The sequence below is a fragment of the Allocellulophaga tsushimaensis genome, from assembly GCF_055383085.1.
In genome coordinates this window covers 461,374-576,716 of sequence record NZ_AP039451.1, presented here as the reverse complement: position 1 = coordinate 576,716, position 115,343 = coordinate 461,374, and the positions used below count along the sequence as shown (strand labels likewise).

The 115,343-nt window shown below is 31.8% G+C and carries 90 protein-coding genes (1 of these 90 running past the window's edge); 35 read left to right on the top strand and 55 right to left on the bottom strand.

Going from position 1 to position 115,343, the window contains the following annotated elements; translation table 11 throughout:
• The first annotated feature begins 581 nt into the window (after nt 1-581).
• The 3 genes from ACZ451_RS02520 to ACZ451_RS02510 all read left to right on the top strand — a co-directional run bounded on the left by ACZ451_RS02520 (nt 582) and on the right by ACZ451_RS02510 (nt 3,311).
• Nucleotides 582-2,414, top strand: a complete 1,833-nt coding sequence (locus ACZ451_RS02520; protein WP_464215512.1) for a PAS domain-containing sensor histidine kinase — start codon at nt 582-584, stop codon at nt 2,412-2,414.
• Nucleotides 2,415-2,428: 14 nt separating this feature from the next.
• On the top strand, nt 2,429-2,830 hold the full coding sequence (locus tag ACZ451_RS02515; protein WP_464215511.1) for a response regulator: 402 nt from the start codon (nt 2,429-2,431) through the stop codon (nt 2,828-2,830).
• 85 nt (nt 2,831-2,915) lie between these two features.
• A complete protein-coding gene (locus ACZ451_RS02510; RefSeq protein ID WP_464215510.1) occupies nt 2,916-3,311 on the top strand; it encodes a response regulator in 396 nt (131 codons plus the stop codon).
• A 45-nt stretch (nt 3,312-3,356) separates the two neighbouring features.
• On the opposite strand, the gene ACZ451_RS02505 is transcribed toward ACZ451_RS02510, so the two are convergent.
• From ACZ451_RS02505 to ACZ451_RS02435, 15 genes are all read right to left on the bottom strand, one after another.
• Complete coding sequence (locus ACZ451_RS02505) at nt 3,357-3,968, bottom strand: methyltransferase family protein (protein ID WP_464215509.1); 612 nt, start codon at nt 3,966-3,968, stop codon at nt 3,357-3,359.
• Between the two features lie 222 nt (nt 3,969-4,190).
• Nucleotides 4,191-7,142: a DUF5060 domain-containing protein gene (locus ACZ451_RS02500; protein ID WP_464215508.1), complete on the bottom strand. Its 2,952-nt coding sequence runs from the start codon at nt 7,140-7,142 to the stop codon at nt 4,191-4,193.
• Between the two features lie 1,065 nt (nt 7,143-8,207).
• Nucleotides 8,208-9,308, bottom strand: coding sequence for an SMP-30/gluconolactonase/LRE family protein (locus tag ACZ451_RS02495; protein ID WP_464215507.1), 1,101 nt, complete (start codon nt 9,306-9,308; stop codon nt 8,208-8,210).
• A 200-nt stretch (nt 9,309-9,508) separates the two neighbouring features.
• On the bottom strand, nt 9,509-10,138 hold the full coding sequence (locus tag ACZ451_RS02490) for a bifunctional 4-hydroxy-2-oxoglutarate aldolase/2-dehydro-3-deoxy-phosphogluconate aldolase (protein ID WP_464215506.1): 630 nt from the start codon (nt 10,136-10,138) through the stop codon (nt 9,509-9,511).
• Nucleotides 10,135-11,142: a PfkB family carbohydrate kinase gene (locus ACZ451_RS02485; protein WP_464215505.1), complete on the bottom strand. Its 1,008-nt coding sequence runs from the start codon at nt 11,140-11,142 to the stop codon at nt 10,135-10,137. The genes ACZ451_RS02490 and ACZ451_RS02485 overlap by 4 nt, the downstream gene beginning before the upstream one ends.
• A gap of 5 nt (nt 11,143-11,147) precedes the next feature.
• Entirely contained in the window at nt 11,148-12,311 is a 1,164-nt protein-coding gene (locus tag ACZ451_RS02480) for a mandelate racemase/muconate lactonizing enzyme family protein (RefSeq protein WP_464215504.1), read from the bottom strand.
• Nucleotides 12,312-12,327: 16 nt separating this feature from the next.
• Nucleotides 12,328-13,611 (bottom strand): MFS transporter, encoded by a 1,284-nt coding sequence (locus ACZ451_RS02475; protein WP_464215503.1) that lies wholly within the window; start codon nt 13,609-13,611, stop codon nt 12,328-12,330.
• Nucleotides 13,612-13,770: 159 nt separating this feature from the next.
• Nucleotides 13,771-18,009, bottom strand: coding sequence for a hybrid sensor histidine kinase/response regulator transcription factor (locus ACZ451_RS02470; protein ID WP_464215502.1), 4,239 nt, complete (start codon nt 18,007-18,009; stop codon nt 13,771-13,773).
• 46 nt (nt 18,010-18,055) lie between these two features.
• Entirely contained in the window at nt 18,056-19,555 is a 1,500-nt protein-coding gene (locus tag ACZ451_RS02465; protein ID WP_464215501.1) for an outer membrane protein assembly factor BamB family protein, read from the bottom strand.
• Nucleotides 19,556-19,562: 7 nt separating this feature from the next.
• Nucleotides 19,563-20,921 carry a vanadium-dependent haloperoxidase gene (locus ACZ451_RS02460; RefSeq protein ID WP_464215500.1) on the bottom strand — a complete coding sequence of 453 codons (1,359 nt, stop codon included), beginning with the start codon at nt 20,919-20,921 and terminating at the stop codon, nt 19,563-19,565.
• A complete protein-coding gene (locus tag ACZ451_RS02455) occupies nt 20,922-24,272 on the bottom strand; it encodes a VCBS repeat-containing protein (RefSeq protein ID WP_464215499.1) in 3,351 nt (1,116 codons plus the stop codon).
• A gap of 193 nt (nt 24,273-24,465) precedes the next feature.
• Nucleotides 24,466-27,771 (bottom strand): VCBS repeat-containing protein, encoded by a 3,306-nt coding sequence (locus tag ACZ451_RS02450; RefSeq protein ID WP_464215498.1) that lies wholly within the window; start codon nt 27,769-27,771, stop codon nt 24,466-24,468.
• Between the two features lie 9 nt (nt 27,772-27,780).
• Entirely contained in the window at nt 27,781-31,158 is a 3,378-nt protein-coding gene (locus tag ACZ451_RS02445; RefSeq protein WP_464215497.1) for a VCBS repeat-containing protein, read from the bottom strand.
• A gap of 129 nt (nt 31,159-31,287) precedes the next feature.
• On the bottom strand, nt 31,288-32,769 hold the full coding sequence (locus ACZ451_RS02440) for a RagB/SusD family nutrient uptake outer membrane protein (protein ID WP_464215496.1): 1,482 nt from the start codon (nt 32,767-32,769) through the stop codon (nt 31,288-31,290).
• Between the two features lie 3 nt (nt 32,770-32,772).
• The gene (locus ACZ451_RS02435) at nt 32,773-35,883 is read right to left on the bottom strand and encodes a SusC/RagA family TonB-linked outer membrane protein (protein WP_464215495.1); all 3,111 of its coding nucleotides are present in this window, start codon (nt 35,881-35,883) and stop codon (nt 32,773-32,775) included.
• Nucleotides 35,884-36,564: 681 nt separating this feature from the next.
• Here ACZ451_RS02435 and ACZ451_RS02430 point away from each other — a divergent pair.
• Nucleotides 36,565-37,170, top strand: coding sequence for a hypothetical protein (locus ACZ451_RS02430; protein ID WP_464215494.1), 606 nt, complete (start codon nt 36,565-36,567; stop codon nt 37,168-37,170).
• An 80-nt stretch (nt 37,171-37,250) separates the two neighbouring features.
• On the opposite strand, the gene ACZ451_RS02425 is transcribed toward ACZ451_RS02430, so the two are convergent.
• Nucleotides 37,251-38,291 (bottom strand): UDP-glucose--hexose-1-phosphate uridylyltransferase, encoded by a 1,041-nt coding sequence (locus ACZ451_RS02425; protein WP_464215493.1) that lies wholly within the window; start codon nt 38,289-38,291, stop codon nt 37,251-37,253.
• Nucleotides 38,291-39,442 (bottom strand): galactokinase, encoded by a 1,152-nt coding sequence (galK, locus tag ACZ451_RS02420; protein WP_464215492.1) that lies wholly within the window; start codon nt 39,440-39,442, stop codon nt 38,291-38,293. Before galK ends, ACZ451_RS02425 begins: the two co-directional genes overlap by 1 nt.
• 151 nt (nt 39,443-39,593) lie before the next feature.
• Between galK and ACZ451_RS02415 the strand changes: the two genes are divergently transcribed.
• The 6 genes from ACZ451_RS02415 (at nt 39,594) to ACZ451_RS02390 (ending at nt 43,836) form a co-directional block, all read left to right on the top strand.
• The gene (locus ACZ451_RS02415) at nt 39,594-40,253 is read left to right on the top strand and encodes an NUDIX hydrolase (RefSeq protein ID WP_464216885.1); all 660 of its coding nucleotides are present in this window, start codon (nt 39,594-39,596) and stop codon (nt 40,251-40,253) included.
• A gap of 64 nt (nt 40,254-40,317) precedes the next feature.
• The gene (locus ACZ451_RS02410) at nt 40,318-40,734 is read left to right on the top strand and encodes an HYC_CC_PP family protein (protein ID WP_464215491.1); all 417 of its coding nucleotides are present in this window, start codon (nt 40,318-40,320) and stop codon (nt 40,732-40,734) included.
• Nucleotides 40,735-40,844: 110 nt separating this feature from the next.
• Nucleotides 40,845-41,615 (top strand): hypothetical protein, encoded by a 771-nt coding sequence (locus ACZ451_RS02405; protein ID WP_464215490.1) that lies wholly within the window; start codon nt 40,845-40,847, stop codon nt 41,613-41,615.
• 23 nt (nt 41,616-41,638) lie between these two features.
• Nucleotides 41,639-42,265 carry a heavy-metal-associated domain-containing protein gene (locus ACZ451_RS02400; protein ID WP_464215489.1) on the top strand — a complete coding sequence of 209 codons (627 nt, stop codon included), beginning with the start codon at nt 41,639-41,641 and terminating at the stop codon, nt 42,263-42,265.
• A gap of 4 nt (nt 42,266-42,269) precedes the next feature.
• Nucleotides 42,270-43,109 carry an NHL repeat-containing protein gene (locus ACZ451_RS02395; protein WP_464215488.1) on the top strand — a complete coding sequence of 280 codons (840 nt, stop codon included), beginning with the start codon at nt 42,270-42,272 and terminating at the stop codon, nt 43,107-43,109.
• A 1-nt stretch (nt 43,110) separates the two neighbouring features.
• Complete coding sequence (locus ACZ451_RS02390; RefSeq protein ID WP_464215487.1) at nt 43,111-43,836, top strand: heavy-metal-associated domain-containing protein; 726 nt, start codon at nt 43,111-43,113, stop codon at nt 43,834-43,836.
• A gap of 228 nt (nt 43,837-44,064) precedes the next feature.
• Here ACZ451_RS02390 and ACZ451_RS02385 read toward each other — a convergent pair whose 3' ends face one another.
• Both ACZ451_RS02385 and ACZ451_RS02380 read right to left on the bottom strand, forming a co-directional pair.
• Nucleotides 44,065-44,649, bottom strand: coding sequence for a precorrin-2 dehydrogenase/sirohydrochlorin ferrochelatase family protein (locus ACZ451_RS02385; RefSeq protein WP_464216884.1), 585 nt, complete (start codon nt 44,647-44,649; stop codon nt 44,065-44,067).
• Between the two features lie 435 nt (nt 44,650-45,084).
• A complete protein-coding gene (locus ACZ451_RS02380; RefSeq protein WP_464215486.1) occupies nt 45,085-47,274 on the bottom strand; it encodes a thrombospondin type 3 repeat-containing protein in 2,190 nt (729 codons plus the stop codon).
• 280 nt (nt 47,275-47,554) lie between these two features.
• On the opposite strand from ACZ451_RS02380, the gene ACZ451_RS02375 reads away from it, so the two are divergent.
• Nucleotides 47,555-48,712 (top strand): homogentisate 1,2-dioxygenase, encoded by a 1,158-nt coding sequence (locus ACZ451_RS02375; protein WP_464215485.1) that lies wholly within the window; start codon nt 47,555-47,557, stop codon nt 48,710-48,712.
• 36 nt (nt 48,713-48,748) lie between these two features.
• Complete coding sequence (locus ACZ451_RS02370; protein WP_464215484.1) at nt 48,749-49,849, top strand: glycoside hydrolase family 5 protein; 1,101 nt, start codon at nt 48,749-48,751, stop codon at nt 49,847-49,849.
• 17 nt (nt 49,850-49,866) lie between these two features.
• On the opposite strand, the gene hutG is transcribed toward ACZ451_RS02370, so the two are convergent.
• The 4 genes from hutG to hutH all read right to left on the bottom strand — a co-directional run bounded on the left by hutG (nt 49,867) and on the right by hutH (nt 55,954).
• On the bottom strand, nt 49,867-50,826 hold the full coding sequence (gene hutG / locus ACZ451_RS02365; protein WP_464215483.1) for a formimidoylglutamase: 960 nt from the start codon (nt 50,824-50,826) through the stop codon (nt 49,867-49,869).
• On the bottom strand, nt 50,813-52,825 hold the full coding sequence (locus ACZ451_RS02360) for a urocanate hydratase (RefSeq protein ID WP_464215482.1): 2,013 nt from the start codon (nt 52,823-52,825) through the stop codon (nt 50,813-50,815). The genes hutG and ACZ451_RS02360 overlap by 14 nt, the downstream gene beginning before the upstream one ends.
• 83 nt (nt 52,826-52,908) lie before the next feature.
• Complete coding sequence (gene hutI / locus ACZ451_RS02355) at nt 52,909-54,186, bottom strand: imidazolonepropionase (protein ID WP_464215481.1); 1,278 nt, start codon at nt 54,184-54,186, stop codon at nt 52,909-52,911.
• Between the two features lie 187 nt (nt 54,187-54,373).
• Complete coding sequence (hutH, locus tag ACZ451_RS02350; RefSeq protein ID WP_464215480.1) at nt 54,374-55,954, bottom strand: histidine ammonia-lyase; 1,581 nt, start codon at nt 55,952-55,954, stop codon at nt 54,374-54,376.
• A gap of 79 nt (nt 55,955-56,033) precedes the next feature.
• Here hutH and ACZ451_RS02345 point away from each other — a divergent pair, with 79 nt between their 5' ends.
• Together ACZ451_RS02345 and ACZ451_RS02340 are read left to right on the top strand one after the other, a co-directional pair.
• Nucleotides 56,034-56,921: a LysR family transcriptional regulator gene (locus tag ACZ451_RS02345; RefSeq protein WP_464215478.1), complete on the top strand. Its 888-nt coding sequence runs from the start codon at nt 56,034-56,036 to the stop codon at nt 56,919-56,921.
• A gap of 83 nt (nt 56,922-57,004) precedes the next feature.
• Nucleotides 57,005-57,559: a nitroreductase family protein gene (locus ACZ451_RS02340; protein ID WP_464215477.1), complete on the top strand. Its 555-nt coding sequence runs from the start codon at nt 57,005-57,007 to the stop codon at nt 57,557-57,559.
• Here ACZ451_RS02340 and ACZ451_RS02335 read toward each other — a convergent pair.
• Both ACZ451_RS02335 and ACZ451_RS02330 read right to left on the bottom strand, forming a co-directional pair.
• On the bottom strand, nt 57,556-58,572 hold the full coding sequence (locus ACZ451_RS02335; RefSeq protein ID WP_464215476.1) for a hypothetical protein: 1,017 nt from the start codon (nt 58,570-58,572) through the stop codon (nt 57,556-57,558). The two genes, ACZ451_RS02340 and ACZ451_RS02335, sit on opposite strands and share 4 nt — an antisense overlap.
• A gap of 47 nt (nt 58,573-58,619) precedes the next feature.
• The gene (locus ACZ451_RS02330) at nt 58,620-59,393 is read right to left on the bottom strand and encodes a hypothetical protein (RefSeq protein ID WP_464215475.1); all 774 of its coding nucleotides are present in this window, start codon (nt 59,391-59,393) and stop codon (nt 58,620-58,622) included.
• 430 nt (nt 59,394-59,823) lie between these two features.
• Here ACZ451_RS02330 and ACZ451_RS02325 point away from each other — a divergent pair, with 430 nt between their 5' ends.
• Nucleotides 59,824-61,410, top strand: coding sequence for a solute:sodium symporter family transporter (locus tag ACZ451_RS02325; protein WP_464215474.1), 1,587 nt, complete (start codon nt 59,824-59,826; stop codon nt 61,408-61,410).
• Nucleotides 61,411-61,487: 77 nt separating this feature from the next.
• On the opposite strand, the gene xylA is transcribed toward ACZ451_RS02325, so the two are convergent.
• Together xylA and ACZ451_RS02315 are read right to left on the bottom strand one after the other, a co-directional pair.
• Nucleotides 61,488-62,813 carry a xylose isomerase gene (gene xylA, locus ACZ451_RS02320; protein ID WP_464215473.1) on the bottom strand — a complete coding sequence of 442 codons (1,326 nt, stop codon included), beginning with the start codon at nt 62,811-62,813 and terminating at the stop codon, nt 61,488-61,490.
• Between the two features lie 16 nt (nt 62,814-62,829).
• Nucleotides 62,830-64,314: a xylulokinase gene (locus ACZ451_RS02315; RefSeq protein ID WP_464215472.1), complete on the bottom strand. Its 1,485-nt coding sequence runs from the start codon at nt 64,312-64,314 to the stop codon at nt 62,830-62,832.
• A gap of 233 nt (nt 64,315-64,547) precedes the next feature.
• Between ACZ451_RS02315 and ACZ451_RS02310 the strand changes: the two genes are divergently transcribed.
• The 4 genes from ACZ451_RS02310 (at nt 64,548) to ACZ451_RS02295 (ending at nt 68,187) form a co-directional block, all read left to right on the top strand.
• Nucleotides 64,548-65,570, top strand: a complete 1,023-nt coding sequence (locus ACZ451_RS02310) for a LacI family DNA-binding transcriptional regulator (RefSeq protein ID WP_464215471.1) — start codon at nt 64,548-64,550, stop codon at nt 65,568-65,570.
• A 91-nt stretch (nt 65,571-65,661) separates the two neighbouring features.
• Nucleotides 65,662-66,360, top strand: a complete 699-nt coding sequence (locus ACZ451_RS02305) for a glycerophosphodiester phosphodiesterase (protein WP_464215470.1) — start codon at nt 65,662-65,664, stop codon at nt 66,358-66,360.
• Nucleotides 66,360-67,643 (top strand): BaiN/RdsA family NAD(P)/FAD-dependent oxidoreductase, encoded by a 1,284-nt coding sequence (locus ACZ451_RS02300; protein WP_464215469.1) that lies wholly within the window; start codon nt 66,360-66,362, stop codon nt 67,641-67,643. Before ACZ451_RS02305 ends, ACZ451_RS02300 begins: the two co-directional genes overlap by 1 nt.
• A gap of 4 nt (nt 67,644-67,647) precedes the next feature.
• Nucleotides 67,648-68,187, top strand: a complete 540-nt coding sequence (locus ACZ451_RS02295) for a DUF1697 domain-containing protein (protein ID WP_464215468.1) — start codon at nt 67,648-67,650, stop codon at nt 68,185-68,187.
• Here ACZ451_RS02295 and ACZ451_RS02290 read toward each other — a convergent pair.
• Nucleotides 68,180-68,653, bottom strand: coding sequence for a TspO/MBR family protein (locus ACZ451_RS02290; protein ID WP_464215467.1), 474 nt, complete (start codon nt 68,651-68,653; stop codon nt 68,180-68,182). The genes ACZ451_RS02295 and ACZ451_RS02290 overlap by 8 nt on opposite strands.
• A gap of 97 nt (nt 68,654-68,750) precedes the next feature.
• On the opposite strand from ACZ451_RS02290, the gene ACZ451_RS02285 reads away from it, so the two are divergent.
• The 6 genes from ACZ451_RS02285 (at nt 68,751) to ACZ451_RS02260 (ending at nt 73,963) form a co-directional block, all read left to right on the top strand.
• Nucleotides 68,751-69,833 (top strand): diphosphomevalonate decarboxylase, encoded by a 1,083-nt coding sequence (locus tag ACZ451_RS02285; RefSeq protein ID WP_464215466.1) that lies wholly within the window; start codon nt 68,751-68,753, stop codon nt 69,831-69,833.
• Between the two features lie 147 nt (nt 69,834-69,980).
• A complete protein-coding gene (locus ACZ451_RS02280; protein ID WP_464215465.1) occupies nt 69,981-70,919 on the top strand; it encodes a mevalonate kinase family protein in 939 nt (312 codons plus the stop codon).
• Nucleotides 70,920-70,929: 10 nt separating this feature from the next.
• Entirely contained in the window at nt 70,930-71,835 is a 906-nt protein-coding gene (locus tag ACZ451_RS02275; protein WP_464215464.1) for a geranylgeranylglycerol-phosphate geranylgeranyltransferase, read from the top strand.
• Complete coding sequence (locus ACZ451_RS02270) at nt 71,836-72,786, top strand: carbon-nitrogen hydrolase family protein (protein ID WP_464215463.1); 951 nt, start codon at nt 71,836-71,838, stop codon at nt 72,784-72,786. It abuts the gene before it with no gap.
• Between the two features lie 30 nt (nt 72,787-72,816).
• Nucleotides 72,817-72,990 (top strand): hypothetical protein, encoded by a 174-nt coding sequence (locus ACZ451_RS02265; protein WP_464215462.1) that lies wholly within the window; start codon nt 72,817-72,819, stop codon nt 72,988-72,990.
• A gap of 130 nt (nt 72,991-73,120) precedes the next feature.
• Entirely contained in the window at nt 73,121-73,963 is an 843-nt protein-coding gene (locus ACZ451_RS02260; protein WP_464215461.1) for a pseudouridine synthase, read from the top strand.
• 120 nt (nt 73,964-74,083) lie between these two features.
• Here ACZ451_RS02260 and ACZ451_RS02255 read toward each other — a convergent pair whose 3' ends face one another.
• The 13 genes from ACZ451_RS02255 to ACZ451_RS02195 form a co-directional block, all read right to left on the bottom strand.
• Nucleotides 74,084-75,544, bottom strand: a complete 1,461-nt coding sequence (locus ACZ451_RS02255) for a DKNYY domain-containing protein (protein ID WP_464215460.1) — start codon at nt 75,542-75,544, stop codon at nt 74,084-74,086.
• A 182-nt stretch (nt 75,545-75,726) separates the two neighbouring features.
• Nucleotides 75,727-77,007, bottom strand: a complete 1,281-nt coding sequence (gene argH, locus ACZ451_RS02250; RefSeq protein WP_464215459.1) for an argininosuccinate lyase — start codon at nt 77,005-77,007, stop codon at nt 75,727-75,729.
• Nucleotides 77,008-77,251: 244 nt separating this feature from the next.
• Nucleotides 77,252-78,316, bottom strand: coding sequence for a M20 family metallo-hydrolase (locus tag ACZ451_RS02245; RefSeq protein WP_464215458.1), 1,065 nt, complete (start codon nt 78,314-78,316; stop codon nt 77,252-77,254).
• Between the two features lies 1 nt (nt 78,317).
• Complete coding sequence (gene argB, locus ACZ451_RS02240; protein ID WP_464215457.1) at nt 78,318-79,097, bottom strand: acetylglutamate kinase; 780 nt, start codon at nt 79,095-79,097, stop codon at nt 78,318-78,320.
• Between the two features lie 78 nt (nt 79,098-79,175).
• On the bottom strand, nt 79,176-80,138 hold the full coding sequence (locus tag ACZ451_RS02235; protein WP_464215456.1) for a Rossmann-fold NAD(P)-binding domain-containing protein: 963 nt from the start codon (nt 80,136-80,138) through the stop codon (nt 79,176-79,178).
• A 3-nt stretch (nt 80,139-80,141) separates the two neighbouring features.
• Nucleotides 80,142-80,903 carry a glutamate 5-kinase gene (gene proB / locus ACZ451_RS02230; RefSeq protein WP_464215455.1) on the bottom strand — a complete coding sequence of 254 codons (762 nt, stop codon included), beginning with the start codon at nt 80,901-80,903 and terminating at the stop codon, nt 80,142-80,144.
• Nucleotides 80,904-81,121: 218 nt separating this feature from the next.
• Nucleotides 81,122-82,318, bottom strand: coding sequence for a glutamate-5-semialdehyde dehydrogenase (locus ACZ451_RS02225; RefSeq protein ID WP_464215454.1), 1,197 nt, complete (start codon nt 82,316-82,318; stop codon nt 81,122-81,124).
• Nucleotides 82,318-83,442: an aspartate aminotransferase family protein gene (locus ACZ451_RS02220; protein ID WP_464215453.1), complete on the bottom strand. Its 1,125-nt coding sequence runs from the start codon at nt 83,440-83,442 to the stop codon at nt 82,318-82,320. Before ACZ451_RS02220 ends, ACZ451_RS02225 begins: the two co-directional genes overlap by 1 nt.
• An 81-nt stretch (nt 83,443-83,523) precedes the next feature.
• Nucleotides 83,524-84,318, bottom strand: coding sequence for a pyrroline-5-carboxylate reductase (gene proC / locus ACZ451_RS02215; protein WP_464215452.1), 795 nt, complete (start codon nt 84,316-84,318; stop codon nt 83,524-83,526).
• A 78-nt stretch (nt 84,319-84,396) separates the two neighbouring features.
• On the bottom strand, nt 84,397-84,861 hold the full coding sequence (locus ACZ451_RS02210; protein WP_464215451.1) for a hypothetical protein: 465 nt from the start codon (nt 84,859-84,861) through the stop codon (nt 84,397-84,399).
• 79 nt (nt 84,862-84,940) lie between these two features.
• Nucleotides 84,941-85,915 (bottom strand): N-acetyl-gamma-glutamyl-phosphate reductase, encoded by a 975-nt coding sequence (gene argC, locus ACZ451_RS02205; RefSeq protein WP_464215450.1) that lies wholly within the window; start codon nt 85,913-85,915, stop codon nt 84,941-84,943.
• Between the two features lie 150 nt (nt 85,916-86,065).
• Complete coding sequence (argG, locus tag ACZ451_RS02200) at nt 86,066-87,247, bottom strand: argininosuccinate synthase (RefSeq protein ID WP_464215449.1); 1,182 nt, start codon at nt 87,245-87,247, stop codon at nt 86,066-86,068.
• A 55-nt stretch (nt 87,248-87,302) separates the two neighbouring features.
• Complete coding sequence (locus ACZ451_RS02195) at nt 87,303-87,938, bottom strand: GNAT family N-acetyltransferase (RefSeq protein ID WP_464215448.1); 636 nt, start codon at nt 87,936-87,938, stop codon at nt 87,303-87,305.
• A 560-nt stretch (nt 87,939-88,498) separates the two neighbouring features.
• On the opposite strand from ACZ451_RS02195, the gene ACZ451_RS02190 reads away from it, so the two are divergent.
• Nucleotides 88,499-90,757, top strand: a complete 2,259-nt coding sequence (locus ACZ451_RS02190; protein WP_464215447.1) for a T9SS type B sorting domain-containing protein — start codon at nt 88,499-88,501, stop codon at nt 90,755-90,757.
• A 6-nt stretch (nt 90,758-90,763) separates the two neighbouring features.
• Nucleotides 90,764-92,296: a PorP/SprF family type IX secretion system membrane protein gene (locus ACZ451_RS02185; RefSeq protein ID WP_464215446.1), complete on the top strand. Its 1,533-nt coding sequence runs from the start codon at nt 90,764-90,766 to the stop codon at nt 92,294-92,296.
• Between the two features lie 4 nt (nt 92,297-92,300).
• Here the strand turns inward: ACZ451_RS02185 and ACZ451_RS02180 are convergent, their stop codons facing one another.
• The 6 genes from ACZ451_RS02180 to ACZ451_RS02155 all read right to left on the bottom strand — a co-directional run bounded on the left by ACZ451_RS02180 (nt 92,301) and on the right by ACZ451_RS02155 (nt 99,549).
• On the bottom strand, nt 92,301-93,659 hold the full coding sequence (locus tag ACZ451_RS02180) for a mannosyltransferase (protein ID WP_464215445.1): 1,359 nt from the start codon (nt 93,657-93,659) through the stop codon (nt 92,301-92,303).
• Between the two features lie 182 nt (nt 93,660-93,841).
• A complete protein-coding gene (locus tag ACZ451_RS02175) occupies nt 93,842-95,326 on the bottom strand; it encodes a cellulose synthase family protein (protein ID WP_464215444.1) in 1,485 nt (494 codons plus the stop codon).
• Between the two features lies 1 nt (nt 95,327).
• Complete coding sequence (locus ACZ451_RS02170) at nt 95,328-96,017, bottom strand: glycosyltransferase family 2 protein (RefSeq protein ID WP_464215443.1); 690 nt, start codon at nt 96,015-96,017, stop codon at nt 95,328-95,330.
• On the bottom strand, nt 96,017-96,433 hold the full coding sequence (locus ACZ451_RS02165) for a toxin-antitoxin system YwqK family antitoxin (protein ID WP_464215442.1): 417 nt from the start codon (nt 96,431-96,433) through the stop codon (nt 96,017-96,019). The genes ACZ451_RS02170 and ACZ451_RS02165 overlap by 1 nt, the downstream gene beginning before the upstream one ends.
• A 103-nt stretch (nt 96,434-96,536) precedes the next feature.
• Nucleotides 96,537-98,126: a 4Fe-4S binding protein gene (locus tag ACZ451_RS02160; protein WP_464215441.1), complete on the bottom strand. Its 1,590-nt coding sequence runs from the start codon at nt 98,124-98,126 to the stop codon at nt 96,537-96,539.
• Nucleotides 98,127-98,199: 73 nt separating this feature from the next.
• Nucleotides 98,200-99,549 (bottom strand): NAD(P)/FAD-dependent oxidoreductase, encoded by a 1,350-nt coding sequence (locus tag ACZ451_RS02155; RefSeq protein WP_464215440.1) that lies wholly within the window; start codon nt 99,547-99,549, stop codon nt 98,200-98,202.
• A gap of 291 nt (nt 99,550-99,840) precedes the next feature.
• On the opposite strand from ACZ451_RS02155, the gene ACZ451_RS02150 reads away from it, so the two are divergent.
• The 5 genes from ACZ451_RS02150 (at nt 99,841) to ACZ451_RS02130 (ending at nt 104,647) form a co-directional block, all read left to right on the top strand.
• A complete protein-coding gene (locus ACZ451_RS02150) occupies nt 99,841-100,557 on the top strand; it encodes a DUF547 domain-containing protein (protein WP_464215439.1) in 717 nt (238 codons plus the stop codon).
• 60 nt (nt 100,558-100,617) lie between these two features.
• Nucleotides 100,618-101,532, top strand: a complete 915-nt coding sequence (locus ACZ451_RS02145) for a hypothetical protein (protein WP_464215438.1) — start codon at nt 100,618-100,620, stop codon at nt 101,530-101,532.
• Nucleotides 101,533-101,590: 58 nt separating this feature from the next.
• Nucleotides 101,591-102,589 (top strand): glycoside hydrolase family 113, encoded by a 999-nt coding sequence (locus ACZ451_RS02140; protein ID WP_464215437.1) that lies wholly within the window; start codon nt 101,591-101,593, stop codon nt 102,587-102,589.
• 4 nt (nt 102,590-102,593) lie between these two features.
• Nucleotides 102,594-103,322 (top strand): hypothetical protein, encoded by a 729-nt coding sequence (locus ACZ451_RS02135; RefSeq protein WP_464215436.1) that lies wholly within the window; start codon nt 102,594-102,596, stop codon nt 103,320-103,322.
• A gap of 65 nt (nt 103,323-103,387) precedes the next feature.
• The gene (locus ACZ451_RS02130; protein WP_464215435.1) at nt 103,388-104,647 is read left to right on the top strand and encodes a BamA/TamA family outer membrane protein; all 1,260 of its coding nucleotides are present in this window, start codon (nt 103,388-103,390) and stop codon (nt 104,645-104,647) included.
• Nucleotides 104,648-104,936: 289 nt separating this feature from the next.
• On the opposite strand, the gene ACZ451_RS02125 is transcribed toward ACZ451_RS02130, so the two are convergent.
• From ACZ451_RS02125 to ACZ451_RS02110, 4 genes are read right to left on the bottom strand one after another with little or no spacing between them, the layout of a single operon-like run.
• On the bottom strand, nt 104,937-105,431 hold the full coding sequence (locus ACZ451_RS02125; RefSeq protein WP_464215434.1) for a DUF302 domain-containing protein: 495 nt from the start codon (nt 105,429-105,431) through the stop codon (nt 104,937-104,939).
• Nucleotides 105,432-105,473: 42 nt separating this feature from the next.
• Nucleotides 105,474-106,001: a peptide deformylase gene (def, locus tag ACZ451_RS02120; protein ID WP_464215433.1), complete on the bottom strand. Its 528-nt coding sequence runs from the start codon at nt 105,999-106,001 to the stop codon at nt 105,474-105,476.
• A 1-nt stretch (nt 106,002) separates the two neighbouring features.
• Entirely contained in the window at nt 106,003-106,809 is an 807-nt protein-coding gene (locus ACZ451_RS02115; RefSeq protein ID WP_464215432.1) for a DUF6503 family protein, read from the bottom strand.
• A 2-nt stretch (nt 106,810-106,811) separates the two neighbouring features.
• Entirely contained in the window at nt 106,812-107,417 is a 606-nt protein-coding gene (locus ACZ451_RS02110) for a VOC family protein (protein WP_464216883.1), read from the bottom strand.
• Between the two features lie 180 nt (nt 107,418-107,597).
• On the opposite strand from ACZ451_RS02110, the gene ACZ451_RS02105 reads away from it, so the two are divergent.
• Together ACZ451_RS02105 and ACZ451_RS02100 are read left to right on the top strand one after the other, a co-directional pair.
• Entirely contained in the window at nt 107,598-108,656 is a 1,059-nt protein-coding gene (locus ACZ451_RS02105; RefSeq protein WP_464215431.1) for a flavin monoamine oxidase family protein, read from the top strand.
• A gap of 95 nt (nt 108,657-108,751) precedes the next feature.
• Entirely contained in the window at nt 108,752-109,765 is a 1,014-nt protein-coding gene (locus tag ACZ451_RS02100) for an N-acetylmuramoyl-L-alanine amidase family protein (RefSeq protein ID WP_464215430.1), read from the top strand.
• A gap of 9 nt (nt 109,766-109,774) precedes the next feature.
• On the opposite strand, the gene ACZ451_RS02095 is transcribed toward ACZ451_RS02100, so the two are convergent.
• From ACZ451_RS02095 to ACZ451_RS02085, 3 genes are all read right to left on the bottom strand, one after another.
• On the bottom strand, nt 109,775-110,479 hold the full coding sequence (locus ACZ451_RS02095; protein WP_464215429.1) for a TIGR04283 family arsenosugar biosynthesis glycosyltransferase: 705 nt from the start codon (nt 110,477-110,479) through the stop codon (nt 109,775-109,777).
• The gene (locus ACZ451_RS02090; protein WP_464215428.1) at nt 110,466-111,545 is read right to left on the bottom strand and encodes a DUF547 domain-containing protein; all 1,080 of its coding nucleotides are present in this window, start codon (nt 111,543-111,545) and stop codon (nt 110,466-110,468) included. Before ACZ451_RS02090 ends, ACZ451_RS02095 begins: the two co-directional genes overlap by 14 nt.
• Nucleotides 111,546-112,050: 505 nt before the next feature.
• Nucleotides 112,051-113,046, bottom strand: coding sequence for a glycosyltransferase family 2 protein (locus ACZ451_RS02085; protein WP_464215427.1), 996 nt, complete (start codon nt 113,044-113,046; stop codon nt 112,051-112,053).
• Between the two features lie 124 nt (nt 113,047-113,170).
• On the opposite strand from ACZ451_RS02085, the gene ACZ451_RS02080 reads away from it, so the two are divergent.
• A complete protein-coding gene (locus ACZ451_RS02080) occupies nt 113,171-114,121 on the top strand; it encodes a hypothetical protein (RefSeq protein ID WP_464215426.1) in 951 nt (316 codons plus the stop codon).
• On the opposite strand, the gene ACZ451_RS02075 is transcribed toward ACZ451_RS02080, so the two are convergent.
• Nucleotides 114,101-115,343: the 3' portion of a glycoside hydrolase family 3 protein gene (locus ACZ451_RS02075; RefSeq protein WP_464215425.1), read on the bottom strand. The gene runs 1,019 nt beyond the window's last position; 1,243 of the gene's 2,262 nt are visible here — the last part of the coding sequence; its start codon lies off the right edge, out of view; it ends in the stop codon at nt 114,101-114,103. The genes ACZ451_RS02080 and ACZ451_RS02075 overlap by 21 nt on opposite strands.

Here is a 115,343-nt window from a genome sequence, read left to right as displayed (position 1 = left end):
TACAGCATATAAGTTAAAACTTCCTTTGCATGAAGATTAATAATTTTTAAGAAAGTATCATTTTATTGCCATTAACGTTCGTACCTATTATAAGGTATAATTTGTTTAAATAGTCCAATTGGATGCCTAAACAAAAATTTGTGTGTGTTATTGGAATAGTACGAGGGTTTTACATTGTATATTAATTTAAATATTGCGAAAATTACGCTCGATATAATGATCTATCTCAACTGAATTAATCCTTTTCTTATAAATATTTCTAAATACAAAGAGCCAAATAGTAAAAATTTATAGAAACAAACCTTAATTTAATAGTTTGGATATAAGTATGTTATGTGCTATTGTGAAAAAACCATAGAAAAAACAACCTTCTTTACTTTTTGTATTACAGCATACACTCTACGATATCTATTAAAATTCTTTTTTGCTATTTTCAAAAACGTAGTTGTTTCTTTATCATAAAAAAATCAGTCCCTATACTAGATTTTTAATATTTAATTCTTATATTCCTATATAATTTAAAGTAAATACTTACGTTATTTATAAGTATTTTTGTAAGTAATAATAAAATTCTTGTTAAATTGGATCAAATTTTCACTAGCTTTTTAATTAAAGATTCTCCAGCTGCTGTAGCGGTTGTGGATACAAAAATGCGTTTTTTAGGCCATTCCAGAGTTTGGTTAGAAGAAATGGGCTTAGATTTTGATATTGTAGGAAAAAATTATTATAAATTACTACCAAACACACCAATCCAATTTTTAAGCATACATAAAGAATGTTTAGAAGGAAAGTCTTCTGTAAGCAATGGTCAAAAGTTTATTTCTGAAAAGGGAAGAGTGCAATGGCTTAAATGGAAGATAAACCCTTGGAAAAATTCTTATGGAGAAATTGGAGGGCTTATTATCTTAAAAGAAGATATAACAAAGGAAAAGCGTAGAGAAGAATTATTATTAAAAGCACAAAGTGTAAGTAGAATAGGTGGTTGGGAGTTTGATATTGTAGCGCATGAGGTGTATTGGACAGATGTTACAAAAGAAATCCATGAAGTAGATAAAAATTATATCCCCACTCTAAATGATGGGATAAATTTTTATAAGAAAGGAGTGCATAGAGATACCATACAAATGCTTATTAGTGAATGTTTAGAATCTGGTAAACCTTGGGATACAGAACTGCAAATCATCACTTTTAAAGGAAGAGAAATTTGGGTTAGAGCTAAAGGAGAAGGAGAATTTATTAATGGTAGATGTGTGCGTATTATCGGGATTTTCCAAGATATTGATGAAAAGAAAAGGAAAGAGATTGCCTATGCAGAAATGTCTGAACGTTTAAGTATTGCTACTAATGCCTCAAATATTGGTATATGGGAATACAATGTTATAGATGATAATATAGTTTGGGATGATATTATGTATAAATTATATGGTGTTGAAAAAGAAAACTCCCCTAGTATTTATGATATTCTAGTTTCCAGCATTCATCCAAATGACCAAGTAAGATGCCGCAATGAAATAAAAATGGCTGTTGAAGGCCAAAAAGAATTTGAAATAGAGTTTAGAATAATTTGGCCAAATGATGAAGTTAAATTTATTAAAGCAGAAGCTACAGTAGAACGAGATGAAGATGGAAGAGCAATACGACTTATTGGTATCAATAGAGACATTACCGCTATTAAAGCTTGGGAGACACAGCAACAAAACTTGCTTAAAATCACTAAAAAGCAAAATGAACATTTAACCAATTTTGCTCATATTGTATCTCATAATTTAAGATCACATTCTAGTAATTTATCTATGCTTACAGGCTTATTAACGCAATATGAAAATGCAGATCAAAAAACAATAGATCTAGCTGAGCGCAAAAATGTGTTTAAAATGATGAATAATGCTTCTGAAAGTCTAAATGAAGCTGTTTTACATTTAAATGAAGTTGTACAAATAAAAGTTGGTTTAGAAGAGAAGATAGAATCTGTTAATCTATATAAGATTATAAAAGCGGTAGAGAAAAGTATAAGTACCTTAATTCATAAAAATAATGTTTCGTGCATTATTAATGTAGATCAAGACTTAATCATTAGGGCAGTTCCTGCATATGTAGATAGTATTTTACTGAATTTGTTTACCAATAGCATCAAATATTGTAATGAAGATGTGGCTCCTATTATAAAAATTACATCAAATTTAGAAAACGATTGTGTAATTCTTCATTTCTCTGATAATGGATTAGGTATAGATATGGATCGGTATGGTAAAAAAATATTTGGGATGTATAAAACCTTTCACAAGCATAAAGAAGCCAAAGGAATAGGCCTTTTTATTACTAAAAATCAAATGGAAGCTATGGGTGGAAAAATAACAGTAGATAGTAAAGTAGGGCTTGGTACTGAGTTTAAACTTTATTTTTATAAGAATTAAATTTTCACATTATTATGAAGAAATTAGATCGCACATTTATTATTGATGATGATCCAGTATTTGTTTTTGGAATTAAAGTAATCATGAGAAAAACAGATTCTTTTGGCGAATTATCTACTTATGAAAATGGACAAGAAGCTATCAATAGTTTAAGGGAATTAGTGAAGAATGGAGGGAAACTTCCTTCAATTATTTTTTTAGACCTTAATATGCCAATAATGGATGGATGGGAGTTTTTAGAAGATTTTAAAAAAATACCAGAACATATTAGAAATAAGGTTACTATTTATATTGTTAGTTCTTCTGTAGATCAAAGAGATTTAGAAAAAGCAAAAGATTATAGTTATGTGAACAATTATATACTGAAACCAGTAACCTATAAAGATCTAGAAAATGTGCTTAAAGAAGTTGCCTAAGTGTATATTTTAGAATTATTATTGGGGTTTACTTTTTAAAATTCTAAAACATTCATTACATTTCGGCACATTTCAAAACGGAAGGATGAAATTGAGTGTGTGTATTATAGATGATGATTTAGTATCTCAGTTTGCAACTATATATAGAATTGAACAATCTAATGTAGAATGTAGCGTAGTGAGTTATGATAGTGCTATGGAAGGTCTTGAGATGCTAATTGAGCGTAAAAAAAACAAACAAAAAATTCCTGATATATTATTATTAGATCTTATTATGCCAGGTATGGATGGATGGGAGTTTTTAAATAGACTTAGGATTATATTTGGTAAAAAACCTAGTATTGAAGTTTATGTGCTATCTGCTTTTAATAATTCTAAAGATCGTGAACGAGCTAAAAACCATCCATTAGTTCAGGGGTATTTTGATAAACCCCTTTCAAAAGATAATTTAGAACGGATTTTTAAATCTAGAAAAGTTTAATTAAAAACAATGCAATGATTCTTTTTTAAAAAGAATTTATTTCGCTTACCATATAAAAGGAAGCAAACGCCATTTTGTTTTTTGGATAAAAGTATTGTACTCAGGTAGGATGCTAAGCAATGCCTCTTCTTCACGAATACGCCAAACTTGAAAGCCTAAAAGCGTAATGTATATTACAATAGAATAGAAGCTTAAACTGCTTATAACGCAGGCTAATGCCATTAAAGACTCTCCTAAATAAGATGGGTGCCTAACTATTTTGTATGTTCCTAAAGAAGATACACCTCTTACAGATGGTCTAATACTAAAGTTAGTTCCTAAAAAACAAAAAGAAATTAATGTAAAAACAGCTCCTAAAATAAATAATACCTCAGTGCCAATTGACCAATTTGTTAATGGCTGTGCTAATTTAAAAATAAGGCCGTTACAAATTAGTACAATAATCCAATGCGGTTTAGTGATAAATGAAGTTGGACTCAACGCTTTTTTTCTAAAAAAAATAAGAGTGCCTACAAATAAATTTATTGCAGTAACACATATTCGCGTTACAGAAAGAGCATCATCTGTTGAGAAAAATAAGCCAGCTAATCCCCAACAGAAGATATTTAATCCTAAAAGCTTATTAAAGGTATTTTCATTAGAAAAAGAGAACTTCATTACTTTAATAAAGCCAAAACCCCCAATTAAAGGCCCAGCTTAATACATTAACAACAATTAATATTACAATTACGATTACAGATCCATAACCACTACTTTCTTCGTTTTCAGGCATGACAGTTTAGTTTTTAGGTTATTTTATTAACTAATAATAACTAAGTAATATTGTATTAGCCATAAAATAAATTTAAAAACCTTTTATGTAATTAGACTGTTACTAGATTAAATTTTTCTGATTAAAATAGCCCAGTCTTTTTGTTTTTTATCTGGCGACTTCCCTAAATTTATAATAGCACCTCCATTTATTTTTTTTATTTTAGACTTTTTTAGAGCGCCTCCTTTTTTAGGATTATACCATAGTATTTCATACGTTCCTGAGGCATTTGTGAGATCTAAAGAAGCTGTTTCTGCAGAGTTTAGAAATACAATATAGATTTCATTTTCTTTTGCGAGGCAATAGGCCGTATGCTTATTTTCCGAATTGTTTACTAAATCGTTCCTGTTTTCTGTTTCCCAAAATGGAATTTTATTTTCTTTAAAAAAAGTAATGGCATTCACAGCCTGATCCCACCATAAATCTCTAGATCTATAATCTTCACATGTAATATCTGAATGTGGATGTTTATAGCCAAAATACCATTCATTTCCCCATCCACCTGCCATAAGTGTTCCCCAAAGAGCATTTCTTCTGATGGTATCGTGATCAGGATCTTCTGCATCTGTTACTAAAGAATGCTGTGCATCACCAGGTTCGTCAACTGCAGCAGCCCATTGGAAACCAGCTTCTTTTGAAGCCTTTAACCAATGTAATACTTCACTATGAACAGTTGTAAAATCTGATCTGTGAGTTTGTATAGATGGTCCCGTTAAACCGCTATCTGTTCCCAATAAGTCATCATATAGTACTCCATTATGTATTACTAAATGATGATGATATGGATCGTGTTTTTTAAAATAATGCGTCATTGCCAAACGCTGTTCAGTATCTTGTGGAGGTGTAGGGTGGTTTTTGATCCATTCTCCATTTTCTTCACATAAATTCCAGTTTAATGCTAAATGATGTCCAAATCTTGCAATGAGCTCTCTATAGTATAATTTGCTATTGGCGCCAACACCACCATTGTCTAACAAGCCTTGATTCTCTACTTCTAATGTCTTAAAATGTAGAAATAATCCCAGTTTTTGGGCATGTTCAAAAAGAACCTCCCATTGATCCATTTTAGATACATCAATCCTATCATAGTGATCATAATCAACATAAGGGAAAACATTTTGATCATCACCAGCAATATTATTCGTTAAAAACGATACGGAATTTAAGCCTTCAGAAGCAAGGTAATTTAACGCGCCAATAATGGCTTTTCCTTTTCCATTTTTCCATGTTGGATCTCCAGTTTTCCAATCTTGTAAATGTGCTGACCATTTTTTTATAAAATTATCTTTATGACCATCATTATGAAACGTACCATCGAAATCTTCATACGATAAAAAGTTTTCGGGTGCATCCGGACCTTGTTTTAAAAAATACTCACCAGTTTCTGCAAACCTTAAATAGCGTTTTCCAACATATTGTAGACGCCCTTTACTTCTAAAATCACGACCAGTTTTATCGGTATTCTCTATACGGAAAGAGCCATTGTAACCATCCATAAATTTACCGCTATCCCCGGTATCTTTTTTATCACTAATAGCAACCCAATTTCCTTTTCTAAAAGTTACGCTGTATGTCCAGTTTCCAACTTCATCTGGTGCAAAGTGTACACGCCATTTATTTCCTTTTTCTGATGAGGTTTCGCCAGCGTTACCATCGGCAGCATAATAACCGGGTACTAGATATGTTTTTCCAGATTTAGCATGAGAGAAACTTACATTGAGCCTGTAATTCATAAAAGGATTAAAATTATCTTGCTCAGACGTTTCTGGACCATCAAAAGTTAAGCTTACTTTGTGCCATTTTTTAAGTTCTCCATTAATATTTACTGTGGTTTTAGAAGCTTCTTCTTCTTGTAAACTCTGTAATAGATTTTCTCCTTTGCCTATTGGTAAAATAACCATGCCGCTCCATCTACCACGGCTATATTCCCTTCCATCTGAACTTCCTATAGCTGCTTTTAAAGTAATAATATCATTAGTGTTTAATTGTACATCTAAGAATGTTTTACCATATTTTGGTCCTTCTTCAAAAGTATCTATACTTAAAGGGGGTTGAAAACTTCCTTGCTCATATTCATTCACTTTAAATGAATACGAAGATCGTCCATCATTCTCACCTACACCAAGAATAACAATATCATACAAGCCAGATTGCCCTTTAAAAATAGTTGTAGCTTCTGCCGTTTTAAATTGCTCTGGATTTATAGCAAACCAATCTCTGTCTCTATAAAATTGTCTGTCTTTATTATTAAAATCTATGGCTTTTATGATTTTTGCTGAAGGGAATTTTTTTGCAATTTTTTCCCATGTAGATAAAACTACATGCTCTTCTGCTTCTGGTTGCATATTATTTACAGGCACAAAATTTTTATCAGTAGTCATTAACCATTGATCCATTTCAAAGCCATCTTCTCGCAAACTAAATTGTATGTCATGCTCTCCAGGTTTATGGATGTCTAAATAAATTAATCCAGGAACACCACAGTGTTCTTTATCGGTACGTTGCTTGCTTTCCCAATACCAAGATCTTTTACCATCACACCATTGCAATCTTTGTCCAGACTCTGGCCATTTGCCATCAATTCCAACATGCACGCCATTATCTTCTGTACCCGAACTATAGGCTCTAACCCAAATATAATACCTGCCTGGTGTACTAATATTAACTTTGTAATGTACAATAGCCAGCTTACCTGGCTCATTACTAAAATTTTCGCCTTTAATTAATTTTTCATCATGGTTAGTTCTAGTATCTGGTAATAGCTCTATGTAAGTATTACCACTAGCTCCGTTAAGGTGAAGTTTTGAATCATTCTTTTTTAAATCACTTTTAAAATCAGAAGAGATTGTATACCATTTACGTATAGTTGTTTTAGTCTGATGGTGAAAATCTTCGGCCTCTACTTTTAAGTTTCCTTTTTTTTCGATATGGATTTTATTTGGAGTTGTTTGCCCTACAGCAAAAGAAATAAAAAGGTAGAGTATTAAGAACAGCGCTTTTTTTAGTTGAGAAATTTTCATTGTTAGTGGTGTTTTATATAGTATCTTAAAAGTAAAGAACTATCAGTAGTTTTTTATAGTTTCCTACTTTTATTTATATAGTAATCTATTCCTATTTATAAAACAAATGGTCAATTTATTAGTAAAACTTAATTTTGGAAACTTTTCAAGACCTACCCAAGATTGTAAGTTGTACTAATCCTGTTTTTTACCAATATCTTGGCAGATTAGTCTCAATATTATTCCCTTAGATTAATTTCTGTTGTAGAATTCAGTGCTGGTTCTAGAATTAGATGCCTTTTGTATTTATAAGTACCATTTTTACACTTGATTAGAAGCTATGGTGAGATTTGTAATTATTGAATAATAGTACCAGTCTTAATACTATCATCAAGGTAAAAGTACTCTCTTTACTTCTTTGCTCATTTGATACATCTATAGAAATTAGCATAGGTCTATCTGCATATGCTTTTATAGTAATAATTTTTTCTAGTGTAGTAACATCTAAATGATCTAGGTTAAAACCAACTCCAATACAACCGTCGCCGCTTATAGCTACTTCTAAAACTCTAGCAGAAGAATTAAGATCCTTAGGAAATGGATTATCTACAATTTGTATTGGTGCTCCAAAGTTAAAACTACCTTCAAGGACATTATCTTTAAAATTAAACTCAAATTCTGGTATGAGTTGATATAAAATAATGAGAATTGTTACTTTAGTTATTCAGTTATATGATGCAATTGTTTTAATTCTAACAATGTAATCTTCTAATCGGAAAGTCTCACGGTTATCTCTTTCCCAATACGCTAAGGGTTATTTTTATCAAGATATACCTTAAATGAAGACACTCAGTAGGCATCAGCCATTACATCTACTGTTACAGTATTTTATCAATTGGAGTAACACCAATTATCACGGTTGCATTTTATGGTTCTGACTTTATCCAAGAATAGAAGTAAATTCTTCTGCGTCATTAAAACAATTAATGCATACTTTAGATTTTTCAATGAAATGTGGCAGTACAGCAACTGTGCTATGAATTGCTTTATTTGTTTTAATAATTTAAGCTCTTTGTTAAATATCATTTATTTTAAAGCGAGCGATAAAATAAAATTATGAGCAGTTATGTATAGTTCTTTTTCTTCTTTTCCTAAAGCACAATTTGCAGTTAATTGCCCTGTATATACTCTAGCCAATAACTTACCATTTAAATTAAATATTAAGATTCCTTTTGGTCCTGTAGCAAGCATATAACCACTTTTTGTAATTTTTAGCCCATCTGGTAATCCATGATAACCTTCTTTTACTAACATATGGTTTACGTTGTAAAAAACCTCTTTGTTTGCTATTTTTCCAGGAGCGATAATATCATATTTATAATAGGCAGCTTTTTCGATATTTGAAACTGCTACGAACAGCTGTTTACCATCAGGAGAGAGGCATAGTCCGTTAGGAAATTTTAACTCTTTATCTAATAATATCAACTTTCCCGTTTTTAATAAGCAATATACTCCTTGGTAATTTAATTCTTTAGCTTCGTCTGTTAAGCCATTTGCTAATCCGTATGGTGGGTCTGTAAAATAAAGATTTCCATCTTTGTCAAAAGCACCATCATTAGGACTATTTAATTTTTTCCCAAGATAGTTGTCAATTAAGGGCTCATATTCTTCTTTTGGATCAGACATAGGTGATTTCATCTTTCCTACTGATCTACTGCCATGCTGCATAAGTACTAGTTCTCCGTTTGTACTCACTAATAAACCATTAGATCCAGATTCTACTCCTGTATAGTCTTTGGGAGAGAGTCCAGAAGGATGCAAATAGGTGGTGGTATCTGATTTTCTATCAAGTTTATATACTTTATTATTTGGGATATCTGAGAATAATACATAATCACCATCTTTTACCCAAACTGGGCCTTCTGTCCATGTGAAACCACTAGCAAGAATTCTAAGTTCAGTATTAGGATCTATAATATTTAGGGCTTCATTATCTAAAATTTCAATCGCAAATATGGCTTCCATTTCTTTTCTAGTCCTTGGCTTATGATTGTCTCTTTGGATTTTTAATTCTTCCATTGAATAGCTATTTTCTACCTTTTCTGTGGGTGCTTTTTCTTTCTTAGTTTCTTTACATGAGCCTAAACAAAATATAGCTATTGCTAATACACTTAAAAGATGTTTCATATTTTTATTTGTAATTTTCATTTGTTAAAAATCATCATTTTTCTCTGCAGATGAGATGGATTCAATGCTCCGCTGCTTGTGTGGAAATTAAAGTTAATTTTCCTTTTAATGCCTCGTAGGCTTGCTCCGAGGGTATTTACTTTAATAAACAAGCAATTTTTAAGAAACTTTTAAAATTCTATTTTTCTATAATTAATGTATTAGGAATGTATTTTTTTTAAAACTTTTTTTGCATACATTACAATATCATCAAAATCTTGTTGGTGGTGTATCGGTTTTACTAAATTTCCTCCTAAACCAAACCCAGAAACTCCTGCATCCTTCCATTCTTGGATGCTTTCTAGTGCTATTCCTCCTACTGCAAAAAAGTTAATATCACTTAAGGGGCCTTTTACAGCTTTAAAGTATTTTACACCCATATTGGCTATCGGAAATAGTTTTACAATATCGGCATTAGCGTCAATAGCATTACAAATTTCTGTAGGTGTTAGTGCACCCATTAATACTGGAATATCATTTTGATGCGCAATGGTAACAACATCTGGATTTGTATTTGGTGTAACAATAAATTGTGCTCCTGCTTTAGTAGCTTCTGCAGCTATTTGGGTATTTATAACAGTACCCGCACCAATAAGAATATTTGGATATTTTTCACGAGCTCTTTTAATCTCTTCCAGGTAGCCAGGCGTATTTGATGTAATTTCTAATACTTTTATTCCTCCTGCTACTAAAGCTTTAATTACTTCTGGGATATGTTTTTGCTCTTTTAGCCTAATCACTACTACTAGTTTTTCAGCATTAATTTTGGCTATTGTTTTTTGTTTTTTCATCGTAATACGTGTCCTGATATGTTACCATTCATAATAGAAAGAATTTCACTTTCTGTACTTGTATGTTGATCTCCTTTTACGGTGTGTTTTAGAGCAAAAGCTGCTGTGGCAAAGCCTAAACTTTTTTCAATAGCCCATTGATTTCCCAAACTATGTAAAAAACCAGCTGCAAAAGCATCTCCAGTACCAAACCGATCTAATATTTTTACAGTATAGTTGGGTGAACTAGTTATTTTTTTGTCTATTGAACAAACGCCTGAAAGTCTGTTTTCACTTGCTGATTGATGTTCTCTTACAGTAAATGCTAATTGCGGTATACCAAATGTTTTTTCTGCTTTTTCAATAGCATCTATCGTTTTTTCTGATGCTGTAGTGCCAGAAAGCGAAAAATCATATACGTCTTGGAGTACTCCTGCATTACCAAAAAGGATATCTGTATGTTCTAAAATAGTATCGAATATAACTCTTGCATCTGCTTTATTTTGCCATAGTGTTCTTCTGAAATTCATATCAAAACTTACTGTGACACCCATTTGTTTTGCAATTTTCGCAACTTTAATGGTTTCTTCTGCGCAGTTTTTAGATAGTGCGGGGGTTATACCAGAAATGAATAAGTATTCTTGATTTTTTAGAATAGTGTGCCAATCAAATTCATTTGTTTTTATAGCACTTATAGCAGAATTGTATCGATCATAAATAACATTTGATGGTCTTATGGAGGAACCTATTTCTATAAAATAAGTGCCCATTCTATCGCCACCTCTTAAAATATGATTTGTTGATATTCCAAAACTTTGCAAAGACATTAAACAGCCTTCTCCAATTGCGTTTTTAGGCAATTTGCTTACAAACTGTACTTTATTGCCTAATATCGCTAAAGAACTAGCTACATTAGATTCTGAACCAGCATAATGCACTCCAAAGTTTTGCGCTATATGTATTTTTCCTGCATGATCGCTAGGAGTTAACCTTAACATTATTTCACCAAATGTTGTAAAACTCATTTTATTTACCAATTTGTTAATGATCCATCATCTTTGTATAGCCTTGGAATATCAACTAATTGAAATTCTTGTGCTATAGCTAATTCTTCATTAAACTCTACGCCCAAACCTGGTGTGTCTGGAACTCGATATCTAGATCCTTCTAATTTTGGTTGTACAGGATAAAAATCTGGAGCGTTAGTACCCATATATTGCGCAGGCGTATTTACTTCTTCTAAATAACTAAAATTTGGGCAAGCAGCAGCTATATGTATCGTAGCAGCAGTACATATGGGCCCTAACGGATTATGTGGCATTAAATCTACATAGTGTGTTTCTGCCATAGCAGCTACTTTCATAGCCTCTGTAATACCACCTACATTACACACATCTATGCGTGCATACTGCGCAATATCGTTTTCCAGAAAAGGCATAAATTGCCATTTACTAGAAAATTCTTCTCCAATAGCAAAAGGAACATCAATCATACTACGTAGTGCTTTATATGCTCCAGGGTTTTCATCTCTGATGGGTTCCTCTAAAAAATCTATAGTACCCTCTGGCATGCGTTTCATAAAAGAATACGTTTCAGCTGCATTTAATCTTGTATGATAATCTAAACCGATGATAATATCTGGGCCAACTTCTTTTCGTAATTCTGTAATCCATTTTGCTAATGTATTAATGGATTCACGAGGTTCAAATCTACTTTTGTTTTCTTGTGATTCAAATTCGGCGGGTGCTAATCGCAGAACCTTCCAACCTTCTTTTACACAAGTTTTAGAATATGCTAAAAGCTCTTCTTTAGTTGTAAAGCGTACTGAGGCAAAGCAGTCTACAAAATTTCTTTGTTTCCCCCCTAATAATTCATAAACTGGAACCCCTAGTGCCTTTCCTTTAATATCGTATAATGCAATATCTATGGCAGATATAGCAGCTGTAAATACTCTACCGCCTTCAAAATATTGCCCTCTATATAATGTTTGCCAAATAGCACCTATTTGCATTGGGTCTTTACCAATTAAAAAACTTCTAAAATGTTTTATAAGCCCAACAACAGCTAATTCTCTGCCTGAAAGCCCAGAGCAACCCCAACCATATAAACCAGAGTCTGTTTCTACTTTAATTACGAGTTGAACTCCACCACCTTTTATATTAATAGGATATGATTTTATATCGGTTATTTTCATAAAAGTATATTTATGTTTAATTTTCTTTTGGTACAATACGTTCTACTTTACCTACAATAAAAGTATAGGAAAAGAAACCTAAAAATGCAATTGCTCCAATAAAAAGTAGGGCAGGGCTAAAGTCACCATCCTGCACTAAATAACCAATTACAATAGGAATAATAACTCCAGCAAGACCACCAATAAAATTAAAGGCTCCGCCAATTAAACCAATATTATTTTTAGGAGCTATTAAGGATATAAAAATCCATGCGATACTAGCTAAACCATTGCCAAAGAATGCAATGGCTAAAAAAGTAATTATTAGTGTGGTATTATCTGTGTAGTTGGCACCAATGATAGCTATAGACAAAAGCATTCCTAATATAATTGGAGCTTTTCTAGCTAGTTCAGCAGAATACCCTTTTTTGATTAAATAATCTGACGTAAAACCAGAAAGTAAGACTCCAAAGAATGCTGCTAAAAAAGGAATAGATGCTAAAAAACCTGATTTTAAGAAGTCTAAGCCTCTAAATTCTACTAAATAAGTTGGAAACCATGTCAAGAAGAATATTGTCATAGCGCCTAAACAAAATTGCCCAATATATAAGCCCCATAATTTACGATACATAAAAGCTTGTTTTAAGTCGGACCATTTGAACTTTTTCTTTTCTTCATCTTTCTCTTTTTTCCCGATAAGGCCACCTCCTTTTTCTATATATTCTAATTCGGATTTACTTATTTTCTTATGATTTTGAGGATCTCGATAAAAGAAATACCAAACAGCAGCCCAGATGATACCAATGATACCAGAAATGATGAATAAGCCTCTCCAGCCTAATTGATCTTGAATAGCTACTAATACAGGTGTTAAAAATGCAAGACCTAAGAATTGCCCTGATGTGTATATAGCAATGGCTGAGGCTCTTTCATTTTCTGGGAACCAACGCGTTACCACTAAATTATTTGTAGGATAAGAAGGTGCTTCAAAGATGCCTATACTAGCTCTTAAACCAATTAAAGCTATAAAAGAACTAACTAACCCTTGTAATAAGGTTGCAAGAGACCAAAAGGCCATGATAAAAGGGTATAAAATTCGTGAACGTACCTTATCTGCAACAATTCCACCAGGTATCTGTAAACAGGCATAGGTAACAGAGAATGCTGAGAAGATATAGCCCATTTGAATGGAATCTATATCTAAATCTTTGCGCAGCGCAGGTGCTGCTACAGAAATGTTACTGCGGTCTAGATAGTTAATTACTACGGTAATAAATATCATTACTAAAACATTGTAACGTTTTTTTGTGGTTGATTTCATGGTTGACATGGTGTCATTTTAAATTATAGAAAATTATGATTTTAAAATTATTACTATCGGGTAAATAGGTGTAATTTTCTTTTTTAACTAAATTACATTTGTACTATACAATTGTGCAAAAATGCGGTATTATTTTTTGTTTGTTTGTTTTGTCATGTTCTAATGTTCTAATTTTTTCATTTTTTTAATGTACTGACTTGGTAGTAATCCAAATTGTTTTTTAAAACATTTAGAAAAATATGAAGCAGTATTAAAACCAGTCATGTACATAATTTCTTTTACAGATTTATCACTTTTTTCTAGTAACTGCATGGCTCTTTTTAAACGAATATTTCGTATGAACTCTCCTGAAGATAAACCGGTAAGTTCCTTAAATTTCATGTAAAGATTAGTACGACTAAAGCCCATTTCTTTAACCAATACTTCAACATTAAAGTTGGTGTCAGTCATATATTTTTCTATAACTTCAATAGCTTGTTGTAAAAACTTCTCATCTGTAGATGTAACTGTTATCTCTTTGGGTTGAGAAGAAATTTTTCTATTAAAACGTTTTCTCATCTCTTCTCGATGTTGAATAATGTTTTTTAGTTTTAATCTAAGCAATTTAATTTTGAACGGTTTTCTAATATAATCATCTGCACCCGTTTGAAGCCCTTCAGATTCACTTTCTTCTGATGATTTGGCGGTTAGCATTATAATTGGAATGTGACTTGTTTCTTGTGTCGTCTTAATTTTTTTACAAAAATCATAACCATTCATCAATGGCATAAGAATATCGGAAAGAATAATGTTAGGCATGATATTTTTTGCCATTTCAAATCCTTGTTTACCATTTTCGGCTTCATGTACAATATATTCTCCTTGTAAAGATTGCTTAAGGAGGTTTCTAATATCTGTATTATCATCTACTGCTAATATTACAGGTAATTTAGACCTTCCTTTAGATAAATCTTTATCTATAATTTCATCTTGAACATAATTATCATAGGAGTCTATATGTACTGGATATTGAAGTGTATTATTTTTAATTTCATCTAATAATGTGATGCCAGGAGTATTTTCATAGGTTTCTCTGTCTAAAGGTAACTTTACGGTAAAGATACTTCCTTTATTAGGCTTACTGTTCACAAAAATACTTCCCAAATGTAGTTCTACTAATTTTTTAGTATAAGAAAGTCCAATGCCAGAACCCTCTGATCTTTGTTTTGCTAACTTTTTTTCAACATAAAATCGTTCAAAAACACGTTTTATAGTATCATTGGTGATTCCAATTCCAGAATCTTTTACTTTTATAATTATATAATTTATTTTTTTGTTCCCTAGTCCTTCAATTGCTGTTTTTTCAAAGATTTCTACCGTTATAGCACCATGTTCAGGTGTAAATTTAAACGCATTCGAGAGTAGGTTGTTCATTATTTTTTCTAACGCATCTGGAGCAAACCATGCTTTAGAAATAGTATTACTTGCATTAATCTTAAAATCAACTTTCCGCTTATGACTTAAAAATTGGAAAGGTTCTCCTATTTCTTTAATAAACTCAACAATATTATTTTCAGATAAAGCTAATTCCATTTTACCTCTATCTATTTTCCTAAAATCTAATAACTGATTTACTAACCTTAACAGATAATCAGTATTTTTTTGCATTAAATTTAGCTGTTCATGTACTTTGCTTTTTTCTAAATTTCCGTAGCGCTCTTGTAGGTATTCTAGAGGACCTTTTATTAAGGTTAACGGAGTACGTAATTCATGAGAAATGTTAGTAAAAAACTCTAATTTTACGCGTTGTACTTCCTCATGTTTTTCTTTTTCAAAATGTTCTAATTGTAATTTGTGTTTTTCTGTTGTATTAATAATGGTGTATTTTCTAAAAGCCATTAATAAGCCAATTAATAATAAACCATATAAACCATAGGCAATTTTAGTTTTCCAAAACGGAGGAACAATTTCGATTTCTATTTTTGATGGAGTTTTATCCCAAACCCCATCATTATTTGATGATTTAACATTTAAAACATAATTTCCGGGCTCTAAATTAGTGTAGGCTGCAAAACGCTTATTTGTTGTTGTAAATATCCAATTAGAATCAAAACCATCTAATTTATATGCAAATTGATTTTTTTGAGGAGCCGCATAATGTAGTGCAGAAAAACCAAATGAAACATTATTTTCTGTATGTTTTAATTTTATTTTTTTAGTATTTCCGATATCAGAACGAAGTAAAATTCTATTATTAATTTCATCACCGGAAGAAATTATTTTATTAGAAATTGAAAAACTGGTTATCACAGTTTCAGATTCAAAAGTATTTTCTTTAAGGTTTTTTGGATAAAAACTATTAAAACCATTAACCCCACCAAAAAGCATTTCTCCGTTTTTTCTTTTGAGACATGCTAATTCTTGAAATTCATTGCTTTGCAATCCATCATTAACATCAAAGTTTTTAAAAGTTTTTGTTTCTGGATTAAACCTAGATAATCCTTTATTTGTTGAAATCCATAAATTTCCTTCATTATCTTCTAAAATAGCTTTTATTACATTGTTTGGAAGTCCATCTTTTTCAGAAAAAGATTCAAAGCTTGCGGAAGCATTGTTTGGCATTAATTTATTGATTCCACCACCTAATGTCCCTATCCATATATCTCCGGATTTGCTTTCGAGGATAGGCAATATATAGTTATAACTTATAGAATTAGGATTATTTGGGTTATTCTTAAATACATTAAATTTTGGTTTGCTTTTTAGTGTTTCTTCCTGAGGAAGTTTATTTAAGCCGTCACTCGTGGCAATCCAAATATTACCATTACTATCTTCATAAATATTTCTAATAATATCACTTGAGATGCTATTGGGATCATTTTCATCATTTATAAATATATCCTTTTGATACACTTTTCCGTCATCATCTATTAGCCATCTGTAGATGCCTCCATCATAAGTTCCGATCCATAAATTTTGGTTTTTATCTACTAATAAACTAAAAACACTTTGATTTACATCTGGTAGTGGTATGATACTTTTTTCTGTTATAGCTTTAGGATTATTAATATCTAATTTATACAAACCATTTGAACCTTCTTCCCCTATAAAAAGCGTTTTTTTTCCTTTGTGATTTCGTTCAGTGATCGCAAATGGTTTTATTATTTTTTCTAAAGTTTTAAAATTGTTATAATACACTTCATCATCATTAAGTTCAATGTTTAAGCCGCCGCCTTCAGTTCCTATCCAGAGTGTGCCATTACTATCTTCATACATCGACCTTATTTTATCATAGCTAAGACTATTAACAGCTAAGGTTTTTCTTATGTGTTTAAATTGTTTTCTTTTAGGATCAAATTTATTGATGCCTCCGCCATTAGTACCTATCCATATGATGCCTGTTTTGTCCTTGGCTAATGACCTTATTACATTTTTGCTAATACTATTTTGATTGAGCGGATGGTAAGTAAATTTATTAATAAGTTTAGGTAGTATGTTGTTTGACGTATTATCAAAATATAATAAGCCATTACCAGTGGCACACCAGATGTTATTATCATTATCTACAAGGAGTTCTCTAAATTCACCATCAGTTATTTTGAAAACTTGTTTGTTTAAATTATTTTTCCCTTGGATGTATAGACCATTTTGAGCTCCAATAATTAATTTTTTATTATTGTCCTCAGTAATGCAGGTTATTATAGTATCTTCCGATAATCCAATAGTTTTATTGATTAGAGCAAAATAAGCATCTCCGTTTTTATCTCTTGATAATTTATATAAACCACCAATTCCTCCAATAAATAGTTGTTCGTTACTATCTTCAAAAATGGTGTAAATAGATCTCCCATCCCATGCTGATATTGTAGGTTCATTTGTTAAATTAAATCTTTTAAATGAAACTTCATTCTCCAAAGTTTTATTTAAATCTAACATGTTAACACCTCTTGCGGTACTTACCCATAGCCTGTTTTTAGAGTCTATGTGTAGAGTAGATATATGATTACTGCTTATACTAGATAAATCACCAGCCTTATGTTTAAAAACCTTAAATGTTTCAGTAGATTTATCAAAATAATTTAATCCTCCACCAGTAGTGCCTATCCATAAATTATCAGAATTGTCGCCTACAATATTATAAATTAGATTACTGCTAATACTTTCTTTTCCTTGGTTAGGTTTATATACAGTAAATTCATAACCATCGTATTTATTAAGTCCATCATGTGTTGCAAACCACATATAACCAGCCTTATCTTGATAAATACAATTTATATCGCTCTGTGATAATCCATTTTCTGTTGTTATACGTTCAAAAAATCCTGTGTTCTGCGCTATAGAATTTTGAGTAATACTACCAAAAAGGAATATACATAAGAGTAGTGTTAAATTGTATTTTGTTTGGTTTATAAAGCTCATATGGCTTAATCTAAATTGGTTTTTTAATTTGTTTCAATGAGTCATACTACCATATCCCATTGGTATTATTTCCCATATAACTATTCCATCTCATTTCTCCTTTTTTCGTTACTTTTAATTCTATTCTCTCAATAATACCATTTTTAAAGGAGTAAAGTTGTTCTCCGTCTCTAGAATAGCAATTAATAATATCTATCCAACCATCTTTATCTAAATCTGTTATAAGAGGAGTAGCTCCTAAATTAGCACCTAATGCTATGCTGCGTAATGGGTGAAATGTTTGGTTTTCAAAGTTATATATTTTAAGTTCGTTCATGTAAAAGTCATTATCAAATCCTGAGTTAGGCAGTATATCGTATTCGTTTGTAGCAACTAATACTTCATCTGATTTGTTTTTAAAAAAATTATAAACGGAGGATGAAGCATATTGAAAAACTCCAATAGTATCTTTAGAAACTATTTTTCCTTTTTTACCATCCACTAAAATATGCATTGAAAGTTTATTATTAGACCATGGGGCGAAACTTAAACCAGTATAAAAATCTGGGGTATCATCATTACCCGTAAAAAAACCTGGTGTAGGCATGGTAGATACATGAAATTTAGGATCGATGTTTACTTGCCATATCTTTTTTTTAGTTTTACCGTTAATGCATATCATTTTACCTTCAACAGCATTAGCCACAATATCTTTTACTCCGTCTTTATCTACGTCAATTAATACAGGAGGAGCTATAAAACCTTTTTGCTCTCCAGTTGCTAAAACGATGAGTTTTTCAGTATTCCCTTGCAATAATTCTTTTAATTTTATGCAATAGAGTGTTCCTTTAATTTCTTCTCCACCTGATCCAAATATGATAGAATAATCTGTATCTCCTTTAAACTTATGCACTATAGGTGACATGTATGTTTCTTTTTTATCAGGCATTAAAAAATGATGTAAAACGGTACCTTTTTTAGTACTAATAATCATTAATTCGCCTGGAGGTCGTATGGTGTCTGTTGGTTTAGCTTTTACATATCCTCCAAAAGGAATAATAAGATCTTCTATTTTATCTCCATCTTGATCTTCAATAAATTGGGGATTTAGAAAATTTAATAATTTAGGATCATTATGTAAATCCATAGTTTCTGTAGTTGGCAAATATTCCCAGATTAAATCTCCATTTGCTCCATTTATAGCATATAAAATAGCAGATCTACCTCCTATAAATACATCTGGAATACCATCAGAAGTTATATCTTTAAATATCGGAGTACCCACAACTTGGTTACGTGCAGGAACGCTCCAAAGCAAACTTCCATCTTTTCCATTGATAGCAATTACCCCATTTTTTATAGCGCTAAATTCCGAACCAGCACCTCCTATTACTATATCTAGAATATTATCTTGGTTAAGGTCAATAGCCTTAGGAGACGAAATAAACCCAATCTCATCTATTTTTATTTCCCAATTATTTGGTTCAAATTTAGTAGGTATTAGTATATATATCAGTATAGAAATGAATGCCACTATTAATATACTATAAGCTACTTTTTTATTCATATTCTGTTTAATTTCCACGTATGCTGACGACACTATTATTTTTTACAGCAAGCTTCTTTATGATATGATTTCCTATTTGTTTTCCTTGTTTTATTCCATTTGTAATAGCTGGCATATAATGTATACCCCCGTAAAGTCGACTAATCGATGCTTCGTTTGCAGCTTGTCTAAAGGAAGAATATGTTCTTGCGGGTAAGCCATATTCTACTTCGGTTGAGTCTGTATATGTAACATTATTTCCTAGCAATTCTGACAGTATTGTTGCTGATGCTGACGATATTACACTATGTCCGCTAGTATATTCAGGAAATGGAGGCGTTTGTAAAATTGGATGCCAATTTTTATCTATATACCTGTTAATATATGTTTCTGGACGTATTAAAACTGTTCTATATTTATCATCCCAACAACTTATAAAACTATCTGCGAGAGTAATGGCTAAATAAGCAAATACTTTAGCTCTCTGTGTTAAATTTAAATCCTGTTTTTTACAAACATGTGAAGCAATTAACATCCAATGTGCTCCAGGAGATATTTTTTGCTCAAATTTCATGATATGACCAATATGAAAAGATGCATTTGGGTTACAGTCCCAAAATTTTGCAATCTCTAATTCTTCTTCAGAAGCATTTTTTACCGTGTTATATACATTCATACTTTCTTTATAAAATGTAGATTTTTTATCTGTACTAAACATTGGTGGGTTTCCTGAATTAAATTGTGTAGGAGAGTTGATTACAAAAGTTCTAAGTATATTCCAATTTGGTTCTATAGCTTCTAAAAAATCTGGTGGGGTAGGAGTCCATGTGCCTTCTCCTATATCCTTAACAATTTGAGAATTGTTATTTCTACTTTTATAACCATCTTTTCCAGCCCAGTTAATAATATGTTTTGCTACTAATTCCCCATAATTTATAGAATTAGTTATCATTTCATCTGGTACTCCAAATGTTCTTATTTTTTCTATATATGCTTTTCTGTTTTCTTGAATAACTTCATAACTATAGACCATGCTTTCGGCTACCTTAGAATAAGCAATAATGGCTGCTATAGTATAGGATATTTTTTTATTTTCTTTTGGTTTGGGAATACTGTTTAGGTGTTTAATAGTATTGGTAAGCGATCCTGTTGTAGCTTCATTTTGGCATAATATTTCATATGCAGCAATATTTGGATAAGCAAATATTCTACTAGCCACTGGTGGTGAAAATATATCTTGAACCATAATATCTGTAACCAACTTATTCCAAATATTTAACTGGTCTTTAGAATAGTTTTCAAGTTTTTCTTTGTTAAATGCTTTACTACAACCATTACTGGAAAATAGGAGGATGCATCCAAAACAAACAAGTAAGACTTTCTTCATTTACTTAACTTTTCTTGATTTGCCTAATGAATTATAAATAATTACCTCTTTCATATTTGAAGTAATATACAATTTTCTACTACTTTGGGATAAATATGAATTCCCATAATAAAATTCTTTTTTAGTAGTATGACCATCATTAAATGTTATTTCTGCGTATAAATCTAAGGTGTTTAAAGGAATACTGATACTATTATTAGCGGTATCATATGTAATTGCTTTTGTTTCTTTTGAGTTGATACCAATTAAAAGTACTTTTTTATCATTTGTTTCTAGTTGTACCATACTTTTTTGGTCTCCATTGAGGTAAAGTCCTGTTTTTGATGCTTTAACTGCATTAAAATTACCTTTACCATCACCTAGCATATACGTTCCTATTGATGCATCTGATCTACCATAAATAGGTTCATTGGAGTAAGAATTGCCAACTAAAATAAAATCTAAATTTCCATCTGCATTGATATCTCTTACTAAGACGCTATTTACTGGTGCTACTTGACACTGCCATGGTAAATTAGTGATGTTGAATTTACCATCACCTAAATTTTCAATATAACTTGAAGTTAATTTTTGAGCTTCAAAAATTGGTACATCTTTAGTTTCTTTTTCTGTTAATACCTGTCTAAATGATGCATTAGAATAAGATGCGTAATCTCTAAACCTACGTTTAAATCCAACAATTTGATCTATCATTGCATCTCTATTATGTAAAACAGTTTCTACTCTTTTTCCTTCTGCGTTTTTATTGTAGTATGTTATAACGGGATCTATTTTATTATTTTTATCATAATCACCTGCATAAAGGCGTAATGGCTCTTCTGGTGAAGTTTCAAAAATAGTATTTGCTCCCAAATTTCCTGCTATATAATCTATATCTCCATCATTATCAAAATCTCCTGCGGTAATACTATTCCACCATCCTGAAGTATTTTTTAAACCTGAATCCTCATAGGGTTTTAGATTTCCTTTATCATTGCGATATATGCTTATTGGCATCCATTCACCTACTAAAATTAGATCTACCCATCCATCGTTATCAAAATCTGACCAAATGGCATCAGAAACCATCCCAGGAAATTGCAATGCTTTTGGAGTTTTGTCTTGTAAAACGCTGTTATTATTGTTTAACAAATAACTTCTGGGCGCAATAGGGTACTCACCCATTTTTACTTTACCACCAACAAATAAATCAATATCGCCATCTTTATCGTAATCTGCACCTTTTACAGGCCCACCACTAGATGTTATTTTTGGTAAATTATTAGAAAGTTTAAAGTTCCCTGTTCCATCATTTAGATATAACCTATCTTGATAATTTTCAGAATTTATCTTAAATTCTGATCCGCCACTAGCAATATAAAGATCAAGATCCTCATCCATATCAACATCAAAAAGTAAGGCGCCCATATCTTCATAAATAGAATCGTTGATTATCGTGCGTTGCGTAAATTTTTCTTTGTTTTGAATAAAGAATTTTGAATTATTTTGATGAGCCCCTCCCATAAAAATATCATCTAAGCCATCACCATTTATATCTCCAACAGCTAAACTTGGACCTTCTTTAGAATACATTTTTAAAAGTAAGGGATCATTTTTAAAATCTGTATAGGTATTTTCTTGATGCAAAAATTTTAGGTTTAAAGTATCTGTAACATCAGCAAAAAAATGATCAACAGCTTTTTCTGAAAGCCCTGATTCTCTTGCATCATTATATTTAATTACAGTAGTTTGATTGACAGTAATATTCTTTAACAGTTGTTTTTTATCATTAGGCCATATAATTTCTATACTATCAATAACTTTAGCCGAACCTACTCCAAAATGGATACTTTCTCCCATGCTAGACATATAACCTCTTACATAAGAATGAAAATAACTTTGTGTTTTGCCTCCATTATATATCTTTATAGTGCTACCCAATCCTTTTTTGTTTTTCTCTATATAATCTAGACTAATTTTAATAAAATTTGCAGTATTATTTTCTTTTTGAAGTTCAATAGAATTGTTCTTATATAAAAATACTTCATGTTCAAAATTATTCATGACCAATTCTAGATCTCCGTCATTATCTAAATCAGAAAATACAACACCAGAAGAAATTGATGGCTCGTTAAATCCTGCTTTTTCAGAAATATCTTCCATTTCCATGTTACCCCTATTTTCGTATAGATAATTGGTTTCTATGATAGGAGGCATACTATTTTGCTTTTCTATTTTAAGCGCATCATAAGCTTCTTGTGTACCTATCATAATTCTTTTGCTTAGTCCCAAAGCATGGTCTAAATCAACAATATTTTTAGGATAACCATTAGTAATGTATAAATCTTTTTTCCCATCATTATTATAATCTGCCCAAAGTGGAGACCAGCTCCAGTCTGTACTAAATATACCAGCTAAACAACCAATTTCACTAAAGTTTTGAATTCCCTTCTTGTCTTTGCCTCTATTGAGTTGTAAAGTGTTTTTTATGAATTGTGTATGGTATCCTTTTTCATTTCTTTCTTCATATAAGTCATAATTAATAGCCATTTGCATCTGTTTTCTGCGACTTTCAGATTCAGGAAGCATGTCTAAAACTGTAATATCCATTAAGCCATCTTCATTAATATCTGCGATGTCTACACCCATTCCATGAAATGTGGTATGTCTTAAATATTGATTGGTTTTATTTGTGAAGGTGCCATTTTTATTATTGATGTAAACTAAATCACTAGATACAAAATCATTAGCGATATATATATCTGGCCATCCGTCATTATTTAAATCATTAATAGCAATCCCCAAAGAAGACCCCTCTTTTGTTAGTCCCGCTGCTCTAGTAACATTGGTAAATGTACCGTCTGCATTATTTCTGTATAAGACTTCATTTGTCTTTTTCTCATCAGCAACTGTAGTGTCTTTAATAATTTGATTTCTGTAATTCATTATTTGTGAATTTACAGCAATAACTAAATCTAAATCATTGTCTTTATCATAGTCAAAAAAAGCAGCTTGGGTAGATACTTTTTTAGTATCAATGCCGTAAGCAGCAGCTTTTTCTTTAAATATTGGGATGCCATCAGCATTTAAACCTTGACTCTCATAAAACAAATTAGGTTGGTTTTCTCCTACGGTACAAACATAAATATCATTAAAGCCATCACCATTTATATCAGCAAAGGTTACACCAGTAGACCATTTGTTATTTAAAAGCCCACTAGTTTTGGTAATGTCTTGAAATTTAAGATTACCCATATTTTTATATAATTTAGAAGGTACTTCACTCCCTGTAAAATATAAATCTTCTAAGCCATCATTATCAAAGTCTGCAGCCATTACTCCTGCACCATTATGATAAAAACTATTTTTCATAATGTCTATTTCCTCGTCGCTATGAACTTTATTGACAAAATCAATTTTTGAGCTTTGGGGACTAATCCGCTCAAATTGCTTTATATTGTCATTACAAGACATAACCATAGTTAAAATTATGAAAAGAAAGGTATAGTTTTTAATGAATAATTTCATGTAACTCACTTTGGTATAATAGGTTTATAACTGTTATTTACTTGATATATTCGAAAACTTGAATAGTATCATCATTATTGGCGCCAATTAATAATTCAGTATCATTTAGTGATACTGTCGCTAATGCTTTTAAATCCTTATTAAATTTTAAGCCACTATTTGGTATAGGAGATAGGGTATATTTTTTTAGGGTTAAATTACCTTTTAAAAACATTCCCATACTAGCATCATTTCTAGGAGTTTCTACTTCTGAGGAAAATAAATTGCCAGCAATAATAATATCTTTTACACCATCTTTATCATAGTCTTTTACTATAATTCCATTTACAGATGATAATTGTGCCATGTTTGGTAATTTATTTGTAATAAATGTTCCATCTCCATTATTCATAAATATACTTGAAGCAAATGTTTTTGCTTTTAAATGAATAGCATCTTTAATATTGGTAATATCATAAACATCTGAAAAACTGGCTTTAGCAAATGCATCATACGATTTAAATTTTTCTTTTAATGCAGGTATTTGTTCTGTAGAACATTGTTTGCCGCGAACAGGATACAAGGTTTTATTTTCATAATAGCCTAAGGCTAAATCATTACTTCCGTTATCATCAAAATCAGCGTAGTATACCTCAAAAGGTTCAGTAATACTAGATTTGTATTTGTAGTTTAAACCTAAATTCCCAGCTATATAATCATCATCACCATCGTTATCTAAATCTGATGCTACAATGCTATACCACCAGCCTTCTGTATTTGTAAACGTGTTTTTCATTTTTGTGAAAATCCCATCTTTTTGTTCTAAAACGGTAATAGGCATCCATTCTCCTGTTACTATAAGATCTGTAGTGCCATCTTTATTATAGTCAGACCAGACTGCATCAGTTACTAATCCAATATTTTTTAGTTCTGGAGCTATTTTTTTGCTTACATCAGTAAATTTTCCTTTGTTATTATTTAAGATAATGCTACTTGCAGGTTTTGGATATTGCCATGGAACTAAACGGCCACCTATAAAAAGATCTAAATCACCGTCATTGTCATAATCAAACGGCTTTACAGTAGAGCCACTTGTTGCAATATTAGGAAGGTTATTACTTTTTATAAATTTGCCTTTACCATCATTTAGATATAACCTGTCTAGATAATTTAGACTATTAGCTTTAAATTCATTTCCACCGCTTACCACATATAAATCTAAGTCGCCATCTGTATCTGCATCAAAAAAAGTAGCTGCGGTATCTTCGTATTTTTTATCGGTTTCAAAAGCAACTACGCTTTGTTTTTGGAACTTGCCACTTTTACTTTGAATAAAAATAACGCCAGACTGCCCAGAAGCACCGCTTATATAAATGTCTTCTAACTGATCTCCATTAATATCCCCTTTTGTTAAAGCTGGTCCAAATTTTGATAGTTGGTGTGGGAGCAATACTTGTTTTTCAAAATCATCAAAACTATTTTCATGATGGGTAAAATTAATACCAGAATCATTATTTGTTGAAAATATGGGTTTTGTATTTGAACGAGAATTAGTCTTTGAAGCTAAGGCATCACTTTCTTTTATTTCTAATGTCTGATTTACTCCTATATTCGTTAGAATTTGTTCTTTTCCTTCGGCCCATTTTATTTTTAAGGTATCTACTTTTTTAATTTTACCGACACCAAAATGTACAATGGGCTCAACTGAGGATAGGTAACCTCTTGTTGGCATTAATTCTTGAGTCTGTATTTGGTTGCCTTTAATTAGTTCTATTTTTGCACCAATGCCATAGGTGTTTTCTTTATCTCCAATAAGCTTTAATCTTAGAAAGCTATTTCCAACACTTTTATTTTCTATTACAAGTGCCTTTTTATCTAAATTGTTAATTACAATATCTAAATCACCATCTAAATCTAAATCGGCATATGCTGCACCATGTGTAAACCCGTAATAGGACAAACCTTGTGGGTCTTTATTTTCTGAAAAAGAAAGATCACCATTATTAACAAAAACTTTATTATGAACAGGTTCTACTGGCATTCTTTTGGTTAACAAATATTCTTTTCCTTTAGGAACACTACCAGAGGCTATAAGTGTTTCCATTTCTATCATAAAATCTTTGTTGTTTACACTTTTACGCATTCCATTTGTAACAAATAAATCTTTCCAACCATCATTATTTAAATCAACAAAAAGCGTGGACCAACTCCAATCTGTATTGGCTACTCCAGCAATTTCAGCAACATCACTAAAAAAACCATTACCATTGTTCATCTGCAAACTATTTTTCATGTACTGATGATGTAAACCAAGATCCACTGCTTCATGAAAATATTCTGGGTTCATGGCTGACATATTTCTTTTTTGGTTAAAATTAGATGAAGACATCATATCAGCTTGTATCAAATCAATATTTCCATCATTATTAAAATCAGCAGCATCACTTCCCATACCAAAGTTTGAAGTATGATTGGTATATGTTTTTATTTCGTCTTTAAAAGTTCCATTTTTTTGATTGATATATAGAAAATCTGGAGAGTTAAAATCGTTTGAAACATAGATATCATACCAACCATCATTATTAAAATCTGATATACTAGCATTTAAACTTAAGCCAAAATTAAAAATGCCCGATTTACCTGTAGCATTTATAAATTTATTACCACCAATATTTTCGTATAATTGGTCACTTTCTTCATCAGTAGCAGTTTCCATCTTTTGTACATAGAAAGCATTTGGGCTTTGGAATGGACAAGGAGGATAAGAAGCAAGGTACATATCTAAATCTCCATCATTGTCATAATCAAAAAAAGTAGCCTGATTGGAATAACCAGAATCATCAAGACCAAAAGATTTTGCACTTTCAGTAAATGTTAAATCGCCATTGTTTATGTATAACAAATTAGCTTTATCTGGGGAGGGTCCAGAAACACAAATATAAATATCTAATAAACCATCTGCATTTACATCTGCCATAGTAACACCAGTAGACCATCTAAGTTTCTCTTTACCTTGTATGCCTGCATTTAATGAAATGTCTTCAAAAACAAAATCTCCTTTATTGAGGTATAATCTATTTTTTAAATCATTGCCAACAAAAATTACATCTGTTAAACCATCATTATTAATATCACCAACTGCTACACCTGCACCTGCATATAAATATGGAAAATTAAAATAATTAAGATGCTTAGACTCTCTTACTACATTTGCAAAATCTATTTTGGTTTGCTTGCTATATAGAGCTTTAAATTGTAAGGAGCTGTCAGGAATAAACTCTGTTATAAGTTCTGCTTCTTCAGTTTTACAACTATAAAACAATAATGATAAGCAACTTAATATTATGTATTTTTTATAACTCAAAATATATTGTTATTTAAGATTAGAGGCTATAGTTTGTGAAATACTATTGATTTTGAATAGCCTTAATGTACCATTATTAGTGGTAACTAAAATACCTTTTTTGCCATTTGCAATGCTTATTTCTTTAATGTCTTTTACATTATACGGAACAAAAAAGCCGCTATTTGCTGGTTTTATAGCTTCAAAAGTTTTTTGATGATCTGCTTTTAAAAATAAACCTGGAGAAGCGTCTGCTCTTGTGGTTTCTACCTCTACCTCAAAATTATTACCAGCAATAAGAATATCTTTATTCCCGTCATTATCAAAATCGCTACATATAATTCCATGTATAGTAGAAAACTGTGCTTCTGTGGGTAGTTTTTTAAGTGTTAAACTTCCCTCATTATTTTCTAAAATAATAGAAGAAAAGAGTTGCGCTTCATATCGCGTAGCTTCCGTTATTTTATCTCCTAGAATAGCGGGTAAGCTTGCGTTTGCAAAACTTTCATAGGTTCTAAATTTTTTATTTAGGCTAGGTATTTGCTGACTAGAACATTCTTTTCCTCTAATCGGAACAAGATTGTTTTTAATTGTTTTTGCTAAAAAAATATCGTTAGTTCCATTATTATCAAAATCGTTTGCAAATACATAAAAAGGTTTTTCTCTTGAAGCCTTAAATTTATAGTTTTCTCCAAGATTACCAAGTATCAAATCGGTATCTCCATCTTGGTCATAATCAGATGCAATTACAGTATTCCACCAGCCTCTAGTAAGCTCTAAATTATAAGTGGCTGTTATATTTTCTAATTTTCGTTGCGAAGTTTTGTATACAGTAATTGGCATCCATTCTCCTACCACAATTAATTCTTCTTTGCGATCTCCATCTATATCCGCCCAAGTTGCACTAGTAACCATTCCTAATGTTTCCAGTTCTTTTGCATAAGTGGCAGTGATATCTGTAAAAATACCTTTGTTATTTTGCAACCAGTAACTTTTTGCCGATTCAGGATATTTGCCTGGTACATGCCTGCCCCCTATGAATAAATCTAGATCACCATCATTATCATAATCATGTGGTATAGCACAGGAACCGCTACTAGTTATTGAGGGCAAGTTGGTCGATTTTTTAAATATTCCTTTACCATCATTAAGGTATAATCTGTCCTGATAGTACTCAGAATGTATTGTTTCTTCACTACCACCACTCACTACATATAAATCTTGATCTCCATCTAGATCTGCATCAAAAAAAACAGCTTGCATATCTTCGTGATTTTTATCTGCGTTAAAAACTGGGTTTCTTTTTTCTTTAAAAGTGCCATTTGTATTTTGGATATAAATTTTACCCGCTTGCCCGTTAGCACCACCTATAAAAAAATCATCAAGTTTATCATTATTTACGTCACCAACGCTTACAAAAGGTCCTAGAGTAGACATTTTATGAGGTAATAGTATTTGTTCTTGATAATCATCAAAAGTATTTTCTTTATGTTTAAAAATAGTGCTGATATCTGTTTTGGTTGTTTCTTTAAAAAGTGCCGTGTTTTCTATTTTTTCTTTTGATGTGATTGTGGCATTATTATAATTTACTTTAAGAAGTTGGTTTGTTGCTATATCTCTAAGAATACTAGTTTTACCATCTGACCATGTAATTTTAATTTCATCAATTTTTTGGACGCTATCTAACCCAAAATGCACTATAGGTTCTACAGAAGATAAATAACCTCTAGTAGTTTTAAAGTCATGGTATTGTAATTTGTTATCACATTTTAATACTATTTGTGCTCCAATACCAAATGGGTTTTTCTCTGGACCTTCTAATTTTATTCTAATGTAACTTTTGTTTAAATTATCAGTTTTGTTCTCATAAACAAAAGCAATATCCTCTAAATTATTTATCACCAAGTCTAGATCACCATCATTATCTAAATCCGCAGTTGCAGCACCATTAGAAAAACTTTTTTGATTAAGTCCCCAATCTTTCATTTTTTTACTGAAGGTGAGGTCTCTATTATTTTTAAAAATATAGTTGGTTAATTTTGTTTCATCGTAGAGGTTAAGGATATTTTTTATATTCTGCTCGTCTGTATTTTGTTTTATATTTTCGCTATTTACATACTTAAAAAACTTATTTGTATCATCTTTGTTGGTAATATCCCTCCGATATCCATTGCTTACAAAAATATCACGATAACCATCATTATCGAAATCGCTTGCCAAACAAGACCAAGACCAATCCGTTTTAGAAATACCAGAAAATTGCCCTATTTCACTAAAAAAACCATTTCCTTGATTTAATTGTAAAGTATTATGCATGTATTGGTTGTGATATCCTCTATCTAATATTTTTCGATACTTTTCCAAATCCATAGTTGCCATGGTAGTTTTGCTACGCACATAGTTTTCTGATACCATATCAAGCGTTAAGATATCTTCTAGACCGTCATTATTAAAATCGGCAATATCTACTCCCATAGAGTAGAATGATGTATGGTTTGTATATTTTTTTATGCTTTCTTTAAAGGTATGATTTCCTTGATTGATGTATAAATAATCAGGTTGTTCATAGTCATTAGTGACATAAATATCTTTAAAGCCGTCATTATTAATATCTGCTACTGCTACGCCAAGGCCATAACCATAATTTTTTGTAATACCAGCCTGTATTCCAATTTCACGAAAGGTATCATTTTCATTAAGATATAGTTTGTCTCGATATAGGTCATTGTTTTCTTTTTCTCCTTTATTAACCTCTTCAGCAGTTTGAAAAAATAGCTCAGGTCTATTGGTCAAATACATATCTAGGTCATTATCATTATCCATGTCAAAAAAAACAGCTTGTACAGAAAATCCAGTATCTGCAATACCATATGCCGCTGCTGCTTCTTTAAAGGTATTATTCCCCTGATTGATATAAAGCAGATTTTTTCTTTCTAGATCGGTGTCTTTAAAACCTCCTTTGCAGATGTATATATCTAAGTAGCCATCATGGTTAATATCCACCATATTTATACCAGTATGCCATCCACTTCCTCCAGATACACCAGCACTTATTGTAATATCTTCAAATTTAAAATCGCCTTTATTTAAATACAGCTTATTGGGCACTTCATTTCCTGAAAAATAAATATCAGCTAAGCCATCGTTATTGATATCTCCTATGGCAACTCCACCACCATTATAGACGTAGTTAAAATGAACTACATAGTTTTTTAAGTTTTCTTCTACATGATTTATGAATTTTATACCAGATGTTTTTGGAGAAATAAGTTGGAATACTTTTTCTTTTTGAGATGGAGGTTTTTTTGTTGGAATCGTTTTTTTCTTTTCATTACAACTATTGAATAGTAGTAAAATGAATATGAAAGTGAGTTTGTAAATGTTATGTTTGAGTGAGTTGTGAGTCATTCTATAAAGCTAAAAAAAAAACTGATTTTTTCATATAAAATTTGGATTGATTATTAATAAACAAACGATACATTTAATTAAATGTATCGTTTGCTATTTAAAAACTAAATGGTATGAATTGTTTACCGATTAGTATCCTGGATTTTGTTGTAAATTACCGCTAAAATTATCTATTTCGGTTTGTGGGATTGGCATTAATTCGTGTTTGCCTCTTTGGAAACCAAGAGGTTCTAGAATGTCGTATGCTTCCCACCTTATTAAATCAAACCGCCTTAGGCCTTCCATTGCTGTTTCAACCCGCCTCTCATGCCTAATAGCATCAATAAGTGCTTGGCCAGTTGTGCCAGGAGGCACATCAGGTAAAATGGTTGGATCACCTTCTCTTGCTCTTGCTCTTACTAAATTTACATAGGTAACAGCTGTTGCTGGGTCTGTTTCTGCATTAGCTTCCGCATAGTACAAATAAATATCTGCTAAACGAAGTACTCTCCAATTCATTGGACTGTCATTTGGCGCACCTGGATTAGGATAGGTTCCATTTGGTTCTGCCGTCATTATTCTAGAGAAATAACTAGTTGCTCCACCATTTGGATTATAAGCCTGACCTTCTACGCTATATATTTTAGTATCTAAACGAGGATCTCCAGCTTCATACTCGTTTACCAAATCTAATTTTGGTTGTGAAAAACCCCATCCAGCAAATTCACCACCTGATCTTGGGCTAAAAGCAGGAATGTTAACGGTTCCCTGTCGTGCATTACCCCATCCTTGGCCAGCTTCTTGAAATTGAACTTCAAAAATTGAACCTGAACCATTTTCACCAGCAGGTGTAAAAATCTCTGCATAGGTATCTGCTAATTCATATTCATTTAAAGCAAATAAAGCTTCAGAAAAAGTTCTTACATCCGCAAAATCACTTTGGTATGCGTTAGCTCTTACCAAAAGCGCTAATGCTGCACCTCTTGTAGCTCTTCCGATATCTTCTGGAGGGTAAGAAGATTTAACGGGTAATAAGTCTACAGCTCTATTTAAATCAGCTTCAATAAAGGCATAGGTTTCTTCTAGACTACTTCTTCTCAATTCTAAATAAGCATCTGGAGTTTTTAAGTTTTCAGGAATTAACACTAAGCCACCAAAATATTTAGCCAAATCAAAATAAAATAGACCTCTTAAAAAATAAGCTTCTCCTAAGATTCTATTTTTAAGCACTTCGTCCATTTCAATGTCAGGAACATTTTCTATAACTTTATTAGCATTATTGATGCCTTGATAATTATTGCCCCATCGACCAGTTAGTTGCCCAACAGTTCCAGGAGTAAGCGTATAATTCTGCATCACAGCTTGGTCACTATTATCTGCGATATCACTACCACCTTTCCATACCTCATCAGTGCCCAGTAAGCCCCAAGAATGGTCGCTATTAAAGCCATCTCCTTGCCTTGCTAAACTTGTGTAAACTGCATTAATAGCTAGTAAGGCATCATCACCATTTCTAAAAAATGTTCCGTCACCAGCCAAACCAAACGGTGTTGGCTCTAAAAACTCGTCTTCGTTGCAACCAATAAATGTAGTTATAAGGGCTGCTATTAATAGATATATTATTTTTCTCATAGCTTATAAGTTTAAATTAATTCCAAATAAAATTGTTGTGGCAGGTGGCCACCTTCCTTGGTCAACACCAATATCTAATGAATTGCCTCCTTGTACTCCTATTTCAGGGTCTAAGCCAATATCATAGCTCGTAAATGTTAAAAGGTTGTCAGCAGTCATATACAGTCTTAAAGCATTTAGACCTAACTTTTCTGTAATTTTTTTAGGGAAATTATAACCTAACTGTACATTTCTTAGTTTTAAGTAAGATCCATCATATACGTAGCGATCAGAGATTACAGTATTTTTAATTCTACCATCATTAGTAAGTCTAGGTAAAGTATTTGAGGTTCCAGGGCCTGTCCATCTATCTAAAGCACTTACATGAAAGTTTGAAGATAATTCGCTTTGGAAGAAGAAAGGTAGGGAACTAAAAATATCGTTTCCTTGTACGCCTTGAAAAAACAGACTCAAATCAAAGTTTTTATAATCAAAACCCAAGTTAAAACTGTAATTAAAATCTGCATGAGGAGAACCTATTTGAGTTCGGTCATCATCATCAATAATACCATTGCCTGCGTCAGGTATTCCATCTCCATCTGTGTCTACTGTTAATTGATCTACAAAGCGGAGATCACCAGCTACAGGCTGTATGGCTAAATCTGTTGCATCACCAGGATTTCTTGGCCCAGCATCTGCTTCCGCTTGTGTTTGGTATACGCCATCTGTCTGTAAGCCAAAAAAGTAACTTATAGGGAAACCAGCTTCGGTTCTTAAGAAACCTTGATTTCCAAATGCATTACCAGCAGAAAGAAAACCTGCTGCCCTATCTAATGTTGTTACTTCATTATCTATCATGTCTAAATATGCATTAAAACTAAAACCTAGATCTCCAAATTGGTCTTTATAGCCAAAAGTAAATTCCCATCCTTTATTGTTAATTTCAGCAATATTAAAGTTAGTGCTACCGGGTACTCCTGAAAGTTCTGTTGGTGGAGCCACATTTATTATTGCATCTGCGGTATCTTTGTTAAAATAATCTACCGATAGTGTAAATTTATCTAAAAAAGCAATATCTACACCTACATTTGTGCTAACTGCAGATTCCCATTGTAAAAATGGATTAGAAATAGCTGTTGTAGCTGCACCAGGAGCTCTAACACCGCCAAATAAAGCATCTAATCTAGAATTTATTCCTACTGCAAGCTCGTTAAAGAATTGAAAGTCTCCAATATTACGGTTTCCGATTTGTCCCCAGCCTCCACGGATTTTTAATTGATTTATAAAGTTATTATCTGTTAGAAAGTCTTCGTTATGCGCATTCCAAGATGCCGAAATCGCAGGAAATGTACCAAATCTTTTGCTAGGGCCAAATCTTGAAGACCCATCTCGTCTAATGGTACCAATAATGGTATATTTATCATCATAATTATAGATAGCACGACCAAAATAAGATAATAGATTTTGTTCAATTCTATTGCCAGATGAATCACCTTCTCCATCATCAAGTACAACATTATCGCCAAAAAGATCACTAAAATCCCTGGCGATACCTGTTAGACCAAAGAAATCAATTTCTTGTTGTTCATGACCTGCGGTTACGGTTATATTATGTTTGTTAAAGGCATTTTGATAAGTTAATACATTAGACCATGTGTAGGAAGTAGTTCTATTTCCTCTTACCGATAATTGATTTTGAGGTCTACTAATATTTCCAGAAATACCTGGGTCTGCATCGATAATAGGATCAAAATCATAAGTTTCATTTGTGCTATACCCGGGTGCGTAAGTAGATACGAAATTTAAATTCTTTAAAAAACTGACATCGAGATAAGCATTAATTCCAAAATCTCTATTTGTAACTTCGTTAGTATTAAATTGTACTACGGCTAATGGATGGAATATATTTTGACTTATTGCAGAAGTAAACCCGCCATCTTCAGTAAAGAATGGAAGATAAGGCTCCCAACCATAACCCGCAATTCCTGCTTGATTGTTTAAGAAACCACCCTCAGTTGGGATTGTTTGTTGTTTTCGTCTGTTATATGTAATTCTGTGTCCGAGTTTTATATTTTTATGCAATTGATACTCGTTATTAATACGAAGATTGTGTCTGTCAAATCCGCTACCCAATAAGGTGCCTTTTTGATCTGTATAACCATAGGAAACAAAATATGTAGCGGCATCTGTACCGCCAGATATAGAAACTTGATTATTTTGGATATAACCTGTTTGTCTGTTTAATGTTCCCCAATCAAAAGTTTCAAAACCGTCTATTTCTGTTTGCGTAAATCGTGGTGCTTCTCCATCATTTGCGAGTCCTTCATTAATTAACCCAGCATATTGTTGAGAATTTAACACATCATAGTCAGGTAATGTTTGAAAACCAATAGAACTGGTAATAGAAATGTTTACTTTTCCTTTTCTACCTGATCTTGTGGTCACTAAAATTACACCATTGGCACCATTAGATCCATAGATTGCTGTGGCTGATGCATCTTTTAAAACTTGGATATCTTTAATGTCAGCACTGTTTAAGTTGTTAAAATCCCCAGGAACGCCATCAATGATAACATATGGATTAGTATTATTCGGCGTTCCAGTACCTCTAATACGGATAGATGGTGCAGCACCTGGTTGCCCTGAGTTAGATATAACGCTTACACCTGCTGCTCTACCCTGTAAGGCTTGCCCAACTTGGGCTACTGGAGCTTTAAGGATATTGTCTGAATTGATAGTGGAAATTGCACCAGTAAGGTCAGCTTTTTTAACTGAACCATAACCAATAACAACTACCTCATCCAATTGACTAGAGTCTTCTGCTAAAGATACGTTAATAGTTGTTTGTCCATTTACAGGAACTTCTTGTGTGGTAAAGCCCAAATAGCTAAAGACAAGTATAGCATCACTAGGAGCAGAAATGGTGTAATTTCCATCAAAGTCTGTTTGTGTTCCGTTAGTAGTTCCTTTTACAATAACATTTGCTCCTGATAACGGAATATCCTGACTGTCAGTAATAGTACCACTAATTGTTGAGTTTTGTGCATGACTTATGGTAAGTCCCATTAGCCAAAACGTTGCCAATAACAAAATGCTAAATCGACAACTTTTAATCTTTGGTTTTAGTAAATTCATAAGAGTTTAATTAATTTTTAAAAGAGTTAGTAATTATTTAGAAGTAAAAATAACTTAACTAAACTCTAGAGGAGGGTAACAAATCATCAGAAAGATATAACTATTCGTCATATTACTTTTTTTCATTAATGATATATTGTCTTTAATACAATTGGCAAACATTTTGATTTTAATGTATTGCGTTTTAAGAAATTAACTAATTAGAAAGACTTAATATATAGTATATGCCATAGTTTTAAGTGTTATAAGAGAATAAAGAACTTCTAATTAAAACAAACACATTAGTTATAAAAGATGGGTTTAATTTTTTTAGCGTAAGAATACTAGATTATAATTTTATTCTTTTTGGCAGACAATATCTTCTTTTACGAATTGATTACTTCCTTTAAATTAAGAACTCCTTTTTTGCTGTTATTTTTTGGAATTGACTTTTTATAAGCTGTAAACAATAAAGCTTTTTATGAAGTTATTTGTTCTGCTACTTCAAAACCCTTACAGAATATACTCTACTCATCTCGTGTAAATATTAATTTTTTTGATCAGTTCTTATGCTATATTTTATATTTCGCTTCTTAAATTTTCTTCCCATTTATTATCGATTTCTCTACATTAAAATGATATAACATTAAGATTTTTACGTAAGAACTGTAAATTAGAATATAATTGAGAGACTTAAAACATATGAAAGTAAATTATAAACTACTAAGCTTTTTACTATTTGTAGTAGTAAAAATAAATGCACAAACTACGCCAATTAAAGTTGTAGTAGAAGAAATACCAAACCGATTAGCATTTTATGCACTTAATGGAAATGAACAAGACTTTGATGTGCAAATTGCTATTTCTGGCACTAATTTTAGGCAAAGTAAAGCTAGACCTAGATGGGTTAGACTACCGGGAGCCTCAAAAGTATTGCTAAAAACAGTTGTGTTAACTAGAGGCAAAACACCAAATTACACGTATAAATTAAAGGTAAATGATAGCTTGTCTAGACGGGCATTAATTAAAGAGTTTGAAGCGATAAAGATTAAACCTAAAAAATCTATTGCTGTTTATATTACAGATGCATGTACCACTTGCGATAGTATTGTGATGCCATTAGAGAAAAGTAAATACCTGTTTAAGCGCTATAAATTAAGTGAACACCCAGAGATTAAAAAGCAGATTAAACATGCATTTGCTACAACTCTAGATTCTATTAAAAAACCAATTCTAAATATAGGAGGACGTTTGCATACAGATATTGAAACTTATGATAAATTATTAGAAGAGTTAAACAAGAAATAAGTGAATAATTTTAAAAACACAAAAACCCCTTTTAATTTCTTTACAACAATTAAAAAGAGTTTTAATGAACTAAATGCAGTCTATTCTTTACTATAATGCTTGCCAGAAAGCGCCTTTAAATTTTCAGCAGCAGTTTCTGCAGTAATATCTCGCTGCGGATTGGCAAACATTTCATAACCAACCATAAATTTTTTAACCTCCGCAGAGCGTAATAGGGGTGGATAAAATGCCATATGAAAATGCCACTCTGGATGTTCTTCTCCGTCTGTAGGGCTTTGGTGTATTCCAGAAGAATATGGAAAAGAAGTTTCAAAAAGGTTATCATATCTAATGGTTAAACCATTAATAATTTCTGCAAATGCAATCTCTTCTTCAGCATTTAATTGCCCAATGTGTTGATAGTGTTTTACAGGTAATATCATTGCTTCATAAGGCCATACTGCCCAATAAGGGATAAGCGCTACAAAATGATCATTTTTTAGAATAATACGTTCGTCTAATGCTAATTCTTGCTTTAAATAATCACCTAAAAGGCTTTTTTTATTTTTTTTCCAATAACCTAATTGCTGTTCTTGCTTTTTTAATACTTCTTGTGGTACAGATAATTGAGACCATATTTGCCCATGTGGGTGTGGGTTGCTACAGCCCATAGTAGCCCCTTTGTTTTCAAAAATTTGGACATGATTAATACTAGGGTCCGCTCCTAATTCAGCATATTCTTTTTTCCACAATTTTACAACTTCAGTAATGTCCGAAATTTCCATTAGAGGTAGTGTTAACGAATGGTTTGGAGAAAAACACATTACTTTACATTTTCCAGATTCTGCTTTCGCTTTTAATAAGCCGTCTTCAAAATCATCAGCATTTACTTCTGGTAATAAAGCAGAATAATCGTTTATAAAACTGTAAACACCTGTGTAATCTGGATTTGTATCGCCACTAGCACGTGTATTTGTAGGACATAAATAACAGTTTTCATCATAAGAATCTTTAGGTAGTACTATTTTTTTATCCCGTTTTCCTTGCCAAGGTCTTTTGGTACGATGTGGAGATACTAATACCCATTCTCCTGTTAATATATTATACCTGCGATGCGGATTATTATTTAATTCGTTGTTCATTATACTGTAATATTAGAAACGCCATCAGAAACTGCACAAACGATAGGAGTAAGTTGTAAGTTAAATTCTTCGTTATATACTTTAGAAGCTTTGGTTATAAATTTTTGCGTAAAATCTTTATGGATTAAATTAATGGTACAACCACCAAAACCGCCTCCCATCATTCTAGAACCAATAATTTCTTTATGTTTTTTGGATAAATCTACCAGAAAATCTAGTTCATCACAACTTACTTCATACATCTTACTAAGGCCATTATGAGACCCGTACATTAATTCTCCAAATAATTTTAAATCACCTTTCTGAATTGCTTCTGCTGCATTAGCAGTTCTTGTATTTTCTTGTGAAACATATAAAGCTCTCTGGTACTGATTGTCTGGTAATATTGTTTTAAACTCTTTTACAATTGCTTCAGGAACATCAGCTAAAAATTTGTATTCAGGGTATTTTTCAGAAATTACACCAAAAGCGGTATTACATTCTTTTAATCTAGTGTTATATGCACTTGTAGATAGGCTATGCGAAACATTTGTATTCAATAATAAAACATCATAATCTCCAAAAACGGCAGGGATAAAATGATGCTCTAAAGAATTACAATTTAGTAGAATAAGATGGTCTTTTTTGCCTTTTGTAACCGCAAACTGATCCATAATACCGCACATAGTACCTACAAAAGTATGTTCTGCTTTTCTAGAGAAATTTATGATATCCATATCAGACATCCCAATAGAGAATAAATCATTTAAACCTTTTGCAATACCACATTCTAATGCTGCTGAGGAGCTAATGCCAGAACCTAAAGGAAGGTTGCTCTGTATCATACAATCAAAACCACCAACACTATTTGGATAATTGTCATTAATATGAAAAACAACACCAAGAACATAATTCTCCCATTCTACAGCACTTTTTTCTAAATTATCTAGTTTGAATTCTAAGGTTTTTCCAAAATTTATAGAAGTAATTTTACAAGAATTGCTATCGTTCTTTTTAAAATAAAGTGTAATTTTTTTGTTAATAGCTGCAGGAAGCACAAAACCTCCGTTATAATCTATATGTTCTCCAATAAGATTTATTCTTCCTGGAGATGTAATTACAACATCAGGTTTAAATTTTTTTAATATTTCTTGATGCATAGTACTATCCATAAATTAAAATTTAAGCTGAAACAAAAACTAAATATATCTACAAATATAATAAATGTAAATAATACGTTTATTATATTTGTTCAAATTAAATAGATTTAATTTAAAAGTGGCTAATTTAGAAAGAGAACCATACTACGGTGATAAAGACAAAATGTATGTTGCTACAGATTGTATTGTTTTTGGCTTTGATTCAGGTGATTTAAAGTTATTAGTTTTTAAACGTATTGTAGCCCCAAATGAAGGAGAGTGGTCTTTAATAGGGAGTTTTGTAAATGTAAATGAGGATGTAGCTAGTGCTGCAGAACGCGTTTTAATAGAAACTACAGGTTTAGAAAATATATTTTTTGAACAAACAAAAACCTATGGTCAAAAAGATAGAGATCCTGGGGGGAGGTGTATTTCTATAGGGCAGTATGCGCTTATCCGTATTGATGATTCAGATAAAGACTTACCTGAAAAATATAATGCAAAATGGTATAAGCTAACGGAACTACCAAGTTTGTGTTTAGACCATAATATCATGGTTGCAGATGCCTTAAAAGTATTGAGGCAAAAAGCGCGTTACCAACCAATAGGTTTTGAATTATTGCCTAAAAAATTTACGCTGCCACAATTGCAACAATTATACGAAGCTATTTATCAAAGAAAATTAGATGCTCGTAATTTCAGAAAAAAAGTTTTGTCTTTAAAGATTTTGAAAAAATTAGAAGAGAAAGATAAAACAACTTCTAGAAAAGGTGCTTTCTTATATGAATTTGAATCTGCAAACTATAAACGATTAGTAGCTTCTGGGTTTAATTTTGAGATTTAACGGAATTAATTTTTTGTTAATCAGAAAATGGTTTTCCCATATATTTTGTATCTTTATTTTTGTAATGGGAAAGTTTTTACAACAAATTACTGCTATTATAATGGCGCTTTTAGTTTTTATATCTACCCTGTCTTTTTCGGTAGATATGCATTTTTGTGGCGAACATTTAGTAGATATAAGTTTTAAACATGAAGCTCAAACTTGTTTAGAAAAAGCTGGTGTTACGGATCTTGATATGGTGCAGGCTATGGAAAAAATGGGCTGCTGTTCGGATCAAGAAATTACTCAAAAAGGAAAAGAAGATTTAAAGATAAATTTTCATTCGCTTTCTTTTAAACAGCAGTTTTTCATTACTACTTTTCAATATACGTATAGCAATTTATTTGATGCTAAGGTCATAAAACCTATGCGTTCTGAGTATTACCCTCCACCCATTCTCATCAAAGACATTCAATTATTAGATGAGGTCTTTTTAATTTGATGAACTACTCCTTTTTCAATGTTCTTCGGTATTAAGAATATTGTAATTAACGTAAGCACACGTTAATTTTTAATTTTAAAAAGGATTTTAAGTATTAAATTAAAAAAATCATGAAATATACATACAAGCTTATTGGTGTACTATTTTTTATAGCATCAAATGCTTTTGCTCAAGGCCCACCAATAACGGCAGATAAACCCATAATGCTAGGAGGTAAGAGTTTTACAACAAAAACATTAACAGAGATTCGAAAAACGGAACGCGGTACCTTTACATATGTTCCGCTGATGTTACATTATCTGCCTACATCAAATACATTAATTGCGGTGCATTTACCTTATGTGAAATATAATTTTAATAGTGGTGGTTCCGGTAATGGCCTAGCCGATATTAAAATATTAGGAAAATATCAATTTTACAGAAAAGATGCTACTGGAAAAACCTTTAGAGTTATTGCAAAAACACTACAATCTTTGCCAACTGGTGAAGCCTTAGATCTAGTAGATTTAAGTACAGGGAAATATGCGGGTTATTATGGTGTAGTAGCAGGTTTAGAAACCTTAAAATATGGAATTTCTAACGAATTTGGTTACAATTGGATGCCAGATGGTACCTTAGACGAAGTGAGATATAAGTTAGGTTTTGGACTTCCATTGTTAAAACCACAATACCCTAATAAACAAGTAAATCTCTATTTTGAATATACAAATTCCTGGTTGCTAGAAAGAGATTGGTACCAACTACTTTATGCACAAGGAATACAATACGCAGGGAAGAATATTACGTTTGATTTAGCGGTACAAGTACCCTTAGTGAATGATGTTGCCTTTGACAGAAAATTAGATTACAGTCTCTTTTTAGGGACAAGATATACTTTTTAAGAAAAAATTAAAGACAAGAAATGATGAAAAAAATAATAATAACAATTTTTACAGTAGTACTAACCGTTTCTTTTGTAACAGCACAAAAACAAATGGATAAATTTATGGTACAAGTAGATGGCTTAGGCTGTCCGTTTTGTGCATATGGATTAGAGAAGAAATTTAAAGAATTTAAAGGGATTAAAGAAGTTAAAATTAATATAGAAACAGGAGATTTTAGTTTTAGTTATCCAGCAGAAAAGAAACTTTCTTTAATAGCAGTAGAAAAAAAGGTTGAAAAAGCGGGGTATACACCCATCACTTCTAGAATAGAACGTGCTGATGGTACAATTGAAGAGACAAGTGTAAAAACAGCATCTAAAATAGAAGGACTAGCAATACAATCTGAAGTACTAAAAGTAGCAGGTAATTGTGGTATGTGCAAAGCACGAATAGAAAAAGCAGCTTTTAAAATAGAAGGCGTTTCTAATGCCATTTGGGATGAGAAAACAAAATTGTTAAAAGTAGATTTTGATGCTAAAAAGACAACTATAGCAAATGTAGAAAAAGCAGTTGTATCTGTAGGTCATGATACCGAAAATCATAAAGCAAAAAAGAATACATACAAGGAATTACCAGCATGTTGCCAGTATGAACGTACCCAAAAATAAGCCCATGAAATCTATACTTAGTTTTGTTTTAGTAGTAGTGCTATTGTTTTCTTGCAAAAAAGAAGATACAATACCTAAAGAATGGGTATTAGAAAAATCAATTCAATTAGATGGGATTAATCCAATAGGAATTGCGGTTTTAAACGATAAATTATGGCTTTCAGATGGGGATCATAATAGAGTTGTTGAAATAGATGATGCAGGAAAAATAATTTCTAGTATTGACGCTCTTGATAGGCCTATGCATATTGCGGCGTATGACTCAAGTTTATTAATACCTCAGTACGGGAATGATAGTATTTTAACATATTCAAATTCGCATGTTTTACCAAGTATTATTTTCCCTTCAGATAGTTTAGATGCTCCTTCTGGAGTAGCAATACGAGATAAAGAATTGGCTATTGCAGATTTTTATAACAATAGAATTTTATATTTTAATGGGACTGACTGGCTTTCTTTTGGAAAAGAAGGAAAGGCAGAAGGTGATTTTTATTACCCTACCGATGTACAAATTACTGAAAGTGAAATTTGGGTAGCAGATGCTTATAATAATAGAGTGCAAGTTTTTGATAAAAATGGAAAGTTTTTGAAAATGATAGGGAAGGAGCAAAAAATGAATGCGGCAACAGGTCTTTTTGTTTCTGATAAGTCGCTTTTTGTGACAGATTTTGAAAACCATAGAGTCTTAGTTTATGATTTAGAAGGAAACTTAAAACAAGAACTTAAAAAAAACATACAGAAACCAACAGATATTTTACAGTTAAGGGATATTCTCTACATTATAAATTACGGAAGTGGAACATTAAATAGTTATACTTTAAAACCAATAAAAGAGAAAATCTAAAATGAAGCAAACTTTTTATATTACTGGGATGACCTGTAATGGCTGTAGAAAAGGGGTGGAAGAAAAGCTAAACGCGCTGCCAGATGTAATTAATGCATCCGTAAATCTTGAAAAAGGAGAAGCAGTTTTAGAAGCTTCAAATACTTTGACAGCTGCTGTTTTAGAACTTGTTTTACCAAATAAATATTCAGTTTCTGAACATAAAAAAATAACGGTTTCGTCTTTAAAAGATACGAATGCAAAAACAGAAAAATCTAAATTAGAACAGTTAAAACCTTTATTCCTCATTTTAACATATATTACCATTGCTAGTAATTTTATGCATTACAAAAACTGGATAGTTATTGAAGTAATGCTAGATTTTATGGGCTTATTTTATCTGGTCTTTAGTTTTTTTAAATTCTTAGATGTAAAAGGGTTTTCAAGCTCATTCCAAATGTATGACCCATTGGCAAAAGCTGTTCCTTTCTATGGGCAGGTATATCCTTTTATAGAAACGGTTTTAGGTGTATTGTTTTTAATGCGATTTCAGATAGATATTGCCTTAATAGCAACACTACTCATTTTGGGAATTACAACCATAGGAGTTACTAGAACACTTTTGAGTAAAAAAACAATTCAATGTGCTTGTTTGGGAACCGCGTTACAATTACCAATGACAGAAGCTACTTTTATAGAAAATGCAATTATGATTGTAATGGCGGTTTTGATGTTAGTTGGTCTGTAATATGGGAGTTTTTCGCTTTGCTAGTTTATGGATTTATATGTTCCACTAGTTTAGAAGTTTATTTAAAAAAGTTTATAAGTTTATAGGTTTAATAGTTTATAAAGATTATTTTTTGCTAACTGCTAACTGCTAACTGCTAACTGCTAACTGCTAACTGCTAACTGCTAACTGCTAACTGCTAACTGCTAACTGCTAACTGCTAACTGCTAACTGCTAACTGCTAACTGATTAGTCTTTCTTATTCACCAAACCTTTTGTAAACTCATTTAAGGTTTCTACCTTTTCTTCAAAATCACCTTTTATCGTTTTTCTAAATTCGTTTAGGTTTTTTACAAGATCATCTATATTATTCGGAATTACATCTTCAAAAAACTGACGTAAGCGTTTTGCTGTGGTAGGGGATTTTCCGTTTGTGGAAATGGCAACTTTTACGTTTCCTTTGGTAACAATACCGCCCATATAAAAATCGCAAAAGGGAGGATTGTCTGCTACATTAACAAGTATTTTACGAGCCCTGCAATCATGATATACTTGTTCGTTTACAGGGACATTATCTGTAGTAGCAATAGCAATATTTTTACCTTCTAAATATTTTTCGTGATAGGCATCAAAAGTAATCTTTACATGATGTTTACGGGCAAGCGCAAGCGTAGTATCCATAAATTCTAGAGAAACCATATGCACTACAGCATCAGGGCTAGATTTTAGTAAAAATGTTAATTTTTCTAAAGCAACATTACCACCCCCAACAATTAAAATGTTAAGCTGTGCTGTTTTTAAAAAAATAGGATATAAATTGTTGCGTTCTTCCATATCAATGCATACTTTTTGAAAACTCAAAATTATGCTTATTTATAAAGTTCTACAACTGAACTTTATGATAAACTAACTTAACCTTTCACAAATTACGGTATTCATAAATTTTCTTGAATAGCATAGGAGACATTTTTGTGCCCTATTTTTGCTGTTTCTCCAGTAGATATCACATCTTTAATGGCAAATTAAAGAGCTAAGTAAAAGCCCAAATATTTTTCCCATTACATTGAATTTCGGTATAATTATGACATTTAATTAAAATAAAGTAGCTTATTTAATTAATCCGAAAAAGCTTTCCTATATTTGCACTGTTGTGTTGCATTTCATTAGAAATGCGAGTTGTGGTAGCTATTATTTTTATAATAGAAACCAGTGAAAGGCTTTCCTTATGGGAGGCTTTTTTTGTTTAGAAGAGTTATTTTTTTAAAAAATCTAGTCTCTATTAACTCTATATGTAATTTTTCTATTCGTAATAACACTTCCAGTGTTAACAGTTAACGTAGTTATATCTGAAGTTTCTATTCCACAGACAAAAGCAGAATTTGTTATGATTACTCTGTATTGCACATTGTTTTCTGAAAGTGTAATGTTATTAATTTGAAGCGTATTGGTTGTTGTGCCAGTATATAGTGCTGTTTCAGCTATATCTACCCAAACTGTTCCATCAAATAATTGCCATTGAAAAGTATCTGCATTAGTAGTACTTGCAGTAATAGTTATTGTTGCTCTTGAAAAAGTGCTTTGGTTCAAAGGGGGTTGTATCGTAATACTTGGTATTGGGCCAAACTCCACATAATCTAATATACTATTTGTATTATTATCATTTGGTGTAGTATACCCATCTGTTCCAGATGTAACAACGCCATTAGGGTCAATTGTTATGGGTAAAGGACCTAAAATTCCATCTGCATTATTATCGGTAAAACCAGCTTCTAATACATCATTGCAGCCATCACCATCACTATCCAATTCTGTAAAGTCTAAATCTCCATCAGAATCAGAGTCAAGAATGGTGTAGTTAATAATTCCACTATCTTCTTGCCCCACATCTTGAACACTATCGGGAATCCCATCTGTTCCTACAGGACCAGTTAATCTACCACCGGTATTCGCTACATTGTGTCCAGCTTCTAAAGCATCATAAATACCATCATTATCACTGTCTAAATCTACACAAGACCGTAGAATATCTCCGTCTAGATCGGACATAGGAGTGAGTGTATACCTAAAACTATCAATTCCATGTACATCTTCTCCACCATTACCAGCAATAAAAGTAGATGATGTTCTAATTTCTATTTGATTTACAGGTACATCACTAATAAAACCAAAAAATTGCTCTAAATTTTGCCCTAAAGTAGCTGTCCCTAGAGGGTTTCCGTTTGGGTCTTGTATATTTAAATCTCCAGTATTACCAGCACCTATACTGTTACCCGTAATACTGTAAGCTAAAGTTCCATCTAGGAAAACTTCCCATACATTAGTAAAACTATCTTGCTGCCCATTATCAAAAATATCCATGAGATCAAACCCAAAACTATAAACAGAATTCGTAAAATTAATAAACGTAGAAAAGACAATATCGTTATCTGGTTCAACACTAGCATCACCAGGGGCTATACTTAAACCAGAACCTGTGTTTCCTGATATAAAAGGATCTGCAGTAGTAGCAGCTACAGTTATAGTACTTGCAGTAGCATCACTAGTAACGGTAACAGTTCCGTTTGCAAATGTAGGAGAGGTAAAATCTAAATCTTCACTTATGATACCACCTAATTCTAGTACAGTTTGTTCCCATCCTGATTCGGCATACCCTAGAGCATTAATATTATTTGATATGGTAAAAAATTGTGTGTTATGCAAGGTGAAAAAAATAGCATCTGGCTCTGTGTTACCACCAGTAGGGGGATCCATAGGGCATTCTACACTATCAGGAATCCCATCATTATCATCATCCAAATCGCAAAGATCTCCAATACCATCTAAATCTAGATCTGCCTGATCAGGGTTAGGAGTTGTAGGGCAATTATCTACATCGTTAAGAATTCCATCATTGTCATCATCATTTGTAGGTGGAAAAACACCAGTAATCAGAATATTATCTAAAAAAGCCATATCATCACCAAAAGACCAGTTATTTCCAACATTAGTAATTCTAATTGTTGTATTTGCAGAAATAAACGGAGTAATATCCCCGCTAAAAGATCCTGCATTATTTGCTCCTGTTTGTCCAAGAACTGTGAAAAATGGAGAAAAGGTTACTCCATCTGATGATATTTGAATAGTAAGATTTTCATTGGTTTCTAAAGCAGAGATGCGCCAATCAAAACCTAAAGTAGCAGATGTTGCACCTGTCAGGTCAACGGTTCTGCTTATTGCTTCGGTAAAGAGAAAAGTAAAAACAAGCTCTCCTCCTGCAATAGATATAAAACCGGCTGCAGGGTCGCCATCGTCTCCAACTTCCACCCAGTTGGAAGACCAACTTTGAGAACCATCATTGTTTCCATAGTTTACATTACTAAACTCATCTAAATAAGTTTCTTGCCCATAGATATTAGTGACTAATAACAGAAAGCCCATTAGAATAGATAACGTAATGTAGTTGCATTTTTTAATTGCCATTATATTTTTATATTATTTCTGGATAACCCAATAAAATTAGAGGAATACCACTCTAAAGAAAAATAAATGTTGTGAAAATGACTTTTTGCCCAGTAAATGACCATAATTAAAGCTTATAGATAAATTATATAACAATGAGGAGCTTACGGTAAAGAAAAATACTACAATATTGAGATTCATAGCATTAGATAGTTAAACGTTTACTCAAAAATAAATGTTGTTCAGAAACATACAGCATGCACTTTTATTGTAAATTTATACTGTTTTAAAAGCGTTATTTATGCCACTATATCATAAGCTTGGGAAAATGCCACAAAAGAGGCATACCCAATTTAAAAAAGAAGATGGAACTTTGCATTATGAGCAACTTTTTGGAACTATAGGTTTTGATGGAATGTCTTCTTTAATGTACCATCTACATAGGCCTACCCAAGTTAAAGAAGTAGGAAAAACATTGGACATAACACCTAGAGCAGCTGAGGTCTTTAATATAAAATCTAGATTGTTAAAAGGCTTTGATATTAAACCAGAGGATGATTATTTACAAAGTAGAAAAACGATTCTGTTTAATACAGATGTTCATGTTGGGCTTGCGGCGCCTAAAAAGTCTATGACGAGTTATTTTTATAAGAATACTGATGCAGATGAGTTGCTTTTTATTCATAAAGGAACGGGTACTTTAAAAACCATGCTAGGCGAAATTCCGTTTGAATACGGTGATTATTTAGTGATTCCTCGTGGAATGATTTATCAGATTGAGTTTGATACGGAAGACAATAGATTATTAATTACAGAAAGTTATCACCCTATATATACCCCAAAACGTTACCGAAATTGGTTTGGACAGCATTTAGAGCATTCTCCATTTTGTGAGCGTGATTTTAAATTACCGCAGAATTTAAAAACCTATGATGAAAAAGGATCGTTTTTAATGAAGGTGAAAAAACAGGGACAATTACACCATCTAACCTATGCAATACACCCTTTTGATGTAGTTGGTTGGGATGGTTATAATTTTCCTTATGGGTTTTCTATTCATAATTTTGAACCGATTACAGGTAGAGTGCATCAACCGCCACCAGTGCATCAAACCTTTGAAACTAGTGCATTTGTAGTATGCTCTTTCTGCCCTCGTTTGTACGATTATCATCCAGAATCTATACCAGCGCCCTACAATCATTCTAATATAGATTCAGATGAAGTGTTGTATTATGTAGATGGCGATTTTATGAGTAGAAAAGGAATAGACAAAGGTTATATTTCTTTACATCCTGCTGGTATTCCTCATGGGCCACATCCAGGAACTTATGAAGCAAGTATTGGAAAAAAAGGAACAGAAGAATTAGCAGTAATGATAGATACTTTTAAACCCTTACAATTAACACAAGTTGCTATGGATATTGATGATGGGAAATATTATAAATCTTGGTTAGAATAATAGTTAAAAATAGATTGGAACTCGCAAAATATAAAAATGAAAAAAGTATTATTATTTCTCTTAATTGTTATAACATTTTCATGTAGTGATAAAAAAGAAGAAGATTATTTTAAAAAGTTTGAAGTTCGTAAAGGAACCAATATTGCACATTGGCTATCTCAAAGTAAGCGAAAAGGAACTGAACGAGTAGAATTTTTTACAAAAGATGATATTGCAGCTATAGCAGCGATGGGTTTTGATCATATACGGTTGCCCATTGATGAAGCAAATATGTGGGATGAAGAAGGAAAACCATATGAAGATGCTTTTCAGTTATTGGAAAACGGCATAAAATGGGCTGCGGAGTACAAATTAAGAGTAATTGTGGATCTCCATATTTTGCGTTCGCATTATTTTAATGCAACAGTAAAACCCTTATGGACAGAACCTGCGGAACAAGAAAAATTCTTTGACCTATGGCGACAACTTTCCAAACGCTTGCATAAATTTCCAAATGGGCAATTGGCCTATGAATTGATGAACGAAGCTGTAGCGGATGATAATGAAACATGGAATAATTTATTGATAAGGGCATTTGCTGCAATCCGAGAATTAGAGCCTAATAGAACTATTGTTATTGGCTCAAATAGATGGCAATCTGTTGATACTTTTGATGAATTGGAAGTGCCGGCTAATGATAAAAATATTTTATTAAGCTTTCATTTTTACGAACCTTTTTTAATGAGTCATTATGAAGCGCGATGGACTGAGTTAAAAAATTATCACGGTCCAGTACATTATCCGGGAATAATTTTAACCGAAAAAGAATTTAATGAATTGCCTGAGGAAGAACAAGTTATTGCAGAGAAATGGGTGGGTGAAGTGTTTAACAAAGAACGTATTCTGGAAATGTGGAAAAAACCTATTGCAAAAGCAAAAGAATTAGGCTTGCCTCTTTATTGTGGTGAATTTGGTATTATGGCAACAGTTCCTAAAAACGATCGCTTAAATTGGTATAAAGATATGATAGATCTTTTTGAAGAGACTAATATTGGCTACAGCAATTGGAATTATAAGAGTGATATTTTTGGTTTGCTAAATAAAGATAAAAGAAATGATGAATTAATTAATATTGTTTCTGCTGCTGGCGTTGAATAATGAGAAAATAGTTAAATTTAATTGTTGTAATGCATTACAAAATGTACTACAGAAGCTCCTAGTTTTGCTGTTTGCGCATCAATATCATATTTAGGATTCATCTCAGCAATGTCTAAACTGACCAATTTTTTAGTATCTAGAATAATTTTTAAACAGGCTAAAACAATATCTGGTGCAAATCCCATAGGTGAAGCAGCGCTAACACCAGGTGCGTATGCAGCAGAAAAACCATCCAGATCTATAGTAACATAAGCATAATCTACCGTCTTTAAAAAGCTGTTTAATATATTTGTTACTTTTTTTAAATGTAACAGATTAAAATAGTCATTCGTTATAAATTGTACCTTATATTCTTTCGCAGTTTCAAATAAAATACGATCATTAGCCTCTTTTCGAATCCCTAAGCAGAGGTAATGAAATGGGGTGTTATTATTTTTACAATCTTGTGCAATCTGGTAAAAAGGTGTTCCAGAAGTATTATTGTTATCATTAAAACGTAAGTCAAAATGCGCATCAAAATTTATAATTCCAATTGATTTATTCGTGTTGATGTGGCTTTTAATCCCCTTATAATGTGCATAAGCAATATCATGACCACCACCTAAAAGTATTGGTAACGCATTTTGGTTTAATAATAAAGCTACTTTTTTAGATAAGTTTGCTTGTGCAATTTCCATATTGCCTTCTAAGCATAGTATTGTACCCACATCAGACAATTGGGTATTGACTTCTAAATGGTTAGGCATTTTTGCAAGTTGTGTTTTAATCGCATCGGGACCATCAACTGCACCAATCCTTCCTTGGTTTCTTCGTACTCCTTCATCACAAGCATAGCCTAATAATGCTATTTTATTTTTATGCATATGAATTTCCTCATTTTCGAGATCTATCCCTTTTACTTTTTCATGCAAATACAATTCTTGACCAGAGTTTCTACCCCTCCATAAATCTAGATTTGGTTTTTTATATGTTTTCATTATAAAGTGCTTTTAAAATTTTTTCGTCTACCATATGTGGTATGGTTATTTTTAATGTAGCGGAGCGCTTCATTTCTCTTTGTATTGCAAATAAAGCTTCTTTGTTTCTCGCCCAACTCCTTCTAGATATCCCATTATTTACATCATAAAAGAGCATGTTTTTAAGGCGTTTTGCAGCAGCTTTTGATCCATCTAAAACCATTCCAAAGCCACCATTGATAACTTCTCCCCAGCCTACACCGCCACCATTATGGATAGAAACCCAAGTTGCACCTCTAAAACTATCTCCTATAACATTATGGATGGCCATATCTGCGGTAAATTTGCTGCCATCATAAATATTGCTTGTTTCTCGGTAAGGAGAATCGGTACCACTAACATCATGATGATCTCTTCCTAAAACAATTGGAGCAGAAATTTTACCTGTTTTTAGTGCTTTGTTAAATGCTAAGGCAATTTTTGCCCTACCTTCTGCATCTGCATATAAAATTCTAGCTTGCGAGCCTACTACAAGTTTGTTGTTATGAGCTTCTTTAATCCAAGTAATATTATCTTGCATTTGCTGTTGAATTTCTTCTGGAGCAGTTTTTTTAATTTTTTGCATAACTTTTAAAGCGATCTGGTCAGTCTTTTTAAGATCTTTTGCTTTTCCAGAGGTGCAAACCCATCTAAAAGGACCAAAACCATAATCGAAACACATAGGTCCCAAAATGTCTTGTACATAAGAGGGGTATTTAAAATCAATGTTGTTTTTTGCCATAACTGCTGCACCAGCACGAGAAGCTTCTAATAAAAACGCATTGCCATAATCAAAGAAATAAGTGCCTTTTGCGGTGTGTTTATGAATTGCTGCAGCATGCCTTTTTAAGGAAGCCTGTACTTTTTCTTTAAAAGTAGCTGGATCTGTACTCATTAGGATATTAGCGGCTTCAAAAGATAAATTAACAGGGTAATACCCGCCAGCCCAAGGGTTATGTAACGAGGTTTGATCTGACCCTAAATAAACAAAAATATGCTCGTCATAAAATCGCTCCCAAACAGTTACTACGTTGCCTATATATGCTATAGAAACTACTTCATTTTTATGTTGTGCTTCCTTTACCCTAATAACCAAATCATCTAACTTGTCTATCAATAGATCTACCCAACCTTGTTGATGTCTTTTTGTAGCTGCAGCTGCATTTACTTCTGCACAAATCGTAATACAACCAGTAATATTTCCTGCTTTAGGCTGTGCGCCGCTCATACCACCGAGTCCAGCAGTTAAAAAGATTTTTCCATTAGGATTTTCATTTTTCAGTAATACTTTTCTAAAAGCATTCATTACGGTAATAGCTGTACCATGTACAATTCCTTGCGGACCAATATACATGTATGAACCTGCTGTCATCTGCCCGTATTGGGTTACGCCTAATGCATTGTATTTTTCCCAATCATCTGGTTTGGAATAGTTTGGAATCATCATCCCATTAGTAACTACAACTCTAGGTGCATTTTTTGATGATGGAAATAAACCCATTGGGTGACCAGAATACATATGCAAGGTTTGCTTATGGGTCATTTCTGCTAGGAATTTCATAGTAAGCAAGTATTGCGCCCAATTTTGAAATACTGCTCCATTACCCCCATAAGTAATTAATTCTTCAGGATGTTGCGCTACAGCTGGATCTAAATTATTTTGTATCATTAGCATAATAGCAGCTGCTTGGGTAGTTTTTGCTGGATATTTAGAAATAGCACGTGCGTACATTTTATAGCCTGGTTTAAATCGGTACATGTAAATACGCCCATATTCTTCCAATTCAAATGCAAATTCTTTAGAAAGTATAAGGTGCCATTTTTTTGGAAAATAGCGTAATGCATTTTGTATGGCAAGCACCTTTTCGTCTATAGTAAGAATCGCTTTTCTTTTAGGGGCATGATTGCTGTTTAAGCAATAAGCCCTTGGAGGAGGTATTTTGTCTGGAATTCCTTGAAGTATTTGTTGCTTAAAATTCATTTTTTATTAAGAGTATTAAGTACTAAGTACAGAGTGTATGCTTTGTTTTGTTAAATGCGTTGTACTTTTTTATTCATAACAATTTAGTTCCCCTTTTTGAGGTTAGGGGGATTATGTTTGTTGTAAACTTGTTCTCCTTTTTTATACACCATACAAGGTTTAAGGTTACCTTGGTTGTATAAAATTTCATTGTAATGATGGGTATGGAAAATAGTTAAATCTGCTAAAAAGCCTTTTGCAAGTGCTCCTCTATCTTTTAAATTTAAAGCTGCTGCTGCTCTACATGTAATTCCTGCTAAAACTTCAGCATTGCTTAGTTTTTGGGAAGCTCCTAAAATAGCCGCTTGTGTTAAAAGATCGCCCATAGGTGCAGAACCAGGATTGTGATCACTGGCAATTGCCAATGTACCTCCAGCATCTAAAATTTTCCTCGCAGGAGTAAAATTAAGCCCTAAACCAAGTGAGGCCCCAGGCAAAGCGATTGAAATTACAGTACTGTTTGCTAATAAATTAATTTCTTTTTGTGTGCTTGCTTCTAAATGATCTGCGCTGATCGCTTCAAAATCTAGAGCTACTTTGCTCCCATTAGTAGTAAACTGATCTGCATGAACCGTAATATCAAAACCCATCGCTTTCGCCTTTTTAAAATAGGGGACAATTTGCGTTGCTGAAAAAGCACTATCTTCTATAAAAGCATCGATACGATTGGTAAGTTTTTCTTGTTTGAGTAGTGGAAAAAGAATACTACTTATTTCGTTAAGGTAGTCTTCAGCTGTACCCTCAAAATCTTTTGGTAACATATGTGCAGCAAGACAAGTAGGGATAATATCTGGTACTGCAATCGCAGCTACTTCTTTAATAACACGAAGCATTTTTAATTCTTCAGCAATAGAAAGTCCATAACCACTTTTAACTTCAATAGTAGTGGTTCCATTTTTAAGGTGCCTATTGGCTCTTTTTAAAGTTTCTTTTATAAGTACTTCTTTACTTGTTTTTCTAGTTTTGGTTACGGTATCCCAAATACCACCTCCTGTTTTTGCAATCTCTAAATAGGTTTTACCAGCATTGCGCATAGCATAATCATTTGCTCTACTTCCACTATAACAAATATGAGTATGAGCATCTATAAAACCAGGCAAACCAACATAATCGCCTTTTAGAAGAATAATTTCAGCATTTTTTGTTTTTGCTTCCAATACTAATTGATCATAGGTGCCAATCTCATCAATTTTTTTATCCGCTATTAAAATCCCAGAATTTTCTATAACTACTAATGCATTATCTGTTAAACTTCCCTTTAAAGGTAAATTGGTCATTGGAATCAGTTGCTTAAAAGGTCCTATAAGTTTGTAATTTACCATCATATTGTTTTTTATGCATTGAACACATTTAAGCTTTTTTAATTAGCTAAAAAAATTATCTTTTTCACTCTTTCTTCGTTTTTTGCCTTCCGTAGCTCTGCAATGCAACTTAAAAAACTATTGAAAGAGCAAAAAATCTCAAATTTTCGCCTCAATCCTAAAAGTCTAAATGAGTTTATTATTTATTTTAATAGGTTTCAAATTCTTTTGAATATTTGGTTTTTAAGGAGATTTTTTCTTTTTTTTGAACTTTCTGAATAACTTTACTAATTAAATTGTCTTTAATTATTTTAATACCAATTTCAATATCGTTAGCAAAAACCCTATCCTTATCTGCAAATGCTACTTTTTTACGAACGGCTTTATGAATTTCATTTAAGAAAATACCAGATTTCATAGGCTTTCTAAATTCAAAAGCTTGTGCAGCGGTTAGTAATTCTATAGCCAAAATCTTTTCTACATTTCCAATAACTTGCAATGCTTTCCTAGCTCCTATAGACCCCATACTTACATGGTCTTCTTGTCCTAATGAAGTAGGTATGCTATCTGCACTAGAAGGAAAACATAATCCTTTATTTTCACTGGCTAATGCAGCAGTTGTATATTGCAAAATCATGTAACCAGAGTTAATACCCGTATCTTCCATTAAAAGTTTAGGCACCCCAGAACTATTTCCTTCTAAGGCAAAATAAATACGTCTATCAGAAATATTACCAATTTCCGAAGCAGCTAAACAAGTATAATCTAGAGCCATAGCTAATGGTTGTCCATGAAAACTGCCCCCACTAATGGTAAGTGTATCATTTATAATAACGGGGTTGTCTGTAACAGAATTTAACTCGGTTTCTGTTAGTTCTTTTAAATGTAACCATGCATTTCTAGAGGCGCCATGTACTTGTGGAATGCAGCGTAATGAATATGGGTCTTGCACACGTTCACAATCAATATGGTCTTTCATAATTTCAGAACCTTTCAAAAGTTTTTTCACTCTTTTTGCTACATGTATATTTCCTTTAAAAGGGCGTAACCTATGCAATTCATTATAAAAGGGTTTTACAGAACCTTGAAGCCCCTCAATCATCATAGCTCCAATAATATCTGCTTGAGATAAACAATTATAGAGTTTCTCTATTATTTGCACAGCGTGTGCGGCTATAAACTGCGTTCCATTAATAAGTGCTAAACCTTCTTTAGCTTTTAGTGTTAAAGGTTCTAAACCTTCTTTCTGTAATACCTGAGCAGTTTTAACTATTTTATTTTTATGCTGTACCTTGCCAAGTCCTATTAGTGGTAAGAATAAATGTGATAATGGTGCTAAATCTCCTGATGCGCCAACAGAACCTTGAGATGGGACTATTGGAATACTATCATTTTCTATATGCCATATAATACGATCTAAAGTGCTTTCTGCAATACCCGAATAGCCTTTGGCTAGCGATTGAACTTTAAGAATCATCATAAGTTTAGCAATGGTTTTGTCTATAGACTTACCTACCCCTACGCTATGACTTTTTAAGATGTTATTTTGTAGTATTTTGGTTTCTTCTTTAGATATTTTAGTGGTGCATAAAGGACCAAACCCTGTATTGATTCCATAAACAGGAAGGTTTTCTTCAACGATATGCTGAACAACCTTAGAACTAGTTTGTATTTTTTTTCGTGTATTAGATGTTAATTGACCTTTCGTTTTTCCTTCGGCAATTGCAATAGCTATACTAACTGTAAGCCAATCTTCTCCATAATTAAAATGTTCTGGAACCGAGATCATATGGTTTTATTTTTAAATCTTAAAGTTATTGTGTAATTTTAATGCATGCCAATACTATTTATATCATCAATTAATAACTATGAGTTATCAATTAGAATTACGTCATTTTAATTATTTTTTAGCTGTGGCAGAAGAATTGCATTATAGAAAAGCAGCGGAAAAATTATTTATTTCCCAACCAGGATTGAGTAGACAGATAAAACAAATGGAAGGAATTCTTGAAACTGATCTGTTTTTTAGGGACAAAAAGAAAGTTTCTCTAACACCAGCAGGACATTATTTAAAAGATAAAGTTGAAAAATGGTTTAAAGAAATAAATGATGCTAAAAGAGAAATTCAACTTATTGGAGATGGGGATACCGGAGAAATTAGAATTGGATTTTTAGGATCTGCTATGCAAGAAGTCATACCCTCTTTATTAGTAAAACTAAAAGATACCTATCCAAAAATAAGAACCTCATTACAAGAAAGACCTAATTTTTCTCAAGTAGATGCTATTTTAAAAGACGATTTAGATATTGGTTTTGTTAGATTAGAAAGAGTGCCTAATGAGTTGCAAATGCAGACTGTTTTTGAAGATACTTTTTCTTTGGTTTTACCAGAGAGTTACCCTATGTTAACCAGAGAATTTGAAGGAATACATCAGTTTAAAGACGATAACTTTATTTTATTCAGTAAAGAGTATAGCCCTTTTTATTATGATATTATTTCTAGTATTTGTTCAGATGCTGGTTTTTCACCTAAAATATCACATAAATCTGTACATGCGCATACTATTTTTAAGTTAGTAGAAAATAACCTTGGCGTGGCTATTGTTCCTACCTCATTACAATTTGGTTTTCAGATGCGCTTAAAATTTATCCCATTAAAGCATATTAAACAAAGAGCTGTATTAAGTGTTATTTGGAAAAAAGACAATCCAAACCCTGTTTTAAAGAACTGTATCAATTTATTATTTAGTGTTTAATATGTTTTGTATTTCAGTCTAAGTTTCTTAATTGGTTTAGAAAAATCAAAAGTGTATTTTTACTTCATTAAATAGCTAAATAAATGATTTTTGATTTAATAAAAAATAGACGCTCTATCTTCCCTGCACAATATATAAATAAACCAATAGCTAAAGACACTATTGAAAAGATACTAGAGGCGGCAAATTGGGCTCCTAATCATAGAAAAACAGAACCCTGGCGTTTTAAGGTAATGCATGGTGTTTCGCAAACAAAATTAGGCGAATTTTTAATGAATACTTATATAGATATTACGCCAAAGCCCAAGCAAATAAAAGCAAAAAAAATATTAGAAAATCCAACAAAATCAGGTGCGGTTATTGCTATTTGTATGCAAAGAGATGATGCTGAAAGTATTCCAGAATGGGAAGAGATAGCAGCGGTTGCTATGGCTGTACAAAATATGTGGCTTTGTTGTACGGAAATGGGAATAGGCTGTTATTGGAGTTCACCAGAGCTTATAAAATATACAGGTGATTTTTTTAATTTACAAGAAGGCGAAAAATGTTTAGGATTCTTCTATATGGGTTATTACGATAGTGAAATTCCTGAGGGTATCCGACAGCCTATTGCTGATAAAACAATTTGGATGGATTAGAGAATTCTATCATTTAGCATATCAATAAACTCATTTTTATTGTCTACTGAAACCAAAATAACATCACATTCTTCTGTAGTACCATATACCTTTTCTATAGTCTGTTTTTTATTAAAATAAATAGCAATATTATGACTTTCTAAATCTTTTAGAGGGCTTAATTTGCCTACTTTTAATTCCGAATCTTCAAGGTTACTTGTGCACAAGGTCACCTTTTTTATATCCGCTAGGTTAATAGACATGTCCGCTAAAATCCCATACTTAAGATGTAGTGCGTGATCAGTAATGCGTGTAGGTCTAAAAATTAAAGCTTTTATATGCGAAAATACTTGAATACCAAAGTATATGCTACTTATTGTAAGTACCCATGCGATATAATGATTCCATTTAGCGACTAGTATATGCAAAACAAATGTTTCTATACAAATTATAAGCGCAAAACCAGCCAATAAAGAGATAATACCACTGTCTTTATATAGAGAGAATGCAGTTTTATTCTCTTTAGGTTTCTTCCACAAAAAGAAGCTATAATAAAACATCGTTAATTCAGAAGAAAGTAGTTTTGCAATTTTAGGATTTTTTATAATGTCTTTTACAGTTTCTTTAATAATTAAAAGATAATCTGTATGTACTTCTGCATTCTTTTTAAAAACTTTTAGAGTAGCTCTTATTTTAAGAAAAATGATACTAATAACTGTTAATTCTACAACGGGAAAAAGGTATGTTTTAATAAGACTTAAATGGTATTGTTGTGTGTTAGGAATTAAATAGTTAGCTAAAAGAATTCCAATTATAAATAATGGAACTATTGTTAATTTAGAAATTTCTTTTTTCCGTATCAATAAAAAATAAACAAATGGAGCGGTTAATGTAAGATCATAAGTAATACCAATTGCCAGCTTAGGATATTGTTCCATTAACGAGCTTAGAGCAATCGAAACACTACATAAGAGTATAAGTAATGGTGTCCCATAAATTAAAAATCTAGTGTCAATTTTATGATTTGTTTTCATATTGTTACTTGTTTTAAACAAGTAGTTAAGATAACAAAAAACAGAAACTAATCCAAGGTAAAAGAGTACAAATTACCTCCTGTATTAGCTTGTTTTTCATCAGAAAGTAATAGCATATTATTGTCTTTAAAAACAATAGATTCTAACTGTGTTCTAATACCTAAATCAATAGTGGTTAATTTACCATCTGTAAAATTACGTACACTACTAAAATCTGTAAATATCCAAAGCACACCACAACTTAATAAGCATACTTTTCTGGTGTCAGGAGAAATGCTAGCAGCTGTTATTTTACAGCTGTTTCCTTTTGAACAAGTGGTAAATTCTCCTGCTAATCTGGCTATATGAGAACCTTTTTTTGCAGGAATTTCATATACAAGCGTTTTTCCATTAAAAGGTATTGTTCTATTTTTTGTTATGATATAAAGAAAACCCATATGGTAAAAAATAGCTTCAGCATCGTATAATAGTGCATTCTTTTTTGGAGGGAATTTTTTTTGCTGTGGATAAGAGAAATGTATTTTTTCGGCGATTACTTTATCTTCTTTTTTTAATTCAGAATTTAATATTTTGTAGATGACTAAATCTTTTCTATCATTTTTATTATTACCAAAATCTGCAATAAATAGATTGTTATTTTCATCTTTCGTTATATCTTCCCAATCTTTGTTTTTAGCATTTATAACTTTTAACTTAGCACCAATATTACCTTTTATATCGGTTTTGAATATCACATTTCCATTTCCATGATCTTCTATAAAAAATAATGTGTTATCATTAAAATAGGCTAGACCCGAATTCTCATTTAATTGTTTTGGCAATTTAGCTTCAAATTTTAATTTGCCATGGTTAGCACAATTAAGGAGGAACAAAATACATGCTAGGGAAATAACTCTAATGCCTATGTATTTTATGATAACCACTTTTTCTATTTGTTTTTTAATGTAAGGAGTATATTTTTAGACTTACTATTTTATATTTTTTTTGAAAAATAATATTTCAAAAAAGTACGTGTAATGATATAAAATATGATACCTAAAGCTAATATATGTTTTAAAATTTATATTCTTATTGTAGATGCTTTATTAATGAGAATATTTAGTTTATAACTCCATAAAACCTAACATAATGATTATTTTTCTTTAAAATATACCATTAATGGTATATAATGAGCAATCCCTTACAGTGTTTTCTTAAATAAAATAATATATTAGACGAGAACTTTATATCTAAAACTAAATTAAATTAAAAATGTTAGGAATTATTTCTTTTGTCGGCTTTACTTTATTAGTAGCTGTTATTGCTTATATGGCAACCAGAAAAACCAATGAAAACTCATCTGAAGGTTATTTCTTAGGAGGTCGTAGCCTTACTGCGGGTGTTATAGCGGGCTCATTGTTATTAACCAATCTTTCTACAGAGCAAATTGTTGGATTAAATGGTAGTGCTTATGCCGATGGTATTTTGGTAATGGCTTGGGAAACTTTGGCTGCAATAGCTATGGTCATAACTGCTGTATTTCTATTGCCAAAATATTTAAAAGGCGGTATTTCTACCATTCCTACATATTTAGAGCGTCGTTTTGATACCACAACAAAGGCCTTAACTTCTGGCTTGTTTTTATCAGGATATGCTATTGTTTTATTACCTATTGTATTGTATTCTGGTTCTTTAGGAATAAGCGGAATGTTTAATCTTCCTGAACTGTTAGGAATAACTGAGTGGCAATCTGTATGGTTGTGTGTATGGAGTATTGGAATTATTGGAGGAATTTATGCCATTTTTGGGGGGTTAAAAGCCGTAGCAGTATCCGATAGTATAAATGCTATTGGTTTATTAATTGGAGGTCTTTTAATTCCTGTTTTTGGTTTAATAGCTATTAGTGATGATCATAGTGTTTTAGGTGGATTATCAAAGTTAACATCAGAATATCCTGAAAAACTGAATGCTATAGGATCAGAAACATCATCAATACCCTTTGCAACTATTTTTACAGGGATGATGTTAGTGCAATTATTCTATTGGGGTACCAACCAGCAAATTATACAACGTGCCTTAGGAGCTAAGAATTTAGCAGAAGGTCAGAAAGGATTATCACTTGCGGCTTTTATTAAAATATTAGGGCCAATTATTGTAGTACTACCTGGTATTATTGCGTACCATAAATGGGGCGGTGAAGTTTTAGCAAATAATGATATTGCTTATCCTAGATTAGTAGCAGAAGTATTACCAACGCCATTAGTAGGCTTTTTTGCAGCTGTAATGTTTGGAGCTATTTTAAGTTCCTTTAATTCGGCATTAAATAGTTGTGTAACCTTATTTGGGGTAGATATTTATAAGCAATTCATCAATAAAGAAGCGGAAGAAAGAAAAGTAGTTTCTGTAGGTAAAAAGTTTGGTATTATACTGGCCATCTTTTCTATGTTTGTAGCTCCATTTTTGTATTATGCTACTGATGGGTTATTTGGCTACTTACAAACTGTTAATGGTGCATATAGTATTCCTATTTTAACAGTTATTGTTGTTGGTTTCTTAACAAAGCGTGTGCCTGCTAAAGCAGCTAAAGCTGGTATTATTTTCTCTTTTCTTTTTTATGTAACTTATGTTGTATTATCTAAAGGTTTAGAGATGGATTTACCACATTTCTTACATGTGCAAGCAATTACTTTTGTGCTAACCATACTTATTATGTTAGCAATTGGTAAAATGCAGCCTAGAGAAACTGATTATATTCAAGAATACACAAAACAAGTAGATGTAACCCCTTGGAAATATGTAAAACCCGTAGGAATTGCTATTTGTATTGTAGTATTAAGTACTTATTTTATTTTTAGTTAATAAATAGTATAGAAAATAACTAAAACAAAAAATCCAGTGTATTAGCACTGGATTTTTTTATCCCTTGAAATCAGTTTCTAAATATACTGATTGATTATATTCTCGAACAATTCTTGTTTACCGCTTTGCAATTCTAATTCTCCGTTTTCTAAGGCAATTTCGTATAAAGCTTTAAAATCTAGTTTTCCATTTTCAAAATCTTTTCCTTTCCCTGTATCAAAAGAACTGTAACGTTTAGTGCGTAGCGCATCATAAGAAGAAGAATTAATAATTTTATCAGCAGTTAATAAGGCTCTTGCAAAAGTATCTGCACCACCAATATGTGCTAAGAATACATCTTCCATATCCGTAGAGTTTCTTCTAATTTTAGCATCAAAATTAATACCTCCGCCTTGTAAGCCACCACCTTTTAAGAATACCAGCATAGCTTCAGTCACTTCTTGGATATTATTAGGAAACTGATCTGTATCCCAACCATTCTGATAATCCCCACGGTTGGCATCAATACTACCCAGCATATTATGCGCTACCGCTACTTCCATTTCGTGTTGCATGGTATGGCTCGCTAAAGTAGCATGGTTTACTTCTAAGTTTAATTTAAAATCATCTTGTAAACCATACTGATTTAAGAATCCAACCACAGTTGCAGCATCAAAATCATACTGATGTTTCATCGGTTCCATAGGCTTAGGTTCAATAAAGAAAGTGCCTTTAAAACCTTGACTACGGGCATAATCTCTTGCCAACCCTAAGAACTGTCCCATATGGTCTAATTCTCTTTTCATATCCGTATTCAGTAAAGACATATAACCTTCACGACCACCCCAAAAAACATAGTTTTCACCATCTAAAGCAATCGTAGCATCTAAGGCCAGTTTTATTTGTCCGCCCGCTCTTGCTAAAACATTAAAATCTGGATTAGTAGCTGCACCATTCATATATCTTGGATTGGAGAAACAATTAGCAGTACCCCATAATAGTTTTACACCAGAAGCTGCTTTTTTCTCTTTAATAAAATCAGTAATAGTCGCCAATCTTTTTTCAGACTCAACAAGGGTAGCACCTTCTTGCACTAAATCATAATCGTGAAAGCAGAAATAGTCAAAGCCCATTTTTGTAATAAATTCAAAAGCAGCATCAGCTTTCTCTTTAGCGGCATCAATAGCATTGGTGGGTTGATCCCAAGGAAAATTCTGCGTACCAGGCCCAAAAGGGTCGGCACCTTGTCCACAGAAGGTATGCCAATAAGCAATGGCAAAGCGTAAATGTTCACTCATTGTTTTTCCAGCAACCACTTGGCTTGGGTTATAATATTTAAATGCTAAAGGATTATCAGATTCTTTCCCTTCAAATTTTATATCGCCTATTCCTTTAAAATATTCTTTATTTCCTATAAGTGCCATGTATTGTATTGTTTGTTTATTTGTTTTCTAAAAGTTGTGCAAGTTCATTTTTCCACTTATTATACGCTATCACATATGGTTTTTTATTTGCAACAGGCTTAAAACCCATTACATAATCATTATCCATTATTTGTTTGCCAAAAGATTCAAAATCTCCTTTGTATAATTCACAAGCTCTAGCTGCACCAATTGCTCCTGTGGTATTGTAAATTTCTATTTCTTGTCCTATTAAGGTAGCAACGGTATTAGAAAAGATATCGGCTCTAAATAGGTTATCATTGCCAGCACGTATTACTTTTGGTTGAATAGCATCTGACTTTAAAATTTCCATTCCATATACAAACGAAAATGCAATTCCTTCTAGTGCAGCTCTACAAAAATGTGCTTTGGTATGATTGTTTAGGTTAATATTACTCATTTGAGTCCCTAATGTTTTGTTGTTTAACATTCGTTCAGCACCATTCCCAAAAGGATGTATGGTTACACCATCTGAACCAATAGGAACGGATTCAGCCAAGTCATTCATTTCTTCATAAGAGCTTACAGATAAGTTATTTAGTAGCCATCTATATTGAATTCCTGCGCCATTGATGCAAAGTAACTTTCCAATTCGTGGTGCTTTATTTGTATAATTTACATGAGCAAAATTATTAACACGAGAGCTCTCTTTAACCGATAAACTTTCTGTAATGGCATAAACTACGCCAGAGGTTCCACCAGTGGCAGCAACTTCACCAGGATTAAAAACGTTTAATGATAATGCATTATTAGGTTGGTCTCCTGCTCTGTAATATATAGGAGTTCCTTCAGCCAAACCAGATGCAATAGCTCCTTTTTTATCTACTTTACTTTGAGGTGAAAAAGTAGCAACAATATCAGGAATTAAATGCTGATCTAATCCATAATAGTCTAAAAGCCAAGTAGCGATATCGTTTTCGCTAAAATCCCAAAAAATACCTTCAGATAGTCCAGATATCGTAGTGTTTATGATATTACTAAGCTTATACGCAATATAATCTCCAGGGAGCATAAACTTATCAATTTTTGAATAAAGCGCTGGTTCATTGTCCTTTACCCATTTTAATTTTGATGCTGTAAAATTTGCTGGAGAATTTAATAATTGTGTAGCACATTTTTCGTTCCCAATAGTGTCAAAGGCTTTTTGTCCTATTTCTACAGCTCTGCTATCACACCATATGATAGCGTCACGAAGCGGTTTTCCTGTCTTGTCAACTACAACTAATCCATGCATTTGGTAGGATATTCCAATCCCTTTTACCTGGTCTGCGCTTATATTATGATCTTTTAATAATGCTTTTGTAGCATTGCAAATATGTTTCCACCAGTCATCAGGATGTTGTTCTGCCCAACCATTTTGTATCGCTTTCATTTCCATCTCAACAGACGGTTCTGTAATAACAGCAATTTTTTTTCCAGTTGAAGATTCAATTAATGCTGCTTTAATGGAAGAGCTTCCAATATCATACCCAATAGAATACATAAGTTTCAACGACTATTTATAAATGTAGGCTCCAAGATATTACTTTTATGACGATAGGGCAAGTAGATAGTAATTACATCACGTAAGTATATGATATTATGTATTTTTTGGTAGTATTATTATTAAAAACCTATTTTTAACCCTTAAAAATGTTTATTTTAATTATTTAAAATCATGAATTTTTAAATTCTTAATTTCATATTTTAAAAAAGAGTAATATCAAAACCAACAATTTGAGGTCAAAAATTACATTAAAACATATTGCTAGAGAATTAAAGGTTTCTATTTCTACAGTTTCTAAAGCGCTAAAAAATAGTGAGGAAATTAGTATGCCTACAAAAGAGAAAATACAAGCTTATGCCAAAGTTCATAATTATAAACCTAATAATATTGCTATAAGTTTAAAAAATAAAAGAACTAAAAATATAGGGGTGATCATCCCTGAAATAGTGCATTATTTTTTTACTACAGTTTGTAGGGGTATTGAGAAATACGCAAATGCAAAGGGCTACAATGTTATTTTATGTGTTTCTGACGAATCTTTTAATAAAGAAGTTATTAATATGGAAATATTAGATAATGGTAGTGTAGACGGTTTTATACTGTCTTTATCTAGTGAAACACAATTAAAAAACGACTATAATCATCTTAAAGAATTAACAGATCAAGGAATACCATTAGTACTTTTTGATCGGGTAACAGATCAAATAAATTGCGATAAAGTTATTGTTGATGACGAAAAAGGAGCCCGAGATGCTGTAAAAAAATTGATAAATGATGGCAGAAAACGAATTGGCTTAATTACAACTGGGGATTATTTAAGTGTTAGTAGAAATAGAACTAAGGGCTACTTAGATGCACTAAAGGAGCACAATATATCAGTGGATGAAAACTTAATATTAAAAATGCCTCATATGAATAGTGTTGAAGGATCTGAATTAGTAGATTTTTTTACAAATATAAAATTAGATGCAGTTTTATGTGTAAATGAAATATTTGCGCTCCACGCTATGCGTATAGTTAAAGATTTGGGGAGTAATGTGCCAGAAGATATTGCGTTTATTGGTTTTACAGATGGTGTATTATCTAAATTTTCTAATCCTACATTAACTTCTGTGGCGCAACATGGAGAAGAAATGGGAGCATCGGCAGCTAAATTACTTATTGAAAAAATAGAACTAGAAAAGGAAGAGGAAACTTACGAAACGATAATACTGGAACCTACTATTATCAATAGAGAATCTACAATCAATTAACCTATCACAAGTATTTTTTAATATTTAAAAGTAAAATAAGAGGAAATTCAATTATCATTGCGAGATTTTATTACTATAAATACTTAGTTGTATGGAAGCAAAAAAACCAATTATAATTGGTCATAGAGGAGCCATGGGGCATGAAACAGAAAATACAATAGCATCTATTGAAAAAGCACTTGCCTTAGCGGTAGACATGATAGAAATAGATGTTTTTAGAATTGCAAGTGGAGAAATAGTTGTTTTTCATGATGATGAAGTAGATAGATTAACAAATGGATACGGAAAGATTGAAAATTATACCTTGCAAGAATTAAAAAAGCTAGAGGTAACGGGTGGTCACAGAATTCCTCTGCTTACAGAAGTATTAGATGTAATTAATGGAAAAGTAGCTGTTAATATAGAATTAAAAGGTGCTAATACAGCAGAAGCGGTATGCATAATTATTTATCACTACATAAAGTATAAAGAATGGAAATTGAATCAATTTTTGATTTCTAGTTTTAATTGGAATGAATTAAAAAAAATGAGAGAGAAAGATAAACAAATGCAAATAGCAGTTCTTATCGAAGAAAAAGATCCTTTGCAAGCAATCCCGGTAGCTAAAAAATTGGATGCAGTAGCTGTAAATCCAGATTTTACATTGCTTACTGCAGCGAATAATTTAGAAATAAAACAAGCAGGTTTTAAAATTTATGCTTGGACCGTAAATTCCCCCCAAAATATCAATTTAATGAAGCGGTTTGGAATAGACGGTATTATTACCAACTATCCAGAACGTTTGAAATAATGAGAGATGTAATTATTATTGGAGGAGGTGCTGCTGGGTACTATGCAGCAATTCATATTGCGGAAGCAAACCCTAAGCTAAAAATAACCATTTTAGAACGGAGTAAGGAAGTACTCTCTAAGGTAAAGATTTCTGGAGGAGGCAGATGTAATGTTACCAATACAAAGTTTATCCCCGAAGATTTAGCTAAGAATTACCCTAGAGGAGAAAAAGAATTAAGAGGTCCATTTAATACTTACAATAGTGCAGATACCATGCGCTTTTTTGAAGATAGAGGGGTAGACCTCACTGTAGAAGCAGATGGTCGTATATTTCCTGCTAGCAATACTTCAAAAACAGTAATAGATCTTTTTGTGAATGAGGTAAGCCGTTTAGGGGTAACAGTATATAAAAACAGTTCTGTTGTAGATATCGCTATTGTTGAAAATGAAGCTTTAGGAAATACTTGGATGATAGAAACGATTAGAAAGAAGTATTATGCTAAAAAGTTGTTAGTAGCTTCTGGGAGCAGTCCAAAAATGTGGAAAATGTTAGAAAAACTTGGGCACACCATTGTACCACCAGTACCTTCGTTATTTACGTTTAATATCAAAGATGCACGCATAGCTGGTATTCAAGGAATAAGTACTATAGCTAAGATTGAAATATTGAAAAAAGGTTTTGTAACGCAACAACTTAATATAAAATTAAAAAGTAACGTAAAGAAAAAGAATACTTTAATAGAAGAAGGTCCTTTACTAATTACACATTGGGGTTTAAGTGGTCCAGCAATATTAAAATTATCTGCGTGGGCCGCAAGAAGATTAAACGAAGAAAATTATAAGTTTAAGATTAAGGTAAATTGGCTTCCAGAATATCATGAAGGAGCCATTATAAAATTATTAATGCAAATCAAAGAAGTAGAACCTAAAAAAACCATCCTTCGTACAAATGCTGTAGAGCTTCCGAGGCGACTATGGATAAACCTGGTAAAAGCTTCTCACATTTCTGAAACAACCAAATGGGCTGATATTTCTAAAAGTCAATTGCAAGTCTTAGCAGATAATTTAACTTCAAGTATATTAGAGGTAGATGGTAAAAGTACCTATAAAGAAGAATTTGTAACTGCTGGAGGAGTGGAACTAACAGAATTGAATTTTAAAACCTATGAAAGTAAAATAATTCCGAATCTCTATTTTGCGGGAGAGGTATTAAATATAGATGCTATTACTGGAGGTTTTAATTTCCAAAACGCATGGACAGGTGGCTATATTGCAGCACAAGCTATTGCTGCTGAAAATTAAATGTATGGAAAAATATATTATACTTTTACGAGGTATAAATGTAAGCGGCCAGAAGAAAATAAAAATGATAGATTTAAAGCTAATGCTAGAAAAATTAGGCTTTAAAAATGTCAAAACATACATACAATCTGGTAATATTATTTTAGATTCTAATCTAAAAGATATTAGCAAAATAGCAACGAAAATAGAAGAAGCTATCTTTAAAACCTTTGGATTTCAAGTTCCAACTTTAGTAAAATCTAAAATAGATTTTAAAAAAATTATAGTAAAAACACCTTTTAATATAGCTGAAACTATTGAACTTAAGAATTACTATTTTGTACTGTTAAAAAAGAAACCAGATGAAGTTTTAATAAATAGTTTAGCTAATGAAACTTATAAAAATGAACGTTTTATAATTACTGATGAATGTATTTATTTAGAATGTCTTAACGGTATGGGGAATGCAAAATGTAATAATAACTTTTTTGAAAGAAAACTAAAAGTTGCTGCTACAACTAGGAATTATAAAACAATGATAAAATTGGAGCAACTCGCTAATTAAGTTCCCATATTTTATAATTTAATGCTGTAGCAAAAGATACCCATAGTAAATAAGGAATAAGCAATAGTGCTGCTCTCTTATCAATTATTCTAAACCATTTTATAGTTAATACAATTAAAATTAGTAGCACAATTATAATAACAAGTGCCCATAATGGTTTTTGCATTCCAAAAAATACAATACTCCATAAAGCATTAAATAAGAGTTGAAATCCAAAATGGTATAATGCAGTTTTTACCCAAATATGATGAAACCCTTTAGACCAGACTAAACCAGCTGCAATGCCCATCATAACATATAAAACAGTCCAGACTGGAGCAAAAACTTCGTTTGGAGGGTTAAAACTTGGTTTTATAAGTGAAGGATACCAGGTGTCTATAGAACTGCGTGTGGCAAAACTAGATAAGAAACCAATAAGCAAACAAATACTTATAGATATAGTGATATATAAAAGCTTTTTTTTCAAAACGTTTCATTGACATTTTTACTAAAATAATCATTTAATCTAAATGTTTTTACACTAAAACCACTTAAAAACTATCTTTGCACAAATAGAAAATCTAATGATAGAAAAAGATTTTATTCCTTCAGCTTATAAAAATGATAGTACTGAAGGTAAAATAACTTATAAATCGCCAAGTAATATTGCTTTAGTAAAATACTGGGGTAAAAAAGAAAATCAAATCCCAGCAAATCCTTCTATTAGTTTTACACTTGATGCTTGCGCCACAACGACTAGTATTTCATATAAAAAATTAACTAAAAAGAGCAATGATTTTTCTTTTGATTTATGGTTTGAAGGAAAAGCTAAAGAAGATTTTAAGCCAAAAATAAAAACCTTTTTATCTCGTATAGAAGCGTATTTACCTTTTTTAAAAGACTATCATTTTAAAATAGAAACAACTAATTCTTTTCCGCATAGTAGCGGTATTGCATCCTCAGCAAGTGGTATGTCTGCCTTGGCTTTATGCCTTATGGAGATAGAAAAGCAGTTGTATCCAGACATCAACTCAGAAGTATTTATTAAAAAAGCATCATTTTTAGCTCGTTTAGGTTCTGGAAGTGCATGTAGAAGTATAGAAGGTGATATTGTACAATGGGGAAATCATAAGGATACCGATGGAAGTTCTGATTTGTATGCCATAAAATATCCTTATCAAGTACATCAAATATTTAAAAATTATCATGATACAATTTTATTAGTAGATAAAGGGCAAAAACAGGTAAGTAGCACTGTTGGTCATAATTTAATGCATGAGCATCCTTTTGCCACGCAAAGGTTTCAACAAGCAAATGAAAACTTATCCAAATTACAATCTATTTTTGAACAGGGAGATATTAAAGGTTTTATTAAGATTGTAGAAAGTGAGGCATTAACCCTACATGCAATGATGATGACTAGTATGCCATATTTTATCCTTATGAAACCAAAAACCTTAGAAATTATTAATAAAATATGGGCTTATAGGGAAAAAACAGGAGCTAATGTATGTTTTACCCTAGATGCAGGAGCTAATGTTCATGTGCTATACCCTGAAAATGAAAAAAAAGACATAGATCAATTTATCAAACAAGAGTTAATTGTATTTTGCGAAAATCAGCAGTATATTTGTGATAAGATTGGATTTGGAGCAAAGAAATTATAAAAATCAACATAATTAATGAACATTTTTTTCGTTATAATTATGTGGAAATTTACCATTTTGTTTAACTAATTTACAAAAAGACTAAACCTTAATGTATTGTTGCGTATCTTTACTGATATTATATTTTACATTTGTAATAATTTATTGATGAAAGGACCTCTATTTTATTCAAAAATCTTACTCTTCGGAGAGTATGGAATTATTAAGGATTCTAAAGGACTTTCTATACCGTATAATTTTTTTAAAGGTGCTTTAAAAACTGATACGGTATTATCAGACCAAGCAAAAAAATCAAACCAATATTTAGCCTCTTTTACTACATATTTAACAGAATTGGCTACCGAAGAGCCTAATCTAGTACGCTTTGATATAGAATTATTACAAAATGATGTTTCGGAAGGAATGTATTTTGATAGTTCTATCCCACAAGGTTATGGCGTAGGGAGTAGCGGAGCTTTAGTTGCTGCTATTTATGATAAATATGCACATGATAAGATTACAGTTTTAGAAAACTTAACGAGAGAAAAGCTATTAAAATTAAAGACTATTTTTGGAAAAATGGAATCGTTTTTCCATGGAAAATCTTCTGGATTAGATCCACTAAATAGTTATTTAAGTTTACCAATTTTAATTAACTCAAAAGATCATATAGAATCTACAAGTATTCCATCTCAGAATACAGAAGGTAAAGGAGCTGTTTTTTTATTAGATAGTGGTATTATTGGAGATACTGCACCAATGGTACAGTTGTTTATGGAACAGATGAAGAATGATGGATTTCGTAATATGCTAAAAAATCAGTTTATAAAACATACTGATGCTTGTGTAGAAGATTTTGTAAGCGGAAATGTAAAATCACTTTTTAGAAATTTAAAACAACTTTCTCATGTTGTTTTAGATAATTTTAAGCCAATGATCCCTGCAGCATTTCATAAGCTTTGGAAAAAAGGAATCGAAACAAACGATTATTACCTTAAGCTTTGTGGCTCTGGTGGCGGAGGTTATATTTTAGGATTTACAGAAGATATTGATAAAGCTAAAAAATCTTTAGAAGGGCATACTTTAGAAGTAGTATATAACTTCTAAACCCTTTAACATGCTTAGTAGAAAAAACAAGCTCATACTTTTAAAATTTTTGAGTCTTTTTTCAGTAGTAAGAGGTTATAATATCCTTATTATAGCTTTAGCGCAATATTTAGCTTCCATATACATACTATCACCTAACTTATCTTTAGGAAAAGTAGTTTTTGATCTAAATTTATTTGTTATTGTATTAGCTTCTGCTTTAGTAATTGCAGGTGGCTATATCATTAATAATTTTTACGATGCAGAAAAAGACTTCATCAATAAGCCTAATAAGACAATGTTAGATAGACTGGTGAGTCAACGGACAAAATTAACAACCTATTTTGTTTTAAATTTTATGGCTGCTTTTTTAGCTAGTTATGTTTCCTTTAAAGCGGTATTGTTTTTTTCTTCTTATATTTTTGGGATATGGTTTTATTCACACAAATTAAAAAGAATACCCTTTGTGGGTAATTTTATATCAGCATTATTGGCTATAGCTCCTTTTTTTGCGGTATTTGTCTATTATAAAAATTTTGAAACGGTAATTTTTGTACATGCTATTTTTCTTTTTTTACTGATTTTAGCTAGAGAAATGATTAAAGACCTGGAGAATATAGCTGGAGATATTACGCAGCAATACAAAACAATACCTATACTCTACGGGGAGCGTTTCTCAAGAATTTTGATAGGATTCTTAATCGTATTGACTTTGATACCATCATTATTACTCATCTTTAATTTTGATATCGGTTATATGTATGTTTACTTTATTGGAAGTATTATTTTATTAGTTGCTTTTTTAATTTTATTAACAAAATCGCATACCAGAACACACTATATTTGGCTCCATAATATTTTAAAATTAATCATAGTAGTAGGTGTATTTAGTATTCTACTCATTGATTTAGATCTTGTTTTAAACAGAATTTTATAGATGGAAAACTTACTTAAAGTTGCTTTAGCACAAATAGCACCAGTTTGGTTAGATAAAGCAGCAACAATTTTAAAAATTGAAACATCAATTGTAGAGGCTGCCAAAGAGAATACAGAACTAATTGTTTTTGGAGAGGCACTTTTACCAGGGTATCCATTTTGGTTGGCATTAACAGAAGGTGCCTCTTGGAATTTAGAGGTTAATAAAAAAATACATGCCCATTATGTGCGCAATTCTATCCAGATTGAAGCGGGAGAATTAGAACGTATTTGTACACTAGCAAAAAAGCATAAAATTGCGGTATACTTAGGGATCATGGAGCGTGCTAAGGATAGAGGAGGACATAGTATTTATGCTTCTTTAGTATACATAGATGCAGATGGTATCATACAATCCGTACATAGAAAACTACAACCTACCTACGATGAACGTTTAACCTGGGCACCTGGAGACGGTAATGGATTAAAAGTGCATCCTTTAAAACAATTTACCGTTGGCGGACTCAACTGTTGGGAAAATTGGATGCCATTGCCCAGAGCAGCCTTATATGGTCAGGGAGAAAACTTACATATAGCGGTATGGCCAGGAAATGACCATAATACGAAGGACATAACCCGTTTTATAGCAAGAGAATCACGGAGTTTTGTTATTTCTGTCTCCTCTTTAATGAAAAAAGAAGACTTTCCAGCAAATACGCCACACCTTGATGAAATACTAGAAAAATCTCCAGCTATTTTAGCAAATGGAGGCTCTTGTATTGCAGGACCAGATGGAGAATGGCTTATAGAACCCGTTTTGCATAAAGAAGGTTTAATTTATCATACTTTAGATTTTAATAGGGTATATGAAGAACGACAAAATTTTGATGCTGTAGGGCATTATTCTAGACCAGATATTACCAAATTAACTGTAAATAGGGAAAGGCAATCTACAGTAGAATTTAACGATTAAGAGGTTAAGATAATTATATATAATAGTAATATGAATAAAAGCCAAGAAATCACATCAAAAGTGGCTGTAGTAATTGGAATTATTGGGATTATTGCAGGTGTATTTCTAATATTTTCTGGAAACAAGATAGTTGGTATAGCTGGCTCAATAGCTAGTGCCGGACTTGCGGTAAAAGGGTTTTTTAACATAAAAAAAGCTAAATAGACTATGCTAGATTTTTAATTTTATGTTTTTTAAAATAGTCTAAACTACTTCATCTTTTAAATTATGTGTTCTTTTGTTTTTAAAGCAACTACATCCAAATCCCTTTACTACCTTTGCAAAAAATTAAATTATGGCTAAGTCAGACGCTAATAAAGGTAAAGGATCAGGAAAGCAAGGTGGTGGCTTTAGAAAAAAAAGCTATTCTAGAACAGGAAATCCTGTTCAAAAAAAAAGGGTAACACCACAAAAACCCTCTGATCCTAATGTATTACGACTTAACCGTTATGTAGCAAATTCTGGAGTATGTTCCCGTAGAGAAGCAGATGTTTTTATAGCTGCGGGGAGTGTAACAGTAAACGGAAAATCGGTTACAGAAATGGGCTATAAAGTAAAGTTAACCGATGAGGTTAAATTTGATGGCAGGCTACTGAACCCAATTAAAAAAGAATACATACTACTAAATAAGCCTAAAGATTTTACCGTAATTACAAAAGATGATAGAGGAAGACGTAGTGCAATGGGGCTAATTTCTGGAGCTACAAAAGCCAAATTATTACCAGTAGGTAAAATGGCAAAATCTACAACTGGTTTATTATTGTTTACCAATGATGGTGAGCTTTCTACCAGACTAACACAACCTAAAAACGGATTGCGTAAAATATATCAAGTAGAATTAACGAAACCTTTAAAAAGTGCTGACTTAAAAAGAATACAAGAAGGTTTGCCCGTAGACGATAGTGTGGTACGTGTACAAGACATTAGCTATGTAGAAAATGCACCAAAAACTCATATAGGGATAGAGATCTATAGTACCAGAAATAATATTGTAGCCCGTATCTTTGAGGAGTTAGAATATGAAATTATACGCTTAGATCTTGCTGTTTATGCAGGATTAACGAAAAAAGATTTGCCCAGAGGACATTGGAGACATCTTACAGAACAAGAGGTGATTAATTTAGGGATGATTAAATAGACTTTTAATATACATTCTTTAAGAAAATAATAGTATTTAAGGTATATGCTAATTTCATTACGAAGTTTCAATACAGATTGAGGTTAAAATTAAAGATGGTGTAATGCTATAAGTGTCTAGCTATACTTGTGTAAAATCACTTGGGCCATCATGCCATTCTAGATTTCCATCCCCCCAATTCCCATTTTCTAGTTGCTTGAAAGCATCAAAATCTCCAAAATATTTGCGGTATTTGCCATTTGCAAATCCTGCGCCATTAGCGCCCATAATAATTAAAGGACTAATTAATTTAACTTTAGAAGGGTCAAACTTAGTGGTTTTTCTGGCTTTTGCCCTATAGTATATGATATCGTCTATCATCAGATAAACGCCTCCTAATGCAATACTGTTTTTAGATAGTGTAATATCTTTTTTTCGAACCCCTTCAAATAGAAGTCCGTCTTTATCATAGGCATAGAAATCATTAAGTACTACAAAAGTTTTAGGGTCTGCTTTAAACTTTTTAAATGCTTTGTAGTAAAAATAAACGCCATCATAAACCCAAGCATCAGAAAGGATTTCTAATGGTTTTTTGGTATTGATTTTTATTTGCCTCAGTTTTTTCCAGTAAGACCATTGTTCTTCCTTTAACAAAATAAGGTCTTTGCCATTGGTAGCATAACCATGACTTAGCAATTTAAAATTAGCTAAAGTACTGTCAGGTATTCTAGTCAATTCCTTGTCTCTTTTGCGTTCTTGATAAAAAATTTCGTTGTCAATATGATAAAAACCTTGCCCTACACTAATAGGTTCTGTGTTTTTTTGATGTGCACGTTTTTCTTTTGCAGCAAAATACCAGTAGTCTTTTAAATGTATATGCTTCTCAAAAAAGTCTTTATAAGGTCTATATTCTACTAATGACTCTGGAGTAGAATTATAAAAAACAATTGCAGAAGAGGTGTATTTATCGGTACCATTATATCCAAAACTGATAAATGTTTTAGCATCAAATTCAGGATGTTTGGTAATGTGATATGCATCAACAAAATAAACAGCGTTAGCATCTTTATACCAGTGTCTCCCTACTTTACAGAAAGTATCTGGGTCCGCATCTTTTAATAATTTACCACGATAGTAGACCTCATTTTCATTTAAAATAATATCGGTTCTAAACCTAGCATCTTTGTTAAGCTCTACTATTTTAGTGGTACCATCTTCAATATACTTTTTTAAAAGGCGGAAACCTGTTCCTTTCATCACTTTACCATTATCTGCAAAATAGGTGTTGTTTTTATCTTTTGCATAGTATAAATTAATAGATTCGAAACTAGCAACATCAACCTTTGAAATGGGGGTTAAATAAAAATTTTCTGAATTGCTTTTTACAATTATGGTAAGCCCATAAATACTATTTTTATCGGCAAAATATCCTAAAGCAATTGCTTTAAAAGATGGCGGATCTAAGGCTATTATTTTTTTATTTTTATCTGTAATAGGTTTTCCGCGGTAAAGTACTTGTGTTTCTGTAACTTCTATAAGACCATATATAAAATCCTCAAAAATTCTTGGTCGTATTGTATTTGGAAATTCAGGAATTTTCATAGCATTAGTTTAAGATTTCTATTTGCAAGTTATTAAAACAAGCTGTTTGTGTAGATCCTAATAATTTACTACACAACTGTTTAAACTCATTACAAAATTCTATTATAGAATGTGAGTTGAATACAAATATTAGAAAAAAGAATTTTAAACTTCTCCCAGTTTACAGGGGATTTATTGTTTTTTTATGAAATAGCATTCATTTTTGCTTTAATCTCTTCCAAACATAAATTACCCAAACTGCCTTCATGCGTATGCTCAATATCTCTTTTTGGGCTAAAAGTTCCTTCGTTAATTTCTTGCCCCATTTTTTTATAGGCATCTCTAAAAGGCATTCCGTTCTGTACCAATTCATTTAAAGTATCTACACTAAATAGGTAGTCATATTTAGGATCTTCAAGAATACTTGTATTTACTTTGATTTCTTTTAGGCTGAAAGTTAAAATTTCTAAACATGCTTTTATATCTTGAATAGCAGGAATAATAATTTCTTTTACCAATTGTAAATCCCTATGGTAACCACTAGGTAAATTGTTAATGACTAGAGTTAATTGATTGGGAACGGCTTGTAGTTTATTGCATTTTCCACGAACAAGCTCAAACACATCTGGGTTTTTCTTATGAGGCATAATACTACTGCCCGTGGTAAGTTCGTCAGGAAAAGAAATAAAATTAAAATTCTGACTCATATACAAACAAATATCCATTGCCATTTTAGAAAGCGTAGCGGCTATGTTAGAAATTCCAAATGCAGTTGCTTTTTCTACTTTACCACGCCCCATTTGTGCAGCAACCACGTTATATTTCATGGTTTTAAAACCCATTTCTTTTGTGGTAAAACTTCTGTCTATTGGGAAAGAACTGCCATAACCAGCAGCACTACCTAATGGGTTCTGATCTACAACTTTATAAGCGGCATCAACAAAGTATAAATCATCTATTAAGCTTTCTGCATAGGCAGAAAACCATAAGCCAAAAGAAGATGGCATTGCTATTTGTAAATGAGTATAACCTGGAATTAAAATTGACTTATGCTGATCGGCTAATGTCATCAACAAATTGAACAAGTCCGTTGTCTGCGTTTTTATTTCTGATAATTCGTCTTTTAAATACAAATGCATAGCTACCAAAACTTGATCGTTTCTAGAACGTGCAGTGTGTATTTTTTTACCGGTATCACCAAGTTTCTCAGTTAAAATGTATTCTATTTTAGAATGCATGTCTTCAAAAGTATCTTCAATCGTAAAGGTTCCTTTTGCTATAGTCATAGCAATAGCATCTAATTCTTGTACTAGATTACTTGTTTCTTCAGCAGTTAGCAATCCTATTTTACCGAGCATTTTTGCATGTGCTTTAGAGGCAATAATATCATACTTTGCTAAAAGCAAATCTAATTCCCTATCGTTACCAACCGTAAAGTGGTCTATTTTTTTATCGGTGCTAAAGCCTTTATCCCAGAGTTTCATTTTTTTAGTATTAAGTAGTTAGTGCAGAGTACTTAGTTTTCAGTTTTTAGTAAAAAGTATTCAGTAAATAGTACAAAGTACTTGGTTTTAAGTGTTAATTTTTAACTTTCTCTATTCTCTATTCTCTATTCTCTATTCTCTATTCTCTATTCTCTATTCTCTATTCTCTATTCTCTATTCTCTATTCTCTATTCTCTATTCTCTATTCTCTATTCTCTATTCTCTATTCTCTATTCTCTATTCTCTATTGCAAAAATCCCTTTAATATTTTAATATACAAATCGATACCTTCTTCTATTTCATTTACATAAATAAATTCATCAGCAGAATGAGACCGCGTACTATCGCCAGGGCCTAATTTTAAAGATTGACAAGTTAGTGCCGCTTGATCAGATAGGGTAGGAGATCCGTAAGTGGTTCTACCTAAAGCAATTCCAGATTGTACTAAAGCATGATTTTTATCAATTTTAGAGGAGTTTAGTTTTAAGCCTCGTTCCATAATTTCGCAGGGTGCCTCCGCTTTTAATAAATCTGCGATTTCTTTGTTGGAATAGGCATCATTTACACGAACATCTACAACCAATTCTACTTGTGAAGGTACTACATTGTGTTGGCTTCCTGCATTGACTTGTGTTACTGTTAATTTCACATCACCTAATGCTTCTGAGCCTTTATCAAAAGAATAATTTTTAAACCATTCTAACACTTTAATCGTATTGTAAATGGAATTATTATCATTTGGATGCGCAGCATGCGAGGGAGTCCCTTTTACGATAGCATCAAAAACAACCAATCCTTTTTCTGCAATTGCCAATTGCATTAAGGTAGGTTCTCCAACAATAGCCACATCTATATGCGGAAGTTTTGGAAGTAAACCACGTAAACTATTCTCACCAGCATTTTCTTCTTCCATAGAAGCCACCATTAGAATATTATGATTTAGGTTTTTAGCCTCATAAAAATGCACAAAAGTAGCGAGTAAAGACACCAAACAACCACCGGCATCATTACTGCCTAAACCATATAATTTACCATCTTCTATATGCGGATGAAATGGATCTTTGGTATAGGCTTTATTCGGTTTTACAGTATCATGGTGCGAGTTTAAGAGTAAAGTTGGTTTTGCATCATCCCAATATTTATTTTTAGCAAAAACATTATTCAGTATACGCTCAAAAGGAATGTTAAAATGCTTCAACCAATCTTCAATAGCATCTGCAGTTTTATCTTCTTCCCCTGAGAATGATTGTAGTGATATTAATGTTTTTAATAAGGAGATTGCCTTTTCTGTAAGTGTGGTTTGGTTCATCTTATAAGGTAACGGTTGTAAATTTTTTTTGTTCTTTTTTTAGCATTGCTATATTGCCAATGCATACTTTGTCAACTCCTCTTTCTAGGGCGTAAAAGCAATTGTCTATTTTTGGAATCATTCCATCGGCTATAATACCTTCATTAAGCAAGTTGGTATAGCCTCTATGATCTATTTGTTCAACCACAGAATCTTCATCATTTATATCTCGTAAAACCCCCTTTTTTTCAAAACAATAATACAATGTAGTGGTGTAGAATTTGCTCATATGCGTTGCTATTTCTGAGGCTATAGTATCGGCATTGGTATTTAAAAGTTGCCCTAAGCCATCATGCGTTAGTGCACAAAATACTGGGCTTAGACCAATTTTCAGTAGTTTAGAAAGTTTTTGTGTGTTTACTCCGTCTACATCGCCTACATAGCCATAATCAATTTCTTTTACAGGTCTTTTATGCGCTTGTATAAGGTTAGCATCTGCACCACTTAAACCAATGGCATTGCATTTATTTGCTTGTAATGCTGCAACTATATTTTTATTGGTAAGTCCGCCATAAACCATAGTGGCAATTTCTAAGGTTTTTGCATCAGTAATTCTTCTGCCATCTACTAATTTAGAGACAACACCTAGTTTTGTAGCCAATTGTGTAGCTAGTTTTCCGCCACCGTGTACTAGTATTTTTGGTTCATCTAGTTTCGCAAAAAGTTTTAGAAACTTGCTCAGCTCTTCTTTGTTTTCAATAACGTTGCCACCAATTTTTACTATGGATAAATTCTGCTTCATGTTCCTCACCTTGAGTCCTCCCCAAAGGGGAGGAAATATTTTTATTTATTTAAATTTAAGATACAATTCATATTTAACTTATTGCTCTCCTTTGGAGAGGTTAGGAGAGGACTCTAATATCTTTTTTAAAACAATCTGTGCAGCATAGGTTCTGTTATTGGCTTGCTCAATGACTAAAGATTGCTCGCTATCCAAAACGCTATCTGCTACTACCATATTTCTACGAACAGGTAGGCAGTGCATAAATTTTGCTTTTTTTATTTTTTCTGATGTAATCATCCAGTTTTTATCTTGAGGTATCACTTTTCCATAATCGGTATAACTACTCCAATTTTTTACATACACAAAATCTGCATTTTCCAATGCTTTTTCTTGATCGTATTCTACAGGGATGTTTTTAGTGATTTCCGGATTTAGTTCATATCCTTTTGGATGCGTAATGATAAATTCAGCCTCTTGCAATTGCATCATTTCTACAAAAGAGTTCGCTACGGCGTGGGGTAATGCTCTTGGATGTGGTGCCCACGAAAGTACTACTTTAGGTTTCTTTTTTGTATTTTGCTCATCTAAAGTTATCGCATCTGCAAGGGCTTGTAAGGGATGCCCAACAGAACTTTCCATATTTACTACAGGTACATTTGCATATTTTGTAAATCCGTTTAAAACAATTTCTGCTTCATCTTTTTCTTTATCCTTTAAACCAGCAAAAGCACGTATGGCTACAATATCACAATATTGAGATACTACTTGTGCGGCTTCTTTAATATGTTCTGCTTTGCCTTGATCCATTACGGTACCATCTTCGTATTCTAAGGCCCAACCTTCTCCACCAAAATTCATTACGATCACTTCCATTCCTAAGTTTAAAGCTGCTTTTTGAGTGCTTAAACGTGTTCTAAGACTATTATTAAAGAATAATAAACAAATGGTTTTGTTTTTACCTAGTGTATTTGCTTTATAAGGGTTAGCTTTAAGGACTTTTGCTTCTTGTACCCAATTGGGTAGAGAATCTATATCTTTTAGGCTTAGGTAGTGTTTCATTATTTAAACTATTTTGGTAAAGTTACTTTTGCTTTCTAAGGCATCGTTTATAAAATTATCTTTTAAACCATTCACAATCCAGGTTTCAATACCTGCATTTTTAGTTATGGTTGCAGCATCTATTTTAGATTGCATTCCGCCTGTTCCATGCGAAGATTTTCCTTCGCTAATTTCATGGCTTAATATTGCTAAATCTGATACTTCTTTAATGGTTTCAGGAGCTTCTTTTGCTATAGATGTTTTTGTATAGATGCCATCAGTATTGGTTGCTATTAATACTAAATCTACCTCTAGCAAGGTTGCTGTTAGTGCGGCTAACTTATCATTATCGCCAAACTGTATCTCGTCTGTAGCAACAGTGTCATTCTCATTAATAATGGGAATAAAATTATTAGAGACAAGTATGTTTATGGTATTTTTTATATTGAGTTTAGAATCTGGATTTTCAAAATCTGCATACGATAAGAGGCACTGAGAAGTAAATAAGCCAAGCTCTCTAAAATTCTCTTGAAAAATACGCATCAAATGTGGCTGACCTATTGCTGCAAGCGCCTGTTTTACATTAATCTCTTCACCATTATGCTCTAATTTCACAAATTGTTTAGCAGCTGCAATAGCACCAGAACTCACAATTATAAACTCATAATCATCTTTTAAAGCAGCAATTTGCCTCCCAATATCTTCAATCTTTCCTCTGGAGATTTGATTGGTTTCTTTAGTTAAGGTATTAGAGCCTATTTTTAATAGTATTCTTTTTTTTGTCATTTTATGCTGAACTTGTTTCAGTATCTATTTTTTTAATTGGCTTTGAGCCTTTAGCTCTTGGCTATTAGCTGCCTTGTTTTACTCGACAATCGAGATTTAAATGCTCCGACGCTTGCGTCGAAATCAATGTGAATTTTTCCTTTTAATACCTCACGGACTTACCCCAAGGTTATTTACTTATTTGTTTATCAAATTCCCCCTTTTTGGGGTTAGGGGGATCATCTCACTTGCCCAGTCCCCTTAACATACCACTTGTTCGTTACTAAATGTTCTAAACCAATAGGGCCTCTTTGGTGCAATTTATCTGTGCTTATTGCCAATTCTCCCCCTAGTCCAAATTGCCCGCCATCTGTAAAACGAGTGGAAGCGTTATGATATACAGCTGCTGAGTCTACAGCGTTCATAAAAAGAGTAGCTTGTGTATCATCTTCAGTAATAATGGCAGCGGAATGTCCTCCACCATAGGTATTTATTTTTATGATAGCTTCTTCTAGGTTTTCTATTTGCCCAATGACTATTTTATAATCTAAAAACTCTTCATGCCAAATAGCCTCGTTTTCTAATACTGAAGTGCCCTCTATGCCAGATAGTTTTTGATCTGTTAAAATATGAACATTACTTTTCTTTAATTCCAATATAAGTTGTTTCATAAAAGCACTTTTATTGGGTAAGTCAGATGCTATGAGTACTTTATCTAGTGCATTGCAAGCCGATATTTTTGTGGTTTTTGCATTTACAATAATGTCTAAGGCCATTTGTGTATCTGCATTTTCTGCTACATAAATAAAATTATTACCTCTACCACTTATAATTACAGGGCATGTAGCGTGTTGTTTTACAAAAGCAATAAGTCTTTCGCCTCCTCTAGGAACTATTAAATCTATTTTTTGTGTGGGGTTTTGTAAAAAAGCTTGAGTTTCTGTTCTATTAAATTGTAGATAACTAACCCAATCTTTAGAGCAGTTATTTTCGTCTAAAGCGGTATGCCACAAATCAACCAAAACAAGATTACTTTGTAAAGATTCTTTACCGCCCTTTAAAAGAATTTTATTTCCAGATTTAAATGCTATTCCAGCTGCTTCAATAGTCACGTCTGGTCTAGATTCATAAATAATACATACAGTGCCAAATGGAGCAGTTTTATTGCTAACTTTAATTCCATTGCCATGTGTAAATTCTGAACGTACTACATTTAAGGGGTCTGGCTCATTTGCCAATTGATCTAAAGATAAAATCATTCCAGCAATTTTAGCATCATCTACCTTTAATCTGTCATACATAGAAATATCATTTCCAGTATAACTTTCTACATCCTTTTTATTTGCATCAAGAATACTATCTTTTTCTTCTTGAATAAGGCTTATCATGCTTTTTAAAACAGCATTCCGTTGTTGTATGTCTAATCCTAATTCCATTATAATTCTGCTTTTAAGGCATCAAAAAATAAATCGATATGTTGTGTTGTAATATTTAAAGCGGGAAGAAACCTGAGTACGTGTTTATCTTTTGCACCCCCAGTAAACATTTGCTGATTGTGAATTAGTTTTTTGCGTAGTGCAGCTACTTCAAAATCTAATTCTACCCCTAACATTAAACCTCTTCCTTTAATTCTTTTAATAGACGTAATTTCTGCTGCTTTCTTATTAAAATAAGCACCCAATTTTGCAGCGTTATCAATAAGCTGTTCTTTTTCTAATACTTCTAATACGGCTAAAACTGCTACGCATGCCAAATGATTGCCTCCAAAAGTAGTACCTAACATACCATAAGAAGCTTTGATGTTTTTATGGATTAGAATACCACCCACAGGAAATCCATTGCCCATCCCTTTAGCGATGCTTATAATATCTGGTGTGATCCCATGGTGTTGAAAGCCAAAAAATTTACCACTTCTTCCAAAGCCAGACTGTACTTCGTCTGCAATCAGTATAGCGTTATTTTCTTTACATAATTTTTCAATTACTTGATAAAATGCTGTAGTAGGCTCATCTAAACCTCCAACCCCTTGTATAGCTTCTATAATTACCGCACAAACATCACCTTTTTCAATTTCAGTTTTAAACGCAGTACTATCATTAAGCGCTAAGAAAGTCACTTCTTGTTGCTTGTTAATAGGAGCATTTATTTTCTCATTATCTGTTGCAGCAACTGCAGCTGAGGTTCTTCCATGAAATCCATTTTTAAAGGCTATTACTCTAGATTTCCCTGTCTCAAAAGAGGCCATTTTTAAGGCATTTTCATTAGCTTCTGCTCCAGAGTTACATAGAAAAAGATTATAATTTTCACAGCCAGAAAGTTTTCCTAATTTAGTAGCAAGTTCTACCTGTAAAGGGTTTTGTACCGCATTGCTGTAAAACCCTATTTTATCTAGTTGGTCTTTTAGTTTTTTTACATAGTGCGGATGCGAATGCCCTATAGATATAACGGCATGACCGCCATAAAAATCTAAATATTCTTGTCCTTTATCATCTGTAACCACAATTCCTTTTGCCGAAACAGGAGTTACATTATATAAGGGATATACGTCAAATAATTCCATTTTTTTGCTTTTCGCTTTTCGCTTTTGCCCAACGCATTAAACTTTATAAAAAGCAGCTTACGGATGGCGTTTTGCGAATAGCTATTTCTTTTTAAATTCTGTTATCTTATCAAAAGAAGCTACAATACCTTGTATTAGCGATGAGCTTAGTCCTTGTATTTCCATTTCATTTAAGCCTTTTATAGTACAACCCATAGGTGTTGTTACCCGATCTATTTCTTCTTCAGGGTGATTGCCAGATTCAATTAAAAGACTAGCAGCCCCATTACAAGTATGCATGGCTAATTCTTGTGCTTCTTTGGCATCAAATCCCAATTGTATGGCTCCTTGTGTTGTTGCACGTATCAAGCGCATCCAAAAGGCAATACCACTGGCGCAAATTACTGTTGCTGCCTGCATTTGTTCTTCCGGAATTTCTAAAGAATGCCCCATGCGATTAAAAATTGCTTTAGCCAAATCAATACTTTTTTTACCTAGAACATTTCCACAAATACAAGTCATAGATTTACCTACTGATATAGCAGTATTAGGCATACTCCTTATAATGCAATGATTGGCTCCAATAATAGTTTCAATCTTTGCAATACTAAAGCCAGTAATAACACTAATAATTACATGTTTGTCTGTAAATAAATGTTTTACATCATTTAAAATAGCTTCAAAATGCCCAGGTTGTATGGCAAATATTAAAATATCAGAATTTTTTACGGCCTCTTTATTATCAGTAGTAAGCGTTACATTTCCGTATTTTTTATAATCTTCTATCTGAGCTATATTTCTTTTGGTGAGATACATGGTTGTGGCTCCATTAGAATTCAATATTCCTTTGGCAATGGCCAAGCCTAAATTTCCTGCTCCTATAATGGCTACTTTCATATTTTTTGTTAATTAGTATTGCGTACTTATTATTGTTTACTACTATTTATTTTATTCGATTTCGACTCCATTCAATCTTCATTTTATTTTTTCGAAATAGCCGTAATTAAGTTGATTTAAAAGGCTCAGTTTAGTTACGTTTTCTTTTACTTTTGAAATATTTAATTTTATCCCTATCGAATCATAGTGATATATCCACGATTCTCGGATTGAATCTATAATAGTTTCAAAATTGTATATTCCTTTTAAATCCAAGGTGTTTAATTTGTATTCTTCTGATCTAACTAAATTTTTATGTTTAAAATTATTTAGATAGAATTCAATTTTAGAATTTGTAATGATTATTCGGTCAAATGTTTTTTTATATTTTTCAGTGTTCAAACATTTAACTTGCTGAAATCTCCATTTACCTAAAAAAGAATCATCACTTTTTATATGATTAAGCTTAGAGTTATTTCCAACTATTTGAAAATTTTCATAACCTAAATTCAATACTATTAAAATAGTAAAACTTAACATTAAGAGTTTTAAATTTATTGTCATTACTACTACTATTTATTTTATTCGATTTCGACTCCGCTCAATCCCCTTAGTTGTTAGCGGTAACTCAGCGTAGCCGAAATTAATATACGCCCGATTTTAATTGTAAACTTTCATTTTCTTTAAATCCGAACATGAGATTCATATTCTGTACTGCTTGCCCTGAAGCACCTTTTAATAGATTGTCGATTGCAGACGTAACTAATATGGTATTATGGTGTTTGTGTAAATGAATATGACACTGATTGGTATTTACCACTTGTTTTAAATGTATGGGGTCTTCCGAGATATGTGTAAACATAGCATCGTCATAAAAATCTTTATATAGTTTAAGAGCTTCTTCTAATGATCCTTCATAATGGGTATAGGAGGTTGCAAAAATACCTCTTGTAAAATCTCCTCTATTAGGTAAAAACAGTAATGCTCCCGTATTTTTTTGTAATGAATTTAAACTTTCATTAATTTCTCCTAAATGTTGATGTGTAAAGGGTTTATACCAAGATGCATTGTTGTTTCTCCAACTAAAATGTGTTGTGCCAGATGGTTTTATACCGGCACCGGTACTTCCAGTAACAGCATTTACATGTACTGTATTGTCTAATAGCTTTGCATTTGCTAATGGTAATAGTGCTAATTGAATAGCTGTTGCAAAACAACCGGGGTTTGCAAGATATTTTGCTTTTTTAATCTCATCTTTTTTTAATTCAGGCAAACCGTAAACAAAATCTTTATCTCCTAAGGAAGCATCATCATTTAATCTAAAATCGTTACTTAAATCAATAATTTTAGTATGCTTAGAAAAGTTATGTTCGTTTAAGAATTTTGTAGAATTCCCATGCCCTAAACATAAAAAAACAACGTCTACCTCAAGGTTTACCTCTCCTGTAAAATTTACATCTAAAACCCCTAATAAATCTGGATGTGCAGTGGTTACTTTTTTTCCTGCTCTTGTGGTACTGTATACAAAATCGATAGTCACTTTAGGGTGATTGCCTAAAATTCGGATTAATTCTCCTCCTGTATACCCAGAACCTCCTATAATACCTGCTTTAATCATCTTTTTGTTTTAATGTGAAGTAATGAGTATACCGTATTAAGTTGATTTTTTAAACTTTGTACTCAATACTAACTACTTTTCTCTTCTATATTATTTCTTTTTTTAAATCCCTACCGGATAGTATTTTTACCATCAACCATCAACCATTAATTAGCCGTTAACGTGATTGTATATTTTACCTGCATTAGACAGAATTTTTATAAACCCTTTTGCATCATCTGCTGTCCATCCTTTATTCATTTCTCCATAGCTACCAAACGAAGCATTCATTAAATCGTTAGGAGAAGATATTCCATCAAGTTCAAAACGATATGGATGTAAGCTTACAAAAACATCACCTGAAACATTTTTTTGGGTATCGTTTAAAAATACTTCAATATTTCGCATCACTTCATCTAAATAATTTCCTTCATGCAATAACATTCCATAGAAATTACCTTGCTGCTCTTTCTGAAATTGTTGCCACTTACTTAATGTATGCTTTTCTAATAAATGATGTGCTTTTATAATAATTAGAGAGGCTGGCGCTTCAAAACCAACTCTACCTTTAATGCCAATAATAGTATCACCTACATGAATATCTCTTCCAATAGCATAAGTAGATGCTAGTGCATCTAATTTTATAATATTATTTACTGGAGTATCATTTTCACCGTTTATAGCAACCAATTCTCCTTTATTAAATGTTAATTGGATTTGCTGTGATTCCGTTTCTTGTAACTGACTAGGGTATGCACTATCGGGCAATGGTTTATGAGAAGTAAGTGTTTCTTCTCCACCTACAGAAGTTCCCCAGAGTCCACGATTAATAGAATATTTAGCTTTTTCCCAAGAATAATCTACCCCATTTTCTTTTAGATATTCAATCTCTTCTTCACGGGCTAGTTTATGATCTCTAATAGGAGTAATAATTTCTATTTCTGGAGCTATAATTTGAAAAATCATATCAAAACGTACTTGATCGTTTCCTGCACCTGTACTACCATGCGCAATGTATTTAGCACCTGCTTTTTTTGCATAGTTTACAATTTCTATAGCTTGCACAATACGTTCTGCACTCACAGAAAGGGGGTAGGTATTATTCTTTAATACATTACCAAATATTAAATATTTTACAACTTTATTATAGAAAGTTTGCACAGCATCTATTGAAGTATAAGTACTGGCACCTAATTGTAATGCTTTTTCTTTTATAGATGCTATTTCTTTATCAGAAAACCCACCAGTGTTTACACTTACTGCATGTACTTCAAACCCTTTTTCTTTTGATAAATATTTAGCGCAATATGATGTGTCTAATCCTCCACTATATGCTAAAACTAATTTTTTCATTCTAATTATTATTTTTTATTTCAAAGCAGCTGGTAAACTGCTTTTATGAAATTTTTTATTTGGTTTTCTTTTTAAGGAATAAATTCTCTTTTATACTTTTTAATCTTTTAAAGGCTTTTCCATTTAATTTTGTCCCTTTTTCATTTTTGTTTGATTGTTTTTCTGTGTTGGTACTAACGTCATATAGCATCCCTGTACAAAGACACATTTTGCGTTCTGTTCTGGTTAGAATATCAAAATTTTTACATGTTTGGCAACCTTTCCAGAATTCAGGGTCGTCAGTTAGTTCAGAAAAAGTAACAGGTTTATAGCCTAGCTCATAATTTATTTTCATTACAGCTAAACCAGTAGTAATTCCAAATATTTTAGCATCTGGAAATTTATCTCTTGAGAGTTGAAAAATGGCACTTTTGATTTTCTTGGCTAATCCTTGATTTCTATAATCGGGATGTACAATAAGTCCTGAATTGGCAACATACTTCTCATGTCCCCATATTTCTATATAGCAGAACCCAGCAAATACATCGCCATCTAAAGCGATAACAGCATTTGCATTTTGCAATTTTTTGTGGATATATTCTGGGGTACGTTTTGCAATTCCTGTACCTCTCACTTTTGCAGATTCTGCAATAGTGTCACAAATTATTTGCGCGTATTTATAATGTGATTCATCAGCAACAATAATTTCCATCGCTAATACTATTTAATCGGGATAAAATGAATATGAAATGTTTTTTGTTCTGCGGAAATGGACTCACCTATTTCCATAATATCGTGCACCCTTACGGGCGGCGGCGAGTAGGCGTATATAAGCAAACAGGTAAAAAAGTTCTGTTTTGTAGAAGTATATGTGTTTTATTGCTCATTACGGGTCAAATGTACAAATTAAATCGATTTTACATCTTATTTAGATTAATTTTTAGTTAAAATAATATTTTTTGGACTCTGATTATTAATTTGTTAAAAAATAACACTTTAAAATAAGATATATTCAAAATAGCTATGATTTGTTTTTCAGAATAATAAAGTAAAATCTTACTTTGTAGGAAAGCACTTAATTTTCCGATGAAGTGTTTAAAAATCTCCATGAACCAAATTACTCACCACAAGAAAACGCCATATCACAACAAAAAATAGGTCTTTAGGTTATAAATAGCCAAATTAGCATACTAAACAAAAATTGAATTTATGTAAGAACATTACAATATGTTATGTGTTTGTCCCAAAATATACTAACCTACCTTATATCAAATGAAAAAGATACAATTATTTGGTTTTACAATTTTAAGTATAGTATTTATGCTATCTACGTTTAATGTTGTTGCCCAAAGATTAAATACACCAACACCTATTGCTAATCCTAACTTTGGAGGCGGAGGTAATCCATGGAGTGCCATATGTGCATCTGCCAGTTTTAACGAATACTTTGTTAATTTTACTTGGAGTAATAATGGCGGTACTATAAATACAGATAATACTTTTATCTTAGAATTGTCTGATGCTACAGGAGCTTTTACAAACCCAATAGAATTAGCTGTAATCACTGATAAAAATCTAGAAATGGATTTTGATATCAGTTTTTCTATTCCTGTAAATTTAGCAGGGTCATCCTACAAGATACGAATTAAAAGCACAAGTCCAGAACTTTACAGTCCTGAGACTGAAGGTTTTAATATGTATTATTTGGGCTTTAATGATGCTATTCAGATTACGGAAAATGGAAGTGGAAATATAGGAAGTGGTACTGTAGTTATTTGTGATGGAATGTCTGCTACATTACAAGTAGACAATGTTCCTAACCCGGAAAATTATAGTTATATCTGGAAAAGAGATAATGTTATTTTATCTGAAACAAGTCATTCATTAGAAGTTTCAGAAGTTGGAACTTATGATGTGTTTATTAATTACGGAGAAATATGTTCTGCATCTGCTGGTACTTTTTCTAATATGATTACCGTTACTAACGGTATGAACACAGGTGTAATTATAAACCCTTTGGCAACGATAGATTATTGTATGGGAGATGTTATACCTCCCTTAGAAGCTTCCATTAATGATCCAAATATTTTTTATACATGGTATAAAGATGGTGTAGAAATCCAGTCAAGAACATTAGGGGCTAGTAGTTATACAATAACAACCAATACAAACGAATTTTCAGGAGAATATATAGTAACTATTGATGGGCCTGGCGTATGTGCCGAAACAACCCCACCATTAACAATATCTAATATTGGAGCGTTTGAAATCACAAATATAAATTCTTCAGAATTAATATTACTTCCAAACCAAATGCAACAACTTAGTGTAACAACTACGGCTGTACAACCACAGTATCAATGGTATAGAAATAATATGCAAATAGTTGGCGCGACAAGTGATGTTTACACTGTTTCTGAAAACGGAGAATATTTTGTGGAAATTACACAAACACAAGGTTGTGTAAATACATTAAGATCTGATACTACTACAATTGTAAACCCAAATTCTTTTGAGTTTGTTGTAGATTACTCTACAACATATATCAGTTGCCAAAATACATCAATAATTTTAGAGTTGAGGTCTATATATGCAAATGGTAATGGAATAAGAATAGATGTTACCGAAGAATTGCAAAATGAATTTATATATCAATGGAGGGGTAATGATGCAATACTAAATGGAGCTACTTCAAAGAATATAAGTTTGGCGAGTAGTGCTGAAAATGGATTATATCAATTAGAGGGAACTTTTGAAACCTTTAGTGCTGTATCAAACACTATTGAGGTAGAATTATTATCAAATGAAGTGTTAACTATTACAAGTACTGAAAATATAATTTGTTCTGCTTCTGATGAAATTATTTTAAGTGCGTCATTAGATATAAGCACTGGAGTTTTTGGATGGTCAAAAGATGGAGAAGCTATAAATAGTACTGATAGTACATTAACAGTTACTGAGCCAGGAACATATCAATTAATGTTATTGAGAGGTTGTCCTATAAGCTCTAATGAAATTGTAATCAGTTCCGTTGATGAGTCTTTAATAAGTTTAAGTATTAATGAAGAAAATATCTTTATTGATGAGGGAGAAACTAAGGAAATTACAGCAAGTGGAGGTGATACTTATGCTTGGTTTGATGTAAACAACGTATTATTAAGTGATACAGAAACTGTATTGTTTACTGAAGAAGGAGATTATAGGCTTGTAGCTACAATTGGTAATTGCGAGATTGTAAAGAATATCAACCTAATTAACAGAGCAGTTGGTGGATCTAGTGTCCCCAATATTATCAGTCCAAATGGAGATGGTGTTAATGACGCTTGGCTATTACCTTCAAGCTATCTTAATTCAGAAACACAGATTATTATTTATAATAGTGTAGGGGCAGAGGTCTTAAACCTTACTAATTATAGGAATAATTGGCCAGAATCATCAACATCTTTTAGTACTAAGAATTTAGTATTCTATTATAAAATACTAAAAAATGGAGATGTTGAAAAACAAGGTACAATAACCGTTATACGCTAGATATAGATGAAAAAGATAAGCTATTTATTTATTTGTATTCTTTGCTACACAGGTGGTATTGCACAAGAAGAAACACAATATATTCCAAATGATGTCCCATCTCAAAATTTATTGAAATTCAATAGATTTTTGATCAACCCTACATTTTCAACAGTAAGGGAAGACAAATCTTATGTGAACCTATTTCATAGAAATCAATCTTCAAATTTTGAAAATAACAATCAAACCTATTTCCTAAGTTACAGTGGTAGAATTAACGATAGAACAGGATTAGGGATAAGTTTGTATTCTCAGCAAGTAGCTGCATTTGCAAATTATGGAATACAAGCAAATTATGCTTATGGCATAAAATTAAATGATAAAAGCAATTTTACATTTGGTTTAAATGTATCGTATTACAAAAGTGGTTTAGAACGAAATAGATTAACGCCAGCGCAGTTAAACGATAATGCTATTAGCAGTTTCCCAGATGCTAACTTTTTTACAGTACAACCTGGATTTAATTTATCATATAACAACTTTGATTTTGGGATATATGCTGAAAATTTATTTGATTATAATTTACAAACAAATGCCTCTAACTCAGCGTTTGCAGATAAAACATATTCCGCACATCTTCAATATACACATCAATTAAATAATAGAGATGGAATACTAGAAGCTGGTAGATTAATGCCATTATTACGTGTTCGTAAAGGTGGAGATCGATTTGCTGTGGCTGATAATGATATTATTCTTGGGGGTAGTGCAATTTTAGATCTTCCAAAACTAGGATGGGCGCAAGTAGGGTACGACAGCTTTTATGGCGCAGCAGTAGGAGTTGGTTTTAATTTAAAGAAAAGAATAGCGATAGGGTATACACTGGAAAAAGCTTTCTCAAGTACTTTTGCGCAATTTGGTGTAACACACGAAATTTCGTTTGCTTATTCGTTTACTCCAACATTAACTGAAGACAGAGTATTCTATGATCAGAAAGATGAATTGGCAGCTATAGAAAGAGAGGCTTTGCTAGCAGTAAAAGATGAGGAGATTAATAGATTAAAACTGGAACTTACAGAACAGAATAAAAAGTTTCAAGAAATAGTAAATTACCAGAAAGGTAAAAATAAAGATGGGGCAGATACTGATAGAATTGACTTTAACGATATAAAAGAAATTATTACAAAAGATAATTATGTTTCTGTTAATAGTGAGTCTTTAAAAAATGATGATTTTGGTATTGAACAACCAGAAATTGTTAAATATAATTTAAGCGAAGATCGCAATAGCCCTGAGAGTTATAACTATTATATTATAGCTAATGTATTTAGTAGCGAGAATAATGCAGTTAATTTTACTAAAAACTTAGAAAATAAAGGTTTAAAGGCTAGTTATTTTAACAATCCAAGTAATGGCTTAAATTATGTTTACGTAAAAAGAAGCTTTACCTTGGGAGGTGTCATAAAATCATATCAAGATGTTATTGTAAACAATCTATATAAAGGGGAATTATGGATTATGAAAATCTACAAGAAAAATGATTTGCATTTAAAAAAATAAAAATTTAAACAGACGGTTTTTGTTTCATATTTTTAAATGTGATTAATTCATAAATAAGATATCCATATACAAGAATATATTCTAAAGCTAATATTCCTAAGTGTTCCTCATATTTTAAATTTGCATATGCCCAATAGCTAAGTATAACTGTAGCAGACCAGATAATAGGAAATTTATAATCAGAAAAAATTGCTAACACAATTAGGAATATAATATACCAAGGGTGTACAGTAGCGGATAAAAAATAATAGATGGTTAAGATCCACAGCATAGAGGTAAATAGTGTTTTTAAATCTTGATTTTTTCTTAAAAAAGTAAAAAGGAATACAGTTAGTATGGTAATAACTGGAGTTATCTTCCCATAAGTTTTAATAAGTTCCCACGGTTTTGCATCAAATAGTACGGCTATATGTTTAATGCCATTATAAAACCCAGCATTAAATTCAAAATTAGAAAACCAAAGTCCAACTGTTTTAGAATAATTAGCAATAAAATCTAGAGAGAAAAATGGTGCTATTAATACCATAGAAGTAATCCCGATAATGCTATAAAAGAGAATACTTTTTTTTAAACTAAAATGTTTTAAAAATAAAGGCAAAAAAATTAGAGGAACAAGCTTTACCGCGATAGAAAAAGTGTATATGATACCTGCTAATTTCCAGTTTTTAATTGCTAATAAATATAAAGCCCATATAAAAAAGAAAAGCATTACGCCTTCAAAATGAAGATTCCCTGTAAGCTCTATGATTACCAAAGGGTTTAAAAAGTACCAAAAAATAAGATGTGGAGATTTATTTAATTTTTGGAGTAGTTTTTTGCCAAAATAGACAATTCCAATATCAGCTAAAATAATAGAGATCCTCATAACTAATACGGATCCAAAAATACTTTTGCCACCAAATAACGCTGCAATAGCAAAAATAATCTGATTTACTGGTGGGTAGTTGCTAAAATGTCTAGCGCTTAAACTACCCATACCATCATAGAGTTCTTGTGCATTTGCTATTGCTAAGTCTTTTTGTATTATAAGTGTATCAGGAACTTGTAAATAGGGATTTATAAATTTACTAACAAGTTCTCCATCCCATATAAAACGATAAAAATCTTGAGATAAATTAGGTGTAGCTAGTAAAAACAGAAGTCTAAATAGAATACCAGAAATTATTAAAAATTTAAAATTCCATTTTTCTAGTTGAATTATTTTATAACAAAGTATAAATAGGATAGTAAAAAGGCAAAGTAGTTGTGTAAAATTAGTGCGTATTAAAGAGTAAGCAAATACGTAATAAAATATAATGCTTATAAGTACCAATGCGGCTGCAACTTTATGAAGCTTCCCATATACTATTAATCGATTAAGCATTTTACATTATGTTTTTTTCAAATATAATGGATTCCACCTATTTTTTTGCTTTCACTAATTAGAAAGTAGTCTTCATGTATTAAAAAGCAATAGATAAGTATTTATATTGATTAAGTATAGTTATTGGAATTATAGGAGATTATGGAAGTAATGCGCAAAACAAGGTTGAAATTAATCACATATTATGCTCTAGCAGTAAGCGATTTAAAAAATACATAACCAAAGCCTAAGAATAGCATACAATGAAAAGGGAACAATCCATAATCATTTAGTGGTATTGCAGAATACATTCCGTATAAGAAATATAACATTAAAGTAAACTCAATAATCATATTTGGAGATAGTTTTTTGGCTAAGTATTTATTGCCTTTCCAGCTATCTTTTATATTACTTAAATTAAATTTTGGGGTACGTACAAATTCACTTCTTTTACCCATATGGCCTTCTAGTACAGCAATGGAGTTATGTAGCGAGAAACCTAAAGCTATAGAGAAAAATGTAAAAAATATTTTAATATAATCCACAAAATTATTAATGCCACTACCTTTCATACTTTTATAGGTAAACCAATAACAAACAAATAGTATTATGGTACTTGCAATAAAGAAACTAGTTGCCTCAAAAACCCAAGCTAAGTGTCCGTAATCATTTTTAATATGTAACATAGGGATACTAAGTATGGCAACTATAAAAACACATAAAAACATAGAGCTATTAAGTAAATGCATTACTCCATGGAATTTTGTTTTAAATGATATGTTTTTGGCAGAAACTACACTTAAAACAGTTTTTCTAAAGTTTTCAGCCCCACCCTTATTCCATCTAAATTGTTGTGAGCGCGCTGCACTAATAACAACAGGAAGTTCCGCAGGAGTTTCCACATTTTCTAAATACTTAAATTTCCAATTTTTTAATTGTGCACGGTAGCTCAAATCTAAATCTTCAGTAAGAGTATCTCCTTCCCAATTGCCAGCGTCTATAATGCACTCTTTTCTCCAAATACCAGCTGTACCATTAAAATTGATAAAATGTCCTTTAGAGTTTCTTCCCACTTGTTCCAATGTAAAATGGGCATCTAAAGCAAAAGCTTGTATTTTAGTTAAGGTAGAATAATCTCTGTTAATATGGCCCCATCTGGTTTGTACAACACCAATTTCTTCATCCTTAAAATAAATGACAGTTTTTTTTAACCAATCAGCATCTGGTAAAAAATCAGCATCAAAAATGGCAATAAACTCTCCTTTTGCAATTTTTAGACCTTCTTTTAAAGCACCAGCTTTAAAACCTTCACGGTTTTCTCTTCTAATATGTTGGATATCTATACCTTGCTCTTGTAAAATTTTAATGTGTTTGGCAGTGTCTATAACAGAGTCATCTGTAGAATCATCTAAAACCTGAATTTCTAATTTGCTTAGTGGATATTCTATTTTAGCAATATTCTCTAAAAGCCGTTCCATTACATATTCTTCATTGTAAACAGGAAGCTGTATGGTTACATATGGAATTTCTTTTGGGTCTAGTAAATTGTATTTAAGCGCACTTTGGTTTCGCTTCTTATACCCTAAATAATTTATTAAAAGGTTTAATTGTGCTAAGCTATAACAGAATATGAGTAGTAATGATACACTGTATATAATAATAATGATGTAAGCAATTGTTAATTCCATGTCATTTAAAACTATATTTAAAAATCCAGCCTAAGATTTTTATGCCAGCAAATATACTACCTTTTACGGTACCAGAGACTTTAGAAATGCCAATTCTTTTTTTGTAATGTACTGGCACTTCGGTGTATGTAAATTTATTTTTTAGTGTTTTTAATTGCATCTCCACTGTCCAGCCATAGGTTTTGTCTTCCATTTCTAAAGCTAACAGTTTATCATATTTTATAGCTCTAAATGGTCCTAAGTCAGTAAAACTGGCTTTAAATAACAATTTCATTAAAAAAGTAGCTAGCCAATTTCCAAATACTTGCTGAGGTGTCATGCTACCTTCTTCTCGTAATTCTTTTGTTCTAGCACCAATTACAAAGTCTAAATTATCATTGATAATTGGGGCAACAATTTTTGTCAATTCTTCTGGATAGTCAGAATAGTCACCATCAATGAATACAATAATATCTGGTTTTTTTGCTTTTTTTGAAACATAATCCATGCCTGCTAGACATGCATAACCATAACCTTTTTTATTTTCGGTGAGTACGGTGGCGCCAGCATTTTCAGCGTTGATTACAGTATTGTCCGAAGAATTATTATTTACTACAATAATTTCTGAAACACTATTAGGGATTTCGTTGATTACATGGGCTATTGAATCTGCTTCATTAAAGGCAGGAATGATAACATTAATGTCTATCATTATTTTAAATCAGATAAATTATTTTCTTTTCTGAAACTTTTAAAACTAAACCATTCTTTTATTTTTTTGCCATTTTTATATTTTTCAGCCGAGTTTAGTTTTTTGTCTTTATACATGAGACAATAGCCGTTTTTAACGCCATTTGAAAGCTGACATTTATGGTTTATAGCACCATTGCTATCATAGTAAATCCACCAGTTAGACATTTTTCCATTTTTATAATGCCCTTCTTTGTTTATTTTTCCGTTTTCACTATGAAAATACCAGTATTTCGCTCGTACATTATTTTCATAATGACCTTGCTCTGCTATCTTACCGTTTGCATGATAAAATTTCCAATACCCAGATTTGACACCTTTTTTAATCCAGCCTTCAGCTTTTATATTACCTGTTTCGTAATATTCTTTTTGATACATGTTAGCGGTATCCACAGTATCTGTGAATGTAAAAACAAATGATAATATGATAAAAAACTTTGCGAACATGGTTGCCAAAATTATATAATTATTACGATATTAATTATTTTTTATTTACTAAATCCATTAAATCTACATCATTACCCAGTAGTACTTGTGTTGGATTAATTCTACCAACTTCTGGACCATTTTCTAATTTTAATACACCTCTTGGGCATACAGCCGAACAAACACCACAACCTACACAGCTAGAGCGTACTATATTTTCTCCTTTTTGGGCATAGGCTCTAACGTCTATACCTTGCTCGCAATAGGTAGAACAATTACCACAAGAAATACATTGCCCTCCATTAGTCGTAATTCTAAAGCGAGATTTAAAACGTTGTACAAAACCTAGATATGCTGCTAAAGGGCATCCAAATCTACACCATACTCTATTTCCAAAAATAGGGTAGAAACCAGTTCCTATAACACCAGCAAAAATAGAACCAATAAGAAAACTATAAGTGTTCATGATACTTTGTACTTTAATACCAAGAACGGTACCTGTTTCTGTAAAAAAACCATAAAGTGTAAAACCAGTCATCACCAAGGCAAAAAGTAATACACCATGTATTAACCAACGTTCTACTTTCCAAGAAAATAAGGATTTACTGGAATGTTGTCTGTAGGGGTCTCCTAAGGTTTCTGCAAGACCACCACAACCACAAACCCAAGAACAATACCATCTTTTTCCGAAGAAATATACCATTACAGGTACTATAACCAAAGTAAGTACAATACCCCATACTAAAATAAAAAGACCAAGGCCACCACTGTCAAGTAATTCTTTTAAATTCCAGTTAAAGAAGAAATCATAATCTAATGGAAAAGCATTTTTAAAATCATATCCTTTTTTATATGATAATTGCAATCTTACCATTATTTCTGGTATTAGAAATGCAAATACAATCTGGAAAAATAAAACTGATGTGGTACGGACAATTTGGTACATGTTATGACGGTATTTAATGTACATACGTATTGCCATAACTGTCATTACAATACAATACATTAGGCCATATACAAACCAGTGTCCAGCAGGGTTTCCACTTAAACTTTCACTTATTGGATCGGCCAAATAGGTCCAGTTAACTGCATATTCTGATTTAAAATAGAGGATTAAATAGAAACTTACTAAAAATATAAAAACCAGCCATGCTATCCACCCTTTATTTGTGGCACTATGGTGATAAATATTATCGTTTTTAATCCCTTTCTTTCCTAAAAGAACCACTTGTGGAATAATGAATAGTAAAGCTCCAATAATACCCAATCCAAAAGTTATAAACCACATTAAACCTTTGTTTTCAGGAATAAAACCTATTCCTGAAACTTTACGGATTGATGTTGCTAAATCACCAGCGCTTGAATAGATTTTTTTGCCCCATTCTTTATTTTTACTATGAATTTCATTTGCCTTATTTTTAGACTGTTCAACTAAAGGTTCTAAAGATTGATAACCAGAGAATTCCTTACCGACAATTTTTGCCTTAAGATCTTCAATAAAAATTTCACTTTTTATTCCCTGATTAGCAATCATTGTATCAAAAGTATTCTGTTCTAGTTTAAAGTTTCCTAAAAAAGGGAGAGAAGCAAAAACTCCAAATCCTATTAAGAAAATTACTAATCCTATATTTTGTATTGTTTTCATTAGTTGTTTTGTTTCTATTTTTTTCTTGATGGTAATCAAGTCTATATATTATTTATTCTTACTGTATTAGGCATTATGCTTTCGCAAAAATCCGTTTCCAACTTTTTTTCTTTGCTGTGATGCTGGTTCCAAATTCAGAATTATATTTTGCTATAATATCAGCTTCATATTGTGTATAAAATTCAGGATCAAAATTGGCATCTTTTAGGTATTCCATAACATGGTCAACAGTTCTTTCTTCGGTTAACCAACGGTCAAAAATTTCATGACGCATGCGTATTCCAAAAGTATTGATCCCTAAAAATTGTTTTGTTTCGTTATGGAATGCTATTGTTACACATATATTTTCAGTAGCATGCCTCCAATGAAAATGCTGTTCATATTCTTTTCGCGCAGGTCCTCCAGCAAATACCCAACCATAGGTTTGGTACTCAATATCTAAAAACTTTGCTGAATTAAACCAATGCCCTGGTTTGTACTCTATTTTATTACCGCATATGGTTTGTGCTACAGTTTCTCCCATCATTCTCCCGGTATACCAAACGGCTTCTATAGGTCTTCTATTCCCTATTGGTTCATGTTGTTCAGCACAATCTCCAATAGCATAAATGTCCGGTATATTGGTTTCTAAAAATCGGTTTACTTTTACGCCTCTACCAATTTCTATTCCACTATCTTTTAAGAAATCTACATTTGGTGAAACTCCAGCTGTAAGACCTACAAAATCACATTCAATAGTTTCACCTTTATCTGTAGTTACTGCTTTGGCTTTACCATTTTCATCTGAAATGATTTCTACTAAATTGGTTTTTAATTGTAAATCAATATGATGTTCTAAAATATGTTCGTTAATAAGTTGCGATTCCCCACTTGGCAATACTCCATTCCAAAAACTATCTTCACGTACAAGAAAGGTAACTGGAATATCACGAGTCCTAAGCATTTCTGCTAATTCTATACCTATTAAACCTCCACCAACGATGACAGCTCTTTTACAGGTTTTATGATCTGGAGCAAAAGCTGTTATAGCATCTAAATCTTGTTTGGAATACATTCCTCTAACGCCATCTAAATCTTGTCCAGGCCATCCAAATTTATTTGGCTTAGAACCAGTAGCAATAATTAATTTGTCATAAGAAATTTCTGGAGCATCTGTTAGAATTAATTTTTTATTTTGATGATCAATAGTATTTACATAGCCTTTTACTAATTCTATTCTGTTTTTTTTCCAAAACCATTTCTCATAGGGTTGTGTATGTTCAAACTTCATATGCCCCATATAGATATACATTAGAGCAGTACGTGAAAAAAAATAATCTGTTTCTGCGGAAACAACAGTTATTTTTTTATCCGAATTTTTTCTGATATGTCTTGCTGCGGTAATTCCAGCAATTCCATTGCCTATGATGACTATGTTTTCCATTTGGTGTTGTTTTGTTTAACTTTTATGTCGGGACTAAAGATAAGAACTTAACTTTTTTAAGTGCTATTTTCATTAAAAAAACTGTTGAAGATCCCTTTTTCATTGAATCTGTAATACTTTGAGACTAATATCTAGTCTATTTCTTACAATTGAGTTATAAATTGTTAAGTTCTACAATATTTAAACATAAGTATAATTGTATTTGTAAGATATGTTAAATATGCTCGACTGAAGTAAGCGTAAAGTGAGAACTTAAAATTAAAATAGAACAACAAGAAAAAACAATACAAAATGAAAAAATATACCTTAATCGCAATTTTTTTCTTAACCATAGCAATAAGTTACGGGCAAAGTGCCTCAGAGTACTTTTCTAAGGCAGATGCTTTTTTTAAAACTAATGTAAAAAATGGTAGAGTTGCTTATAAAAACATTAAAAATAATCCAACAGATTTAGATGCATTATTGGCAATGGCCTCTAAAATTACTGTTGCAAAATCTGATGCTGCCACATATCAGTCTTTTTGGATTAATAGTTACAACTTAGCAGTGATAAAAGGCGTTGTAAATAAGTATCCTTTAAAAACAGTACCTACAACTACTGGGTTTTTTACTAAAACAAAATATGCATTAGGTGGTAAGAATATTACATTGAATGATATAGAGAATAAATTATTAAGAGCAAATTTCCCTAAAGAAGCTCGTTTTCATTTTGTATTAGTGTGTGGTGGTTTAGGTTGTCCTCCTATTATAAGTGCGGCATATAAGCCAGCAACTTTAGATGTACAATTACAAAAACAAACTGAAATAGCATTAAATAACCAAAAATTTATTCAGGTAAATAAAAATAAGGTTAAAATTTCTCAGATTTTTGAATGGTATCCTCAAGATTTTAAACAAGGCGGGAAAAGCTATGTCGATTTTATAAATCATTATAGAACTGAAAAGTTATCTGAAAAAGCGAAAGTTTCTTTTTATGCATACGACTGGACATTGAACGATTTAAAATAAAAATAAAAACAAACAAAATCTCGTAATTTATATAACGGGTAAAAACAAAACAGCAACAAAATGAAAGCACTAAAACAATACGCATTAGTAGCAGGTTTACTTTTAGCAACTGCAACTGGTTTTGCACAAGAAGATGAAGATGCTCCAGAACAAAGTAATATCCAACAATATACTCCTTCAAAATTAATAGGGAAAGGACAAGTAGACTTAAAATTATTCAATAATTTATATACACAAACAAAAAGTACGTTTTCACCTAATGCAGATCAAAGTATTCCAAGAGAAACATTTTTCACTTCTACTTTTGAATTTTATACAGGAGTAGGGAATAATAAAAGAGTTAATCTAGGTTTTATCGCAAGATTGCGTTCTAATGCTGTAGCTGGTCGTGATGCCTTAGATGTATTTAAATTTGATGGAGAAACTGGTACTGCAAGATCTGGTTTAACTGCTTTTGCACCATCTATAAAGTTTGTTCCATTTCCATCATTAAGTAATTTTTCTATTCAAAGTTCTATTTTTATTCCACTAATTGATAATGAAAGTGAAGATTTTCTTCCAATAAACGATAATAATGGGGTGTTTTTAGAGCAAAACGGCTTCCTATGGCAAAACCGTTTGTTTTATGATTATACTTTTCCTGGAGCAAAGTGGCAGTTATTTTCGGAGTTGACTACTGAACTTAGCTTAGGAGACAAAGAAAAGAGTTTTGCTAACAATAGCTTAAATATTAATCCTGGAGTTTTCTTAAGTTATTTTCCAAGTTCTAAATTTACAGTTTTGGTATTAGCACAACACACACAACGTTTAGATTTAGGGAACGATTTTACACAAGATTTTACAGCACTTGGTGGTGGTGCAAAATATCAATTAACAAAAGCATTAAATTTAGAGTTATTATATACCAATTTTGTAAGAGGAAATAATACTGGTTTAGGAGAAACTTTTAATTTAGGAATAAGAGGAATTTTCTAGTACTTAAGTTTTTACAATATTTTAAAAGCCCTATTTTTATATTCTAAAATTGCTATGAATGAAAAATATAGGGCTTTTGTTTTTATGTCTGTTACAGTTCTCCTGTAACAGCCAATCTAACAAAAAAATTAATGGAGTAAGCTTTGTTGCTTCAAGAGAAAAAGTGACGCAAAATCAGGTGCAACCTGTCGTCAATATAAATGCCAATCATGCAGCAGTAATGCCTTTTGGGTTTATTAGAGATATTTCGTCTCCAGAAATTATTTTTAATACAGACAGGCAATGGTTTGGGGAAACAAAAGCTGGTGCTAAACAATACATAGAAATACTCCATAAAAATAAAATAAGGGTGATGCTTAAACCTCAAATATGGATATGGAGAGGGGAGTTTACAGGAACCCTAAAGATGAAATCTGAAGAAGATTGGAAAACCTTAGAAGATTCGTACACAAATTTTATAATAACCTATGCGGAATTAGCAGCTGAAACCAATACGGATGTATTTTGCATTGGAACAGAATTAGAACAATTTGTGAAAAATAGAGCTGATTATTGGGTAGAATTGATACAAAAAATTAGAAAAATATATAAAGGTAAACTTACTTATGCAGCAAATTGGGATGAGTATAGTAGAGTACCTTTTTGGGGAGATGTAGATTTTATTGGTATTGATGCTTATTTTCCGCTTTCAGATGAAAAAACACCATCAGTAGAAAGTATAAAACAAGGTTGGGGAAAATGGAAAACAGCGATAGCAAAACTCGCTAAAACAAAAGATAAAAAAGTTTTGTTCACCGAATATGGTTACCGGAGTATAGATTATACGGCTAAAAAACCATGGGCGACGGATAGGAATGAAGGTCAAGTAAATTTACAGGCGCAAACAAATGCAACTAAGGCTATACTAGAAACATTTTGGAAAGAAGAGTGGTTTGCTGGGGGATATGTTTGGAAATGGTTTATACATCATGAAAGGTCTGGAGGATTGGATAATAACCGCTTTACACCTCAAAATAAACCAGCTCAAGAAGTATTAAGCAAGTATTATAAAGAATAATTTTATGAAAAAGTTGTTGTGTAGTATTCTTTTAATAGTTGTAATTAGTTGTGCTACAGATAGATCTAATGGTGAATTAGCGGCAGTGAATTCTTTGTTAGATAAGGAAATTGTTGTAGATAATGTAATTGCATGTGCAGCTAGCAATCAAAATAACGATTTAATTAGTATTTTTTTATATCCTAGAGATGGTGTCACCAATATTCAGTGTTTTGAGGCTATAGATGTTTTAGGTGATAAAAATGATTTAAGTAATTATCAAGAAATAGAAGCCCCGCTAATAGATGTTTTTAATGGTTTTCTTAAAAAATATGAGGTAAGCACAACAGTAGAAAAATGGGTTATAGTAGCATTTGAAGAAGAGGGTAAAACACATATTTCTAACCCAATTAGGTTAAAGCATCTTACAAAACCTACAGAATATTTGCCAGATAATATTTCAGTAACCGATCCTGCTGATGGCATGCCAACTTTTTCATGGATTGATGGGACGTATGATGATTCAAGAATCTATTTTGAAGTAGTTTCAGATCTTCAAAATAATTTTATTTCTGGAACCTATACATTTGATAAAACGTTTCAATATTATGTGTTAGATAATGTAGTTTTAAATATTACTCAGGGCACTCCTCCTAATTTAGAATTAGGAACTTCGTATAATTTTTCTTTATTAGCGGTAAGTGAAGATAATTGGGTAAATCAATTTTCAGAAATATCCTTTATTATTAGGTAGTTAGTCAACTTTTTTAGGCATTCATATCGTATCTTTACAGACTAGATATAATTTATACAACAGCTATGTTAAAGACATGTTTGTCTTTTTTTATTTTTTTCATTTTTCATTTTGCTGTTGCGCAGAACACTACTATTGTAGATTTAAAAGTTGAAGGCTTAAAGCGCACTAAAGTATCAGAAATTAAGAAATTAACAAAGGTTAAGCCAGGTATGGCTTTAGATTCTTTATTGATGCAGAAAGATATCGAGCGCTTAAAACGTTTGCCTTCTATATCACATGCCTATTTTCAAGTCTTCCCGTCTGATCTTGATGGTTATAATGTATATTATCATTTAGAAGAAAATTTTACGCTTATTCCATTTGCAAATTTATATTCATCTTCCAATGACGATTTTGCTTTTAGGGTAGGTTTAGAAGAGTTTAACTTTTTAGGGAGAAATATAGAAATTGGAGGCTTTTATCAGTTTGATGTTTTTAATTCTTTTGGTGTAAATATTAAAGCACCTTATTTATTTAGTGACAAATTTGGATTGGGATTAAGTTATAAAGACTTGACAACGCAAGAACCTGTTTTTTTTGAAAATGAAGATGCACAATACAAGTATAATAATGAGGGAATAGAACTTTCTGGGATCTATCAAATAGATTTTAAAAGCAAAATAGAACTAGGTTTTAGTTTTTTTGTTGAAGACTATGAATATATTTCAGGAGCTACTAGTCCAGAAGTGCCTTTAGCTTTAAATGTGGAAAAGCATTTACTCAAATTTATTTATGATTTTAATAATGTAAATTATGAGTACCAATATTTAGAAGGCTTTAAAAGTTATTTAAATTTTCAATATGTTGGTAGTTCAGATACTAGTTTGCCAGAATTTTTAATTGGCTTTAATGATTTTACATACTATCATCGGATCGGTAAAAAAGGAAATTTAGCAAACAGGTTACGTCTAGGACTTGCAAGTAATTTAGATACTCCTTTTGCACCTTTTTCTGTGGATAATAATTTAAATATAAGAGGTGTAGGGAATACTATAGATAGAGGAACAGGTGCTATTATATTAAATTCGGAATACAGACATACCTTAATTGATAAGGATTGGTTTATTTTACAAAGCAATATATTTATAGATGCCGGTTCTTGGCGTAATCCGGGAGGTGATTTTAGTGACTTTGGACAAGACCAAAATATTAGAGTTTTTCCAGGTGCAGGTTTACGTTTTATGCATAAAAAAATCTTTAATGCTATTTTTAGGATAGATTATGGTATAGGTATTACAGAGAAAGCTAATGGAATAGTATTTGGTATAGGGCAGTATTTTTAAATTTATGAGTAATAAGGAGTTTACAGGTTTAATAGTTTATTCGCGCTGCTAGTTTAGAAGTTTATTTAAAAAAGTTTATGAGTTTATAGGTTTAATAGTTTATAAAGATTATTTTTTGCTAACTGCTAACTGCTAACTGCTAACTGCTAACTGCTAACTGCTAACTGCTAACTGCTAACTGCTAACTGCTAACTGCTAACTGCTAACTGCTAACTGCTAACTGCTAACTGCTAACTGCTAACTGCTAACTGCTAACTGCTAACTGCTAACTGCTAACTGCTAACTGAATTTATTGACGAATAACGCTATTAGTTATCTTATCTAAAGCACCACTCACTTTTTTAAGAACTTCTTCAGTATTGCTGCTAAGTTGATGTCTTTCTTTAAGGTAAATAGGATCATTATAGGCTACTTTAACAACTCCATCTTTTTCGAACACTAATATTTTTTGAGGAAGATCTATACCAGTAGTCTGATTGTCTTTCATTAAAACTGTTCCTAGTTTTGGGTTTCCAAACAAAATAATTCGTGTTGGGTTTAATTCCAAATCTACCGAAGCAGCATTTTTACTATGGTCTAATTCTAGTATAATTTTAAGATTAGGATTTGTCTCAATTATATTTCTTAGTGTATTGTAAGTGTCATCAAAATTTTTTGCACTTACTTTTTCAATTAAACCATTATTTTCCATAACCCTAGTATTTTGTGAAAGTTTGCTTTCTTGGTCGTTACAAGAATTGAATACTATCATACTAAAAATAAGTACATAAAATATTTTTTTCATTTTAATCTGTGTTAACCTAAAATTATAATTTTCTGATATATATTACATCCAAAACTTTTCATATTCTTCTTGAAAAGTTAGTGTTTCCATAGAGTCCATTCTGTCTATTAATAAAGTTCCGTTTAAATGGTCTAATTCATGTTGCGCTACAACAGCAGCAAAACCATCCAATTCTTTTTCAAAAGGAATACCATTTCTATTTAGTCCAGACAGTACAATAGTTTTATGCCTTTTTAATTGCCCTCTAATACCAGGAATAGATAAACAACCTTCCCAACTATCTACTAGTATATCTGAAGTAGGTTTTATTTCAGGATTGATAACTATGTATAAAGGAAAAGAATTCCGATCTGGATATCTAGGATTATCTTTCATTTCCATGGTAAAAACACGTTTAAGAATACCAACTTGAGGAGCAGCAATACCAGCTCCGTTATGTTGGCGTTGTGTTTCAACTAAATCATCTAAAAAAGTTTGAAAAGTAGCACTTTGGAATTCAGATGGAGTTACCGAAATACTTTTTTTTCGCAATAAGGGATTGCCCATTTTTATGACATCTAATACAGCCATATTATTTGAGGTTTTTTATATTTTCAGTAATTATTTTAGAGAGTTCTTTCAATTCTCCTTTTTCAAACATGGCAGGTAAATCTTCTAAAACTGTTTTCATGGGTGCTTTATAGTTTACATAATCCTGGAAAATAATTCCACCTACTTTTCTAGCATTATAGGCGGTTCTAAAACGAACTCCACCTTCATTTACATGGTATTTGTAAGCAATATAATCTATTGTGTTAGTAATCTCGTTTACCCAGTATACAAACTCATCATCAAAATCGGTACCACCCCCTTTTTCATCAAAACTCACTTCAATAACATGATAACTTATACCTTTAATACTCGTTGTGCCTTTGTACTTTTTATGTACAGCCTTATCGTTTAATTTATGAGGTAAGGTAGCAAAATAAACCACAGAATTTAGCGCTTCTGTATAGGTTTTAATTTCTTTTGCAGTTACAGCTATATTTACACTATCTATAGTTCTAGAAAACGAGTTGTTTTCTAAAACATCTATAATTTTTTTACCTTCTTTAGTGCTTTTTACGGTGTAAGTATACCCATTTTTTTTATTTTGAAATGTATATTGCTTTTTTCTAAATTCAAAAGTATATGCTGCAGTTTCATATAAATCTCCTCCATGCGCTTTTATTGCTTTATTTATGATGATCTCTGCCTTTGGAAGTTCACTTTTAGGTGTTTTATCTTCAGAAACCTCTTTTTGAGAAGCTGTATTTTTATCAGTTTGTTTTTCTTTAGTATTACAAGAAATTAAAAGGAATACCGTACAGAAAACAATGTTTTTTAGTAGTGTGTTCATATTTATAATGCTACAATGCCATTTGGACATTTTATGATTGCGGTTATTTTTTTTTGAGTTCCTTTTTTTACAAGATTAGTAAGCTGTAATTCTTTAAAAATAGTATGGTATGTTTTATGTTTTGTGCTCATAGTATTGAGTTCTAGGAGTTCACATTTCATATCTGGGAGTTCTTTATGCGGATGCGTTTCACTTTTACTCCAATCTATTAAAAAAGGAACTAATTCCACTTCGGGTGAGGGTAGTGGCATGCTTAACTCCCATTGCAATAAAAAATTAGTATCAGTGTTTCTAGAGCCACCAGCAATACGTCCCATTTCTAGGTTGTATTTTTTTAAACTCATACTATCTTTTTGTAAATCATTAGATTTGATAGCCCAACGTGTAATTTGTTCTTCTTTTAAAGCATCAATGCCCATCCATCTTGGAGGTTTAATAGTAGTATTATTATCTAGTGCTATTAATTCTAAATACATACCATCATTTAGATTAATAAGTGCATTTTTAGTGCCTTGAGTGGTATGATAGCCACCAAAAATTGCGCGCACACCTAACTTTTTTTCAAAGTCTTGCATCGCTTTTTCTAAGTCGAAAACCGAATAAACAATATGATCTATTTTTCTGCTGATAGGATTTTTGTTTTTATTTCAAAGGTATTTTAAACTATGTCGGTTTTTCTTAAAATTATGATAAGAATTAAAGCGATTTTAAAAATAATACCTCATTTAGTTTAGTAAGAAATCAGCAATCAGTAATTTTAATTCTTCTTAATATGAACCGAGTAAGATATGCAAAATTCATTTTCAAAATATATAATTGTAGGAGCTGGTTTATCCGGGCTTATAACAGCTAGAGAGTTAACGAAATCTGGAGAAACAGATTTTATCATTCTAGAATCTAGAGATAGGATTGGAGGTAGAATTTTAACAAATCACAACATAGATTTTGGGGCGACATGGTTTCAAACACATCATAAAAACGTAATTGATCTGGTAGATGAATTAGGAATAGCCAAATACCATCAATATAATAAAGGCAAAAGTGTTTTAGTGTATAGTTCAATGGCGCCAGAGCATTATTTTGAAACGGATCCTAATGCACCTTCGGCATACCGTATTGCGGGAGGTTCTATGGCAATGATACAAGATGTAGCGAAGCCTTTTTTAGCCAAAATAAAAACCGAGACTTCCGTTTTAGAAATAAAAGAAAAAGGGAGTGAAGTTGATCTGATAACGAATAGTGGTACTTATACTGCGCAAAAAGTTATTAATACCATTCCGCCCAATATTACTACACGCATTAAATTTTGCCCTGAGTTGCCAGAACAAGTTATTGCTGCAATGAACAAAACACATACTTGGATGAGTAATGCAATGAAAATTGGGATAACTTTTAAACGACCATTTTGGCGAGAGAAAAACTTATCTGGAACTCTAATAGGTCAAGTAGGAGCAGTAACAGAATTATATGATCATACAGATTATGAAAACAAATATTTTTCTTTAATGGGTTTTATTAATGAAGGCTTGCGAGACCTTTCTCCTGAAGCCCGAAAACATAGAATATTAAATTATCTAGAAAAATATTTGGGTCAAGAAGTACAAAAATATATAAGCTACCAAGAAAAAGATTGGTCAGAAGATATGCATACCTCAAACAATCAAATTAAATCTGTGTATATCAGTCCATCCTATGGAAATGTTATATTTCAAAAAACTTTTATGAACGGTAAATTAGTTTTTTCAGGAGCAGAAACAGCCATGTTGTATGGAGGTTATATGGACGGTGCTATTTCTAGTGCAAAAAATGCTGTGTTATTGTTAAGAAATAGTGAATTAAAAATTTAAGATCAACCCAAAAAGAAAACCTCATTCTTTAGCTTTGTAATTAGATGTATGCTATTGAGGCATTGTTTTTGATTATTTTGAAATAAAATTCCTGAATGAAAATAAAGTTTTTCTATAAATTAAGTTTTTGCGCTTTCTTCTTTGTGTTGAACTTCAACAAAGTTATTGGACAAGATTCATTGGTAACTGTTACCGCAGAAAAAGGAGACGGTATTCTTTCTTTATTGCGAAAGCAAGGGTTAAACCCATATGAAGTATATGACGATTTTGTCGCGTTAAATATAGATAAGCTCAGAGATAGTGTGCATTTATATGAGGGCAAGAAGTATAGTATTCCTAAAGCTACTAAGATAAAAGTAAGAGCTGTTTTAGAAGATGTGCCTACATACGCTATTTTTGGGGATAAACATCAAAAAGTATTTCCACAAAGTACACGGTTAGAAGGCGCTGTGTATTATTTAATTTCTGGGCATGGTGGTCCAGATCCTGGTGCTATGACTACTTATAATGGCACAGAAATTTCAGAAGATGAGTATGCTTATGATGTTACTTTGCGTTTGGCAAAAGAATTACTATCACATGGTGCAAAAGTATATGTTATTGTTAGAGATCCAGATGATGGTATTCGTGATGATCGGATATTAGAAATAGACCATGATGAGGTGGTTTATCCAGAATTGGTTATTCCTTTAAATCAAACAGCGCGTTTAAAGCAACGTACAAAGGTAGTTAATGATTTGTATGCAAAAAACAGAGGTAAATATCAGCGACTTATTGTAACACATGTAGATAGTAGAAGAAAAGGGCAGGGGATAGATGTCTTTTTTTACCATCATAAAAAAAGCAAAAACGGACAGCGTTTTGCAGAAAACATGCATAAAACTTTTGTAAAGAAATATAAAAAATACCAACCTAGCAGAATTTATAATGGTACTTTTTTAGACAGAGGTTTGTATGTTATAAACAAAACAGATCCTCCTATGGCTTTTATAGAAATTGGAAATATTAGTAATGTAAAAGATCAGCGTAGAATTTTAGATCCAGAAAACAGACAAGCTTTAGCAAAATGGATTTCCGAAGGGGCTATCTTAGACTTTGAGAACAAGTAAAGAACTGCATTAAGCAGAAATTTTACGTTTGTAATAGTCGTGTAATTCTTCAGGAGAAGCGCCAAGTAAGTTTTTTAAATGAATAATACCAAAATGATATTGTAATTTAAGTTTGCCTTTTTCTTCGTATTTACGGGCAGAAGTTCTTACGCTAAACGGGAGTACTTTAAATTTAGTTGATTTGTATATTCTGCTAATAAATTCATTATCCTCATAAATAATATAATCTTCGTTAAAACCGCCTAAGGAATTAAATAGCGTTTTTGTGATGAATAAAGATTGATCTCCACCACGGCAAATCTTATGGTTAATTTTAGTAAGCCAAGAGAAGAATTTTAAAAACCGACTTTTACTATCAAATTTCATTTGAAAACACCCAGCCTGATTTTTTTTTGAAACCGCTTTTAAGATACACCAATCAAAATCTTTTGGAGGTATTGTATCGGCATGTAAAAAGTACAATAGGTCACCAGTGGCATGTTTAGCACCACAGTTTAATTGTTTAGCTCTCCCTTTTTCCGAAGAAAGTACCGTGGTGTTATTGCTTTTTGCGAGTGCTACAGTATTATCAGTACTTCCTCCATCTACAATTAAAATTTCTTTAATAGTATTTGGAGAAGTTTTTTCTCTTAAATCCTGAATTATATTTTCAATATAACCTGCTTCATTTAAAACAGGAATTATAATGCTTATTTTAGGACTACTTACGTTCATTTAAATTCCAATTATACTTTAAATAATTGATTTTTGTATTTTCTTTAATTTCTTCAGTGGTATATTTATTAATATAACTTGTTAAAGTGCCATTTGTTGTAAAATCTTTCTTATACCATTTAAAAATATTAGACAGTTGTAATTTATCTTTCGCAATAATATTACGTTTTGTATCATTTACAAAATCTTTAGCTGCTGCTTCTAATTGTTTTTCCATAGTATTTGCTAAAAAGGCCTTATTTACTAATTTTGGGCAAGAATATGAAGCGCAATTAATCGCAAAATGAATTCTTGGTTCATTCATTTTGCGTAATATTTTATGTTCTATATCTCCTAACGAATATTTTTTTGCTCCTACAGTAATTATTTTTTTGCCCCATGGATCTTTTATGTCTTTAATACTTTTTGTAGGGTAGTTATCTAAAATAAGTTTCACTGTACCTGCATTATATAGGTTAATATAGTATGCCAAACGATCGTTTTTTGAGGCAGTACTAGCAACGGGATTTTTAGCTAAACTTTCTAAATACGCAGTTAAGGCTGTAATATCATTTTTAAAGCCTTTGTAGTCCACATCACCATTGGTATTTACATATTTTTTAAGTAAAGCATTCCAATCAGCATGATTTACACCAGCAATAACAACAGGTGTTTCTGATATAAGTTCTTCTTTTACAGTTTCTTTTGTAGTAATTTCTTCTTTCACTATCACTGGCTCATCTATAACTTCTTCAGCCGTAACAATAGTTTCTTTTTCAATCACTTTTTCTTTTTTAATTGGTTTTGTTGGAGTTTTAACTACATCTTTAAGTTGAGATTCTTTTTCTGGCAGCGTATATGCTTCGGTTTCTTCTGATTTAGTTATAGAAATAGTATCATGATCTGTTTTTTCATTCGGTACCTTTAAAACTTCTTTGGGTGCATTTTCGGATATTATTTCTTTTGGAGTATTTGTTATAACTTTTTCTGTTTTAATCTCAGTAGGATTAATTTTTTTTTCAGAAGTATTCTTGTTCCCACAAGAAGAAAGTAATGTTACTGCTGTTAATATTATTGATGAAATCATTTTATTTGTTTTTGGTGCAAAATGCATATTATTTTTTTCAATTCTATAATTGTATGGTTAGAAATAACCATCAAAGTAGAATGTTTTGCTATTATTTTGGACGATGAAATCTATACTTTCTTACACTTATCTATTTCTAAATAGGTGATATGGAGTTAATTTATTGAATCGAAAGGGGTAATTTTACTACTACTTAGTAATTCTGTGATATACAGTTTTAATGCTATAGGTGAAGTGTTTTTTAATTATTTTTATCGAAGTGAAACTATTACAAACATGGAATATTTAAGCTGCTATATTTTGATGATCTACTTTTATTTCAAGTTTCTCTGTAGATTTATATCCCAAAGTGGATTGTATTCACAAGACTTCTATCCAAGAAAAGATCGATAATTTTAATTATCATCTGTGGGTCTGTGTTTATAGATGCATTCAATTTTATTTTTTTGAATTTTACAACACTGTTAGTAAGCTATTTTTAGATCTTAAAAGTGACAGAAATTAACTAAGAATTGACGTTTCCAATACCAAAACCAGAAGGGTTAATCTTTTCTTTAGTTGTCTTATTTAGCATAAAACGACCATAATTTGTGATTAAAGAAAGTTTATAATCAATATTAGCTAGAACATTAATTCCTTTAAATAGATAAAATTTTGAATCTTTGTGTTGGAAATATTCATCCTTCTGATTCCATTTAAACTCTTGAAAATCGCCATTTTCTACTTGAAGAGAAATATTTTCTTCTGTTTTTGTCCAACTACCTTGTTTCCATGCATTGTTGAGCAATATTACGGGCGGAATTTCTTTATTAGTAGGTCGTCTAATTATACTTTTCAAGAATTTTCCATCTGAAAATAACACAATAATTTCGGATTCTAAATGTGAGATGTATTTGATCAACATTGAATCAAAATAAGTTGCAAAATATTCATTTTGAACTCTCTCTTCGTTTCCATGTTTAATAGCTTTTAGAAAATCTAAGTTTTTAATTACTTCAACTTCCCTTTCAAGTTGTAATAGCCTGTGATATAAATCCACATCTTCATAACCATATCCTTCCATTTGTTCGTCATATCCATCTATAGCCATAAAATCTTCTTTACTACAGCAGAAACGACCAACTGCATCCTGAAGTTTATAATATTTGCCTTCTAAATCTGGTATTATAATTGTATTAGGATTTTGTTTAAATACGTTCAATAAATAATCTCCAAAACCTAAGCCTGTATAATTATCTGCATCAATGTTACAAATATATTTTCCTTCAGCCAGACGAAACATTAAATTTCTAGAATGACTTCTGTTGAAAAATAGAGGCTCTTCTGTTCTAAAATATTTTACTTTTCCTGAATTTAAATGTTCTCTCATTTCAGATTTTATCCATTTTTCTAATCCATCTGAAGAATTATAATCAAGAATTAGGAAATCAACATTTGTGTTATCTGAATTATCTAGTAAATTTTGTGGAAGTGTTTGTTTTAGATGATGCGTTCGATTCATGGAAGTTGTACAGAAAGTTAATTCAATATTATTTGTGTCCATACAAAAATGTTTTTATTGATTTAAATAATAGAATTTTGTAATTTGATATCAATTTAGAATTTTTTAATTAAAAAAATAAATTATGAGTAGATTTTGTTTGAAAGTTTATTACGACAATCCTGTTCAATTAATTAATAATTGTTTGTTAGACTATTTAACCAAATTGAAATTAGCCGAACCAAATATTAGAGTATTACTTGATAGACGAAGGGAAGAGAATGAATCGATTAAACTGATAATAAAAGATGCTAAATCAAAGAATGTAAATTCTTTAAAGGATCATATCCAAAACTATATGTCAAATTATCCTATACCTTTAGAAGAAATTACATTGCCCATTGATGATTGGTTCTTGCCTTTTCCGCAAAATTCAATTGAGGAGATAGAAGATTATTCCTGGGATATTTCGCAAATTGGAGGATTGCAGGCTTCTGAGGTATCATTTGATTTTTTAACCAAACAAACCGACATATATTTATCCCTTATTGAAAGAGAGAAAATCACATTTGATTCCTCAATAAAAATTAGTCTTTACATGCATACCATATTTTGTGCTAGTTTTGAGATATCCCCTATGGAACAAAATGAATTTTATATATGGATGACTCAAAACTGCTTAGACTCATTTATCTATCTAGAAGGAGTTGAAGACTTAGAGCTTACTAAGAAAACAGCTAAAGAAAATAGTTTTAAAATTGCAGAAACACATGTAGAAGATTATGAACCATTATTTTTATATATTTTTGAAGCAATTCATGAAGGAGATGATTTCGATGAAGATTGGATAAATAATTTTATACTAAATTGCCAAGAAACATATCAAAAAATAGTTCAATTACAAGAAGAAGGAGTATACATTGAGCACAACCAATTTAGATATAACGAAAATTTAGGAACCCCAAAACAAAACCAAAAGAGGTGGTCATTGTATAAATATTATATAAATATTATTTTCAGCCACTTAGGAATAGATCTTTATTCGAAAGTTACTATTTTGGCAATAATGACTGGTTTAGCTAACAAACGAAAATAAATCTTTTTCAGTTAGATTAATTGTCAATGAATTAAGGTAGTTTACATCGTTACCATTTTCAGAATTTTCTAATTCAAAACCTAAACCTCCAATTAGTATTTCATATAAGCCCGCTAATTGTGAGTTTTCAAGATTAGGATCTAGCAAAAAATCTTTTTTTGTTAGTGTAAAGTTTACATTTTTTTCTTGATTAGGTTTGAGTTGAATTTTTTTAAATTGTCTTAATCTTCTAATAGATGGTACTCTTTGAGCAACACGTTGTCGGATGTATAGTTCTACAATTTCAATGCCTTCTATAGTACTTACATTTTTGATTTTTACACTTATCAACAACCTATCTTTTAATTTGTCTAGTGAAAAACCAGAGTACTCAAAAGTTGAATAACTCAAACCATGGCCAAAGGGCCATTGTGGGTTATATCCTTCATTCGTATATTTTCCAGGTATTAATTCAACATTCATTTCTGTCCATTTGCAATCATATGATACAAAATCATTAGTATGTTTTGGATAGCTAAATGGTAATTTCCCTGAAGGATTTATGTTGCCAATTAGGGCATCCTTTATTGCATTGGCCCCTTGACTACCGGGTTGATAAGCCATCAATACGGCATCTGCTTTCTCAATTAAAGAACCTAAAATTCTTGGTCTTCCCTGAACAAGAATAACAACAACTGGTTTATTTGTATTTATTGCTTCTTCCAAAAGGCCTAATTGCCATGTATCTAGACTTAAATCTCTTATTGCACCCGGAGATTCCGTAGAGGCATTTTCTCCCAAACATAAAATAATTAAATCCTGATCTTTACTTGTATTTATAAATTTATTATGATCAAAGTTTGAGCAATCTGTAAAAGACCTATGGGATAAACAAGTTACTTTATGATTTGTTGAGTCCAAACTTTCAAATATTGTTTTTGTATCTTTTGGGAAAAGATAATGAGTCATTTTTTTATCAGAATTATTAAAATCTACCCACTCTAATGTTTCTTTATCTCCTTGCCAAGTGTATGACCATGGGCCATGAAGAGATGGTAAATTATTAGCACAAGGACCAGCTATCAAGATTTTTTTAGGTTCAGATTCAATTAGAGGTAGTAATTGATTTTTATTTTCTAATAGGGTAAGAGATGCACAAGCAGACTCGTATGCTAATGATGTGTGTTCCTCTTTAAAATTAATCAATGAAGTGTTTTCAGGATAAGCATTTGAAAATAATCCA

Excerpts from the sequence above, each read along its gene's own strand:
- ACZ451_RS02315 (WP_464215472.1), bottom strand. The coding sequence starts at position 64,314 with ATGTATTCTATTGGGTATGATATTGGAAGCTCTTCCATTAAAGCAGCA.
- ACZ451_RS02335 (WP_464215476.1), bottom strand. The coding sequence starts at position 58,572 with ATGAAAACAAATCATAAAATTGACACTAGATTTTTAATTTATGGGACA.
- ACZ451_RS02510 (WP_464215510.1), top strand. The coding sequence starts at position 2,916 with ATGAAATTGAGTGTGTGTATTATAGATGATGATTTAGTATCTCAGTTT.
- def (WP_464215433.1), bottom strand. The coding sequence starts at position 106,001 with ATGGCTGTATTAGATGTCATAAAAATGGGCAATCCCTTATTGCGAAAA.
- ACZ451_RS02095 (WP_464215429.1), bottom strand. The coding sequence starts at position 110,479 with ATGAACGTAAGTAGTCCTAAAATAAGCATTATAATTCCTGTTTTAAAT.
- ACZ451_RS02405 (WP_464215490.1), top strand. The coding sequence starts at position 40,845 with ATGAAATATACATACAAGCTTATTGGTGTACTATTTTTTATAGCATCA.
- ACZ451_RS02375 (WP_464215485.1), top strand. The coding sequence starts at position 47,555 with ATGCCACTATATCATAAGCTTGGGAAAATGCCACAAAAGAGGCATACC.
- ACZ451_RS02100 (WP_464215430.1), top strand. The coding sequence starts at position 108,752 with ATGAAAATAAAGTTTTTCTATAAATTAAGTTTTTGCGCTTTCTTCTTT.
- ACZ451_RS02255 (WP_464215460.1), bottom strand. The coding sequence starts at position 75,544 with ATGAAAATTCCTGAATTTCCAAATACAATACGACCAAGAATTTTTGAG.
- ACZ451_RS02285 (WP_464215466.1), top strand. The coding sequence starts at position 68,751 with ATGATAGAAAAAGATTTTATTCCTTCAGCTTATAAAAATGATAGTACT.
- ACZ451_RS02175 (WP_464215444.1), bottom strand. The coding sequence starts at position 95,326 with ATGGAATTAACAATTGCTTACATCATTATTATTATATACAGTGTATCA.
- ACZ451_RS02170 (WP_464215443.1), bottom strand. The coding sequence starts at position 96,017 with ATGATAGACATTAATGTTATCATTCCTGCCTTTAATGAAGCAGATTCA.
- ACZ451_RS02325 (WP_464215474.1), top strand. The coding sequence starts at position 59,824 with ATGTTAGGAATTATTTCTTTTGTCGGCTTTACTTTATTAGTAGCTGTT.
- ACZ451_RS02160 (WP_464215441.1), bottom strand. The coding sequence starts at position 98,126 with ATGAAAACAATACAAAATATAGGATTAGTAATTTTCTTAATAGGATTT.
- hutI (WP_464215481.1), bottom strand. The coding sequence starts at position 54,186 with ATGGTAAATTACAAACTTATAGGACCTTTTAAGCAACTGATTCCAATG.
- ACZ451_RS02430 (WP_464215494.1), top strand. The coding sequence starts at position 36,565 with ATGAAAGTAAATTATAAACTACTAAGCTTTTTACTATTTGTAGTAGTA.
- ACZ451_RS02370 (WP_464215484.1), top strand. The coding sequence starts at position 48,749 with ATGAAAAAAGTATTATTATTTCTCTTAATTGTTATAACATTTTCATGT.
- ACZ451_RS02135 (WP_464215436.1), top strand. The coding sequence starts at position 102,594 with ATGAAAAAGTTGTTGTGTAGTATTCTTTTAATAGTTGTAATTAGTTGT.
- ACZ451_RS02385 (WP_464216884.1), bottom strand. The coding sequence starts at position 44,649 with ATGGAAGAACGCAACAATTTATATCCTATTTTTTTAAAAACAGCACAG.
- ACZ451_RS02505 (WP_464215509.1), bottom strand. The coding sequence starts at position 3,968 with ATGAAGTTCTCTTTTTCTAATGAAAATACCTTTAATAAGCTTTTAGGA.
- ACZ451_RS02090 (WP_464215428.1), bottom strand. The coding sequence starts at position 111,545 with ATGATTTCATCAATAATATTAACAGCAGTAACATTACTTTCTTCTTGT.
- ACZ451_RS02415 (WP_464216885.1), top strand. The coding sequence starts at position 39,594 with ATGTATGTTGCTACAGATTGTATTGTTTTTGGCTTTGATTCAGGTGAT.
- ACZ451_RS02125 (WP_464215434.1), bottom strand. The coding sequence starts at position 105,431 with ATGAAAAAAATATTTTATGTACTTATTTTTAGTATGATAGTATTCAAT.
- ACZ451_RS02495 (WP_464215507.1), bottom strand. The coding sequence starts at position 9,308 with ATGAAACATCTTTTAAGTGTATTAGCAATAGCTATATTTTGTTTAGGC.
- galK (WP_464215492.1), bottom strand. The coding sequence starts at position 39,442 with ATGGATAGTACTATGCATCAAGAAATATTAAAAAAATTTAAACCTGAT.
- hutH (WP_464215480.1), bottom strand. The coding sequence starts at position 55,954 with ATGATCTCGGTTCCAGAACATTTTAATTATGGAGAAGATTGGCTTACA.
- ACZ451_RS02245 (WP_464215458.1), bottom strand. The coding sequence starts at position 78,316 with ATGAACCAAACCACACTTACAGAAAAGGCAATCTCCTTATTAAAAACA.
- ACZ451_RS02400 (WP_464215489.1), top strand. The coding sequence starts at position 41,639 with ATGAAAAAAATAATAATAACAATTTTTACAGTAGTACTAACCGTTTCT.
- ACZ451_RS02300 (WP_464215469.1), top strand. The coding sequence starts at position 66,360 with ATGAGAGATGTAATTATTATTGGAGGAGGTGCTGCTGGGTACTATGCA.
- ACZ451_RS02225 (WP_464215454.1), bottom strand. The coding sequence starts at position 82,318 with ATGGAATTAGGATTAGACATACAACAACGGAATGCTGTTTTAAAAAGC.
- ACZ451_RS02115 (WP_464215432.1), bottom strand. The coding sequence starts at position 106,809 with ATGAACACACTACTAAAAAACATTGTTTTCTGTACGGTATTCCTTTTA.
- ACZ451_RS02180 (WP_464215445.1), bottom strand. The coding sequence starts at position 93,659 with ATGCTTAATCGATTAATAGTATATGGGAAGCTTCATAAAGTTGCAGCC.
- ACZ451_RS02425 (WP_464215493.1), bottom strand. The coding sequence starts at position 38,291 with ATGAACAACGAATTAAATAATAATCCGCATCGCAGGTATAATATATTA.
- ACZ451_RS02455 (WP_464215499.1), bottom strand. The coding sequence starts at position 24,272 with ATGAAAAATAGTTTTTATCATAATGGTGCAGGAGTAATGGCTGCAGAC.
- ACZ451_RS02150 (WP_464215439.1), top strand. The coding sequence starts at position 99,841 with ATGAAAAAATATACCTTAATCGCAATTTTTTTCTTAACCATAGCAATA.
- ACZ451_RS02345 (WP_464215478.1), top strand. The coding sequence starts at position 56,034 with ATGAGTTATCAATTAGAATTACGTCATTTTAATTATTTTTTAGCTGTG.
- ACZ451_RS02380 (WP_464215486.1), bottom strand. The coding sequence starts at position 47,274 with ATGGCAATTAAAAAATGCAACTACATTACGTTATCTATTCTAATGGGC.
- ACZ451_RS02360 (WP_464215482.1), bottom strand. The coding sequence starts at position 52,825 with ATGAATTTTAAGCAACAAATACTTCAAGGAATTCCAGACAAAATACCT.
- ACZ451_RS02210 (WP_464215451.1), bottom strand. The coding sequence starts at position 84,861 with ATGACAATAAATTTAAAACTCTTAATGTTAAGTTTTACTATTTTAATA.
- ACZ451_RS02390 (WP_464215487.1), top strand. The coding sequence starts at position 43,111 with ATGAAGCAAACTTTTTATATTACTGGGATGACCTGTAATGGCTGTAGA.
- ACZ451_RS02440 (WP_464215496.1), bottom strand. The coding sequence starts at position 32,769 with ATGAGAAAAATAATATATCTATTAATAGCAGCCCTTATAACTACATTT.
- ACZ451_RS02295 (WP_464215468.1), top strand. The coding sequence starts at position 67,648 with ATGGAAAAATATATTATACTTTTACGAGGTATAAATGTAAGCGGCCAG.
- ACZ451_RS02220 (WP_464215453.1), bottom strand. The coding sequence starts at position 83,442 with ATGGAATTATTTGACGTATATCCCTTATATAATGTAACTCCTGTTTCG.
- ACZ451_RS02140 (WP_464215437.1), top strand. The coding sequence starts at position 101,591 with ATGAAAAATATAGGGCTTTTGTTTTTATGTCTGTTACAGTTCTCCTGT.
- ACZ451_RS02340 (WP_464215477.1), top strand. The coding sequence starts at position 57,005 with ATGATTTTTGATTTAATAAAAAATAGACGCTCTATCTTCCCTGCACAA.
- proC (WP_464215452.1), bottom strand. The coding sequence starts at position 84,318 with ATGAAAGTAGCCATTATAGGAGCAGGAAATTTAGGCTTGGCCATTGCC.
- argG (WP_464215449.1), bottom strand. The coding sequence starts at position 87,247 with ATGAAAAAATTAGTTTTAGCATATAGTGGAGGATTAGACACATCATAT.
- ACZ451_RS02280 (WP_464215465.1), top strand. The coding sequence starts at position 69,981 with ATGAAAGGACCTCTATTTTATTCAAAAATCTTACTCTTCGGAGAGTAT.
- ACZ451_RS02190 (WP_464215447.1), top strand. The coding sequence starts at position 88,499 with ATGAAAAAGATACAATTATTTGGTTTTACAATTTTAAGTATAGTATTT.
- ACZ451_RS02480 (WP_464215504.1), bottom strand. The coding sequence starts at position 12,311 with ATGAAAATAACCGATATAAAATCATATCCTATTAATATAAAAGGTGGT.
- ACZ451_RS02155 (WP_464215440.1), bottom strand. The coding sequence starts at position 99,549 with ATGGAAAACATAGTCATCATAGGCAATGGAATTGCTGGAATTACCGCA.
- hutG (WP_464215483.1), bottom strand. The coding sequence starts at position 50,826 with ATGAAAACATATAAAAAACCAAATCTAGATTTATGGAGGGGTAGAAAC.
- ACZ451_RS02475 (WP_464215503.1), bottom strand. The coding sequence starts at position 13,611 with ATGAAATCAACCACAAAAAAACGTTACAATGTTTTAGTAATGATATTT.
- ACZ451_RS02270 (WP_464215463.1), top strand. The coding sequence starts at position 71,836 with ATGGAAAACTTACTTAAAGTTGCTTTAGCACAAATAGCACCAGTTTGG.
- ACZ451_RS02185 (WP_464215446.1), top strand. The coding sequence starts at position 90,764 with ATGAAAAAGATAAGCTATTTATTTATTTGTATTCTTTGCTACACAGGT.
- ACZ451_RS02490 (WP_464215506.1), bottom strand. The coding sequence starts at position 10,138 with ATGAAAAAACAAAAAACAATAGCCAAAATTAATGCTGAAAAACTAGTA.
- ACZ451_RS02445 (WP_464215497.1), bottom strand. The coding sequence starts at position 31,158 with ATGACTCACAACTCACTCAAACATAACATTTACAAACTCACTTTCATA.
- ACZ451_RS02130 (WP_464215435.1), top strand. The coding sequence starts at position 103,388 with ATGTTAAAGACATGTTTGTCTTTTTTTATTTTTTTCATTTTTCATTTT.
- argB (WP_464215457.1), bottom strand. The coding sequence starts at position 79,097 with ATGAAGCAGAATTTATCCATAGTAAAAATTGGTGGCAACGTTATTGAA.
- ACZ451_RS02435 (WP_464215495.1), bottom strand. The coding sequence starts at position 35,883 with ATGAATTTACTAAAACCAAAGATTAAAAGTTGTCGATTTAGCATTTTG.
- ACZ451_RS02195 (WP_464215448.1), bottom strand. The coding sequence starts at position 87,938 with ATGGAAATTATTGTTGCTGATGAATCACATTATAAATACGCGCAAATA.
- ACZ451_RS02465 (WP_464215501.1), bottom strand. The coding sequence starts at position 19,555 with ATGAATAAAAAAGTAGCTTATAGTATATTAATAGTGGCATTCATTTCT.
- ACZ451_RS02275 (WP_464215464.1), top strand. The coding sequence starts at position 70,930 with ATGCTTAGTAGAAAAAACAAGCTCATACTTTTAAAATTTTTGAGTCTT.
- ACZ451_RS02085 (WP_464215427.1), bottom strand. The coding sequence starts at position 113,046 with ATGAATCGAACGCATCATCTAAAACAAACACTTCCACAAAATTTACTA.
- ACZ451_RS02260 (WP_464215461.1), top strand. The coding sequence starts at position 73,121 with ATGGCTAAGTCAGACGCTAATAAAGGTAAAGGATCAGGAAAGCAAGGT.
- xylA (WP_464215473.1), bottom strand. The coding sequence starts at position 62,813 with ATGGCACTTATAGGAAATAAAGAATATTTTAAAGGAATAGGCGATATA.
- proB (WP_464215455.1), bottom strand. The coding sequence starts at position 80,903 with ATGACAAAAAAAAGAATACTATTAAAAATAGGCTCTAATACCTTAACT.
- ACZ451_RS02460 (WP_464215500.1), bottom strand. The coding sequence starts at position 20,921 with ATGAAGAAAGTCTTACTTGTTTGTTTTGGATGCATCCTCCTATTTTCC.
- ACZ451_RS02515 (WP_464215511.1), top strand. The coding sequence starts at position 2,429 with ATGAAGAAATTAGATCGCACATTTATTATTGATGATGATCCAGTATTT.
- ACZ451_RS02470 (WP_464215502.1), bottom strand. The coding sequence starts at position 18,009 with ATGAGCTTTATAAACCAAACAAAATACAATTTAACACTACTCTTATGT.
- ACZ451_RS02080 (WP_464215426.1), top strand. The coding sequence starts at position 113,171 with ATGAGTAGATTTTGTTTGAAAGTTTATTACGACAATCCTGTTCAATTA.
- argH (WP_464215459.1), bottom strand. The coding sequence starts at position 77,007 with ATGAAACTCTGGGATAAAGGCTTTAGCACCGATAAAAAAATAGACCAC.
- ACZ451_RS02105 (WP_464215431.1), top strand. The coding sequence starts at position 107,598 with ATGCAAAATTCATTTTCAAAATATATAATTGTAGGAGCTGGTTTATCC.
- ACZ451_RS02165 (WP_464215442.1), bottom strand. The coding sequence starts at position 96,433 with ATGTATCAAAAAGAATATTACGAAACAGGTAATATAAAAGCTGAAGGC.
- ACZ451_RS02235 (WP_464215456.1), bottom strand. The coding sequence starts at position 80,138 with ATGAAACACTACCTAAGCCTAAAAGATATAGATTCTCTACCCAATTGG.
- ACZ451_RS02485 (WP_464215505.1), bottom strand. The coding sequence starts at position 11,142 with ATGAGTTTTACAACATTTGGTGAAATAATGTTAAGGTTAACTCCTAGC.
- ACZ451_RS02265 (WP_464215462.1), top strand. The coding sequence starts at position 72,817 with ATGAATAAAAGCCAAGAAATCACATCAAAAGTGGCTGTAGTAATTGGA.
- ACZ451_RS02305 (WP_464215470.1), top strand. The coding sequence starts at position 65,662 with ATGGAAGCAAAAAAACCAATTATAATTGGTCATAGAGGAGCCATGGGG.
- ACZ451_RS02410 (WP_464215491.1), top strand. The coding sequence starts at position 40,318 with ATGGGAAAGTTTTTACAACAAATTACTGCTATTATAATGGCGCTTTTA.
- ACZ451_RS02145 (WP_464215438.1), top strand. The coding sequence starts at position 100,618 with ATGAAAGCACTAAAACAATACGCATTAGTAGCAGGTTTACTTTTAGCA.
- argC (WP_464215450.1), bottom strand. The coding sequence starts at position 85,915 with ATGATTAAAGCAGGTATTATAGGAGGTTCTGGGTATACAGGAGGAGAA.
- ACZ451_RS02395 (WP_464215488.1), top strand. The coding sequence starts at position 42,270 with ATGAAATCTATACTTAGTTTTGTTTTAGTAGTAGTGCTATTGTTTTCT.
- ACZ451_RS02500 (WP_464215508.1), bottom strand. The coding sequence starts at position 7,142 with ATGAAAATTTCTCAACTAAAAAAAGCGCTGTTCTTAATACTCTACCTT.